Origin of the sequence: Ruminiclostridium herbifermentans (genome assembly GCF_005473905.2) — a bacterium.
Lineage (GTDB): Bacteria > Bacillota > Clostridia > Acetivibrionales > DSM-1351 > Ruminiclostridium > Ruminiclostridium herbifermentans.
This window is the reverse complement of the sequence record NZ_CP061336.1, coordinates 2,522,914-2,638,256: the sequence shown is the minus strand read 5'-3', so window position 1 is coordinate 2,638,256 and position 115,343 is coordinate 2,522,914. Positions and strand designations below refer to the sequence as shown.

Below are 115,343 nucleotides of genomic sequence, written 5' to 3'. Positions count from 1 at the left end.
TATTTTGAAGGCATACGCTGAAGCTGTAAATGAAAAATACAGATTTTTTAGCTTTGGAGATGCAATGTTTATTAAGTAAATAATTAGTTAATTTTCCTATTTAAAAATCGCAGATGCTTGAGCTTATCAAATGAAAAGTTAATTAGTTAATAAAATTGGATGGTTTTTCGGTAATCATCATTGGTAAATTTTAATACAAAAGTACTTTTCATTGAAAAGTTGAATTAGAAATAATTGCATGAATTAGTTGAACGAATAAAGCTTGCTGAATTAATACAAAGGTTTTAGCACACAATGAACCATAGATAATGAAGGTGTGACGGCTAAAATTCTGTGAATAAAAAAGTGCTAGTTCATAGCAATAACTAAATACTAGCAGCTATTTGGGTAACAAGGCATTGGATTATTTTTATGCTAATTTGACATAGATAGATTTTAAGGTGAGAAATTGGGTTAATAACTAGTAATAATTTTTATAAATAAAATATATTTAGAAATAAAATTATATTGACAAATGATACAAAATATCAAAAATTCACTATATTTATAGAAAGGTAACTTATATGGCAGCAGTAACTTATGAATTGATAAAAACATGTAAGCAGACAGGTGCAAGGCTAGGAAGAGTTCATACTCCTCATGGTTCCTTTGAAACTCCTATTTTCATGCCTGTTGGAACATTGGCTACTGTAAAGGGTATGTCTCCAGAGGAATTAAAGGAAATTGATGCAGAGATTATATTAAGCAACACTTATCATTGCTACTTGAGACCGGGGCAGGATATTGTGAAGGAAGCTGGTGGTCTACATGGCTTTATGAACTGGGACAGACCTATACTTACAGATAGTGGAGGATTTCAGGTGTTTAGCCTGAGTGACCTGAGAAAAATTACTGAGGAAGGTGTTACTTTTAGATCACATCTAGATGGTTCAAAGCATATTTTTACTCCGGAATCAGTTATGGGAATAGAAAATGACTTAGGTGCGGATATTATTATGGCATTTGACGAGTGCGCCCCATATCCTGCCGAATACAACTATGTTAAAAAGTCTATGGAAAGAACAACACGATGGGCAAAACGATGCAAAGATGCTCATAAAAATACTGAAAAGCAGTCTCTGTTTGGTATAATTCAAGGCGGAATGTACAAGGATTTACGTATAGAGAGTGCTCATCAACTAAAAGATTTAGATTTCCCGGGCTATGCAATAGGGGGCCTTAGTGTTGGTGAGCCAGCAGAAATAATGTACGAGGTTTTGGATTACACAGTACCATTAATGCCGGCTGATAAACCACGTTATCTAATGGGAGTAGGTTCTCCAGACTATTTGATAGAAGGTTCCATCAGAGGTTTAGATATGTTTGACTGTGTTTTACCTACAAGAATAGGCAGAAATGGTACGGTAATGACAAGTAATGGCAGGATAATTATTCGTGATGCAAAGTATGCTAGAGATTTTTCTAGGCTTGACCCTGAATGTGATTGCTATGTTTGTCGTAACTATTCAAGAGCATATATTAGGCATTTAATAAAGTGTGGAGAATTGTTGGGCTTGAGACTTACAACCTGGCACAATTTATATTTCTTAATTAACTTGATGAAACAAGTAAGACAGGCTATAATGAATGATAGTTTGGGAAGTTTTAGAGATGAATTTTACTATAAATATGGTTACAAAAACAAATCAAACAATGAATAATACAGTATTACTGTGTTAAATAAATATTTAGGAGGTTTTTAAATATGACAGATCAAGCAATGGCAGCACTTATTCAATTTGTAATACCTTTAGTATTTCTTTTTGGATTAATGTATTTTATGATGATACGTCCACAAAAGAAAAAGGAAAAGAAAACAAAGGAAATGTTGGATTCGTTACAGGTTGGATGGGCTGTAGTTACTATTGGAGGCATTTGTGGCAAAATAGTTAACATTAAAGACGATGAAATAACAATTGAATCCAGTATTGAGAAGACAAAGATACTTGTTAAGCGTTGGTCAGTTAAAGACGTTATTAAGCCAATTGAAGGCTAAAAAATAATTTTAGATTATACTTGTTCTAACTGGTGTGCCTCTCAAATAAAATATATTATAGAATGTTACTAATATATTTTACGGAGGTATACTATGGTTGGACAGACAACAGGATTAAAAAAGTCACTTGATGAGCATGTGAATATAATAAGGGTTGTAAAAGGTTTAATTTTTTCCTTTCTTATAACATTGCCTTGCTTTTTTATTTTCGCATTGTTTTTGACTTATACAGATTTCCCTGAAAAATATACTTCTATGGCAGTTCTAATTACCACGGTAATAAGTGTGCTGGTAGCATCAGCTTATTCCACAAAAAATGTAAAACACAAAGGTTGGATGAATGGCTGTTTTGTAGGCTTACTTTATGTTACTATATTGTACGTGGCAAGTAGCATAGTTGATAAGAATTTCATGTTGAATTTTTCAGGTATACTTACATTTTTTATCGGGGCAATTGTTGGTTGTTTAGGAGGCATTTTGGGAATTAATATGAGATAGAAGTACATGTATCTTATGTTTCTAAAAAATGCCTTTTCAAAACCATTCAAATATGCTATAATCGGCAGAGAAAACTTATAGGAGGTATTTATAATGAAGCATATAAAGACAATTAATACTGCTACTTTGAAAAACAGCCTTACAAACGGCGGATGCGGTGAATGTCAAACTTCATGTCAGTCAGCTTGCAAGACATCTTGTACAGTTGCAAATCAAAGCTGCGAAAAGAAATAATACAAATAGTATGTTATAAATATATTCTTTGTATAATAAAATAAGTGAAAAGTGTTAAATGGCACTTTTCGCTTTTTATTGATGTACAAAGCAGAACTATGTGCATTGATAAACAATGAAAAAATACAAAACACCTTTACAATGAGTATTTTTTTGCATGGAATTGCAATAATACTCTTTTATTACTTTTAAGTTTATTTATAATTTTTTTGCAGGGCTTTAGGAGGTTCTTATTTAATGATTCACAAGTACATAATGCATGGTACAAACATAGTTATGGACATAAACAGTGGAGCAGTTCATGTTTTTGATGCTGCTGCTTATGATGTTGTTGATTTATACAAAACCAAAACTAAAGAGCAGGTAATTGAAGCTTTATCTCAGAAGTATGATGGACAAGCTGTATCAGATGCTTATGATGAAATTGCTCAATTAGAAGCAGATGGGTTGCTTTTTAGTGAGGATGTATATTTAGATGCTATAAATAATTGGGAAAGAAAGCCTGTTGTAAAAGCCCTTTGCTTACATATCTGCCACGACTGCAATCTTAGGTGCAAGTATTGCTTTGCATCTACTGGTAGCTTTGGTGGTCACAGAACAATGATGGATGTTGAGACGGGTAAAAAAGCTATTGATTTTCTTATTGAAAAATCAGCAGGAAGGAGAAATTTAGAGGTTGATTTTTTTGGTGGTGAACCACTGATGAATTTTGAGGTTGTTAAGCAGATTGTTGAATATGCTCGAATCAGAGAAAAAGAAACAAATAAGAATTTCAGATTCACAATTACTACAAATGCTGTTTTGCTAAATGAAGACAACAAAGAGTTTATAAATAAGAATATGCACAATGTTGTCCTTAGTATTGATGGCCGCAAAGAAGTAAATGACAATATGAGACCTAGAGTAGATGGCTCTGGAACTTATGAAAGTATTCTTCCTAAATTAAAAGACATGGCAGAATCGAGAAATCAGGATAACTATTATGTAAGAGGTACTTTTACAAGAGAAAACCTTGATTTTTCTAAGGATGTTTTACATTTGGCAGATTTGGGCTTCAAGCAAATATCGGTTGAACCTGTTGTAGCTGCTAAGGATTCAGGACTTGACATTCGTGAAGAAGATTTAGATAAGCTCTTTACTGAATATGAGTCTCTTGCTATGGAATACATAAATAGAGATAAAAATAAAGAAGGCTTCAATTTCTTCCATTTTATGATTGATTTAAGTCAGGGCCCTTGTATTTTAAAGAGACTAGGAGGATGCGGTTCAGGACATGAATATCTGGCTGTTACTCCTGAAGGGGACTTGTATCCATGTCATCAATTTGTTGGTGATGAGAAGTTTAAAATGGGCAATGTTCATTGTGGTGAGTTTAATTCTGATTTTCAAATGAACTTTCAAAAGTCTAATGTATATACAAAGAAGGAGTGTTCTGAGTGCTGGGCAAAGTTTTATTGCAGCGGAGGATGTGCTGCTAATGCATATCAGTTCAACAATGATATTAATGTTCCATACAAAATAGGCTGTGAGTTGGAGAAAAAGAGAGTTGAATGTGCAATTTGGATTAAAACTCAAGAATAAAAGGGGTATGATATGATAAGAGAATTTAAAAGTATTACACCCCAAATTCATGAAACTGCTTTTATTGCACCTAATAGTACAGTTATAGGAAATGTGGTAATTGGAGCAAATTCGGCTGTATGGTACAATGCAGTTTTGAGGGGTGATATTGACAGCATAGTTGTTGGCGATAATACTAACATTCAAGAGGGTTGCATTCTGCACTGCAAAAAAGGTGAGGGTCTAAAAATTGGATCAAATGTTACAGTAGGACATGGAGCTATATTGCATAGCTGCAAAGTGGGTAATAACACCTTGATTGGAATGGGTGCAATAGTACTTGATAATGCTGAAATTGGCAATAATTGTTTGGTTGCAGCTGGCAGTGTTGTTACTTCAAAAACAAAAATACCAGATTGCAGCTTAATTGCTGGAAGTCCTGCAGTGGTTAAACGAGTTTTATCTGAACAGGAAATTTTGAATATTGAGAATAATGCAAATGAATATGTAAGTCTTTTAAAGTTGTATAAATAGTCAAAATTGATTTGTGAATATTAATAAAAGTATTGTGTATTATAAAGTTAAATACTATTTTATATTTATTTATAATTAAAAATTTATATTAAAATTTGGCTAATTTCACAAAAAAACATCGATTAATTTGTAAATTCTTAGCTAATTTTAAGACATGTTTATTGACTAGAAATTCGGATAGTTATATAATGTCGTAAGTGGAATTAATAAACAAGGGGGAATGCAAAAGATGAAAGGAAGAAATGCAGTTAAATTTTTCTCGATATTAGTTATTACCGGGATTTTAACATGGATAGCTTATTATGGGTCTATCTTAGGATTTGATATTCCTGGCGGGTATGATATGCGACCAGGTATTGATATTTCTGGTGGTATAGACGCTAGGCTATATGCAGTTACAGAGGATGGCAGTGTTCCATCCAAAGAAGATTTAGAAGCAGCAAAAGCTGTTATAGGCAGAAGATTGGATGACAAAAAGGTTTATGATAGAAGTATAACATACGATGCGCAAAAAGGTTATCTTCTTGTTCAAATCCCACACAAAAAGGGTGAAGCATTTGATCCTCAAAAGTCTATCGAGGAAATTGGCAAAACTGCATTGCTAACGTTCCAGGAAGTAGATGAAAATAAAAAAGATGAATTAGGTAATTATCTACCAACAGGAAAAAATGTTGTTGTAGGTGATGATGTAGAAGATGCAAGAGCAGAGATTTCACAGCAGGACGGTTCCTGTTACGTTGCTTTAAAGTTTAAAAAAGAAGGTGCTGCTAAGTTCGCTGAGGCTACAGAAAGACTTATAGGACAGCCAATAGCTATATTTATGGATGACCAATTAATAAGTGCGCCAACTGTACAGGCTCATATTACTGGAGGAGAAGCTACAATCAGTATTGGTGGTCAAAATGGTTCAAAAGCACAAAAAGAAGAAGCTACTAATTTGGCTCAACTAATTAAGTCTGGTTCATTACCATTCAAGCTTGAAGCAAAACAAGTTAACAATATTAGTCCAACACTTGGTTCAAGTGCACTTTCAGTTAGTTTACTTGCTTTTGTTGTAGCATTTATATTAATATGCTTGTTTATGATAATCTATTATAGATTACCAGGATTTGTTGCAAGTATTGCATTATTCCTTCACACAGTTATGGAAATTTTAGCTTTATCATGGCTAGGAATTACTATTACATTACCAGGTATTGCAGGTCTTATCCTTACAATTGGTATGGCTGTTGATGCTAATGTTATTATTTTCGAAAGAATTAAAGATGAGTTAAAGAGTGGAAAAACTCTTCATGCAGCTATTGATGTAGGATTTAAGAGAGCCTTCTCAGCTATTCTTGATGGAAATTTAACTACTCTTATTGCTGCTGCTGTTCTTCTAAAGTTTGGTACAGGTCCTATACAGAGTTTTGCATATACTTTGGGCATAGGTGTTATATTAAGCTTTATAACTGCTGTAACAGCAACAAGAATTATGTTAAGAGCTATTTCAGATTTGGATATTGCTAAGCATAAGTGGTTATATGGTGTAACTATGAGAGGAGGCAAAGCAAATGGTTAATTTATATAATAAGAGATACTACTTTTTCATTCTCTCGGCGTTAATATTTGTTGCAGGTTTGATTGCATATTTTGCGTTTGGATTTAAGCTGGACATACAGTTTGAGGGTGGAACAGTTATTGAAATGAGAGCAAATAAAGATACTTTTACTGAAGAAAACACTCAGAGTATAACAGCTCAGATTGCTGAATTAGTTCAAAATACAGTTAACAAGCCAGCACAGGTTCAGAAGTCTACAGCATATGATACTTCTGCTAGTAAAAGTGAAAGTTATGATGTTATCAAGATAAGTATTGGAAGTATGGATACACTTACAAATGATGAGCTTTCAAGTGTAAAAGATGCTGTTATTAAAGAGTTAAAGCTTGATGCTGACAAAGCTTTTATTAATGAACAAAGCGTTGAACCGTTTATAGGTAAGGAAATAAGTCAGAACGGTGTCAGAGCAGTACTTATATCCTTTGTACTTATTATATTATATGTATGGTTCAGATTTAAAGTAATGTCTGGCTTATCAGCTGGTGTATTTGCAATAATAGGTGTATTACATGATTTAATGGTTATGGTTGCAGTTTACTTAGTATTTAGGCTGCCAATAAATGAATCCTTTATTGCTGCTATTCTTACAGTTGTAGGATATTCAATGAATGATACTATTATTATTTACGACCGAGTAAGAGAAAACAGCCGATTACTAAAAAAGGTTCCATTGCCTGAATTGGTTAATACTAGTATAATTCAAACCTTGAATAGATCAATAAATACTGTTGTAACATCATTGATAGCAATAACTACTGTATTTGTATTTGCAGAGATAAATGGAATTGCTTCTATGTCAGAATTTAGTTTCCCATTAATAATTGGTATTGCTGCTGGATGTTATTCTTCAATCTTTATTGCTAGTCCATTATGGGTAATGTGGAAAGAAAGCCAGAAGAAAAACAAAGTTAAACCAGCTAAAGTTTAATTAAATATAAATAATTAGATAAAATATAAAAAGAAAGGGCGATTTGTTAATTGCTCTTTCTTTTTGCTTATTTAAATCATAAAATTTTTTCTTTTTTACTTGGCTTTTCGAATTAGTATATCAAGTACTAATGACGCTATCATAAATTCAGCAAAAACAATGAATCCATTTGTTATAAGTGTTGTTGTCATAAACTCAAATTCAATATTATAGTTATTGCTGGTTTTATTTACAGCAAATAATGCAGTGCCTAGTGATATAAGTAGTAAAGCAGCTGGTGTTGAATATTTAATCATTTTTTTTGGTAATTCTGCCATTTTACATAACTCATTACTAAGTAAAGTGATTTTAGACTTTTTTTTGTTTTCTTGACTACCCACGGTATACCCCTCCTATATAAAATGATAACCTTATGATGAATCTCTATACGCATTGGTAGATAATTAGTATACATAAAATTTTAACATTTGTAACACCCAAGTTCAATGTAAATAATTGATAAAAACCCATACTTCGACACCAAAATATTGATGTTATACTAATTTTATGTAAAGTGGTCGAAATACCGAAAAACTTTTGTGTGGAATAATTATTATCCTATATTATATAATAAGTGTTGTGATATTTATTAAAATGTAAGAGGATGTTTTGAAAAATGAATAAGGGGGGTATTTTAAATGGAACTTGTTTGCTCAAAGAAACTTGAACTTGACGACACGTTGGAGTGCAAAAGTAGAGAGATTACCTTAGAGTATTTTTTGTTATCAAGTATGTGTGAGGGTTCTTGTACATATGGTATACAAATAAATATGACTAAGGATACTGGAGAGTCAGAAACAGCCATCATACAAGATGTCCTTGTTTCAAGGGATGATATGATTGAACTCATTAAGCTTTTTCACTCAAATTCTGTTACCCCAGTAAGTGCTCTTGATGTTATTTACGACTACATTGCTTAGAACATACCAATTTACGTTGTAATTTAATTCTACATATGTTATATTTTTGGGATTCGTAAATATTTTTTAAATTATGTTCAATTATGTTCAATTTTTCATAGTATGCTTATCGCATACTTTTTTGTTGCAGTAAATCAATTAACTATAAAAATATTATCAAAAAAGAAGGATTCTAAATAATAATGTCGAACATGTATTAAGTGATTTTGGTGAAAAGCTAAAATAATAAACAGCAGATTTGTTTATAATATTAAATAATTATTTACTTTACTAGATTGGAATGTAAGGAGTAATGGCAAATTTTTTCCCTGAAGATTTAATAGAAGAGATAAGGGTAAATAACGACATAGTAGATGTAATATCCGAATATGTCAAACTGGAAAAGAAAGGAAAAAATTATTTTGGCAGATGTCCTTTTCATAACGAAAAGACAGGGTCTTTTTCTGTGGAACCTGTAAAACAGATATTTCATTGCTTTGGATGTGGAAAAGGCGGAAATGTAATACACTTTATAATGGCAATTGAAAATCTGGACTTTATTGAAGCCATAAAGCTGCTTGCTGATAGGGCTAGAATACAGTTACCGGAGACCAACAATGGAGTTCGTGATGATGAGAAGGCAAAGCTGAAAAAGGAACTTTTACAAATAAATATAGAAGCAGCCCGATTCTTTCATAATAATTTGATTAATGAGAAGAATGTTTTGCCAATTCAATATCTTGCAAAGAGAAAAATAGAAAGACAAACTATTATTAAGTTTGGATTAGGTTTTGCTGAAGATAAATATGATAGTTTATATAAGCATTTAAAGTCACTGGGCTTTAGTGATACTTCAATATTTGCAAGTGGACTTGTTATAGTAAAGGAAGAAACAAAAAAGGTATACGACAGGTTTAGAGGAAGAATTATGTTTCCAATATTTGATATCAGAGGGAATGTAATTGCTTTTGGAGGAAGGGTGCTTGATTCATCACAGCCTAAATATATGAATTCTCCTGAAACTGCTGTATATCAAAAAGGAAAGCACTTGTATGCAATGAATTTTGCAAAAGGCTCGTGTGCTAAAAAAATCATTTTAGCCGAAGGGTATATGGATGTTATATCATTGCACCAAAGAGGGATACTAAATGTAGTTGCACCCCTTGGAACTGCATTGACTGAAAATCAGAGCAAGCTTTTAAAAAAGTACACGGAGGAAATTATTCTTTCCTTTGACTCTGATTCTGCTGGACAAGCTGCTGCACTCAGAAGTTTGGATTTGCTCAATGATATTGGTTGTAATGCCAAGGTGTTAACTATTCCTGATGGCAAAGACCCGGATGAGTTCATAAATGCTCATGGGGTTAATGAGTTTTTGAGACTTGTTGATAAAGCAAAAACACTTTTAGATTTTAAACTAGAAATTTTAGATAACAAAATTGATACATCAACAAATGAAGGAAAAGTTAAATTTATTGATAAAGCAGTGCTTATTTTGGACAAAATTGACAATAATGTAGAAAGAGAGTTATACGTCAAAAAATTATCTAAAGATTTTGGTGTAAGCGAACAATCAATTTATTCAGAAATAGCTAAGCGTCAGAAAAACATTGAAGAAAATAATAGAAAACAAATAAAGGATATTAAAGTTGTAAAAAAGAATACTATTATAAAGAAAAGTAATAAAACAGAAACAAATGAAGAGAGATTTATTAAATTACAATTGATGCTATTAGCTGCAATTTGTCTTGAAAACAATGTATATTTTCAGATTAAGAATTCACTGAAAATAGAAAAAATTAGTTCTGCTGAAATTAAAGAGGCTTTAGTTTATGCCTGTGAACAAATAGAAAGTAAAGCAGGTGTTTTAGTAGGAGAGATTTTGAATAAACTTTCTGCTCCTTTAGCCGAAAGTTTTGCAAATATAATCCAATCCCAAAGCATTTATGAAAATAATAAAAAAGCTGCTTTGGACATTGTTAGAAAAATAGACCTTTATGATCTAGAAGCTAGAAAAGAAGAAATAATTGAATTAAAAAAAAGAAGTGATTTGTCAGAAGGAGATGTTGAGTTATTAAATCAAGAATTAAGCAATATTGTGTTAAATATAGCTATGCTCAAGAAAGGATTGTAAATATGCTAGAAAGGAGGGGGAACCAATGAAGCATAGTCAGGAGACTAGAAAGGCAATACTTAAGGACCTAATTGAAAAGGGAAAATCTAAGGGTATGCTTACCTATAAAGAAATTACAGATGCTTTTGATGAAATTGAAATAGAGCCGGAGCATATAGAAAAGATTTATGAAACCCTTGAAAATTTAGGTATTGATGTTATTGGCGATATGGAAGCTGATTTGCAGGAGATTCAAAATTCTGACGAGGAAGAAGAATTAGATATTAGTGTTCCAGAAGGAATTAGCATTGATGACCCTGTTAGAATGTATCTTAAAGAGATTGGAAAAGTTCCCCTTTTATCAGCAGAAGAGGAAATTGAGCTGGCTCATAGAATGGAAAATGGCGATATTGAAGCAAAAAGAAGACTTGCTGAAGCAAATCTAAGACTTGTTGTTAGTATTGCAAAAAGATATGTTGGTAGAGGTATGCAATTCCTTGATCTTATCCAGGAAGGAAATCTAGGACTTATTAAAGCGGTTGAAAAATTTGATTATAGAAGAGGCTTCAAATTCAGTACTTATGCAACTTGGTGGATAAGACAGGCAATTACTAGGGCAATTGCTGATCAGGCTAGAACTATACGTATTCCTGTCCATATGGTAGAAACAATAAATAAACTGATTAGAGTATCAAGGCAGTTATTACAGGAGTTAGGCAGAGAGCCTCAACCTGATGAAATAGCAAAAGAGATAGGTATGTCAGTAGAAAAGGTTAGAGAAATAATGAAGATTTCTCAGGAGCCTGTGTCTCTTGAGACTCCTATTGGAGAAGAAGAAGATAGTCATTTAGGGGACTTTATACCAGATGATGATGCTCCAGCGCCTGCAGAAGCTGCTGCATTTACTTTGTTAAAGGAACAGCTTATCGATGTACTTGATACATTAACACCCCGTGAAGAGAAGGTATTAAGACTCAGATTTGGTTTGGATGATGGGCGAGCAAGAACGCTTGAAGAGGTTGGTAAAGAATTTAATGTAACAAGAGAACGTATTCGTCAGATAGAGGCTAAAGCTTTGAGAAAGTTAAGACATCCTAGCAGAAGCAAGAAGCTGAAGGATTATTTAGATTAAAATTCTAACCCAATAATAAATCGCATTATAAATAATTGTAGTCAAAACAAGAAACTGGATGTTCTCCTATCTATCAAGTTAAGAACTCAGTTAGCATCGAAGTTATTGTATATCATTTAGAAAATAAAAGTTATTTTAAGAAGAGGTTTTCACATAGTGTATTTCAATCAAAATGTATCGTTTTATTAATAATAAGATATATTTTGATTGTATATCATTTTGTGAATGCCTTTTTTAGATTAATTTACTTATTTTAGTTAAAGAAATACTCAATTTTTAAGATTACATATTATATATATATTTGCGGCTGCTAAGAAGATTAAGGCATCAGTATAATGTTGTGAATGTTATATACGGTTATGCTTATTTGAGGTCCTAAAAGGCTATATGACCAGTCATATTAATGTGTTATCAATTTAATATTAACTAAGATTAATGGCTTTCTTATGCTAATATAAGTGAATTTGGTGTGCCTTAGTTTAATTCTTTATTCTTATTCATTTTGAACTGAGTATGCAGGCAGACTATTTATTGCTTTTTAAATATACGCAAGTATAACGTAGGTTATAGGATACTTAATTGAAAATATTTGTTTGACTATGAATCAACAAACACTGATTCAACAAATATCTTGGAATAAGCCCATTTAGCTAAGTTTGTACGTAACTGTCGATAAACTAGTATTATAGTTTTAACTTAGCACTGTTCATAAAAAGATTAGCAAAAATCATTAATTTAACTGTAAAATAAAGGTGCTTGTTAAAACTTTGAAATTAAGAGAAATAGAAAGTATTATTATAAAACAAATAGAAAATTGGCAATAAGTTTTCTAAATGGTCAAATTATAGATATTTTGGTGTTGACCAGTTTACAGTTGGTAAGTATAATATTACTTGTGCTTGAGAGAACAACGGTTTTGAAGAGCACAAACGCATAAAACATGCGGGAGATATTCCTCCTTAGCTCAGTCGGTAGAGCGCGTGACTGTTAATCACGATGTCGTTGGTTCAAGTCCAACAGGGGGAGCCACTTGGGCCTTTAGCTCAGTTGGTTAGAGCAACCGGCTCATAACCGGTTGGTCCGGGGTTCGAGTCCCTGAAGGCCCACCAAAAAGAACACGCTTTGCGTGTTCTTTTTTTTGCAGCGCGCCAGCGAAGCTGGAGCACACTTGCCAGCGTAAGTCTGTCATTGGTAATTACCAAGAAGCCTGTTAGCTAATCACGGGGGATGGCACCAACCGTCACCAACCGTTAGCCAAGGGCAAGGGTCATTATGAGGTGGAACTTGAAGGAAGCCAGATGCAAAGTTCCGCTCTAGCAAACCAAAAATTAAATTAAGTTATTAAATAAAATCCTAAACTCTCGCAAAATTATACTATACAGTTATATATGAAAGCCAGGCAGGCAAACTATCAGTGGACAGCCCACAGGCATTAATGATATCCTTTTGCCTCTTAGTTATTGTTAATTACGTTATTGTTAAGGATATGTTGTGCACACTATTTGAAATATAGTATCTATTAGGAATTTATCTATAGTAGGTTCTAATGAATGCTAGGGTAATATGAAATATGGGTTAATAATACAGGCGTAGTTATTTTACTTTATTAATGAACTCTAGACTTTGCTCTTCGTCTTGTATATCAATGGTTGTTTTGCTCATTGAGGGTATGTTTGCATTTACTCCAAAAATATCTCTTCCAAAAATATTAGTAGAAATGGGTTTTTCAATATCATTTACTTTAGTACCTTTGCGATTAAATTGCATATGTTTACACCTTTCTATTAAATTTAATGCAGTTTTTGTAAATGCAGTTATTTTGTAAAACCTATTTAGTGTTTGTTTAGTCATTAAAGTAAATTATTATTACTTCTAAATTAACAAATAATAAATAGCTGCAAACAAAAAAATCTGCTAATGGTTAATTACATTAATGCTCATATTTATTCTGAGATTATTGTTTTAAAGTTGATTAATTAGTAATATTATGTGTATAATTTACTTTGATAATACAAGTAACCATAAAATTAATAAAAATAATGCAATAAATTTATTTAACGTTTATTAGCGTGTATTAGCGTGGAGGATAGTTTTGAAATTAAGTTTAAAAGGCAGATTAAAATTGTTAGCAGATAAGGTGCCAAAATGTAATGTTGCTGCTGATATTGGTACTGATCATGCATATATACCAATTTATTTAATACAACAGGGGATTTGCAAAAAGGCAATTGCCTCTGATGTGAGAATTGGACCAGTTAAAGTTGCAGAAAAGAATATAAACTTGTATAAAATGAGTAATCAAATAGAAACTAGGCTTGGAAGCGGTCTTGACACCCTTTGTGAAAATGAGGCTGATACTATAATTATTGCAGGCATGGGTGGAACCCTTTTATCTGAACTGTTAGAGGCTAATATTAAAAAAGCTTGTGCAGCAAATTTATTAGTTTTGCAGCCAATGAATGATTTAGATGTGGTTCGGAAATGGCTGTTTGAACACAAATTTGACATTTATGACGAGGAATTGGCAGCCGAAGGTGAAAAGGTATACTGTGTAATATCTGCTAAATATGATGGCAATGAAAGGCAGTATGAGGAGTTTCAGCTACATGTGGGTGAAAAGCTAATTAAGAAGGAAGACCCTTTATTATTAAAATATTGTGAAATAAAGGTAAGACAGATTGACAGAGTATTAGGACAATTGGAGTACATGGAGGATAATAGCAAGCTTCAAAGCTATTATAGGCAACTAAAGAAGGATTATATGAATTTAATTGAACAAATAAGATTATAAAATTAGATTAATAAATTAAATTTAAAACTTAAGGTTAAAATTTAGATTGAAGAAACAAAAAGTATAGAAATTAATTGCAAATAACTATACAAAATGGAACTAAAGGAGCAATTATATAATATGAATGTAGGAGAAGTACTTAATTATATTAATGAACTTGCACCATTTAAATATGCTGAGGCGTGGGATAATGTAGGACTAATGCTTGGGAGTCGTAAAAGTGAAGTGTCCAAGATTATGGTATGTATGGATGTGACTTTAAAGACCATTCAACAAGCAATAGACAGTGGTGCAGACCTCATAGTATCTCATCATCCATTTTTATTTTCAAAGCTAAAATCGGTGGATTTTGACTCAATGACTGGGCAACGGATATTAACCCTTATTAAAAATGATATTAATGTTATTAGTGCACACACCAACCTAGATGTGGCAGTTGGTGGTGTTAATGATACATTTGCTGAAGCAGTTGGCTTAACAGAATGTGATAAATTAAAGACATATATTCCCGAAGGCTTTGAGTTTGATTTGGGCTTGGGAAAGGTAGGAAAGCTGCCAAATGAATTGTCCTTTGACCAATTTGTAATTTATATTAAAAAGCATCTTAATATTCAAAATTTAAGAGTAATTGGAACTCAGCCTTCAACTGTGAAAAAAGTGGCTACCTTCTGTGGCAGTTTTGATGGTGATTTAGAAAGTGTTAAACGCCACTGTGTTGATTTATTAGTTACAGGAGATATAAAGTACCATACAGCACTAGATGCAAGGGAAATGGGCTTGTGCATTCTTGATGTTGGGCATTTTGCTTCTGAACGTCTTATTGTAACAAGGCTTAAAAAGCTTTTGGAAAAAAGATTTGAAAAGGTTGAAATAGTATGCAGTTCGATGGAAGAAGACCCATTTATTTTTACTTGACTATTTATATTTGAACAACTATAATAAGGTGACTGATAAAATATATATTAACACATAGTATAGACGATGGTATTTGATGTTAGTTAAACTATTTTATGCAGCAAATTAAATTTTGGTAATAATCAAATAAGCACATAAAAGATATATTTTTATGGGACACTTATTATTGGTTTGTTGCCAAATAAAAAAGTATTTATTATCAGTTTATTTCAAAAAGTACATGTTAATAAAAAAAGTACATGTTAATAAATTATTAAATATAAAATTAAATATTAAATGAGTAAGCCAGATGATCGCAGATACAGCTTGAAAAGGCGTATATGAGGAAAGTCCGGGCTCCAAAGGGCAATGGTGCCGGGTAACTCCCGGTAAAGGCGACTTTAAGGAAAGTGCAACAGAAATATACCGCCAAGCTAGTTATTTAAGTTGAGTAAAGTTTACTTTTTCAGTTTAAATATTTATCTTGGTAAGGATGGAAAGGCGAGGTAAGAGCTCACCAGCGACTTGGCGACTTGTCGGCTATGTAAACCCCACCTGGAGCAACGCCGTGGAGGGACGCAATGACTGCCCGTCAGTCCCGTGGAGGCGGCTTGAGTTATACAGAAATGTATAGCCTAGATAGATGATCATCTAATACAGAACCCGGCTTATAGACTTACTCAACATCAATTATCAGAAACACTCGCTTATATGGCGAGTGTTTTTGTGGTTATAGGTCATAAGTTTTTAGACCAGTTCAACAAGATTTCGAATATACAAAGGTGATTGCCTTTACTAATCTATTTAATAAAAATCACAATTCTCAAAGGTTAGAAAAAGTATTCCTAACAATTGTGATTTCTATTCATAACAAATATAAACAATAAATAAGAATATTTATTGCATTTCAAAATTTTACATTATAATATATACTAATTATCAGGATTATTATCATATCGAAATATACAATATATTTGATATGAATATCGATAGCAAGACACTGTGATTATAAATGCAAATATTAAGTGTAATTAAGTGGGTTTCGTGCATATTACATACATTGTTTACTTGTTACAAAATTTGTGAGGCAAGAGATTTAAATAAGATTAAACAACAATCGTTTAATATATTGGTTTCTAAAATATAAATAGAAATTATTGTCGAATAGTAGTATAATCAATTATATTACAACTTTTTTATCTACTATTTGGAGGAATTATACATGCGGCATATATATATTACAGCGCAAAGTTGTGTAGCTGGAATGTTGTTGACAGAAGACATTTGTACTAAAGAAGGTGCTTGTCTGATTCCAAAGGGAACACTAATTACCGAGGAACTTGAGAAGAAAGTTAAAAGGTTCAGATTAAAACCAATTGAAGTTGAAATATATGATGATAGTATTTTAGTTGAGGAGATAAAAGGCTTTGAAAAAAATATCAATAAAAGAACTATGTCAGATGAACTTACGAAATCCTATGCGGACGCAAAGCAGGAGGTAAAAGAAATTCTCGATTCCATTAATTCAGGAAAGCTTCTTGATGTCCGAAATGTGGATCATGCATTAGAAAATATAAAAGAAAATGTACATGATTCCTTTGATGTTTTAAAATGTATTGATTCAATCCGAACTGTTGACGAATATACTTATGCTCATTGTGTTAATGTATCTCTTTTGGCTATGACGCTTGCTAAGTGGCTGGGTATGAACGATACTGAGGTAGAGGAGATAGCGAAAACTGGCTTGCTTCATGATGTAGGAAAAGCTAAAGTTAATGCAGAGTTGCTTAATAAGAAGGCACGTCTGGTATCGGATGAATTAGAAGAAATGAAAAAGCATTCTACTTATGGCTACCGAATGATAGAAAACATGCAGGATATCAGCAAAGGAATTAAGATGGGTGTGCTTATGCATCATGAACGAATGGACGGCACGGGTTACCCAATGGGGGCTAAGGATAATCAGATTCATAAATACGCAAGGGTATTGGCTATTGCAGATGTTTACGATGCCATGACCTCTGATAAAGTGTATTCTAAAAGGAAATCAGTGTTTGAAGTTTTAAGATATATGCAAGACGAAATGGCAAATCTTTTGGACAGGGCTATGCTTAACGTATTTGTGGAAAGAATTGTATGCCATTATATAGGGGATTACGTAATGCTTAATACTGGAGAAATAGGAGAACTGATACATGTTAACCCCATATATCCGTTGAAGCCTATAGTGAGAGTTCAGAATATTTTTGTGGACCTCTATTATGAAAAGGATTTGGAACTGAGCGATTTATTGTGGGATTATAGTAAATATATGTATTAGGTCGGCACTTTTGTTGCTTGTAGCATATAATCTGAATGTATTTAATACGATGTATAGACTTACTTATTTTATAATAGCCCTGAGAGATCAGGGCTATTATTATGCTCAAAACTTAGGTATATTTTACAATTTGAGAACTATATTAACTAAATGCAAAATAATGAGTTTATTTATCTGACCTAACAGGTTGACGGGGAAAGGGACAAATAATATCTAAATGAAAATAATGCAGGTAATACAAATTTATGCAATTTGATATTTTTGCTGAAAAATTTGCATTTGTAAAACAACGAGATCAAGTGCATTATCATTGTTTTTCTCAACAGACAATCATGATAGTGTCTCTCATCACAATCAATCAAAATTGAATAGAGTTTAATTGTTGTGCAATAAAGGTACCAGTAGAAGTCGTAAGGGGATTGGTATTGCTAAGTCTGTGTATAGCTACTTTAAAGATGTGTTTTTTAAGACAGCTATAAAAATTGACTACCATTGTATAAATTGATAATATAATAGCAAGAATAAACTGGAAAACAGATATACCCGTATTTGATGTTCAAATAATAAATAAGTAGTAAAAGCAAACACATAATGAAGATTTTATTAAAGTGTATTTACACCATGATAGATACTCTTCATTAAAGGATGCAGTCCAGAAAAGGGGTTAAATATTATAGCAGTGAATAAACAAAGATTTCTTGAATGCTGTGAAATGATTATTAATAGTAACAGAGAAAAATGTGGTATAGGGACACTTGGAGAGAAGACATTACATGCTGTTTTAAAACACTATTTTGAACCGTATACTGCAAACCACGAAGTTAGAATGGGAAGTTTTGTTGCTGATATAGTTGGCGAAAATGGTATAGTTGAAATCCAAACAGGCAATTTTAATAAGCTAAGAAAAAAGCTTGAAACCTTCCTAGAAGTGACAACAGTAACAGTTGTTTACCCCATTCCAAGCACTAAATGGATTGTTTGGATTGATGATTCTACTGGAGAGGTTACAGATAAACGTAAAAGTACTAAAAAAGGCTCACCTTATGAAGCTTTTTTTGAACTGTATAAAATTAAATCGTTTCTTACGCATCATAATTTCAGATTATGCATTGTTATGATTGATATTATAGAATATCGTAAGCTTGATGGCTGGAGCGAGGATAGAAAGAAAGGCTCCTCTCGTTATGAGCGTATTCCGGTTGAGATAATTGACGAAATTTATATTGATAATAAATGGGATTTTGAAAAACTGATACCACAGGATATGCCAAAGAACTTTACATCAAAGGATTTTAAGAAATTATCTGCATTGAATTTGAAAAAAGCGCAGACAGCAATGAATATACTGCAATATGTTGGTGTAATCAAGCAAATTGGAAAAGATGGCAGGCTGCATCTATATGAAAAGCAAGCTGAGTATGTGACTTTTTGATATGTAAGATTTTCAAAAGCCAGTCTTTTATATTGTATGACTACATTTGTTTTTTCTGAATTGAAATAGAATTAATTTTCTTGCTGGTTTGACTTAAATTTTAGCTAGTATCTTTACTTTTAATTATCATATAAGGAGTTGATACAAATGACAGATTTAGAAAAGAAATTCTTTGAGAATATGAAGAATATTTATATTAGAGCAGATAAAGAATGCGGATATAGGGCTACACGATTTTTACAGATGCTTAATGAAAAGGGTGGGGTAAATACAGCAAAAATTCTTATTAGCAAGCCAGGAGGAACAGAAGGCTTCGCAAAGTTGTGGGAATTAGGAAGACTAGAATTATCTGTTGAAGCACTAGTAATTCAGGATGAGTTTCAAGAATTATTTACACAAGAAGAAATTGACTCCTGTATAGAACGCTTGAAGGAATATGGGTATATTAAAGAACAGTAATAATTTGCATACATATTATTAATAGTTATTATTAGAGTAACATTTTACTTTGTCTTTATTAATATTAGTTTATAGAGTAGGTGAAAATATGCCCTGTGTTGCTGAATTTGGTATTATAGAAGAATTTGATAAAGATAAGGATTACTCCTCTGAGTATGAACCACAAAAATATAACTGTGTTGCTATTGATGATGACATTTTAGATGATTGGTGGGAGGAGCTGACTTTGATTAAGACATACTTTCATTGTTATAGCAGATTAGAGTATGGTTTAGCAAGGTGGGGAGTTACATTAATCCCTCCTGAATCATTAGAGGCCTTTTATAACATTGTTTCAAAATATGAAAAGACTAAAACATCAGAAGAATTGACCAATTTAAAGATTTTATTGAGGAAGGCAATATCAGAAAATAAATATGTTATACACTATGGCGTTTAGAATATTGATTGGAGGTCAAACATGAAACACATGGGATCAAAGACAATAGAAACAGATAGACTAATATTGCGCAAATTTAATTTAGGTGATGCAAATAATATGTTTACAAACTGGGCAAATGATGATGAGGTTACTAAATATCTTACTTGGCCTGCACATAAGAGTGTAGAAGAATCAGAAAAGATTATTGGTATGTGGATAAAGGATTACGATTCACAAAATTTTTATCAGTGGTGTATAGAATTAAAGCAGACTGGTGAAGCAATCGGCGGCATTAGTGTAGTTAATATTAAAGAAGATATTCGTTCAGTAGAAGTGGGTTATTGTATAGGGCGAAAATACTGGGGACAAGGAATTACATCAGAGGCATTTGGTGCCTTGATTACTTTCTTTTTTGAAGAAGTACAGGTAAATCGAATTGAAGCAAGACATGATATAAATAATCCAAATTCAGGCAGAGTTATGGAAAAGTGTGGACTTATCAAAGAAGGGGTTCAGAAGCAAGGTTTAAAAAATAATAATGGAATCAACGATTCAGTTATCTATGGACTTGTGAGGGATGATTGGAAGCAAAATTAAATTTAGGTTAAAATTAATGTTGATAAAATAAGCATTAATTAAAGTGTAAATAGTTAATTTTGAAATCAATTATCATAGATATGTATATAAATATTTCGTTTATTGCATTTCCAATGCTAATTTAGAATTAAGAAAGGATAATTTAGCTATAGAGGGGTTTTACCCTCGCTAAAAGATAATTTATGAAAAACGAAAGATTAATGAAGCAAATGCAGTTTATTATAGAGGTTGATAAACTGAAAAAGGTATTTCGTCAAAATATTGTAATCGGAACAATAAGAAATGAAAATGATGCAGAACATTCATGGCATTTAGCAATAATGGCGATGCTTTTATCTGAGTACTCATCAGAAAAAAATCTTGATGTTTTAAAGGTAATTAAACTGGTTATAGTGCATGACCTTGTTGAAATTGATGCGGGGGACACTTTTTGCTATGATGAAAAGGCTCAGGAGGATAAGGCTGAAAGAGAGCAAAAGGCAGCCGATAGAATATTTAATATTTTGCCGGATGATCAAGCAGAGGAAATTTTTACACTGTGGAGAGAATTTGAAGAGAGAAAAACGCCTGAAGCAAAATTTGCATCATGTTTAGACAGATTGCAGCCTCTTTTACTAAACTATCATACAGAGGGATATACATGGCAGAATACTGATGTCACAAGTGAAAAAGTGCTTAATCGAAACAGATTTTTAGAAGAAAATACACCTGAGTTATGGGAATACGCAAAGGAAATAATTGAGGATTCTGTAAAGAGAGGATTTTTGCGCTTGTAACACTTTACATAATTTGTTAATAGACTGATAATGTACTGAACCACTTTTTGTACTTCTATAGGAGGTCTTTGTATGTTATCAGGTATGGAATTTGTAAGACAGTCCCTTGAACTACATCTCTTTTTCGGTAGAATTATGAAGGAACACTCATTTTTTCTTGAGGTTAGCTTTACACCAAAGGATAGTAAATTCTCTAGTCAAGCGGACAATTTTAGAAAGGAGTTTGATGCTCTTTTAGCGGATGTAATTTTACTATCCAATGGAGTTGTAAGCCCTGAGGTTCTTCAATCTGGAGAAGTGATTACACAATATACTCTAAGTGCAGAGATGGCATCAGCATATTTTACTGGTGTAGATATTCAAACAAAGCTTACTAAGGCAGAAGCTGGACTAATGGGCGAGGCCTTTATAAAGCCTAATCCAATGCTTGAACGAAAAGTATTTTTACTCAACCAAAAGGCAATGAGTTTGATAAGTGCATTAATAAAATTCAAAGCTAATATTTTATCAGATGTTTTATCCTGTAAAATGTTTACTGTAAATTACCCATTGTTAATTGATCACATTATGCGAGAAGCAAAACTGTATTTGCACATGATACAAATACTTCAAAATAGAAAAGAAATTGATGAAGAAATAACGACGTATGAACAGGAATTCTTTTGGAATACAATTATGGCTGAACATTCAAAGTTTATACGGGGATTGCTTGATCCAGCAGAAAATGAGTTGTTCAACGCGGCTAATAATTTTGGAAATGAGTTTGATAAATTGGCAAATGAGGCAAAACAAGCAATGGGAAATTCATTATTTGGCGACAAGGTAACAAATGAAAGTCTGAAAGCAACAAAAGAAATCCGTGATTTTAAAGCAGCAGGTACTAAGGGAATACTTGAATGTAAGATTAGGTCTATAATAATACCATTATTAGCCGATCATACATTAAGAGAAGCAAATCACTATTTAAGATTACTGAAAATAATAAAAAAACATTAAAGAGATATATATTTGGGCGTGGAGGTTAGCTTAAAAGGTAGGTTCAGCTTAAAAAAGTAGCGTACCTCCACTAGACTAATATGCACTATAAATGATATTGTAAAACCATTGGCTATAAAAATTTGGTTTATTATGTAATTGCGAAAAAGGTGTTTTTTAGAATATTGCATTTATGAGAGTTAATGAAATAAAAAGTAATCGAATTTAAATTTGTATCTTGTATGGACAGGCTATTGCTACTTTTGTTAAACTATAGTATATAAGGATATATATAGCAATGTGGAGGTGACAAGTAAAAAGAAAGATAGTAAAATACTTGTTAAGATAATTCACCTTAGCTTTGGAACTATGCAGGTATAATTGGGAATTCAATTAAGAGAGGGTTTTTGCGTATATAGTATTTTGAGCAATGTGCTAATCAAAAAATAATTTAAAAGGGTGGAGATAATATATGAAAATTCTATATCAAGGACGTGCAAGTTTAAGAATAATTACAAATGAAGGAACAGTTGTTTATGTTGATCCGTTTATGGGAGAAGGCTACGACTTACCTGCAGATATTATTTTAGTAACTCATCAGCATGGTGATCACAATCAGATTAATTTGCCAAATAAGAAAAACGATTGTCTTATATATCAGAACTTTGATGCTTTAAAAGATGGAAAATATATGACTCTTGATTATAAGGATTTACAAATAGAAGCTGTCCCAGCATATAACAAAAATCATAAAAAAGAAGAGTGTGTTGGATATCTTATAAAGGCAGAAAATAAGACATTATACATAGCAGGGGATACTTCAAAAATACCTGAAATGGAAGAACTAGCTTCAAAGAATATAGATTATGCTTTCTTACCTGCGGATGGTTTTTACAATATGGATATAGAAGAAGCTGCAGAGTGTGCAAAGATAATTGCTTGTAAGTATTGTATTCCTATACACACCAGCCCTGATCAACTTTATTGTAAAAGCACAGCAGAGAAATTAAATTTTGAAAATAGAATTTTAATGGACGTTAATCAAGAGATTGAGGTCTAAAATATAAAAGTTAATTGAGTTTTAATTTATATAAACGATATTCTATTAAACGATAGAATGTCGTTTTTTATTGTCTGCAACAACAAACCCTCGGCTAAGCTGGGGTGAGCCATAAAGCTTTAGCTTCAAGTTAAAAAAAATACCTCCAATGCTAAAATAGTGTTGGTTCGCAAACCACATTATAAAAACAAATGAGGGTCCATAATGGACAAGAATAAATTATCACATTCAACACGGGAATACAAATATCATTTGGTGTTTGCAGCAAAATATGCAGACAGATAATTTATGGGAAAATTAAATTTTAATGTGCTATAAAACTAAATTAATTCTGATTATAACAACTATGGCCAATACTATTGAAATTACCGTATAGGTGTCTACTAATTTCTATAAAGAGCCATGAAAATTAAGATTGAACCGAAGAGCAAGCAAATTTTTGAGTGTTGGGTATTATCTATTTTAAAGCAGTATTTATTGTTTGGTGATATTTGATTAAAGCAGTATACTATAAATTACTAATAGCATAGTGTAGTAAAGTCACAAAATGACGAAAAAAGCTGAGAAAAATAGAGAAATATTAATAATTCGACAAATAACAATAATAATATACATTTTACAACCTCTGAAATATGTGCTAACATAAAACTACAGTAAGATATTATTTACCTCCTAGCAGATAATAAACTTACCTGATTGATGTATCTACAGACTGCATAAAAATCTAAGTAGTTGGGAAAATTAATCTGGAAGTAAATTTTTAAAAGTTTTCAGCAATATACACACTTATATATGCAGTAATTTTAGTACTTATTAACACATCAAAATTTATAGCTTCTATGTAGCAAAAGTTGTAGTTATAGTTGCAAAAGCATTCGTATTTTCATTTATAGTATTAATTATCTACAAAAGCAATAGGCCCTTATGAGAAATCATAAGGGCTTGTTGCTTTTAACGTGATTTTATAATAGTATTTATATGGGTTATATGTGATATAAATAGAAACTAAGAATTCCAAAAATCTTTTTAATCAGGTAAATTGAGTGATTAACTTAAGGTTAGGATAAAGCGGAGGACTATATGGATATACGAAGAGCAAAATTAAGTGACATTGATATGTTAGTTGAAAATCGATTAGAATTTGTATATTCAATTGGAAATGTTGAAGATAAAGAAGCATTTAAAAGACTTACAAGAGAATATTTTCAAAAGCATTTAGAAGACAATACCTTACTTTCTTTTATAGCTTTGGATAATGGTAAAATAATTTCATCATGCATTTTATGTATTTATCAGACTTTACCTACGCCCAGCTGTTTGAGTGGTAAGGCAGGACTTTTGTTGAATGTATATACACTTAGGGAATATCGACGTAAAGGACTAGCGTATAATTTGTTATCACGACTTATTGAAGAAGCAAAAGCTTTGGGTTTAGGAAAAATTCACTTAGATTATACGGACGATGGCTACCATTTATACAAAAAATTAGGATTTGAAGAATTACACAGAGAGATGGCATTAAAGCTATAACAGATAATCAATATATTAATCATTTTGCTTAAATTTTCATATAATAATTTACCGAAGTTGATTTATTTATCAAATAGAAATCAAGGTCTATTTTGACCTCTAATTGAAATATAAATAAAACTTAAGGAGAATATTGTGAATAAGAAAAGAAAAATTTTCGTGATTCTTATATGCTTTGTAATATTAGCATTACTAATGGTTTGCGCTTTTTACAATGGCTTAGTAGTCAATAAACACAAACTTACTACTAATAAATTAAACAAAGAGGATTCAATAAGAATAGTATTAATTACTGATTTACATAGCCACATTTATGGAAAAAACCAATCGAAACTTGTGTCGTTGATAGAGAAGCAAAAGCCTGATATTATAGCATTAGCAGGCGATATAGTAGATGATTCAGTACCAATTGAGGGTGCAAAGCAGTTCTTGATTGGTATAGAAGGGCTGGCTCCAACATTTTATGTGTCTGGCAACCATGAATATTGGTCTAATGACATAAGAAATATAAAAGCATTATTTAGAAAGTACAATGTAAACGTACTTGAAAATAATTACCAAAATATAAACATTAGAAATTCCAATTTAATAATTGGCGGAGTTGAAGATCCTGAAATAATGAGATATGAATACACAAATTTAAACTATAGTGAGATATTTCATAACTCTTTTTCAGAATTAAAGGATAAGTCTCAATACAAAATACTATTAGCTCATCGTCCTGAATTTATCGAACTATATAAAGAGAGTTACTTTGATTTAGTATTATCAGGACATGCACATGGTGGACAGGTTAGAATTCCATTTATAATAAACGGACTTTTTGCTCCAAACCAAGGTTGGCTTCCTAAATTTGCCGGTGGTAAATATCAGCATGATTCGTTGGTACATGTAGTAAGTAGAGGAATTTCCTTTAACCCTAGATTACCACGTATCTTTAACCCTCCAGAAGTAGTTGTAATAGATATTGAAGGAGAATAGACAGTAGTGCTAAAAGCTGTTACTAATTAGTGTTACGTTATTTAAAATAATATTTCCTATATGGTTGTATGAGTATTATGATTATTTACTTATGATATAGATAGCATCTTTCTAATTGTGAAATTAAAGTAATTGTTTACAAATATTTACAATTATGATACGATATGGTTAAGATACTATTTTTTACTTCCTGATATTATTTTTAAAAATAGAGTTAATAAGATTGTAGACTTATTAACTCTATTTTTTTTGTATATTTTAGTATAAGTCAATATAAACAAAACTGTTTAAATATTAAATTCTAAAATTTGCTTCAAAATATATAAAGTTTAATATTTTGCTGTGACAACCGCCCTAGTTGTTTGACACGCAGCCTTTATAAACAAATTAAGTTTTATATTTTATTGTGCAATTACCTAGCAGTGTTATATGTAGCCATACAAAACAAATAAAGTTTAATAATTTGCTATGGCAACCGCCCTAGTTGTTTGACACGTAGCCTTTATAAACAAATTAAGTTTTATATTTTATTGTGCAATTACCTAGCAGTGTTATATGTAGCCATACAAAACAAATAAAGTTTAATAATTTGCTATGACAACCGCCATAGTTGTTTGACACGCAGCCTTTATAAACAAATTAAGTCTTATATTTTATTGTGCAATTACCTAGCAGTGTTATATGTAGCCATTCAAAACAAATAAAGTTTAATAATTTGCTATGGCAACCGCCCTAGTTGTTTGACACGCAGCCTTTATAAACAAATCAAGTCTTATATTTTATTGTGACAACCACCTAGTAGTATTATATATAGCTCTTCTAAAACACAAAAGTTTTTATTTATTGCTATTCAACCTATTAAATAAAATATATAGCACGCTTTTAATTTTTGAAAAATTGCAGGTGTTCATAAATATAAATTGGGAGTCTTAAATATTTTAAAATTATAATGAGAATGTTAAACCTTGGTAAAATTATATGTTATACTAAAACGAGGCAAGAAAATGTTCAAAACTTCTAATCGTGGAGGAGTGAGCTCTATTAGTTTTCAAGAGGTTACTAGATCTACAGCCTCGTTGAAACACCGAATATTAATATGAAACAGAAAACATTAGATAAAGATAAGTATTTTACGGAGGATGAGGAAATGTTAAGATTAAGGCCATATAAAAAAAGTGATGCAAAGTATCTGCTAAATTGGTTTAATGATGAAAGATTATTCTCAATGTGGAGTGCAAATAAGTTTCAGTATCCACTGACAGAAACTCAGCTAGAAATATACAAAGAGAAAGTTGATAATGATGAAAATGCATGGATAACAACAGCTATTGATGAAAAAGGTACCCCTGTGGGACACTTTCTAATGAGATCTGCTGACTATGTAAAGGGCAGTATACATATGGGATTTATTGTTGTAGACCCAGAGATTCGTGGAAAAGGTTACGGAAAAGAGATGCTAGAGTTAGCAATTAAATATGCTTTTGAAATACTGAAATTATCACGTATTACGTTGAATGTATTTGATACTAATCCTTCAGCTTATAGTTGCTATAAAAGAGTAGGATTTGTTGACGAAAACTATATTGAAAAGAATTTTCCATATAAAGATGAATTATGGGGAACTTATTATATGGCAATTGAAAAGTAATAAATGATAAGGCCTTGAGACAGTTGTTATTTACACATTAATATATAAATACATAATACAAGCAGTTATGGCGGCAATCCATTGATAAGTCTCAATTAGTAAGATCAAGTGAACCGCTCGCAGATGTATTGCTTGAGTCCCATGCCCTTCCTCTTTCATCACCCCAATATTTGTATGCTTTTCTAAGTGAAGATATAAATTTATTTTTTAAATTAGATGTTATTTGCTCAATAAAATTTACATTATAGATAGATAAGATTTTAGGGAGTGATGACATCGTGATAACAAACGCTTTAGCAGACAAAAACATAGAACAGCATTCAAACAGGTATATACAAAACAAAGCATCAGTTTCCAAGCAAACTACCTCAAATCAAGTTGCCTCAGCAGTTGATGTGAAGGCCATTACTGAAAAGCTGCTATCTAATCCAGATTCCGTATCACGTAATGAATTTATGCGGTTTCAAAGTGTCGTTGGATATAAGCAGGCTATGAAAATAATGGAAGAGGGCAAAAGGCGAAAGAGGAAAGAAAACACTGACAATGAAAAGAAACAAACTAATACCCCTTCAATACAGAATTTACAGCAAAGCAGTGCTATAAAACCAACTGCTGCTGCTACGAAAAAGCCAAATACACCTCAAACTGCACAAGTTATTCAAGATGCAGTACAAAGCAAGGCAAAAGGCGAAGTAAAGGATGATAGCACAATACAGACTAAAAAAGCTGCTCAAATACCTGAAAAGGTAATTCAAAAGAGTAAGCAAGAAGAAACTAGCATTACGCCTGATGCTGTTCTAGATACAATGCAGAATGTTATAGATATAGTGGGATTTGTCCCTGGTATTGGTGATATTGCAGATGGAGTTAATACAGGAATATATTTAGTAAGAAAAAGATGGATGGATGCAGTGTTTTCGGGGATATCTTTACTTCCTGCCTTGGGCTCTGTCTTAGCCGCCCCAATGAAAGCTATAGCAAATGCTGTGGGGAACACAAAGGTAGTCAAAGAGGCTATTGAGTTTTTAGCTAAAACCTTTGGAGGAACATCAAAGGTTGCTTCAAAGCTAGATTCCATTTTAATAACCTTTAAAGGTATTCTTCGCAAGCTGCCCGGTGTAGTAGACTCTATTGCAGATAACAGCTTGCTGAAAAAGATTTTACATAAAAATGATATAAGAGCAATACGTCTATTTGCAAAAAGCATGAGACTTGGAATTGAGACTCTGTGCAAAAAAGCAGAAGAGATTTTTGCTTTGGTTAAAAAACCATTTATTAAGAGTGTTCCTGAGGTTAAAGTTAAACACGCAGTTAGCAATGCTAAACAGGCACAAAGCGTATTAGATGGAATAGATCCTAAATACTTTAATAGCAATAGTAGATTTGGAGGCGGATTCTATGTGGGTTCAGACGGAAAGACAATAGTGGCTGAACTTGCAGAACACGGAAATACGGCTAAATATGCAATTAGCTATGATTTAAATCTTAGCGGACAAAAGGTATTAGACTTAACTAAACCAGATGTGGCAGCTAAATGGAACTTTATTCCGGATGTTACATCAACTAGAGATTGTCAGAAAATTGGTGAATTAGCTGAGAAGCAAGGCTATACTGTTATTAAATTTAAATCATATAGAGGAAGCGGAATCAATTACGTAATTTTCGATGATTTTAAAAAGATATTATCAGCTAAAATGGTTACGCCAATTGATTAGAAAAATACAAAGCAGCTACTATGCTTTTTAAATAATAGACTTTAAAAGCAAATATAGCTTTGTTAATAAATAAGAGGGAGGTTCATGCAGGTACTACATTCATATTATGTACCCTAGGCATGTAAAAGATATTTCTATGAATATGAAAACTGTCAGAGTTCGAAAAGAGGAAGCATTGTGTAAACAATGCGGTAAGAAAAAATCCTTTTATTATTTATCAGATTATTCATATGGTGAAAGATTGGTTATGACAAAGGATTTGAAGTGTTATGCGTATGCTAATTTAATTGAAGATAAGGCATTTGAAGAACTTGAGAAATACATCAAGTTGATATTAGAATGTCATAATATTACTTTATCAGAAAAACAAATAGCTAAATGTATAAATGATTTATTTGGCATTACGTGCGATTACATAAGGAATCAGCCTATTGACACTGCTAGCAGAGACGATAAGTGTTTGTTCTGCGGAAGTGATGAATTTGGCCAGAATATTTCAGAAACAATTGAAGACATTGAGATACCCAGTGTGACACATACTGCATGGGACAAACTTAATGAAGATGAGAAAATAAATGTAATCAAAAAAGAACTGAAGAAGCAGAATTATATTAATTAATTTAATTTAACTTAATGTAAAATAAATATTCATAGCATAGGTATACTCAAAGAGACTAAATTTTAACCAAAATTAATAACTCAACTTTCCAGTAAAATTGTAAGTTTCTAAACTTATCAATAGATTAAGGGAAAGTTGAGTTAAAAATTTCAACACCGATAAGTTTTTGGTGGGAAGGTTAATTTTTGCTGCTAAAAAGGCTTAATAGTAGCAAACTATCAAAATTATTTCACGGTAGCAAGAACTTCAGCTTTCTATAGTGTATTGTTTGATAGTAACAAACTATTAAAATTATTTTTAAAAAACCATTGCAATATATGCTATATAATAGGTATATTATTAATAAACAAATGCTCGGTTGATTAAATTTACAAGGAATACTATGGAAAAATCACAAATTAAAATTTCAATCAGAAATTTAGTTGAATTGGTACTAAGGTCTGGCGATATTGATAATAGACTTGTTTCATCTACTAGAATGTTAGAGGGCACTCGTATTCATCAAAGAATTCAGAAAGAAGGCGGCTCAAATTACAACAAAGAGGTATTTTTGTCCTTTGATTATGAAATTCAGGGTTTTTCAATTAGGCTAGAAGGCCGAGCAGACGGTATAATTACTGAGCCAGACGGCATTGTTATTGATGAAATAAAATCCACAACAAGACCCCTTGAATATATAGATGAAGATTTTAGTTTATTGCACTGGGCACAAGCGAAATGCTATGCTTTTATTTATGCTGCACAGAATGAAATGGAGCAAATTACTGTTCAATTGACATATTTTCATGTGGATACTGAAGAGAGAATGAATATAAGAAAACAGTTCAGTTTCTCTCAGTTAGAAGAATTTATGGATGATTTAATGAATAAATATTTCATTTGGGCAAGTATGCAGCATGAATGGAATACTCTTAGAGATATTTCTATTAAAGACTTGCAGTTTCCCTTTGAAGTTTATCGAAAGGGTCAAAGAGAATTAGCTGTGGCTGTATATAAAACCATAATGCAGGAGAAAAAACTCTTTGTACAGGCTCCTACAGGTATTGGAAAGACTATTTCAACATTGTTCCCATCAGTAAAAGCAGTTGGAGAGCAGCATATTTCAAAAATATTTTATCTAACGGCAAAAACAATAACAAGGCAGGTAGCTGAAGAAGCTTTCACAAAAATGAGAAGCAAGGGTCTCAGATTTAGGACTATTACTTTGACAGCCAAGGATAAGATTTGTTTTAATAAAGAAGGAAGCTGCAATCCGGATTATTGTGAATATGCAAAAGGACATTATAATAGAGTAAATGAAGCTTTGACTGATATTTTACGTGATACAGAGTATTTTTCCCGAGAAACTATTGAGGAATATGCATTAAAACATAATGTTTGCCCCTTTGAATTTGCATTAGATTTATCTTTATGGGCTGATTGCATTATATGCGATTATAATTATGTCTTTGATCCGAGAGTTTATCTGAAGAGATTCTTTATGAATAATGAAGGTGACTATGCTTTCTTGATAGATGAGGCTCATAATCTTGTTGACAGGGCAAGAGAAATGTTTTCGGCTCAAATTAACAAAGTGGCATTTTATGAAGCTAAAAAGCTGATGAAGGACAAGCAGCCAAAGATTGCAAAGCAGCTGACAAAAATAAATTCGTATATGATAGCACTTAGAAAGCAGTGCAATGAAGATGGCTTTATGGTCAGCAAAGAGCAATTAACTGATTTATATAAATTACTAAACAATTTTATACGTGAATCAGAAGAGTGGATACTGAGAAATCAAAGCAATAATATAGAGGGCTTTGACCTTGTATTAGAAGTGTATTTTAATGCTATTTCATTTGTAAAGATAGCAGAATTATATGATGAAAGATATGTAACATTTATTGATACATACTCTAGTGAAGTACGTGTAAAGCTATTTTGTATTGATCCCTCTTACCTATTGTCAGAAGCTGTAAAGAGAGGGAAAACAGCGGTGTTTTTTTCTGCAACACTGACGCCGCTTAGCTATTTTATGGAGGTTTTAGGCGGTGAAAAAGAGGATTATAATATTAACCTTACATCACCCTTTGATAATAAAAAGCTGTGTCTGCTTGTAGAAGACAAAATTTCAACCAAATTCAAAAACAGAGAAAATAGCTATGACAAAATTGCAGAGCTTATTAAAGCTGCAATCGATAAGAAACAAGGAAACTACATGGTTTATTTTCCATCCTATAAATACATGAACGAGGTATATACAAGATTCACTGAAAAGTATCCTTATATTGAAACATTGCTTCAGCAGAGTTCAATGACAGAGGAAGAGAGAGAGGAATTTTTAAATAAATTTTTGCCTAATAATGAACAAATCTTTGTGTGTTTCTGTGTTTTGGGCGGTATTTTCTCAGAAGGTATTGACTTAAAAGGCGATAGGCTTATTGGAGCTATTATAGTTGGTGTGGGCCTTCCTCAAGTCAGTGCTGAACAGAACATTATTTTGAATTATTTTCAGCAAAAAAATGGTATGGGCTATGAAAACGCATATATGTTTCCAGGAATGAACAAGGTTCTGCAAGCGGCTGGCAGAGTTATTCGATCTGAAAATGACACTGGCTTAGTTTTGCTGATTGACGAAAGATTTTCTCATTATGAGTATAAGTGCTTGTTTCCAAAGCACTGGGAACATAGCGTGCGAGTAAAAAGCTTACCAGATTTGGAGCAGAAGCTGGAGAGGTTTTGGGGTGGTAAATAATTGATATGAAGGATGAAAAATTTTAAAAATTATAGGCGTATATTATAGGCGTATGTGATTAATTAACATCATGTTACAAAAATAAACTTTTTACCAATTATAACTAACTATTTAGCAATTATATTGTATAATATGTTATACTGTTGACAAAAAGAACTAAAGGAGCTCTATATCCTAGATTTAATAATCGGAACACGTACTATTTGCGGTAAATATAGTGAAAAAATGCTTTCGTGGTTAACTAAAAAGCTTAAAAAAGAACTTCCATTTATTAGTTCTGAAATTGTCATTAATATAATGAAAAGTGCTGCCGATATAGAACTTCAAAGCAATAATAAAAATACTCAGGATAGACTTATTAGTGTAAAAAGCATTGAAGAAGCTGTAAATAAATATTTATCAGGACTAAGTTAAGATATTACCAGTATTATTTACAGAAATTTGCCTATTGTATTTAATTTGCTTACTCTGAAAGTCAAGGGTGCACTTTATCCTTGATTTTTTATTTAAAGGACGGATAATTTTTGGATTTTTTCGAGACAATTAAAATCAGACACAATATAAAACTAAATGAACAGCAGAAACAAGCAGTTTTGCACAAAGAAGGCCCTGCTTTGGTGCTTGCAGGACCAGGTTCAGGAAAGACTACAGTTATTACTGCAAGAGCTGCTTGTTTGATTCAAAATTCAGGTGTTAGACCTGATAACATATTAACCTTGACTTTCAATAAGGCTGCCCAACTGGAAATGGAAAGACGGTTTCAAAGGCTTTATGGAAACGAAATTAATGGCAAGGTACATTTTTCAACACTACACAGCTTCTGCAATAATGTGGTGAGGAAATATGAGGCTCTGAAGGGACAAAGACTAAAGCGTATTGAGGGAAATGATAACGATATTAATAAAAAACAATTACTGAAAACTCTATATTTGGAGATTAATAATTCAAAAATAAATGATGATGAACTTGAAAGTTTAATTAATGAAATTGGTTTTGTAAAAAACAAAATGATAAAAAATATAGATGGAGGCATATTCTCCACAAATAAATTTAGTCAGGTTTTCAAGGCTTATGAAGAGTATAAGAGAAAAAATTTATATATTGATTTTGATGATATGCTTACCTATGCATACAGTATATTGATTAAATGCCCGGAAATATTGAATTATTATAAAAACAAGTATACATATATACAAGTTGATGAAGGTCAGGATTTATCAAAAATACAGTTTGAGGTATTGAACTTATTAATAAAAGGAAACAATAACTTTTTTATTGTAGCTGATGATGATCAGTCTATTTATGGCTTTAGAGGTGCAGAGCCTCAGTATATCTTAGATATTAGAAAGCAATTTAGCAATTGCAGTATTTATAATTTGGAAACAAATTACCGTTCAAGCAAGAATATAGTTGAGTTAAGCAGTAAATTTATAAAGCTTAACGAGAATAGATTTGATAAAAACCACACAACTTTTAATAAAGAAAAATGCGATCCAATTATCATTAATGCTAAAAATGAACATGAACAATTGAAAATTATAATTGATAAAGTAAAAGAAACCCTATCTCGTAGGGAAGATAAGGAAATTGCAATATTATACAGGAATAACTTATCCTCAATAATAATTGCAGATGCTTTTCTTAGACAGCAAATACCCTTTAAAATTAAGCAAAATAGCTTATTATTCTTTAAACATTGGCTAGTAAAGGATGTTGTTGCTTTTTTAATGTTTGCCCTTGATCAACACGATAAAGAAGCATTCTCAAAGATTTACTACAGAATGAATAGGTATATATCAAAGACTATGATTGAGTGCTCTATAAACGCAGATAATTCAGGTATGTCTGTAATTGATTGTATAATCAATAATGCAGATTTAAAGCAATTTCAGATTAATGCTCTTCAGCTTTTAAAGGTAGAGTTTAATTCATTGTCAAGAATGAAGCCTTGGGAAGCACTGGAGTATATAAAAAATGATTTTAATTATTTGGAAAGTGTTAAGGGATATTGCGAACTTGTGGGTTTGTCTTTTGAATATTTAAACAGACTTTTTGGAATCTTACAGGGCTTGTCTGTAGGATGTCAAACAATAGCTTCTTTTTTAGTCAGATTGCAGGAATTAGAACAAATATTTGATGGGACAATAGCTGTAGATGCTAACAAGAAAAGTTCTATAACTCTGAGTACATTACATTCATCAAAGGGCTTAGAATATGATTGTGTGTTTATGATTGATTTAATAAACAGTGAAATTCCTGGAGAAAAAGCTTTAGAACAAAATTCAGAGGGTAAAAATAAAGCAATGCTGGAAGAGGAAAGAAGACTTTTTTACGTTGGTATGACTAGAGCAAGAAACACACTTTATTTGATATATCCCATGCAAATTAATAATGAAATAGCAATGAGGTCTATATTTATAAATGAAGTTCTATATTTTCTTAAAAAGGACATAATAGATGGTATCGGAGAAGGAAGCATTGTTATGCATACAAAATTTGGAAGGGGAGCGGTTGCTGAAATAAATGAAAGTTCTGCCGACAATCAGACAATAAAAATCAAGTTTTTTAGTGGTGAATATAAGACTTTTAATTTGCAAATATGCTTAGAAAATAAACTGCTGAGTTTTGATTAATTAATTAAACTATTTTTATTTACTAAGTTTGTGTTTTAAGACTTAAATGTTTATTTTATAGGTTGTACAAAAACAATCCTTTTGTTATTATAGGATAGATTGATTGTGAAGCTAATTGATGATTAACCGACTGCTAAAGCTTTATTGTTAAAATAATATTATACCCATCAATGCATTAGCTTCATATATCGTTGATAGTGTTTTTAGTATTAGAAAGGAAATGATATTAAAATGATTGAAAAGTACTACCCTGATTTATACTATGATAGCATAAGACATATTGACCTTGAAAACCTTAAAAACAGAGGCATACAAGGTTTGATTTTGGATATTGACAACACATTAGTACCTATGCACGCAAAAGATGCTGATGAAAATGCAATTTCTTGGATAGCAGAACTCAAGAATAAAGGATTCAAGGTATGTATATTGTCAAATGCATCTGAAAAGCGTGTTATAAGGTTCAATAAAGATATTTCAGTAACAGCCATTCACAGAGCATATAAACCTTCTGGCAAGGCATTTTTAAATGCAGCTAAGGTTATGGGACTAGAGCCTGAGAAGGTTGCTGTTATAGGAGATCAGGTTTTTACTGATATTATTGGAGGCAATAAAGTAAATATGCTTACAGTTCTTGTGAAACCTATTGACGAAAAAGAAATTTTATTTGTAAGATTTAAAAGAATTTTTGAAAAATTAATTATCAAGAGTTTTACTGAAAATGTAGAAGACAAAATTAACAAGAGATTGGATAAGAGAATAGAATGGAAGAAAAATAGTTTAGAACTTGAAAAAAGTAGATTTAAGGGATAGTTTTAGATAGTAAATTTAAACAAATTCAACTTAGCTTAAACAGGGGGCATACTATGGAGGTTGTAAATTTTGTTAATGGTAAAACAGAACTATATGGTATATTAGGAGATCCTATAGAGCATACTAAATCTCCGTTTATTCACAATACATTATTCAAGCAGTTTAATATTAATGCTATTTACATTCCTATACATGTAAATGAGGTTTGCTTGGAGAATGTTATTAATGGATTAAAAGCACAGAATATAAGTGGTTTTAATGTTACAGTCCCACATAAGAAATCAATTATAAAGTATTTAGATGATATTTCTCATGACGCATTATTAATGGGTGCAGTTAATACTGTAAAAAATATTCAGGGCAGGCTAAAAGGTTATAATACTGATGCTGAAGGTTTTGTACGGGACTTTAAGGAAGGCCTTGATACAAATTTTAAGGACAAACGAGTTATGATACTTGGAGCTGGTGGAACAGCAAGAGCCTTAGCTGTAAAATTGGCATCAGAAGGCATTGAGCACTTGACATTAGTAAATAGAACAGAGGAAAATGCAAAAAATATAACGGAACTAATTAAGAATAATTATGGTGGCATTGCAAGCTATATGCTACCAGATTCTACTAAATTATTTGATCAAATGTCACAAAGTCATATTATTATTAATACTACTCCAGCTGGAATGAGTACATATTTAGATTCTACACCATTTAATATTGACTATGTTTTTGATAAAAATCAGGTGGTATACGATGTGGTATATAGTCCTGAAAAAACGAAATTTTTACTACAGGCGGAAAGTTATGGATGCAAAACTAGAAATGGTTTTGGTATGCTTATAAATCAAGGAGTTTCAGCTTTTGAAATTTGGACTGGAAATATAGTACCAAGGCAAATGGCTATAGAATTATTAAATAAAATTATTAAAATGAAGGATTTTCCAAAATAATAACGAATATTATTAATGTATTTGAAATGTAATGTATGTCGTATTATTTGTGTTTTTAGGAGGGGCGAAATGATAGTAATTAAAAATTATATGGAAGAAGTAGTGCTCAATTTAATGGATGACGTGCTAGATGATATTAATATGTGTAAGTGTGAAGCCTGCGTTATGGATATTGCAGCTTTAGCTTTGAACGATTTGCCACCAAAATATATTGCGACTGAAAAGGGTGAACTGTACTCAAAGGTAAATTCTCTGAGAAATCAGTTTGAGGTTGATGTTATTGCTGCTCTTACAAAAGCTGCTGTATTAGTAAAAAGATCTCCTAGACATAAATAATTTTTTTGGATATTAAGAGATCAAATCTAAATTAAGATTACAATCTAAGAAATTATTATCTAGTGCCATAACTTTTTATATGATTTAGGCGTTGGATAATTAGAGAATCAGTTATAACAAGACAAGAAAATGTCCTTCACGTTATGTAACGCTTTGGCTTTCTGGCTCCTTTTTGGGTTAAGTTGTGTTTTAACAATTGGCTGATAATTTTTAGGTTGACAAGAATGTTTATTGCGAGAAAATTGCTTTTTACAAAAAATGACCTCGCCTATTTAAATTATTTTTTAAATTTAAATAGGTGAGGGACAGTAAGTTATTAACTAATATTTATATCAATTTTTACTTCTCAAATAAATGTCTATTGCCAATTATAGTCATTATTTTTTATCGAAATAATGTATATTAATTGTTCACATTACTAATTTCCGTAGTTTTTATTTAATTTATGATTGTAAATCTATCTATATGTTTTCAACCGCAATGATTTCAACTATTATAATTTCATCTGTTAAAGCTAGTTTAACTATCTTAAGCTAACTTTTTTAGTCGTATTTTAAGGCTTATCTACTCCAGTACCCTTGGTATCAGTTTCTGAATTGGAGGGATTTTTCTTCGTAACAGGTGGGTTTTTTGTGCTTTTTGATGGTTGCGTATCCTCAGAATCCTTTGAATCAGGGACAAATAATTCTGAAGGAGTAGAAATTCCATGTTCTGAATGAAAATACAGAGGAACTATAGTTTCAGCTGGCTCTGAAATATTAGTATCTATATTTAGGAAATTACCATTGTAAACGTAATACCATCCTCCACTTATTAATTTGTCTTCTCCGTCTAACCTAAAGGAATTGAAATAATCAGCTTTAATATTAAGCACTCCTGACGTTAGCTTAAGTGCATCAGTTAACGTCATATTAGTTACAATGTTTTGAAAAGTGTAGTTTATTACAGAATTAAATTTTGGGAAATTCTGTATATTAACTTTTTGACTTATAAAAGCTTTAATAAATTTAACTTGCATTTCAGTTCTTTTTATGTCGCTGCCATCATAAAATTCTTTTAATTCTTTTAATTCTTGAGCTGAATATAGATTATTGGCTGGTTTTCTAAATCTAAGCAGCTGTTCAACCTTTTCACCGTCTAAGAGCTGATAACCCTTGTCCAAGTCAATATATAAATCCTGCTCGGGGTCATTGTATCTTAATTTTGCTGGGACATCAAAATATACACCGCCTAGCATATCTGTTATTCCTTTAATACAAGATATATTTATATGAACATAATAATTAATGTTTATGCCAGTCAAATTGGAAACAATTTCTGAAGCATACATGGCACCCTCATGATTACGTCCGCCAGCAGCGTATGCGGAATTGATTTTTGGAACATTGCTGTGCTTTATTTTAACTTTTGTATCCCTTGGAATAGTAACAATACTAATTTGATTGTTTGCAGGGTTATAATTTGCTACTAGCATTACGTCGGTATTACCACTTGATTTATCACCAACAAGCAAAAGAAAATTCATAGGTTCTTTGTTTCTGGATGAATTTATACCAGCTAACATATCATTTAAAGGAGAATTTCCATCGTTAGGTTCTAAAGTATTTATATAAAACAAAAATATTGTTCCAAGTACAAATAGAAAGCTTCCCAATACTATACTAGTTATGTAAGTAAATTTTCTTGTATTCATTCTATTAAACCTCATTTAAAAAAATTAATAAAATCATATCATAGAATTATAACATATAAAGAATTCAATAAAAATATTATATAAAATTTTTATTATAAACTTAATAATTTTTTAATTTATTCGGGTTTACAAGTAACTACTTATTTCTAATATTGGTACGCGAGTACAACTTATAAATAGGCTGCTTGGTGCAGTTTAATATTGATATAAATTATTTTTTATTTTTCAACACATGTATGCTGAATGTTAGCGCCGGTAAAAATAACTATGGGATGAACCAATATGTATTAAATGAAATTATTGACTTTATTACGCCTGTAACATAATAAGTTTTTGAATCATATTATGTTCTAAAGGTATATAAGCTCGCTAAGGGGGCATTTAGATTGAATTATAAGGAAATAGATATACTAAAAGGCGTTTTTTCAAATATGCTCAAAAATCAATATACTTTGAGAAGCATTGAACTTGGTATAAATGGTAAGTTAATTGCAGTTGGGTATAATCCTTACTGGACTAGCAGACTTGATTCTAAAATTGAAAAAATAGAGCTGAGTTTTTTAAACTCCAGAGGAATCATGGTCCCATTAGTACTTAAAAATGTTGTTGATTTTGAGATATATCCTAAAGAGGGTAGAAGAAGCAAAAAATATAGAATAAATTCAATTGAACTTATGACTTTATCACCTTATGTAAATCCAAAGAATCAAAAAGATATATATGACAGAGTTAAATTTGAAGTTATTTATGATGATTGAGAGTGAGGTGAGTTGTAGTTTCTAGAGCCTTTTCATAGTTTACAAATAATTGAATAAGTATTAAAATGTAGAGCGACATAAAAAATGATTGAATTAATGTAGAACTTTGTATTAGTAAACTGTGTATGTGGAGGGCTCTAATGTTTAGTGATTTATTTACATATGATGCAAGTACTAAGATTTTTTTTGATACTCTATTTATTTCTATTCCGGAAGTGTTTTTTTGGGTATTATTTACATTAATTCTTGTTGGAGAATTTGAATATTGGAGCGAATCCGAATGTAAAAGACTTATTAATAAATTTGATTATGTCAGAGTTTTTTTACCTACTGTTGTGGTTGCTTTTATAATAAATATTAGCTATTACTTTGGATTAAGCTGGTATTTAGTTCAATTTATATCAATTGTAAGCTTTTATATCATTTTAGTAGTTACAAATGATGTTTTTGATGATGCAAGTGCTTTAAAGTGGATGTCTAGGACTTTTTTATTTATGATATTAGGATTTATAATTAATAAAATCTTAAATTTCTTAGTTTTTTCATTCATAATGCATATATCTAAAATAACCATTGAGCAAATAAACAGAGACTTTCTATTAGGCTTTGGAATATCATTACCTATTAGAGTAATACAGTATATTTTGCTTTTATACTTTGTAACTAAAAAACGTACATTATTAAAGGGGCAGTGGCTAAAACATATTTTATCGAGTCCATTATTATCTGCAATTTATTATGTAATTGTATTATTTAATGTTCTGTTTTTAAAAGTAATTTATGAAGCTATTACAAACTATTATGTTTTAGAAGAGATGTCAAAAAATTCAGTTTTTATTTTGTTAATTGCCATTATTTTATCTCCCGTTATAAATATTGTGGGTTTTATGATTGGCTGCTACTACGTGAAAAATAAGGAAATTGAAGTAAAGAACATCGAAGCTGAAAAGCTTAATAATTTATCTGAAAATATTAGGTTGTACATAAAAAATGGAAATTATGACAATATACTTTGGAAACTTAATGGGGTTAGAATTGAGGTTGAAAATATTGCTAAAGGTATATATGACAGGGACAAGCTATAAATTATATATTAATAATCAAACTTGACGGTTGAATATTCTGCTTAAAACCTAGTAATATTAGGTACAGTAGCATTATTATATGAAACGTAAATAATTTTTCTTCATTTATAATTATTAATAATTCTTATTTAATTCTAACAAACCAACATTTTTTTATGTGCTAAGTTTGAGATAATAAAAAAAATTAACATAAAAGTCACAATAAGCGGTTGTTGATAATCTAAATTTATCGTATTATAATTCTATATAGTAATTTTTATAGTAGTATGGGACATAATTACATGGACATAAATAACTTTAGTATAATTTGTATAACTAGTAGAACGGAGGAAAATAAATGCCAATTACAGAATTTTTATCACGCAATGCAGAAATGTACGGAAATGAAATTTGCTTAACGGAGATCAATTTAGACTTACAGGACAGTCATAATGTTATCTGGAAAGAATTCGAACTTATTGAAAACAATCCCGCAGGTGAATACAGAAGAGAAATGACATGGCGTGTATTTGACGAGAAAGCAAATAGGTTCGCAAATCTTTTACTCAAAAGAGGAATTAAAAAAGGTGACAAGGTTGCTATTCTTCTAATGAATTGTCTCGAGTGGCTTCCTATTTATTTTGGAATACTAAAGACAGGAGCTATTGCTGTACCATTAAATTTTAGATATACTGCTGAAGAAATAAAGTATTGTTTAGGCTTATCGGATACAATTGCTCTTATTTTTGGACCTGAATTTATTGGTAGACTAGAAACAATTTATGATCAAATACCTAATGTAAAAATACTCTTTTTTGCAGGAGAAGGACGTCCATCTTTTGCTGAAAGCTATGATAGGCTTACTGCAAATTGCTCATCTGAAGATCCAAGAATAAAGATAACTGATGAAGATGATGGAGTTATTTATTTTTCATCTGGAACTACAGGATTTCCTAAAGCAATATTACATACACATGGGAGTTTGATGTCTGCTTGTTATACTGAGCAAAAACACCATGGTCAAACTAGAGAAGATAATTTCTTATGTATACCTCCACTTTATCATACAGGTGCAAAAATGCATTGGTTTGGAAGCTTTCTGGTAGGAAGCAAGGCAGTTTTGCTTCGTGGAATCAAGCCAGAATGGATACTTAGAACAGTATCAGAGGAAAAAATCACCATCGTTTGGCTGTTAGTTCCTTGGGCACAGGATATTTTAGATGCTATTGAGAGTGGTGAAATAAAGCTGGAGGATTATAATCTATCTCAGTGGAGACTAATGCATATTGGTGCACAGCCTGTTCCGCCAAGTTTAATAAATCGCTGGAAAAAGTACTTCCCACATCACCAATATGATACAAATTATGGCCTTAGTGAATCTATTGGACCTGGTTGTGTTCATTTAGGTATTGAAAACATTCATAAGGTAGGTGCTATTGGAGTACCTGGGTATAAATGGGAGACTAAAATTGTTGATGAAAACAGAGTACCTGTTGAGCAAGGACAAGTTGGAGAACTTGCAGTTAAGGGTCCAGGTGTTATGAAATGTTACTACAATGACCCAGAGGCAACAGAAGCGGTATTAAAGGATGGATGGCTATTTACCGGGGATATGGCTATGATGGATGAAGATGGTTTTATCTATTTGGTAGATAGAAAAAAAGACGTTATTATTAGTGGTGGAGAGAATATATATCCAGTACAGATTGAGGATTTCCTTCGAACAAACGATAAAATTAAAGATGCAGCAGTTATTGGTTTGCCAGATAAACGTCTTGGTGAAATAACAGCTGCAATTATAGAGTTAAAGCCAGGTTGTGAATGTACTGAAAAAGAGATTGAGTCTTTCTGTTCACCTATGCCAAGATATAAGCGTCCAAGAAAGATTATTTTTGATACAATTCCACGAAATCCTACAGGAAAGATAGAAAAGCCTAAATTAAGAGAAAAATATGGTGTGGCCAGTTTAGTGGCAGATCAAAATGAAATATAAATATATGTATTAATGTTTTGTATAATATTTAAATTATATAAATTAACACAAATGGTGATGGAGGAATTTAAATGAAAAAACTCATGCTTGGTAATGAAGCTGTAGCAAGAGGTGCATATGAAGCAGGCTGCACAGTTGCTTCTGCATACCCAGGAACGCCTAGTACAGAGATAACAGAGGCTATTGCTAAACAATATGATGAAATATATTCTGAGTGGGCACCTAATGAAAAAGTAGCAATGGAAGTTGCTATAGGAGCATCCTTTGGAGGAGCTCGTGCAATATGTGCAATGAAGCATGTAGGACTTAATGTTGCAGCTGATCCATTATTTACTGTATCATATACTGGTGTAAATGGTGGTTTGGTTATAATGGTAGCCGACGACCCTGGAATGCATAGTTCACAGAATGAACAAGATAGCAGAAATTATGCAAGAGCTTCTAAAGTTCCTATGTTAGAGCCATCTGATAGTCAGGAATGTAAGGAGTATGTAAAAAAAGCATTTTCTATAAGTGAACAATTTGACACTCCTGTAATTGTTCGCCTTTCAACTAGAGTAGCACATTCACAAAGTGTTGTTGAATTAAATGATAAAGAAGATTATAAAATCAAAGATTATATTAAGGATGCCGGTAAATATGTTATGATGCCTGCAATGGCTAGAAAAAGACATGTTGTTGTTGAAAAAAGAATGGCTGACTTGAGAGAGTATTCCGATTCAAGTGAATTAAACAGAGTAAAGATGGACAGCGACGATATCGGAGTTATTACAAGTGGTATTGCATATCAGTATGTAAAGGAAGCTATGCCAAATGCTTCTGTTCTTAAGCTGGGTATGGTTTATCCTATACCTGAAAAGCTTATTGCTGATTTTGCTAGTAAAGTGAAAACTCTTTATGTTGTTGAAGAGTTGGAACCATTTTTTGAAGAACAAATATTAAAGATGGGCATAAAGGTTATTGGAAAAGAAAAGCTTCCGGTTATAGGTGAACTGAGCAGCCAGATTATTGCTGAAAGACTATTAGGTAAAGCAATTATAGATGCTTCAAAACAGTCTGTACCTGTTAGGCCACCTGTTATGTGTCCAGGATGTCCGCATAGAGGCATGTTTTATGTTTTAAAGAAACTTAAGCTAAATGTGAGCGGAGATATAGGCTGCTATACACTTGGAGCATTGGCACCAAATGAAAGTATTGATACTTGTGTTTGTATGGGTGCAAGTATAGGCGTGGCTCACGGTATGGAAAAAGCACGTGGTACCGAATTCGGTAAGAAAACAGTTGCTATACTTGGTGACTCCACCTTTATACACTCTGGTATTACAGGCTTAATTGATATCGTGTACAACAAAGGAAATTCAACAGTAATAATACTTGATAATTCAATTACAGGTATGACAGGACACCAGCAAAATCCTACAACTGGTTTTACAATCAAGGGAGAACCTACTAAACAAGTTGATTTAGAGTTACTTTGTAAGGCTGTTGGAATTGATAGGGTTACAGTTGTTGATCCTTTTGATATTAAAGAATTTGAAAAAGTGGTTAAAACTGAGACCCAGATTGATGAACCTTCAGTAATTATATCTCAGAGACCATGTGCGCTTTTGAAGAATGTTAAATATGAGGGTGTTCAAAAAATAAATCAAGACAAATGTAAAAGATGCAGAATGTGTATGAAAATGGGATGTCCTGCAATAGTTGATAAAGGTGAGCACTTAGAAATTGATCCGGCTCTTTGTGTTGGATGTATGCTTTGTACTAAAGTTTGTGGTTTTGGTGCAATTGAGAAGGCGGGTGAATAATATGGAAAAATTAAATATATTAATTGTTGGTGTTGGTGGTCAAGGTACACTTCTTTCTAGTAGAATACTAGGTAACGTTGCATTGAAATTAAATTTTGATGTAAAGGTTTCAGAAGTACATGGTATGTCTCAGAGAGGCGGAAGTGTTGTAACATATGTTAAATTTGGTAAAAAAGTATATTCTCCAATAATTGAAAAAGGAGAGGCTGACGTTATACTTGCATTTGAAAAGCTTGAGGCACTTAGATGTATTGACTGTTTAGGAAAAGATGGTAAAATGATAATAAATGAACAGCAGATAGATCCTATGCCTGTTATAATTGGCAAGGCAAAATATCCTGAAAATATTATAGAGACTCTTAAGGAAAATAACAAAATATACTCATTAGATGCCCTTAAGATTGCTCGTGAATGCGGTAACATAAAGGCTGTTAATATCGTACTTATTGGTGTTTTGGCAAAATTGACAGGTATAAATAAGGATATTTTTGTTGAAGCAATTCGTGAAGTAGTACCAGCAAAGTTTTTAGAAGTAAATTTAAAAGCTTTTGAAGAGGGCTACAATTATCATAATTAGTATTATTAAAAATAGACTTAAATGTTATAGTTTAGTTTTTATGTTCAGTTAAGTTTAAATGTACTTGAATAAACATGTATTGTTGGCTTGCCAGCAATGCATTGTTTTGGCCTATTGCTTTTGTGTGGGGCTCATTTTATGTAGTAAACCCTGAAAGCCATTCCAAGGTGGGATGTTTGGCACATATATAAATATAAAAACATTCAATTCTTTGGGGGGATTTTGCTTAAGTCTTATGATTAAACTTCAAAAATAATAGCACATCTTTGCAAAGCAAAGGTTCTCCACTGAAGTCAAAATTTTTGAGCCTAAATGTGGCGTGGGAGGTTATTATGTCTTTTTGGAATGAAAAATATGAATGTATGTCCAGAGACGAAATGAGAAAAGTACAGTCAGAGAGACTCATTAAAACAGTAAACAGGGTATATAATAATGTGCCAACTTACAGAAAGAAAATGGATGAAAAAGGTATTTTGCCTGGAGATATCAAGTCAGTGGATGATTTGAAGCATTTACCTTTTACATACAAGCAAGATTTGAGAGATACATATCCTTTTGGCCTATTTGCAGTACCAATGAGTGAGATAGTTAGAATTCATGCTTCTTCTGGAACAACAGGTAAGAAAACAGTTGTTGGCTATACTAAAGAAGACCTTGAAGTTTGGTCTGAGGTTATAGCTAGGACATTTACAGGTGCTGGACTTACTAAAGAATCTTTCTTACAGGTTTCTTATGGATATGGTTTGTTTACTGGAGGACTTGGTGCTCATTACGGTGGTGAAAAGGTAGGAGCGACAGTAATTCCTACATCTTCTGGTAATACAAAGCTTCAGTTATCTCTTATGCAGGATTTTGGAACAACACATATTGCTTGTACTCCTTCTTATGCTTTATATCTTGCAGAGGAAATGGAAGAATTAGGCATTAAGAGAAGTGATTTAAAGCTTCAGGCTGGTATTTTTGGTGCTGAACCATGGTCTGAGAGTATGAGAAAAGAAATTGAGGATAGACTAAAAATTAAAGCTATTGATATATATGGATTGAGTGAAGTAATTGGACCTGGTGTTGCGTGTGAATGTGAATATCAGAATGGAATGCATATTCCTGAGGATCATTTTATTCCTGAAATAATTGATCCAGATACAGAGGAGGTTTTACCTGAAGGTTCAAAGGGTGAAATAGTATTCACAACTGTAACTAAAGAAGGCTTACCATTGATTAGATATAGAACAAAGGACCTTTCTTCATTGAACTACGAACGCTGTGAATGTGGTCGTACAGAGGTTAGGATGAGTAAGGTTACAGGCAGAACTGATGACATGCTTATAATTAGAGGAGTAAATGTATTTCCTTCTCAAGTTGAAAGTGTACTTCTATCAATTGGAGAAACTGCTCCACATTATATGCTGGTAGTTGATAGAAAAGATAATTTAGACACGTTAGAGATACAGGTTGAACTTTCAACAGCAATGTTTTCTGATGAAGTGAAAAAGCTAGAGGATATTGAAAGAAAGATTACAAAAGAAGTTCAGAGTACCTTAGGAATTAGTGCAAAGGTTAGACTGGTAGAACCTAAATCTATTCAGCGAAGCGAAGGTAAAGCCAAGAGGGTAATTGACAAAAGAGTGCTTTAGAAGTGTTTGATAGAAAAATTAAAGACTCATCTATCCACATATAAATATGATAAGATACAAATATATTACGGAAAGGTTGAGTTATGTAACACAAATAAAGGAGGCCATAATCATGCTTGTACAACAAATTTCTGTTTTTTTGGAAAACAAATCAGGACGTTTGGCAGAAGTTACTAGAACATTAGCAAGCAACAACATAGACATATGTGCATTGTCAATAGCTGATACTACAGATTTTGGTATTCTCAGACTTATTGTTAACAAACCTCAAGATGCTGAGAAGGCATTGAGTGATAACGGGTTTACAGTTAGCTGCACTGATGTAATTGCAATTGCTGTTGAGGATAAGCCGGGAGGATTGGCATTTGTATTGGAAATATTGCAGGATAATGCAATTAGCATAGAATATATGTATGCTTTTGTTGGAAAGACCGGTAATGAAGCATTTGTTATTTTGAGAGTAGAAAATCCTGAAGATGCATTAAGAACTCTTACAAATTGTGATATTAAAATTATTCCTAGTGAAAAAATATATTGTAACGTAAAATAATTATAAAAGGTTCTATGATAATAGTTGGAGTAAAATTGTAAACTGAATTTTTAGAAGGGCCGATCGCTTTAATGAGTGATTGGCTCTTTGTATTTGTGGCTCTATGACAATAGTTGGAGTAGAACTGCAAACTAAATTTATTGAAGGGCTGATCGCTTTAACGAGTGATTAGCTTTTCTATTTGTGGTTCTATGACAATAGTTGGGGTAGAACTGCAAGCTAAATTTTTGAAGGGCCGATTGCTTTAACGAGTGATTAGCTCTTTTGTTTGTGGTTCTATGACAATAGTTAGGTTAGAACTGTAAACTGAATTTATATTGCAGCATTTTATTAATTTAATAATGTTATAATAGAAATATAATGTGTAAGTAAATATGCTTGGTAAAGCACTAACAAGTAAATTAATAAAAATATGTTTGCTAAATATTCAATAATATGGTATCATTTATCATAAAGTGAATTATATTAAATTCTCTTTCTTTTCAATAAAAAGTTTGTAAACAATTACTTTTCTATTTTAAATACAAAATCAACTGGCAATAAATTTCTCACTTTGACTTTAAGAATTTTAATCAGAACAAATTTAAATCCATAGCTTTAATATTTCCTATAAAATATTCTTGATTTAGAATTGAACTTGCAATGAGTATGAGTATTTAAGAGTATGTTGTTAGTTATAATTCTAATTATATTTCTACAAAATAAAAAAATGAATACGCATTTAATGGAATTAGTATTACTATTTTATCTGTGTATTGATATAATAGTTAAGATGTATTTTTTATGGATTAAGAAAGCAGATATAAAGCTTTGAAGTTCTTAGTCTGTATAAGCGTTACTTTTGGAGAGTACTATATAATGTGGAACTATACACTTCTAGAGGAGTACTGGAGATGTAATTAGCTTATTTTATAATTCTTATCGGAGGACAGTAGAATATGAAAGCAGAAATTTTAGCAGTTGGAACAGAGCTGCTTATGGGTCAGATATCAAATACTAATGCACAATATATATCTTCAAAATTACCTGACGTTGGTATAGGAGTATACTATCACAGTGTTGTTGGAGATAATCCTAATAGATTGAAAGAAAGCCTAAAAACAGCATTGGAAAGATGTGATGTTGTAATTACAACGGGTGGACTTGGGCCTACTCAAGATGACTTGACAAAAGAGACAATTGCCGGTGTATTTGGCAAAAGGCTTGTTTTACATGAGGAGAGTTTAACTTCTATCAAGAACTTTTTTAACAAGATTGGAAGGCAAATGACTCAAAATAATGAAAAGCAAGCTTATATGCCTGAAGACAGTATTATACTGAAAAATAATAATGGTACTGCTCCAGGATGCATTATTGGACAAGGTTCTAAGGTTGTTGTTATGTTGCCTGGTCCCCCATCTGAAATGAAACCTATGTTCGACGATTATGTAATGCCGTATTTCAAAAACAAGAGTGAATTCTTAATTGAGTCGAAGTTTTTAAGAGTGTTTGGTATTGGTGAATCCGCAATGGAAACACTTATTATAGATTTAATTGATGGGCAGACTAATCCTACAATTGCAACATATGCAAAAGAAGGTGAAGTTACATTAAGAGTATCTGCAAAAGTAAAAGTTGGTGAAGATTCTGAAAAAATATTAAAGCCAGTTATAGATGAAATTAAGAAAAGAGCTGGTGACTGTCTGTATTCAGATAGAAACCAAAATCTTGACTCATTGGTAGCAAACCTTCTTTTAGAAAAAAATATTACTATTGCTACCGCTGAATCATGTACTGGTGGCCTTGTCGCTGAGACGCTTACAAATTTCCCTGGAATATCGAAGGTCTTTATTGGTGGAGTTGTAACCTATGCAAACGAGGCAAAAGAAGAAATTTTAGGTGTGAATAAGCAAACTTTAGAAAAGTTTGGAGCTGTCAGCCGAGAAACAGCAGCTGAAATGGCAGAGGGAGTTAGGAAAAGGTTAAACACCAACATAGGAATTTCAATAACAGGAATAGCAGGACCTGATGGAGGTACTGCTGAAAAACCTGTGGGATTAGTATATATAGGACTTTCTTCTGAAAGTGGTACTATAACAAAGGAACTCAGACTTTCAGGAAATAGAAATCGAATTCGTACTGTTACAGCTTTACATGCTTTTGACATGATAAGAAGACATATTTTGGGCTTAAAGATTGAGATAGGCGGACAAAAATAAAAACTCAAACTTTGCATTTAAATCTTCAGTACGGTAGAAGTATAATTAGTTTGTTGTACAGTAAACTAACTCATAGAACTATTTAACTTTTCAATTGATATTCCTGCCACTATAATCTAATATGATTTGGTTTTAAGCAGTATATTTAACTAAGTTTTAGTAAAAATAAACAAACGAATAAGGACTGCAAGGAGCAGTCAGGGGGTTAATAAGTTGAATTCAAAAAATAAAAAAATAACAGGTGCTGCCATAATAGTGATGACATCTATTGTTGTCAGTAGAATTACAGGCTACCTGAGAACTATACTAATAAATAATTTACTTACAGCTTCACAGTCGGATGCTTTAATGGCTGCATTCAAAACTACAGACTTGATGTACAATTTACTTATTGGAGGTGCCATTGCGGCAGCAGTTATACCTGTATTATCAGGATATTTAGCAAAGAATGAAGAAGAGGATGGCTGGAAGGCAGTAGGTACATTTATAAATGTTATATTTATAGCAATGATTGTACTTTGTATTTTGGGTGTTATTTTTGCGCCGACGGTAGTTTCAATTACCGCCTTAGGCTTTTATGGAGAGAAGAGAGAACTAACAATACAATTGACAAGAGTACTTTTTCCGTCAGTTGCTTTTATGATGCTGGCAGGGCTAACAAATGGGGTGCTAAATTCATATCAGCGTTTTGCAGCAGCAGCTTATGGTCCTTCAATATACAATCTTGGGGTAGCACTAAGTATATTTGTCTTGAGTAGATTTGGAGTTAAGTATGTTGCTTATGGAATTCTTGCTAGTGCTGTTATGTACTTTATAATTCAGATTTCCTTTGCTTTTCCAAATTTCAAATATTATAGACCTAAAATTTTATGGAAACATCAGGGTTTCAGAAGATTATTCAAGCTTGCAATTCCATCCTTGCTTGCCTCTGCAATTGTACAAGTTAACCTTATAATTACCCAACGTTTTACTTCTCTATATGATTTAGATGGAGGTATAACTGCCTACGGTAATGCAAATGATTTGTGGCAGCTACCATATGGTGTTTTTGCTATGGGTTTAGGTACGGCACTGCTTCCTACATTATCTGAAAAGCTAGCACTAAAAAAATTAGATGAATTTAAAGATATTTTAAATAATGCATTTAGAACAATTCTCTATTTGATAATTCCATCTGCGGTAGGTTGCATTGTGCTTGCTAAGCCATTAATTAGTGTTGTTTATAAATGGTCTCAAGAAATTGGCTTTGAGAGAATATCTCTTGCAGGTGAAATTCTGATTATGTTTTCTGCTGCAATGATAGCACAATCTATGCTTGCAATCCTTACGAGAGCTTTTTATGCTAATAATGATACAAAAACTCCACTATATATAGGTGTTTTATCAATGGTATTAAATTATTTGTTCTGCACTATATTTTTTGAAGTAACGGATTTGGGTGTTGCAGGTATGGCTTTATCTTACTCAATGATAAGTGTAGTGTATATGATTATTATGATGAGTGTACTTACGAAGAAAATGAATGGAATGCAGTGGACGAAGCTTATAAAGTACTCTGGAAAGCTTACTGCGGCAGCAGTAATAATGGGCATTGTTATTTTCTTTATGAATAGACTGATTTCTATAGACTTTTTACAGGAATTCTCAATTCAGCAAAAGTTATTAGAAATTCTTATATTAGGTGTTGAGATTGCATTAGGTGTTCTTGTTTATTTTGCTGCAACAATGCTATTGAAAGTAAATGAAGCTATTATGTTTAAAGACAGAATATTTAATAGAATAAATAGTATATTTAATAGGTTAAAGGGGTAAGTATCAGTTCAACAGATTGTAATCGACTTGTGAAAAACTTAATAAAAATATTTATTTTATTAGTTGACTATAAAGATAAAAAGCTATATAATTTAAAAAGAACAAATGTTCGAAATTTGTGAGGAGGAAATCACATGTTAGAAAAGAAAAAAGCGTTAGAAATGGCTCTTGGTCAAATCGAAAAACAATTTGGAAAAGGTTCAGTTATGAAATTGGGAGAGAATGCTCATATGAATGTGGAATGTATCCCTACTGGTTCATTGAGCCTTGATATTGCACTTGGAATTGGAGGAGTGCCTAGGGGAAGAATTGTTGAGATTTATGGGCCGGAATCCTCTGGTAAGACCACTGTTGCACTTCATATGATTGCTGAAGCTCAAAAGATGGGTGGAGAGGCTGCATTTATTGATGCTGAACATGCTCTTGATCCTAAGTATGCCAAGAATCTTGGAGTTGATATAGAAAATTTGATTGTGTCTCAGCCAGACACAGGTGAACAGGCGTTGGAAATTGCAGAAGCACTTGTTAGAAGTGGTGCTATAGACATTATTGTTGTTGACTCAGTTGCAGCCTTAGTTCCTAAAGCTGAGATAGACGGAGAAATGGGAGATTCTCATGTTGGATTGCAAGCTAGGCTGATGTCCCAGGCACTTCGTAAACTTGCTGGTATAATAAGTAAATCCAGAACAACTGCTATATTTATTAACCAGCTACGTGAAAAAGTAGGTGTTATGTTTGGAAATCCTGAGGTGACACCTGGGGGCAGGGCTTTAAAATTCTATTCATCTGTTCGTCTTGATGTTAGAAGAGTAGAATCTTTAAAACAAGGAAACGAAGTAGTAGGTAATAGAACTAGGGTTAAAGTAGTTAAGAACAAGATTGCTCCACCATTTAAAGAAGCGGAGTTTGATATTGTTTATGGTGAAGGTATATCAAAAGTAGGCAGCATACTTGATATTGCTGTAAGTATGGATATTGTAAACAAGAGCGGTGCTTGGTTTTCATATAATGGACAACGTATAGGTCAAGGAAGGGAAAATTCAAAGCAATATTTAAAAGAGAACCCAGCTATTTGTGCTGAGATTGAAAAAATGGTAAGAAGCAATATTTCTTCCACTGTTCAGACCGAGCAGGTAGATGATATAGAAGAAGAATTTGATGAAAATGACGAAATATAATTAAAAGTTAAATTGGTCTGTAGAAGTGTAGAAGTGGCTGTCCTGAAAATACATTTTTGGAGCAGTTCTGCACGGAATTGGAATTACTAATCCCTTACGGCCTCTACTGACACATTTTTTGCAGCAATTCAATTAAAAGCTATTTAGCTTTCATTGATTGAGGCGAGACACTATTATGATTGACTGTTGCAAATCAACAATTTATGTAATGTTGATAACTTATTAAGAAATAGTATTGTAAGTGTAATATAGCTTTAATTTTGAAGTTTAGTTGTGAATATTTGTTAGAAATAGTAGGTGAAGGATAAGCATTGTTGCCGACACAGCGGAAGTAAGCAGCTGTGATTATTGACCCAAGACAGGATATTTTGGTCATGTGGTAGTCGGAAGTGCTTGTTTTTCACCATAACTATTTTAGTCAATTTTGGCACTGACCTATGTTTATACTTTACGAAAATATTATTTATACATTAACTGTTGATTATTAATTCTTGTTTTAACTGCCCATTACAATATTTTATTATGTACAATTTATTATGTACAAAAATTTACTAATTGTTAAAATTTTTTACCCAAAATAGTTATGATTTAAGATACTTTTAGGAGGATTAATGTGATTATCACATCTATAGAAGTAAATAAGAATATTTCCTCTATGGCTGAAGTGTTTGTTGATGACACCATTTCCTTTTGCTTGCCGCAAAAACGTATTAAAGCTTTAGACCTATATAAAGGAAAGGATATTACGCCAGAGACATTAGAATTTATTATGGATTATGAGGTACTAGATGCAGCAAAATCATGTGCTGTTAAGTTTCTTTCCTTTAAACTTAGGACAGCAAGTGAGGTATATCAAAAGCTTTTTGAACTTGGATATAAAGAAGAGATAATTAATAAAGTTATAGATTCCTTGATTGAGATAGATTATATAAATGATTATAAATATGCTATCAAATACATAAGGGAGAAAACTAAGCTTCAGCCAAAGTCTATAAAAATGTTATCAATGGAATTAAGCTATAAGGGAATTGCTGAAGAAACAATAGAACAGGCTTTCAATGAAATTAATTTAGATGAAGATAGTATAGCTTATAAGCTTTTAGAGAAGAAATTTTCAAAAATAATCTCCTATAATGAAAAAACTTTTGATGAAAAAACTCTTCAAAAAATGAAGTCTTTTTTAGCAAATAGAGGATTCAGTTATTCACAAATATCTAGAGTGATGAGTAAATTTCTACCAGATGAATACTTTGAAGATTGCTAAAATAGTAATTTACATGATTGAGAATGTCGCAAAAAGTTTATAAATCTGAAATGATTTCCAATGTATTTAAAAGACTCAATTTCCCAAAGTTTTTAAGTGGGTATAATCTTTTTTGTATGGTTGGATTAGCAATCAAATATTAATTAATTGAAAATAATTTTCTTAATACATTGACAATTTCTAAATATTAATAAATAATTTCTATTAGAGTTTTTATTGAAATATACATATACGACTATAATATATATTTGAGGAGAGCATTGTGAAAAAAAAAATTGGCGTTGTTTCTTTAGGATGTCCTAAAAATTTAGTAGATAGTGAAATAATGCTTGGTTTACTATCAAAAGCAGACTATGAAATTGTTAATGATAAAGAACAAGCAAATATTTTGATAGTAAACACCTGTGGATTTATAGAATCTGCACAGCAGGAATCAATAAATACTATTTTAGAGATGGCAGAGGAAAAGAAAAGAAATTGTGAGATACTGATAGTTACAGGCTGTATGGCTGAAAGATATAAAGAACTTATATTAGAACAAATACCAGAGGTTGATGCAGTACTTGGTACTGGTAACTATGAAGAAATAGCAGACACAATAAAAAAAGCATATAAAGGTGAAAAAACTGTATCCTACGGAAGACTTGAAGATGTAGATTATCTTGATAGAGAGCGTATTATTTCCTCTAGCAAGCAATCGGTTTATCTGAAAATATCTGAAGGCTGCGACAATAGATGCACATATTGCATCATTCCATATTTGAGAGGCAGATACAGAAGCAGAAAAATGGATGCTTTAATAAATGAAGCTGAGTTATTAGCAAAACATGGAGCTAAGGAACTTGTACTAGTAGCACAAGACACAACTAGATATGGAATAGATATATATGGCAGAAAAATGCTGCCTGAGCTTATTCAGAAGTTATCAAAAATTGAAGGTATTGAATGGATACGCTTGTTATATTGCTATCCAGAGGAGATTGATGATCAATTAATACAAGAGATAGCTTCAAATCCAAAAGTTTGTAAGTATATAGACATACCTATACAGCATGCATCTGATAGAATATTGAAGCTTATGGGACGTCGTGGAGATATTTCCGATATTCGTACTGCTCTATACAAGCTTAGAGAGAATGTAAAGGATATTGTTATAAGAACAACTTTAATAGTAGGATTTCCTGGTGAAACTGATGAGGATTTTGAGCAATTAATTAGCTTTGTAGATGAATTTAAGTTTGATAGGTTGGGTGTGTTTACTTATTCAAAAGAAGAGGGCACTCCAGCTGCAAAAATGAAAAATCAAATAAATAAAAAAATAAAACTAAAGAGACAAAAAGCAGTATTAGATCTTCAAAATACTATTAGTAAGGAAATAAACAATAATAGAATAGGGAAAATATATAAAGCTATTGTTGACGGAATTGCTGATGATGGTATATTCTATTATGGACGTACTTATGCAGAAGCCCCTGAGATTGATGGGTTAATTTATTTTACAAGCATTGAACCGCTTACGATAGGAAACTTTGTTGATGTAAGGATATTAAATGCTGAAGAATATGATTTGATAGGAGAGGTCATAAATGAATTTACCAAATAAAATCACAGTGTCTAGGATAATATTAGTGCCATTATTAATGATTTTTATGATACCAATTCCTGATGCTACAGTGAATTTTCCTTTGCTAAAGTTTCTTAAGGATGAAATGCTAGCTTTTAATAGATTTGTTAATGGAACAGGAAATTATATTGCTGCATTTATTTTTATTTTGGCGGCAAGCACCGATGGAGTAGATGGCTATATAGCACGAAAACATAAACTTGTAACAGCTCTGGGAAAATTTCTTGATCCTATTGCAGATAAGTTGTTGATTACGGCAGCTTTAATAGCATTAGTTCAAAATGAAGTAATAACTGGTTGGGCAGCAATGATAATCATATCTAGAGAATTGCTGGTTACAGGATTCCGTTCTATAGCAGCAGCTGAGGGACAGGTTATTGCTGCTAATAAGTCTGGTAAAGTAAAGATGGTTTTACAAACAGTAGCTGTATCAGTGTGTTTACTTGAAAACTGGCCGTTTTCATTGATAACAGATATACCTATTGGGGCTTATTTAATGTTTTTAGCAGTTATAGTAACTATTTATTCAGGGATTGATTTCTTTGTAAAGAATGGAAAAATATTAAGATCGGGTAATAAATAAAAGATGAAAAATATTTCTTAACTCAATGTTTAAACGTAATTTGCTTTGCTTTATATAAAAATATACAATGTAACAAGCTTGTTATTGAGGTTTAGTATTAAGATTTAGATATAAAGAAACAAAAATTATTGCCTTATAAGCATTGTAATTCAAAAATGGTTTTAGGCATGGAACTACATTTGAATTTTAATTGAATATTAAATTATAAAGATGGCCGTAATAATAGTTACGGCTTATTTTATGGTTCTATGTCAATATTTGGGGTAGAACAGCAAACTGAATTTTTTGAAGGGTCGATTGCTCTTTTTGGGTTCAATATAAATATTTGGGGCAGAACAGCAAACTGAATTTTTTGAAGAGCCGATTGCTCTTTTTTGGGTTCAATATAAATATTTGGTGTAGAACAGTAAACTAAATTTTTTGAAGGGCCGATTGCCTTTCACTGGTTCAATATCAATAGTTGGGATAGACCTGTAATCTGAAATTTTGGTTCTTATTAAAGGGCACATCAATTTTATGCAGCATAAATGCATATAAAGTTTTCGTTAAGATTATTGCTATAATACAGCATTATTGTAAGTAAGGCTTTATTAATAATGCTCAAGCTTTGTTCTGTTATAATACATTAATGAAATATATAAGAATTTCAAAAACTTATACATATAAAGTTTTGGCTTTGTATATTATAATCTTATGATTATTTAGCAAATAAACAAAATTTTGGAATTTATAGCAGTAGTATTCTAACTTAATTAGTTAATGCAATTATCTCTAAACCAACCTTCTATTTGAATAGTTATCTATGCTAAAGCAATTGTCTATTACCAATAGACTAACTATTTAAAGCATTCATTTAACTTTTCATAAGGTACCCACAGCCATAATTTTTACTGCGAAGCTGAAAAAATATAAAAGTTTATTTCTGTATTTTACATTAGGATCATTACACACAATGATTGATGAAATGGTTTGTTTTAAGACTGCATAATATGAAAGTAGAGTGTTAACCGTAAAATATAAGCCTGATATAGTATGGGAAATAGGTAATATTATCATAAAATAGTTGCAATAACATAAAAGTTAATATATAATCTTAGTATCAACATTTAGTATCAGGTAATAATTATATAAAATTGATAATAGATATAAGGAGTGTTTGTTTTTGAGTAGACCATCATCACAGAAACAACAAAGGCAGATGACCCTCCTTGAAAAGATCAAATACGATCCATTTTTAACAGATGAAGAATTGGCCGATTTTTTTAAGGTAAGCGTACCAACGATAAGACTAGATAGGCTTGAGTTGGGAATTCCAGAACTTAGGGAGAGAATAAAAAATGTTGCAGAAAGTAATCAAGAAAAGCTAAAGTCTATTGAAGGTAAAGAATTGATAGGTGAGTTAATTGATTTGCAGCTGGGATTAAGTGCAATATCTTTAATGGAAACAAATGATACTATGGCTTTTGAGAAAACACGAATTGTAAGAGGTAATTATATTTATTCATTAGCAGAAACTCTTGCTATAGCAGTAATAGATGCACAGGTGGCACTTGTGGGTGTTGCTAACATAAAATATAAGATCCCTGTATACTCAGGAGCAAAAATAGTTGCGAAGGCAGAGGTAAAGAAAAGTAAAGGTAGTAGATTTGTTGTTTGGGTTAAAATATATGAAAAAAATATAGAGGTATTTAGAGGGAAATTTATCTTAGTTACTATAGATAAGAATAATATAAAGTCATAATTAATATTATTCTTAAATAACAGACAAATAATTGGAGTGTGAATCACGTGATAAATATTATCGTTGATGCTATGGGCGGAGATAATGCACCTAAAGCTATTATAGATGGATGCATAGAAGCAATTAATATGCAGGAAGGTTTTAAAATTACTCTTGTTGGGAAAAGTGACATCATTCAAAAAATCCTAGATGAAAATAAGTATGATAAAGACAGAATTGATATTGTAAATGCTACTGAAGTCATTGAAGGTGATGATACTCCTACAAAAGCAATTAAAAGTAAGAAGGATTCATCAATGGTTGTTGGTTTGAAACTTATCAAAGAAAACAAAGGAGATGCATTTATCTCTGCAGGTAATACCGGTGCGCTTATGACGGGTGCATTGCTGTTACTAGGTCGTATAAAGGGAATTGATAGACCTTCCTTACCAGCCTTAGTGCCTTCAAAGAAGAACATGGTTTTACTTATTGATGCAGGTATGAATACTGTTTGTAGACCTATTAATTACTTACAGTTTGCAATTATGGGTTCTATATATATGAAACTTATTTATAATATTCAAAAGCCTAAAGTAGGTTTATTAAATGTTGGGTCTGAGGATGCAAAAGGTAATGAAACATTAAAAAATGCATTTAAAATGCTGTCTGAAGGACCAATCAATTTTGTTGGCAATATGGAGGGGAATGATATCACTAGTGGTGATATTGATATTGCTGTTTGTGATGGTTATGTTGGTAATGTGTCTCTTAAGCTTTTTGAAGGCGCTGGTTCTTTATTATTAAACGAACTTAAAGTGATTTTTACAAAGAATATAATAACAAAACTATGTTATTTACTTATGAAATCAGCATTTAAAGAATTTAAAACAAAATTTAATGCTGATGAACTGGCCGGGGCGCCAGTATTAGGAGTAAAAGGTCTTGTTATTAAAAGCCATGGCTCGTCTAAGGCAAAAACAATTAGGACTGCAATACTAAAACGTGCAATTCCATTAGTAAAGTGTGGAGTTGTAAATGAAATTAAAAATCAATTTGAAAATATGGAGGTGAAGCCTTCTGATGATGAAATTAGATAAAAGTGTCGGAATAATTGGAACAGGTAGCTATTTACCTGAAAAAGTGCTTACTAATTTTGATTTAGAAAAAATGGTTGATACATCAAATGAATGGATTATAAAGAGAACAGGAATCTCTGAAAGAAGAATTTTGGCTGAAGATGAACCATCTTATGCAATGGCTGTTGAAGCAGCAAAGAGAGCTATTGAAAATGCTAACTTAAAAGCAGAAGATATTGACTTGATTGTATATGCAACTATTACTAATGACTACCATACTCCATCAGCAGGATGCATTGTTCAAGCTGCTATTGGTGCAAACAATGCTACAGCATTTGACGTAAATGCTGCGTGTACAGGATTTATTTATGCTTTGACAATTGCACAACAATTTATTTCTAGCGGGATGTACAAACATGCTTTAGTAATAGGTTGTGAAGCACTATCTAAGATAGTTGATTGGAACGATAGAAATACATGTGTATTATTTGGAGATGGAGCTGGAGCTGTAGTTTTAAGTGAAGTTGAGCAAGGATATGGAATACTCAATTCATTTCTGGGCTCAGATGGTTCTTCTGCAATGGTGCTCAATGCTCCTAGTTTATATATTTCGCAAGAAGATAAAGAAAAAAGGCAAAATAATAAGCTTAATTCATTATGGATGGATGGAACGGAAGTATTTAAGTTTGCTGTTAAGGCAATGTCTAGCGCAACATTAAAAGTACTAGAAGATTTAAATATGAGCATTGATGATTTGCAACATATTTTTCCTCATCAAGCCAATACAAGAATTATTGATGGTGCTATTAAAAAGCTTGGTGTCACAGATGATAAGTTGTATTACGTTATTCAGAAATATGGAAATATATCATCTGCATCAATACCAGTAGCATTAGATGAGGCAAATCGTGAAGGCAGACTAAAAACAGATGATAACTTAGTTTTAGTAGGTTTTGGCGGAGGATTAACTTGGGGTTCCATAGCACTTAAGTGGATTTAATTTACAAGTTTTTAATTTAAATATTAATATAAAGAGAGGTATTATCATGGGGAAAATTGCATTTATTTTTCCAGGCCAGGGTGCTCAATATGTGGGCATGGGTAAGGAAATAGCTGATGAATACAAAAGTGCAGATGACATTTTTAATGAGGCAACAGCTGCTTTGGGATTTGATATTAAAGAAATGATTTTTAGCAGCGATGATGAAACTTTAAAGATTACTGAAAATACTCAGCCTACAATTCTTACTACAAGTATAGCATGTATGCAGCCTCTGCTTGAAAAAGGAATCAAGCCTGACTATGTAGCAGGTTTAAGCTTAGGTGAATATGCAGCTCATGTTGCTGCTGGTACTATTAGTTTTTCTGATGCCGTAAAGGTTGTAAGAAAAAGAGGGAAATATATGCAAGAAGCCGTACCAGTAGGTGTTGGTGCTATGTCAGTAATTATGGGGCTTGATAACGATATTGTAATTGAATGTTGTAAAGAAGCTTCACAATTAGGAGTTGTTGAAGCAACAAATTACAACTGCCCTGGACAGATAGCAATTGCCGGTGAAAAAGCTGCAGTTGAGAAAGCTAGTGAATTATGCAAAGAAAAGGGTGCAAAAAGAACTGTCCTTTTACCAGTAAGTGCACCATTTCATTGCAGTTTATTAAAACCTGCAGGAGAAAAGTTGGCTGCAGAACTAGAAAATATCACTCTTAATGATATTCAAATTCCCGTATTAACAAATGTTACAGCTGAATGTATAACTGATAAGAGTGTTGTTAAGGATTTGCTAGTAAATCAAGTTAGTAAATCTGTACTTTGGGAAAATTGTATAAGAACTATGATTGACAAAGGCGTTGATACATTTATTGAGATAGGTCCTGGCAAAGTTCTAAGCGGTTTTGTTAAGAAAATTAACAAGGATGTTATCGCATTAAATGTTGAAGACTTAGAAAGCTTGAATAAGACATTAGAAGCTTTAGCATAAGAAACGTATTGATTACTAGGATTTTCAGAGCAGTTATTAGTACTACATAAATAAAGTGTTAGTATTAGTTACGCAACTTTTTATGTTGATAAATGATAGGTTATTATGCTAGTTATGTTTATTATCATTAAATGTGATTGGAGGTGCTGCTAGTGCAATTTAATGGGAAAACTGCTATAATTACAGGTTCATCAAGAGGAATTGGAAAAGCAATTGCTATAAAACTTGGCAAGCTTGGAGCAAATGTAGTTATAAACGGGTTTACTGATAGAGTGCTTGAAACTGCAAAAGAATTTGAAGCCATGGGAATAAAAGTTGCTGCAAATGTTGGAGATGTTAGTAAAGCAGAAGATGTAAAGGCATTGATTAGCACTGCAGTTAATACATTTGGAAGTATAGATATTCTTATAAACAATGCAGGAATAACAAAGGATAAACCAATGGCAATGATGTCTGAGGACGATTGGGACGTTGTTCTTGACATTAATTTAAAAGGCTCTTTTTTATGTACTAAAATGGCTTCAAAGCATATGATTAAAAAAAGATATGGGAGAATTGTCAATATTTCTTCTGTTGCTGGTGCATATGGAAACGTAGGTCAAGCAAATTATTCTGCATCTAAGGGTGGACTAATTGGATTAACAAAGACTACTGCTAAGGAGTTTGCACCAAGAGGAATTACTTGTAATGCAGTTACACCAGGATTAATAGAAAGTGAAATGACGGAAATATTACCAGAAGAATTGAAGCAAAAATATATTGAAAAAATTGCACTCGGAAGGTATGGGACACCTGAAGAAGTTGCTAACGTAGTCGCTTTTCTTGCTTCAGATGAATCTGCGTATGTCACAGGTCAAGTTATAGATATTGACGGTGGTTTGCTAATATAATATTATATTTGTGAATTGTTTGTATTTTTTAAGCTACTTTGCTTGAATTACAATAAATTGCATTATATTGTATTGATTATATATGCAATTATCGACTCTCTTGGAAGGAGGTGAATATATGGTTTTCGAAAAAGTTAAGAAGTTAGTTGTTGAACAGTTAGGTGTTGAAGAAGACGATATAACTATGGAATCTTCTTTCATAGATGATCTTGGAGCAGATTCTCTTGATATAGTTGAATTAATAATGGCTCTTGAAGAAGAGTTTGGCCTTGAGATTCCAGATACTGAAGCTGAGAAGATTACAACAGTAGGTGATGCTGTTGAATACATTACTAAGAACACTTAAAAGATAGATAAAAAAAGTCCCAAAAATGGGACTTTTTTTATCTAAATCTGAAATACAATACAGAGATAAAATCTTTTATATAAAATAACTATAATTTTTGATATATTAATAAATTACATAACGTGTCCAGTTTAAGTTGTAGATATAAATTTTCATATGGAAAGTTATGTATATAATAACATATACCTATATTAAAAGGGTATTTACCAATTATTTGTGCTCATAGCACATAAAAATAATATTAGGATGATAAAAATGTGATTATCCCTGCAATGCAGAGATACTGAATGAATGTTTTTAAATATTTTAAAATATTTACAAAATTCTTGTGCCCCAATATGGGCGTGGAGGTTATTATGAAGAAGCGAGTAGTTATTACTGGTACAGGTGTAGTTTCGTCTTTAGGTATTGGAACAGAACAATTTTGGAATTCAATAAAAGAAGGTAAAAATGGTATAAGTGAAGTTACAAGAATTGATGTCTCGAATCTAACAACTAAAGTAGCTGCAGAGATTAAGGATTTTGATCCTAATCAGTTTATGGACAGAAAAGAAGCAAAAAGAATGGATAGATTTAATCAATATGCAATTGCTGCATCAAAAATGGCAATTGAAGCTTCTAAGCTAGATTTAGAAGCAGTAAACCTTGAAAGATGTGGTGTGATTGTAGGCTCTGGTATTGGTGGTATAGAAACATTTGAGGATCAGTATAATGTTTATATTAATAAAGGAGTTGGAAGAATAAGTCCATTCTTTATTCCTATGATGATTGCAAATATGGCTTCAGGTCAAATAGCTATCAGATTTGGTTTTAAAGGCTTTAATGAATGTGTTGTTACTGCATGTGCTACTGGAAACAATGCAATAGGAGATGCATTTAAAGTAATTCAGCGTGGAGATGCTGATGTGATGATAACAGGTGGTTCAGAGGCATGTATTACAATTATGGGCTTTGGTGGTTTCTGTTCTATGGGTGCTATGTCTAAGAATCCTGATCCAAACACAGCTTCAAGACCTTTTGATAAAGACAGGGATGGATTTGTATGTGGAGAAGGTGCAGGAATACTTGTTCTTGAGGAATATGAGCATGCTGTTAAAAGAGGAGCAAATATTATAGCTGAAATTGTTGGTTATGGTTGCACTTGTGATGCATACCATATTACAGCTCCACATCCTGATGGAGATGGTGGAATAAGAAGTATGCAAATGAGCATTAACGATGCTGGTATAAAACCAGAGGATATAGGATATATTAATGCACATGGGACATCAACTCCATTAAATGATCCTTCAGAGGTCAAGGTTGTTAAAAGTGTATTTGGAGAACACGCTAAAAAAATTGCAATGAGTTCAACTAAATCCATGACAGGTCATCTATTGGGTGCTGCGGGAGCAATAGAAGCTATTGTTACAGCAATGGCATTAAAAGACGGCTTCTTGCCACCAACAATAAATGTTAAGAATCAAGACCCAGAATGTGATATTGATTGTGTTCCAAATGTAGGCAGAAAAGCAGACATCAAGTATGCATTGTCAAATGCACTTGGATTTGGTGGTCACAATGCTACTCTATGTATGAAAAAATATGAATAGTATTATACTATTGCTGATAAAGATTTAAAAGTATAAAATAAAAGGGTGGGGTTATTAACTCCACCTTTTTTGTTAAAAACTGCAAGCAGGTAAAGACAGATAAAACCTATACTATTATCCGATATCATTGGATAATTAGCTATAAGTACTTGTTTATAGAAAATATTGATAACAAATTTTATAGGAGGTGACCTAGTTCATGTTTCTTTGATGGTGTAAAAAATGTGGACATGGACATGAAAATGAATAATAATGACTTAATTAATAGTCTTTCGGAACTAGAAGGTATAATAAAATATGATTTTAAGGACAAAAAAATACTACAGACAGCTATTACTCATAGTTCGTATGCAAATGAAAGAAAATCAAAAAAATTAAATTATAATGAAAGAATTGAATTCTTAGGTGATTCAGTATTAAGTTTAGTGATAAGTGAATATTTATACAAGATGTATCCTAATCTTCCAGAGGGAGAATTGACTGTAACAAGAGCAAAGATTGTTTGTGAAAATTCTCTTGCAAAATGTGCTGCGGATATTGGCTTGGGAACATTCTTGTTATTAGGTAAGGGTGAGGAACTTTCAGGTGGAAGAGTTAAAAGTTCAATTCTATCTGATGCCTTTGAAGCATTAATTGGAGCAATATATAATGATGGTGGCTTTGAAACGGCTAAAGCCTTTATTCTCAAGTATATGGAAGATGTTATAAAAAGTTGTGTAAACGGCAAGTTATTTTATGACTACAAAACGCAGCTTCAAGAATTGGTTCAACAAAATGGAGAACAAAATATTGCATACAATGTTATTGACGAAAGTGGACCGGATCATAATAAAACATTTGTTACAGAAGTATGTATAAATGGACTTATTACAGGAAAAGGCACTGGTCATTCTAAAAAAGAGTCTGAGCAAAATGCAGCAAAAGATGCACTGACTAAGATAAATAATGGCGATAAGGGAGTGTTATATAATTAAAAGGCATATTGTAGTTCCTGTTTTTGTACCACATAAAGGATGTCCCTTTGATTGCATATTTTGTAACCAAAAAATAATTAGTGGTCAGATTAATGATGCAAATGAGGACGAAATTCGAAAAAGCATTGAAGATACTTTGAGTACAAGTGGAGATGCATTTGTGGAAGTGGCTTTTTATGGAGGAAGCTTTACTGGTATTCCTATTGAAGAGCAGGAATGGTATTTAAAAATAGGATATAGTTATATAAAGGCAGGAAAGGTTACTCAATTAAGGCTTTCAACAAGACCAGACTATATCAATGAGGAAATTCTTGATTTGCTTTCTAAATATGGTGTTAAAACTATTGAATTGGGAGTTCAAAGCCTTGATGAACAGGTATTAGCATTAAGTCACAGAGGACATAATATCGAGGCTGTTACTAAAGCAGCAAAAATGATAAAAGCAAGGGGATTTTCACTTGGAATTCAAACTATGGTTGGTTTGCCTGAAGATTCAAAGGAGAAGGCTATAAATACAGCAAATAGTGTTGTAAAACTAGTTCCTGACATTGTTCGAATATATCCTACACTTGTTATAAAAAATACTTATCTTCAAAAGATGTATCTAGAAGAAAAATATAAACCTCTTACAGTTGAAGAGGCAGTTGAAATATGCGCAGAGTTATTAGCAATATATCAACAAAATAATATAAATGTAATTCGGATTGGACTTCAACCTACTGAAAATATTAATGATAACGGAGATGTGGTGGCAGGTCCTTTTCATCCTGCATTTAGGCAATTAGTTGAATCAAGACTTTTATTAAATAAAATAGAAAAATATATTGAAGAAAACAACTTTGCAAAACTACCTGGTATAGTTATAGAGTGCAACGAAAGACAACTGTCAAATATAATTGGACAAAAAAGAGCAAATATAAGTTATTTAAAGAATAAATTTAATTTTAATAATGTAATTGTAAAAGTAAATAATGATATTGAACATTTTCAAATACTAAAATTATAAGATTTTTTAAAAATATTTAAAAAATTTATATGTAAAAAGAAGGTATTTGAAGGAATATATAGAATACTAATATAAATGTTATATATTTGCAAAAAAAATTATTAAAGCATTTTAGGAGGATATATTTATGGAGGTACTAAAAGTTTCAGCTAATTCACAGCCTAAATCTGTTGCTGGAGCATTAGCCGCTGTTTTAAGAGATAACAATTATGCTGAAATCCAGGCAGTAGGGGCAGGAGCAGTCAATCAAGCGGTTAAAGCTATTGCAATTACTAGAGGTTTCGTTGCTCCTAATGGGATAGATCTTGTGACTGTTCCAGCTTTTGCAGAGGTTGTTATTGATGGTGAAGAAAGAACAGCTATCAAATTCTACATACAACCTAGATAATTCATTTCTCAATTTAATAAGGCTCGCCTATTGGTGAGCCTTAAAATTATGTAAAAAATTTCGAATCAATTGTGATAAAATATACGAGAATATAAAACAATAAGTTAAAATTTAATATTATTGTACTAAAGAGGTCTTTGATATATGAAAATGAGCTTAAAAGTTCATGTTGATGATTTAAAAAACGGAATGATTCTCGGAGAAGATGTTTATTCTAATGGAAATTTACTATTATCAAAAGGAATGATAATAAAGGAATGTTATATAAAAAAGCTGATATCAAGGGGGATATCAGAGATTGCAGTTTTAGCAGATAAAACATATTATGATGATATTTTTTTAAATCCAGTAGAAAAGTTTTATGTAGAGACATATGAGTCTTTGAGGAAAGTAGTTGAACGAATAAAGGAAACAGATAAAATAGAGGTCTCAAGAGTGTTTCCGATAGTTGAAAGTATATTGGAGGCTGTTTTTTCAAGTCAAAATTCAGTTTTATCACTTACAGGCTTTAGAGGGGAAGGAGATTATTTTCTTTTGCATGCTTTAGATGTTTGCATATACAGTCTTATAGCAGCAAAGGTCATGAAATTAAGCTATGAAGAAGTAGTAATACTTGGTATCGGAGCTCTTCTGCATGATATTGGAAAAATTAAAATATCCGATAGCATAATCAATAAAGTTGGTAAATTAACCGATGATGAGTACGATGAAGTAAAAAAACATTCTGAATATGGATATCAAATTTTACTAAAATCACCACAAATCAATTCTGATATAGAAAAAGTAATTTTACAACACCATGAACGCTGTGATGGCAGTGGATATCCTAAAAAATTGAAGGATAAAGATATACATATGTTATCTAAAGTGGTTGCAATTGCTGACATATATGATGCGTTGACATCAGATAGAGTATATCAAAAGAAGGTTCTGCCCCATGAAGCTGCAGAGTATCTGCTTTGTATATCAAATACTATGATAGATGCCAAAATTGCAAAAGTATTTATTGACAATGTAGCTATTTATCCCAAAGGATGCCAAGTGCTTCTTAGTAATAATCAAGTTGCTTTTGTTATTGATTCAAACCCTAAAATGCCTTTGAGGCCTGTTTTGAAGATTATGACTGATAAGTATAGAAATCCTTTGCCTGTTCCATATGAATTTAGTTTGCAGGAAAATTCTCATGTTTTAATTAAACAAATTTGCAGCTAATAAATTCAGAAGACCATTATTGAACTGAATTTCAATTTTCTTACCAGCCTATACGCATACATAAAATTAGATTGATATAATAATAAAAAATTAATGTTATTCTATGATTCCAAAGGTGTAATCAAAAGTTTTATATATTATATGGCATAATAGGCTCGAAAAATAGACTTTTAGTAAGCATTGTCTTTTTTCGAGCTTATGTGGTTAGCTTTTATGGGTATAATTTATAACTTACTTATTAAACTTTCCCAGTTGAAAAAGAAAAATCATAGGTGTTAAACTTATCAATGGAAAGTTGGATTACTTAGTTAAAAATTAACTATAGTACTAAACGTATGTGACGAATATAGAATGTGCTTATGTTCTAACAATATTGAACATTAAATAAAGTACTAATACATAACTAACGGAACTTGCCCTTTCATGGCCATTTGGAGTCTTCTTTCAACTTCAAACCAATTTATAAGGCGCCACCAGGACTCAATATACTTTTTACGTTCATTCTGATAATCCAGATAATATGCATGTTCCCAAACATCACAAACCAATATAGGTATCGCGCTCCATTGGGTCAAATCTTGATGTTTTCCAGCCTGAAGGATTTCTAATCTCATCCATGCAGGCTGCCAAGCAAGTATTCCCCAACCGGAAGCTTCAACCTTTTCAGTAGCATTTTTAAATTGTTCTTTGAAGTTATTAAAGCTTCCAAAGTAATTATTTATTTGAGTAAGTGTCTGTATACCCGGTTGCCCTGTCATACCTATAGGAGCCATAATTGTCCAATATATGCTGTGAAGAATATGACCAGAGCCATTAAAGGCAATTTCATTTTCCCAGTATTTAATAAATTCATAGTTGTTTTGATTACGAGACTCTTGAAGCTTTATTTCAGCTTTGTTAAGACCATCAACATAGGCTTTGTGATGCTTATCATGATGAAACTTCAAAGTTCTCTGACTTATTACAGGTTCTAATCCGTCATATGAGTAGGGTAATGGCGGTAACTGATGCTTACCAATTGGAATCATAATAACCTCCCACGCCGCATTAAAGGCATAAAATTATGTGTTAATATTCAACTATAATATATTTTCTTATTCTATTGCTATTCAAACTTACTGATGGTTTGCTATGATAATAATTGCAAGTAATATTTTATTTAATTGTGAAGATGAGTATATCAGTACTGATAGCCACCGTAATGTAAAGGGTAACCTCCATAATAGTGAGGGCGTCTTCTGCGAAGTAGTTCTCTTAAAAGCAAAATGCTAATTAGGTCTCTTCTAAAGCGACGCCTGCTACCAGATCCAAAATGCCCAAATCCCAATTGTCTATTTTCAGTATCGTTTTCATCTTCTTGATATTCAGCATCCACATATGAACCAACAGAATTGTCGATTTCATCAACTATTTGCTCAAGCTGCTTGCGCGTGGGGGTATACATTGTTCCATACATTTTGTTGAACATGTCACAATGACGGTTAACTTCAGGATAAATAATATAATAACATTTGGGGTACATAGCTTCCAATTGATCCTGTGGCATTTCAAACATTGGAGAATAATCTGCGGGAAAATCCATCATTTGCATAAATGGTATATAAAAATTTGGCATAAAGCTACCTCCTATTAAAACTTTGTCTCTAACTTGCAGACTTTTATTTATTCTCTGACTAGTAGACACTATAATTATATGAATATTATTGATTAGTGGTTACTAATTTAAGATATTATGTAAAGGATTTCTAGGGATTCTAAAACTTCTAATAATTTGTTAACAGCACTAATTTACTCTTAAAAATCTTTTCTTATCTGGATTATATTTATATATAAAGTTAAAATCATCTATTAAATAATCACTTAGTCCAGATATTTCAATTATTATTTACAAATATAAAGATTAAAAAGAGGGAAATAGTTATAATAGTTATAGATACCCATAAATATTCCGAGGGTTGTTAGAGGAAAATAAATAAATGGCGTTACTGGCTAATATTTTAGAGAGCCCACTATATCAATGTTAAGTTGAGTTAGAAAAAAAGCATTAATTAATCGTTGAACCGCGTTGTTTATGAATTGCTATGTGTTCATAATGTCTAAAATCGTATTAAGCTGTTGTTTCAATGCTTCTTGACACTGTTTTTGATAAACAATACAGAAGTGTTCTTCCTTTTGCGCCATCAACTAAGCATTGATTAGTTATTGAACATTTTTGCGTAGGAAAGTCGGGTAAGAAACCTATATAGATTATAATTATAATGGAGGATATTGCTATGAATAAAGAGAAATTACTAGAGAGGTTATGCTGGAAAAAAAGATTTGGGCAGTTATTGGTGCTAATCAAGACCCTGAGAAGTTTGGAAACAAGATTTACCATAAATTAAAAACACGAGGCTATGAGGTTTACCCTGTTAACCCCATGTATGACAACATTGATGGGGATAAATGCTATAAAGATCTGTCTTCTCTTCCTGTAGTCCCAGAGGTAATTGATATGGTTGTATCGCCTAAAAGAGGACGAGCATTTATTGATGAAGCAGCAAAATTAGGTATTAAGTATATATGGCTTCAACCTGGGACATATGATGAAGAATTACTAAAACAAATTAAAGGATATGGACTGCAAAGTGTTCAGGCATGCGTACTTGTAGGATTGATATCAACTAGCTTTTAAATATAATAATATGATTTGATTTAAGTATGGCGTAAAATGTAAACGAACTTTGTGAACAGTATAGTAGTATAGTAATTGAGAAATATTTAACATTGTTCATCGACGTAGTAAATGATCTAATGTATAATTTTAATGAGGGTCAGAGGCCTTGCAATGGCTCCTGAGCCCATAGTATATGATTTAATATATAATTTTAATAATTATTTTATACTAAAAGCAGGTGAGATGGATTTATGACAAATCAAGAACTTTATAATGCAATATTTAAAAGAAAGTCAGTAAGAAAATATGATATGACACCACTATCTGAGGAAATATTAGATGAAATAAAAAGCTATGTGGATAATCTTATGCCCCTTATTGATAATATTAGATATTCAATATCATTTTTGAGTGAGGTTGATACAAAATTATTAATACCTGTCAAATTTGCACCTCATTACATATGTATATATTCAGAAAAAAAGGATGGATATTTGACCAATGCAGGCTTTCTATTGCAGCAGATTGACTTGTATTTATCTGCAAGGGGTATTGGAAGCTGTTGGTTAGGTTTTTTTAAACCCAAAAAAGAGGTTAATACTCAAAATGGTTTAGAATTTGTTATTCTACTTGCTTTTGGAAACCCAAAAGAATCTGTTCATAGAAAAAGTATTTCTGAATTTTCACGAAAAAGTATTTCAGAAATAAGTTTAATAAAGAGTGCTGAGAAATTGCTCGAACCAGTAAGACTTGCACCTTCGGCTATTAACTCTCAACCTTGGTTTTTCAGTGGAGATTTAAACGAAATCATTGTCAGTCGTCAAAAGTTATCAAAGCTTAAGGCTCCATTTGTAGATAGATATAATCAAATAGATATTGGAATTGCATTATATCATTTGTGGCTGTCACTTGAACATGAGGGAAATGCTGCAACCTTTGATTTTAATTGTGCTGATGCACCTGAAGGTTATGAATTTATTGTAAAGGTTATTGCTAAAGAAAAATGAATCTAATATAGAACATTTCTTTATAACTGCCGTATAATTTATAAATAGCAAATACTTTGCAGATGGTTATCCTGCTTAAAGAATAGTAATATCAAGTTTATCTTCAATAGAATGCAATCAAAAAATTTCATCTTAAAGCTTGGAGTTATAAATGATATTGATAACCTTCCAATGAAACACAAAGTATGCTAGACTATTTAAGTGTATTATGTGAGATATACAAGGTTATATGGATAATTTCAATTATGGTTTAAGTTTTACGAAAACAATTTATATTATAAATTTTTATAGTTATAAAATATTATAGTTTATAATTAGTTGTAATTAGATTTTCATTATAATTTGGGGTGTAGAATGTATCTTAAAAGACTAGAAATACAAGGGTTTAAATCATTTGCAGACAAGATATCATTAGACTTTTCTTCTGGAATTACAGCAGTAGTAGGTCCAAATGGAAGCGGAAAAAGTAATATAGGCGATGCTGTTAGGTGGGTTTTAGGTGAGCAAAGTGCAAAGACACTTAGAGGAAGCAAAATGGAGGATGTTATTTTTGCTGGCACTGAAAACAGAAAACCTGTAGGCTTTGCTGAGGTATCTCTAACTATTGACAATTCAGATAATTATCTGCCTGTAACATATAGTGAAGTAACTGTAACTAGAAGAGTTTATCGCTCAGGAGAGAGTGAATATTATATAAATAAAACCTCCTGCCGTCTCAAAGACATTTATGAACTTTTATTAGATACCGGTATAGGCAGGGATGGGTATTCTATAATTGGACAGGGTAGAGTTGATGAGATATTAAGTTCAAAATCTGAGGACAGAAGGCATATTTTTGAAGAAGCTTCTGGCATAATGAAGTATAAAGTCAGAAAGCAAGAGGCAGAAAGGAAACTTGAATTAACAGAACAAAACCTTATTCGTATTAAGGATATTATTAATGAACTTGAATCTCAATTAGAGCCACTCAGAGAACAATCAGAGGCAGCAAAAAAATACTTATCCTTGAGAGAAGCACTTAAGGAATTAGAAGTCAATGTATACTTAGACAGCATAGATAAGCTTAAAGAAAAAATTAAAGAATATGAAGTGCAGTTTAAAGACATAAAGGACAATATTGAAGCTGAAGAAAGAAGATTGCGCAATATAACAATTCAAAATCAGCAAAAAAATGAATTTCTAAAGGATTTAGAAGTAAAGGTAAATGAAGCAAGAGATAGCTTTTATATAATTGAAGCAAACCTTGAGAAGAGTAATTCTGAGATAAGCTTGAAAAAAGAAAAAATAAGCAGCTTAAATCAGAATATACAGAGACTTGATGAAGAGATTACAGAACTTGATTCTAAAACTGAACAATTATTAAAAGAGGAAAAGAACAAGCTTAGTAAAATAGAATATTTAAACGGACAACATAAAGAATTTTCAAATAAACTTGAAAAATATCAAGCTGAGTTAGATGAAATAATATCAACCTTGAGCGAAAGTGAACGTGAAATTGAAATGCTTAAGTCCGGAATAATGGACAAGCTAGATATTCAATCGGACAAGAGAACGCAGATAAATAATATTAAGAACCATATTGAGAATATAAAGAAAAGACAAAATTCTATTGGTACAGAGATTTACAGTCTCAAGGTGGAAAAAGATAAAGAAAATATGAAAAAGGAGGACTTAGCTGAGAGTATAAGAAATTCTGCTAATCTTATTAAGTATGAAAAGGAAAAGATTGCGGAACTTAGTTCAGAAAAAAATGAACTTCAAGAGACGCTTATTGACTTGGAAAAGCAGCAAGGAGCAGTAAAAACAGATATACAAGTAAAGTCCTCAAGACAACGTTTGCTAAAAGACATGGAAAAAAGCATGGAAGGCTATAGTCGAAGTGTAAAGGAAATAATGAATGCCTGCAAAGCATCCTCTGATTTTGGGAAGGGTATTCATGGTACTGTTGCACAGCTTTTCAGCGTTGATAAAAAATTTGAAACAGCCATTGAAATGAGTTTAGGTAGTGCTACTCAAAACATTGTTTCTTCTTCAGAAGATGATGCAAAAAAAGCTATAGACTTTTTGAAAAGGAACAAATTAGGAAGGGCGACATTTTTACCTATTACATCAGTACGAGGAAAGCGTTTAGATGATACTACAATTAGCAAACTAAAGGAATATAGCGGTTTTTGTGGTATTGCTTCTGATTTGGTAAGTTGTGATGAAAAATATAGAGGTATTGCTTTAAACCTATTAGGAAAGGTTGCTGTAGTTGAGAATATTGATGCAGGTATTAATATTGCAAGAAAGTTTAACTATTCCTTTAGAATAGTTACTCTTGAGGGAGATATATTAAGCACAAGTGGTTCAATGACAGGTGGTAGCAATGACCATAAGGGTTCGGGCATTTTGGGCAGAAATAGAGAAATTCTTGAACTTGAGGAAGCAATTGAAAGCTTAAAGAAAAAAGATATGTCATTAGGAATAAAAACATCTGAAGTTAAAAGCATGCTTGCTGAAATAGAATCAGAATTGAATGAGGAAAACATAAAATTAAGAGATGCTGAGTTAGTTATCACAAGAGATGAGAATCATTTGAGCATGATTGAAGACAATATTGTCAAGATTGATGCAAAAATAGATATGCTCAAAGAAGAAAAATCCCAAATGATACAGCAAGAACAGGATATCTTAAAAGAACAAGAAAAATATGAGCAAGAACTTGAAGCTATTGAAAAGGATATTGTTGAAACAAAAGCAATTATAGCAGAACATCAAGAGAAGTTTAAAGAACGTCAAACGGTCAGAGATGGTTTGCATGATGATATTACTGATTTCAAGATATCTGTAAACTCTATAGTTGAAAGTCTGCAAAGTGTCAATGAACATTTAGAAAGAATTGCCATAGATAAAGAATCAATGCAAAAAAGTAAAAGCAGAAAGGAATCTGAAAAGTTTAAAGCCAATAACGAGATTGAGTCTCTAAAACAAGAAATTGAAGGACTTGAGAGTACAATAAAAAAATTGCAAAATGAGAGAACAGGGAAAACTATTGAAATAGATAGACTTGTTGAGGAGAAAAAGGTTCTAGAGGAAGAATCCTCAGACTTTATTGACAAGCTTAATGAAGCTAATAAGACAATTCATTTGCTTCAAGAGGAATATAACAGAATTGATGTAAAAAACACCAAGGCTGAAGCAGAGATGAAAGCCATTCAGGATAGAATGTGGGATGAATATGAACTTACTTATTCAAATGCTTTAGAACTTAAAAAAGAAATCCAAAGCATACCGCAAGCACAGAGAACAATTAATGATTATAGAGCTCAAATAAAAATGCTGGGGCCTGTTAATGTATCAGCTATTGATGATTACATCAAGACCAAAGAGAGATATGAGTTTATGTCAGTTCAGCAAGATGACATGGAACAAGCCAAAGAAAAACTGCACAAGATAATACATGACATGGTACAAGTAATGAAAAAACAATTTGTTGAGCAGTTTAAAATTATAAATGAAAATTTTGGTGTAGTGTATAGAGAACTATTTGGCGGTGGTCATGCTGAATTAATCATATGTGACATGGATAATGTTCTTGAAAGTGGTATAGATATTGAGGTTCAACCACCTGGTAAAAAGCTTCAGAATATGATGCTGCTCTCTGGTGGAGAGCGTGCCTTTACAGCTATAGCATTGCTTTTTGCTATACTTAGAATGAAGCCAACACCATTCTGTTTGCTTGATGAAATTGAAGCTGCCCTTGACGATGCAAACGTATATAGATTTGGAGAATACTTAAAGAAATTTTCCGAAAATACACAATTTATTATGGTTACACATCGTAAAGGTACTATGGAGGCAGCAAACGCAATGTATGGTGTTACAATGCAAGAGCATGGTATATCTAAGGTTGTTTCAATGAAAATGGGTGAAGTTGCGGTTTAAGAATTAAGCCGATTTTTGCATATAAAATCCTAGTGGTGCGTGAGAATTGTCAATTGTTTATATTGAGTTTATAAATTGAGGATATAATAAATACAACTGATTTTGGAGGATAAATATGGGTTTTTTTGATAAGTTAAAAGATGGATTAATGAAAACAAGGAAAAGTATCACAGAAAAGATAGATCAAGTACTTGTTTCATTTGGAAAGGTTGATGAGGAATTATTTGATGAACTTGAGGAAATTCTAATAACATCTGATATTGGTATTGATACCACAATGAAGATAATTGCAAGCTTAAAGGAAAAGGTTCGTGAAAGAAAAATTATTGATGCAATGAAGGTAAAGGATTTATTGAAGGAAGAACTTAAGGAGATACTAGAGTCAGGAGATAATAGCCTAAAATTAGAAACTAAGCCTTCAGTTATTATAGTAATTGGTGTAAATGGAGTAGGAAAGACTACTTCAATAGGCAAGATTGCAAACTATTATAAAAATCAAGGGAAAAAAGTACTGCTTGCAGCAGGTGATACCTTTAGAGCTGCAGCAATAGATCAGTTAGAAATATGGGCAGATAGAGTTGGTGTAGATATTATTGGGCAGAAGGAAGGCTCAGACCCAGCAGCTGTAGTATTTGATGCTGCACAGGCTGCAAAGTCTAGAAAAGCTGATTTACTTATTTGTGATACAGCAGGAAGATTGCATACAAAGAAAAATCTTATGGAAGAACTAAAAAAGGTTTCAAGAATTTTGGATAGAGAGTTACCAGGAGCAGATAGAGAAACATTGCTGGTACTAGATGCAACTACTGGACAGAACGCTATTTCACAAGCAAAAACTTTTAGAGAAACAGCTGATATTACAGGTATAGTACTTACTAAGCTGGATGGTACAGCAAAAGGCGGAATTGTAGTTGCAATAAAATCAGAACTTGATATACCTGTAAAGCTAATTGGTGTGGGAGAGCAGATGGACGATTTGCAAAAATTCAATGCGTCTGAGTTTGTAGAAGCATTATTTTCATAAATAGCTGTAAAATTAAATGTATAATAATTTGTTGTTTCATAACTAAAACGTCTTTAATAAGAAAACATTTATCACAAAATTAATTTATGCAATTATTTTTAAAGCAACTTTCCCTATGAAGAGTTGAAGCCTAGTCAAGTTTATCAATAGTTTTATTGACAAGTATATAAACTTGTATAATTATAAGCTTCAAATTTTATTTGGTAAACTCACTACATCAAAAATCTTCAAAGGTGAAAGTTGTACATATAATATGTGAAATACATTTAATGTATGAGGGGAGATAAGAAATGATATATGATTATTATAAGGAAAAAGAGAAAAAACAGTATAAGGGCAAAATAGCAATATTGGTGATAGCTGTAATTGCCATTATCGGTATTATACTAGGAAGTTCAATATATATGGAACTTATACAATTAAAGGAGTTAAATCAGCAGGCAGATTATACCATGGTTTTTACTAAAAATCTGCTGTATAAGGTGATATTCTCTTTAGCAAGCTTTGTAGTTATTTCATTATTAATTTTTATTACTAATGTTGCAATAATTAAAAATTTGAAAAAATATTTTGCAAATATCAATTTAGAACCTAGAAGATTGATTAATGTGCCAGTAGCTCTTATTATTGGAATTATAGGTTCGTATTTATGTAAAGATTTCTTTTATAACAAGGCATTGCTATTTTTGAATTCTATAGATTTCGGCAGAGTAGATCCACAATTTGGACAGGATATTGGTTATTATATTTTTCAAAGACCATTTTACATGTCACTGTTTAGCTTTATATCAAATTTGTGGTTGTTTATAGTTATTTATTCAGTTATATACTATTTGATGGTAATATTAGCAGCCTTGGGTGAATCTTTTAACCTGAAGGAGTTCAGGGATAAAACAATACTTAGACATAACCTGATTAATGTTGCTATCTATTTTGTACTTAAAACTATCTCTTATAAATTTCAAAGAGAGGCTCTTTTGTTTTCTGCTTTCACAGACACAGGTATAAGTGGCGCAGGCTATTCAAATACAAATATATGGATTAAGTTTTATACAATCGCGCCTGTAATAGTATTAGCCATTGTTATATTGGCAGGCTTTTTTATGTGGAGGGGTAAGCTAAAGAAAGCTGCCATCTCAATAGCCATATATCCAGCTCTTTTTATATTGGTTTCAATAATTTCTACTTTAGTTCAGACATTAATAGTTAGGCCTAATGAATTTGAATATGAAAAGAATTATTTGCAGCATAATATGATTGAAACAAGAGCTGCTTATGGTCTTGATAAAATAAAAACATATGATTTTAAAACAATAGAAGACTTGACTCCTGAAATAATTGAGAGAAATAGAAATACAATTGATAATATTAGGGTGGTTGACTATGCACCAACACTCGAAAGTAACAAACAGCTACAAAGCAATACAAACTTTTACACTTTTACTACAGGAGATATTTTAAACTATACAGTAAATGGTAAGGAAATTCCAGTGCTTATTTCAGCAAGAGAAATAAATACATCTAAGCTGCAAAATCAAAATTTCGTAAATAAGACCTTTAAATATACTCATGGCTATGGTGTGGTTGTAAATCCAATAAACACAACAACAGACCAAGGTCAGGTTGAGTTTTTGGTTAGTGGTCTCAAAATGGACACAGTAGATAAGAATACTCTTAATATAAAAGAACCAAGAATATACTATGGTGAACTTACAAACAATTATGTTATAGTTAGTCCGAAAGAAGCAGGGAAAGAAGCCGAAATTGATTATGATGGAACAGTTGCAACTTATTTTAATTCTACCAATACAGAAGATGGCAAGGATGCAAAGAAAATCAAACTAAATCTGTTCAATAGAATATTATTCTCAGCTAAATACATGGATGCAAACTTACTTGTATCAAGTAATATCTCATCTGACTCGCAAATACTCTTAAATAGAAATGTAGTTGAAAGAGCGCAGAAGGGTGTACCTTTCTTAAAGGTTGATTCAGACCCTGCTTTGACAATTACTTCAGATGGAAGGCTTAAATGGGTTTTAGATGCATATACAGTTTCAAGTAATTATCCATATGCTCAAAATTTCTATACAGATAGTGATGAGGCCGATTTAAGAGCACTTAATGGAATGAACTATATTAGAAATTCTGTTAAGGTAACTGTTGATGCCTATGATGGCAATGTTAAATATTATATTATTGATGAAACTGATCCTATTATTCAAGCTTATAAAAAGGTTTACCCTGGCGTATTTTCAGAGGAACCTCTTCCAGAGGATATAACCTCACATATGAGATATCCGGAAACTTTATTTAAAGTTCAAACAGAAGTGCTGAAAAAATATCATTTAGATCCAGACAAACCTGAAAATATTTCAACATTTTATACAAATCAGGACTTGTGGTCAATAGCTAAATATCCTGATAAAAGCAGTCCTTCTGGAGTCAGGGAAATAGATTCTTATTATAATATGATTAAGCTTCCCGGTGATTTAGGTACAAAAGAAGAACTGATATTAATGAGACCTTTTACTCCTTCTGCTGATAAACACAATATGACGTCATGGCTTGCAGTTAGGAATGCAAAGGAAGATTATGGAAAAATGATATTATTCAACTTCCCTAAAGATACCAATATACTTGGTCCAGATCAGGTTGAAAACAATATAAATGCAATTAGTGAAATTTCACAAAATTTAACACTGTGGGGGCAAGGAAGTTCTAAGACATTTAAGGGTAGTCTGCTTGTTATACCTATTGAAAACAGTGTTCTGTATGTGGAACCAATATATATTCAATCAAATAGTACTTCATCAATTCCTCAGGTTAAAACCATTATAGTTGGATACCAGCAGGGAAATGATTTTAAGCATGGTATAGGTGATAATCTTAATGCTGCTATTGCTGATTTATTTAATGGTTCTGTAAAACCTACTGAAAATAAGATACCTACAGTAGACCAAGAAACTGGGGATATCAAAACTCCTGATGGAGAAGATAAAGCTGATGTAACTACTCCAGATACAAATGCTGGCGATAATAAAGGAAATGAAGGAAATGAAACTGTTCCTCCAACAGATAATGATTCTCAAGGGGCTATAGATGAAGCAAAACTAGACGAACTTCAAAAGAAGCTCGATGCATTAATGAAGCAGTCACAAGAAATAAATGAACTAATTGAAAGCTTAAGAAAGAGTAAATAGTTTATATTGAATAGATTTAATTGTTGATTAATCAGAATGGAGGGATTGTGTTAGTATGCCTGATATAAAATATGAAATAAATAAAAGAATAGGAGTCTTATCAGAAAATGCTAAAGGTTGGGTAAAGGAAATAAACCTTGTTAGCTGGAACGATAGAGCTCCTAAGTATGATATAAGAGAATGGTCTCCAGAACATGATAAGATGGGTAAGGGTGTGACTTTATCTCGAGAAGAACTGCTAGAATTAAAGAATATATTAAATAGCATTGATATCTAGTAAGTTACTTTTAGTTAATTCAATTAACTTGGCACATAAGAATATATTGGTGCGGTAGAATTATCAATGATAACGCTACCACACCTAATATTATTATGTTTAAGTAGTATATTCAACTCTTATGTTTTAGAAACTTATTATTTAGGCTGTTGCAAAGTATCTTGGCTTTACACTAGAGTGTTAAATCATAACAACATAGTGTAAACAAATACTGTTTGCAACAGCCTATATCAAGTTGCTTTGATTTTAGAACAAAACTATATAAATGTGGAGCATATTTTATATAGCCTTATATTAGTTAAAATGGCGTATCTTGCAATACTATTACTTTTTACTAAAGGATTGGCAATCTGTGCATTCAGCTTTGGTAGGATTAGGTTCATGAGTACCTACTTGAATCTTTTGCAATGCACAATAGTCCTGTGTGTCACTATGATATTTACAGCTAGTAACAGTACAACCTATGCTTGGATTAATATCGTTCATGTTATATCACTCCAATTCTATTTTATATTTTTGTAACAGTTATATTATTATTTTTAAAGAAAAAAAATATTCTGTTAATTTTTATATGTTTTTATGGCGGAGTAAGATAAAAATCTTACTTTTAAGTGTGGGTATTATTTTGATTTTTAATGGGTGAAAGTTTAGCTGGCTAGAATTTTTCTCACTTGTTTATAAGCCGGTAATTTAATGATATTTTTCTAAAATTGAAAATTGCTTTTTGAATTTATAGTTATAAAAATAGATAACTACAGAAAAACTTATGGTATTAATATTAAACAAGCGAAAATCAAATTATAACAAAAAAATACGTTGTTGACACTAGATGTTTGATAGTGATAGTATAGATACACAATATATGGCGTGGGAAATTATGTATTTACTTTTAGAGGGGTGGCAAAGACGCAATGATTACCAAAATCAAAAAGCGTGATGGAAGAGAAGTACCTTTTAATATTGAAAAGATAGCTAGTGCTATTTTTAAGGCTGCAAGTGCAACAGGAGGAAAAGACTATAATACGGCTATGAACTTAGCTGAAAAAGTAGTTGACTATATAGAATCAGTTTATAGAGAAAGAATTCCAGGTGTAGAAGAAATACAGGACGCGGTTGAAAAAATACTAATAGAGACTGGTCATGCAAGAACAGCTAAAGAGTTCATTTTATATAGAGCAGAGAGAACCAGAACTCGAGAAATGAATACTAGGCTAATGAAGGTATATGAGGAATTAACCTTTAAGGATGCAAAGGATAATGACTTAAAACGCGAAAATGCGAATATTGATACTGACACTGCAATGGGAACCATGCTAAAGTATGGTTCTGAAGGTGCTAAGCAATTTTATGAAATGTATGTGCTTAAGCCTGAGCATGCAAAGGCACATAATGAAGCAGATATACATATACATGATTTGGATTTTTTAACTTTGACTACTACTTGTTGTCAAATTGATATAGTTAAGTTATTTAAAAACGGCTTTAGTACTGGCCATGGACATCTTAGAGAACCTAATGATATAAATAGCTATGCCGCGCTGGCTTGTATTGCGATACAGTCAAATCAAAATGATCAGCATGGTGGACAAAGTATCCCTAATTTTGATTACGGAATGTCATTGGGAGTTGCAAAAACCTATATTAAAGGCTATAAACAGAATTTATCTAAAGCATTATTGCTGCTTACTGATATGGATTTGTCAAAAGAGATTGATTTAGTTTGTGAAACGATTGAAAAAGAAAACCATCTCAGACCAGCTTTAAATAGGATGGAGCAGTACATAAGAATAGAAAAACAATATCTTCTTAAATATGTACCAGAAGATATATTAGATAAAGCACAAGCTTTTTCAGTTAAAAAAACAGATGCCGAAACTGACAAGATAACCTATCAGGCAATGGAGGCATTTGTACATAATTTGAACACAATGCACAGTCGTGCTGGTGCTCAAACTCCATTTAGTTCTATTAACTATGGAACAGATACATCTCCAGAGGGAAGATTAGTAATTAAAAATTTATTGCTTGCAACAGAAAGTGGTCTAGGAAATGGTGAAACACCTATTTTCCCAATACATATCTTTAAAGTTAAGGATGGAATAAACTACAAGGATGGAGATCCCAATTATGACTTATTTAAGCTGGCATGCCGTGTAAGTGCTAAGAGGTTATTTCCGAATTTTTCATTTATAGATGCACCATTCAACTTAAAGTATTACAAGGAAGGAAATCCTGATACAGAAATTGCATATATGGGATGCAGAACCAGAGTAATTGGAAATGTATATGACAGTTCACGAGAAACTATATTTGGAAGAGGAAATTTAAGCTTTACTACTGTCAATTTACCTAGAATTGCTTTAAAAAGCAATAAGAATCTGAATACATTTTTTGAAGAACTGGATAAAAAAATTGATTTGGTTATAGAACAGCTTTATGAAAGATATTTGATACAAGCAAAGAAAAAGGTTAAAAATTACCCATTTCTCATGGGACAAGGTATTTGGATGGATTCAGATAAGCTAGGCTGGGAGGATGAAGTTGGTGAGGTTTTAAAACATGGAACACTATCTATGGGCTTCATTGGCTTGGCTGAATGTTTGAAGGCCCTTATTGGGAAGCATCATGGAGAGTCAGAGCAGGCACAAAATCTTGGCCTAGAGATAATTGGCTACATGAGAAAGAGAATGGATGAAGCTGCCAAAAAATATAAAATGAACTTTTCTCTATTGGCAACACCGGCAGAAGGAACTTCAGGACGCTTTATCAAATATGACAGAAAGATGTTTGGGGTATTAGAAGGTATTACTGATAAAGAATATTATACAAATAGCTTTCATATACCTGTTTATTATAAAATAAATGCAATTGATAAAATAAGACTAGAGGCTCCGTATCATGAATTGACTAATGCTGGTCATATAACCTATGTTGAGGTTGATGGCGACCCTCTAAATAATCTTGAAGCATTTGAAAAAATTATTAAAGCCATGAAGGAAGCAGGTATTGGATATGGTTCTATAAATCATCCTGTTGACAGAGATCCAGTGTGTGGATATACAGGAATTATTGGAGATACTTGTCCTAAGTGTGGTAGAGAAGAAGAGGAAGGTGCTCGCTTTGAAAGAATTAGGCGTATAACTGGTTACTTAGTTGGAACGCTTGACCGCTTTAACAATGCAAAGTTAGCTGAAGTTCGCGACAGAGTGAAGCATATGTAGAAGATAATCAGGTTTATATAGAAATACTTACCGTTGTGCAGGATGAGTAACTATAATTTTAACAGAAAAGACTGATTTATTTAGAACTTTTATTGGTTTAATTTTTTATTGATTAAAACCAAGAGAAGTGATATTTACGAATTATATTAAGGTGAGGCAAAATGAAAAAAATGATAAAAGTCTCGGGAATTGTAAATGAATCAATAGTTGATGGACCAGGTATTAGAATGGTTGTTTTTGCTCAAGGCTGTAAACATAATTGCCAAGGCTGCCACAATCAGCATACCCATTCTTTTGACGGCGGTGAATATGTTGAAATAGACAAAATTTTAAGTGACATCAAAAACAATTTCCTTTTAGATGGAGTTACGCTAAGTGGTGGGGATCCTTTTGAGCAAGCCGAAAGCTTTGCTGAACTAGCCGCAGAGGTTAAAAAAATGGGTAAAAATGTAGTTACCTATACAGGATATACCTTTGAACAGCTGATTAAATATTCCTCTGAAAGAAAAGGTTTCAAGGAACTTTTAGATAACACTGATTTGCTGATAGACGGTCCATTTATTAAAGAACAGAAAAGCTTACAATTAAAGTTTAGAGGCTCAAAAAATCAACGTATAATTGATGTGCCTAAAAGTATAAAATACAAAAAAATTGCACTTGCTATTGAATAAATCTCATACATAATTTTGTACTTAATATACATATACGATAATTAGTACACAATTACAATTTTAATAGTGATGATGCACAAACTCAATTACATAACTAAATTCCTTCTTGGCAAGAATTATAATTATGAAAGCCGAGGAGGAATTTTTTATTTCAATATTAACATTCAATAATAACAAATGAAGATGTTGCTTTGGAGAGGTTTATGAATTAAAGAATAAATGGAGAAAAGACTATACATTTGCTATAAATATAAATGACATTAAGAAAATTGAGATGTAGATATTTTAAATAAACAATAATTGACATATTATGAAAATAATTATATTATATGACTTATAAGGGTATACTCTTAAATAAGGTATGTGAGAAAGGAGAAACTATGAAAAAAAGAATTGAAAAAACAGCAATTACACTGCTATTAGCAGTACTTATTTTCGCTGGAACTGTGACCATCAATTCTATCACAGCAGAAGCTTACTCCCCTAGCAGCACAACATGTATGCACATCTCAGTAAGAGAATATTGGTCTGGTCCTGATTATTGGTTACCAATTACATATTTTAGAGATTACTGTCCTTTATGTGGTACCGAATTTGGTCGTGGCAGCATGCCTGGTGGCTATATTAATCCATATCCAAGTGACCCGGGCATTCCACCTATAAAATATCAACCATAACGTTTTTATTGAGGATTTATATGACATAGCTTTATAGCAGGAAAATGTCATTGAAAAGCATACATATGTACACTTAGATTTAAATTAGATTACGAAGTTTTCGTATAATAATAAAGGGGATAAAAAATAACAGCCAAAGAATAAGGATGGTTTTACCGTAAGGTGATTCCATCCTTAACTATTTGCTCGATACATATGGCTCCTTTTCGTATGCTATATGTATAACTAATTATGCTGTTATTTCTCTGTAGCTAACATTTTCGGAATAACATCTTGCGGCACCTACAGCTGTAGCATATTCAGCGTTTTTAGGTGTCTGAAAATTGACATCATAAAGCTTGCTTAATTGTTTGAAAATACTTTCTGACTGAGGAACATTTGTTAAATTACCAGTTAACACAACATCTTTAATATTATCAATTCTTGTATTGAAAACAGCAACCATTCCAATAGTCTGAAAAACTAGATTAATAATACCCAGCGCTAAATCAGCATTACTAACTAAATCGCTTATTTTTCCAAAATTTGAGGCAGTTGTTTCGCTAGGAAGAGTCTCAAGGACCTCTTTTGAGATATCACTGATAGTAAGGTCTACATGTGATAAATCTCCATCCTTTGCAGTTTCAATCAATTCATTAAAATTACGAACATTTAACATCCTATTTGAAAGACCTAGTAAAGTGCCACCGCCAACACCTGTTCCTCCTAAATGAGTTGCAGTGTTATTTTCTGCTTTAACTAGAGCTGTACCTGTACCCATGCTAACAATAATTGCTTTCTTTAAACCGCTTAAGAAAAGGCCCCCTAATCCTATTGCCATAAACTCATCAACTTTTGCGGTAGGTATACCGAATAGTTTATTATTTATAAATGAAGCACCAACGCCAGTGATCATTATTCTTTCTATATCTTCAATTTTTAATGAGTTCAAATTTAGAAATTTACCAAAGGCCCCATAAACTGATGCAATAGGGTCTGTTGCACGTACAAGTAAAGGATGAATTATTTCTTCTTTATCAAAGCCAACTATCTTGGTAGTGCTTCCACCTATATCTATTCCTATAACCTTACCCATACAAAATCACTCCCTAAAATATATTATTTAGTATATTACATCTGAAACGGCTGCTTATAAAAGTCTATCAGTTCAACTATGTACATATTAACAATTATACTGCGTACAGAACGAAAAACTTGAAAAAGCTTTCAGTTAAACCTTATACATATTAACAATTATGCCGAGTACAACGAAAAACTTGAAAAAGCTTTCAGTTAAACCTTATACATATTAACAATTATGCCGAGTACAACGAAAAACTTGAAAAAGCTTTCAGTTAAACCTTATACATATTAACAATTATGCCGAGTACAGAGCGAAAAACTTGAAAAAGCTTTCAGTTAAACCTTATACATATTAACAATTATGCCGCTGTATAGAGCGAAAAACTTAAAAAGCTTTCAGTTAAACCTTATACATATTAACAATTATGCCGAGTACAGAACGAAAAACTTGAAAAAGCTTTCAGTTAAACCTTATACATATTAACAATTATACCGCGTACAGAGCGAAAAAATTGAAAAAGCTTTCATTTAAACCTTATACATATTAACAATTATGCCGAGTACAGAACGAAAAATTGAAAAAGCTTTCAGTTAAACCTTATACATATCTACAATTATGTTGCGTGCAGAGCGAAAAACTTAAGAAGCTTTTATTCAAACGTATACATATATACGAATTATGCTCCAGTGAACATTTTCACAATTGCAATTCCAACGCCTGTAATACCTTCTCCGCCAAGTAAACCTGATGCTGCAACTGTACCTGTTTCATTATTTGCTTTACCGCGTACACGGTCAGCTACAAATCTTATAACTCCTCCTAGAAATACAGCTGATGAAATATAGAATGGAAGGTAAATACCAATGCCAAGAGTAGCTGTAGGAAGTCCTAGAAGGTATAGAATTGCACCAATTAGTGCTGCAATACCAAAGACTACAGGATCTCCAATTCCATTTATCATTGCAGTTACGCCAACTGCTTGGCCTGCTGGCAATGCAGTATCTGTTCCAATTTCTCCAAACTGATTTATAATAGCAAATAAGGCTAATGAAGCCACTATTGTTCCAATCACTCCTCCAACAATCTGTGAAATAAGCTGAGCTTTTGGATTGGTTCCAAGTACCTGACCAGCTTTGTAATCGTTAAATAAATCTCCTGAAAAACCACTAGCTACAGCAACACAACCTGCTACCATAAAAGCTTCTGCTGCATCAATATCTACAAATATTCTTATAGCCAAAAGAACAATAATGCCGAAAATTTCCATTGGATTAATTCCGGTTTGGCCTGTAATAGTAGCTGCCATTACGGAAACAATAAATATTCCTATGATTAATAAAATTGAAGGAACGACTGATAATCCGCTTGTAACAGTAAAAACAAAGGCTAAACCTGTTGCAACTATAATCAATATTCGACTTGAGTTAAACAATTTCATTTTATCGGAAAATGCAGAATTGTTATTGCTCTCTTTTTTAGCAAATTTCTTAATAGCCGATATAATTATTCCTATAAGTACTCCTGCTCCTGTACCAACCATAAGTCCTATACCAGCACTTGTTTTAAAAGCAGTGGCTGCAGCAGCATCTGAAAATAATCCCAACTTTGGACCAAAAGGTACTATAAATGCATTAGAGAACAAAGCTCCTAAAAACCAAACACCAGTATATAGAGCACCCAAAATATAACCCATGCCAACAGCCATTGGTGAATTCCATGCAAGTATAGTGCTTTTGTACATAAATACCTGAGGAACCATAGCCAATTGATCTCTTAGAAATGTGTAAATTGTTGATACAAGCATGCTTCCAAAAAGAATAATTGATTTTTTACCGCCTTCATCTCCAGCTTTAATTGTTTCAGCTGCTGCAAGACCGATCGGATAAGGTAAACCACCGTTTTTAACAATGAATCTGTATCTTAAAATATATGAAGTAACTGTACCAAAAAGCATACCAGCAATTGCTATAGCTAATACCTTAATAAAGTTTTCTGAAAAGCCTGATGAACTGTTCCAGATACCCATAATCCATAAGCCTGGGAGAGTAAAAGCCAATCCCCCTGCAACCATTGAACCAGCTGACATAGCAGTTTGAGTGATATTAATTTCATTATTAGTAGTTTTTCCGAACAATTTTAATAACGCCATTGAAAGCACAGCTACAAAAATTGTAGGCCAGGGGAGAGCGCTCATCCTAAGAGCAACATACATTGAACTTGCTGTAATAATACAAGACCCCAAAGCCCCAAAAATTAAGCTTCTCAGTGATAATTGTTCCACCCCTAAAAAATTTCTTTCTGTATTACCCATAAAAACCTCCACGCCACATTGGGCAAAAAAATTGTTTAAACACTAGTAATTCTTTATTGTTAAAGGATGCCGACACTAGCAAAAACCACTTGTGGTTTTTGAAGCTCGAAAAAGCACCATGTTAGAACAAACTATGTTTCGAGCTACCTCCTACGCCCACTTTAGGCACAAAATTGACGTAACACTATTTACAATTTACACATGTAAAAGATTATTTATTCATTCTTACAATCTCATACCCTGAAATATGCAAAAAGAGATATGTACTATTAGAAATTTGTTTAAAAATAATAATACATTATCTTTATATAATCCAACTTAACATTGATAGGTTTATACATCTAGAATCAAGCTTGAAAAGTTGAATTGGTAAAATAAGTTATTTCTTTTTAGTTATACTTTAATTATGAAAGTAATAAAAATGAACAAACCAGTTAGAAGGGCTAATTTGAAATAAATATGAATTTTATCATTAACTCAACCTCCGTTCTTATTCCCAAGGGATATAAGTCGTATTATAAAGAAAATAAAACCTAAGTCTAGTTTCAAAAGAATACTAGCTAATAAAGTATAATATCACAATAATTTCTATCGTGCAATGTTTCATGTGCATTTTGGGCAAATTAGTAAAAAATAAGTTGCTATTTAACCTATTAAATTAGCTTAGTTTATAAGTGTTCAAATTTATAAATGGTTTGTTATTGCTTGTTTATTACCAATAATTATTTCAGCATCAATTTCGTGAGCAAGAAAAAAATATATATTGCAAGGGAGTACTATGTAAACAGTTTACAGTTGAGTTGGTATTTGTTTTGAAACAGTTTTGAGTGTGTAAATAAATAATATTACTGTAAATATAAGGATGGTAAAGTTAAATTCTTAGTGCTATAATAATTAAAATAACGATGTAAAGTACATGATTTATTATCTATGATGTTATATTTTTTATTATTAATTGAATATTAATTGAATTTTTGCGTTAAATCGTATGTGTCGGAGTTCTAATAAATTAATACTTAATGCTTAAGATAAGTTATCAACTTGGTAACAGGCTATTAATAATCTTTAGTATGGACAAACTTTTCATTGGAAAACTCGAATTTTGAATATTTGAATGAATTAGTTGTATAAGTGCGCCATGTATGCATAAACTATACTTTTGAATTATTAAGGCAATAAAACTTTGATAAAATTCATGTACCGATAAACTTTCATGTTAGAAAGTTGATTAAATAATATATAATATACTGTGATTAACAAAATAAACTAACAGTAGTTAATGAAAGGAGCAAATATAATATGGAATCTGGCGAAATGAGGCTTGCAGTACTTATTGATGCTGAAAATGTACCTTATTGTGACATAAAAGGTATAATGGAAGAAATTGCTAAGTACGGAACGCCAACAATCAAGAGAATATATGCGGACTGGACAAAACCTACTGTTTCTGGTTGGAAAAATGTTTTATTGGAAAATGCTATTACTCCTATACAGCAATATAGTTATACCAGCGGGAAAAATTCATCGGATTCAGCAATGATTATTGATGCAATGGACATACTATATACAGAAAAGGTGGAAGGTTTTTGTATTATTTCAAGTGATAGTGACTTTACAAGGTTAGTAATCAGATTACGTGAAGCAGGTATGAAAGTATTTGGCATTGGTGAGAGAAAAACTCCGAGCCCTTTTATTGCTGCGTGTGATAAATTCACGTATATTGAAATAATAAGCGCTTCTTCTCATAGTAATAGCACTTATGAAAATGATCATAAGAAAGATGGAGCAGCAGAAAAAGAGCAGAAATGTGGTACAGTGGCTATTGGCAAAGATATAATAAATCTGATTGCTGTTTCAATTAGTGATGTTGAAGATGAAAATGGCTGGGCTTTTCTTGGAGATGTGGGTAACCTAATTAATAAAAAGCAACCTGATTTTGACCCTAGAAATTTTGGTTTCTATAAACTTACTCATTTAATAAGAAAACTAAAAGAATTTGAAATTGAAGAAAGAGACACAAATAACTCAAAAATAAAGCACATATATGTTAGAAATAAAAATAATATTGTAAAGTAAAAACACTTGACAACAAATATTAATTGTTTTAAAATAAGTCGTAAAGTAAAATTGCTTTACATATTTATTATGTATGGCGCATGTGATTTGAATTGTGTGCTTCTGCAAAGCCAGAGGTTCTCCACATATGGTTTGACTATTTTTCTTACAAAAGCAAGCGTGGAGGTTACTATGGATAAAGTATTTGAAATATCTTTGCTGCTTGATTTTTATGGGCAGCTACTAACTGACAGACAATATGAAATTATGGATTTACATTACAACAATGATTTTACTTTGACTGAGATTGCAGAGCAACTGGGTATTAGCCGTCAAGGCGTTTATGATAATGAAAAGCGCGGAAGAGCGTTATTAAATGAATATGAAAGTAAACTTGGTTTACTAAGCAAATTTTGTGAGCAAAAGGAAAAGGCTGAAAAAGTACAAAAATATTTGGAAAAGTTAAATTTAGCTGAACTTAGTCCTCATAACAAAGCTATTATAGAGCAGGTTATGCAGGAAATAAGAGAACTTGCTAATAACATATAGTGGAAGTTTGAATTGGAGGTTTTAGGATGTCGGTTTTTGAGGGTTTGTCAGGAAAGCTCCAAGAAACAATGAAAAAATTTCGTGGGCAGGGCAGAGTATCCGAAAAAGATGTTAAAGAAATGATGAGAGAGATAAAGCTTGCTTTGCTCGAGGCTGACGTAAATTTTAAAGTAGTTAAGGATTTTATTAACAAGATATCTGAGAGGGCAGTAGGACAGGATGTTTTAGAAAGTCTAACCCCAGGACAGCAGGTAGTTAAAATAGTTCATGAAGAACTTATTGAGTTGTTAGGCAGGGAGCAGAGCAAGGTTACATTTTCCTCAAAGCCTCCAACAGTATTATTAATGGTAGGGTTACAGGGTTCTGGTAAAACAACTACTTCAGGAAAGCTGGCAAGCCTGTTAAGAAAACAGGGTAAGTCACCGCTTTTAGTAGCTTGCGATGTTTATAGACCAGCTGCTATCAAACAGCTTCAGGTTGTTGGCGGACAGTTAAATATTCCGGTATTTACAATAGAAAACAATACAAATCCAGTTGAAATAGCAACAGAAGCAGTTAAGTTTGCTAATTTTAAACAACATGATTTAGTTATAATAGATACTGCCGGAAGACTTCATATTGATGAAAAACTGATGGATGAACTGCTCAATATAAAGAAAGCAGTTAATCCTCATGAAATATTGTTAGTTGTTGATTCTATGACTGGACAAGATGCTGTTAATGTATCACAAAGCTTCAATGAAAAGCTAGGCATTGACGGAGTAGTTCTGACAAAGCTTGATGGTGATACAAGAGGTGGAGCAGCTCTTTCTGTTAAGACTGTTACAGGCAAGCCTATTAAATTTATAGGTGTGGGTGAAAAACTCAATGAAATTGAACCGTTTTTCCCAGATAGAATGGCATCACGTATACTTGGTATGGGTGATGTATTAAGCCTTATAGAAAAAGCACAGGATGCATTTGATGAAAAACAGGCTCTTGAACTGGAAAAGAAAATGCGTACTATGCAGTTTACATTGGAAGACTTTTTGGAGCAAATGCAGCAAATTAAGAAAATGGGTTCTATTGGCGATATACTTGGAATGATGCCTGGCATTGATTCAAAGGCTCTCAAGGAAATTAATCAAGAAGAGAGCGAAAAAAATATGGCTCGTACTGAGGCTATTATTAGATCAATGACAAAAAAAGAACGTAATGACCCTTCTATAATTAATGCAAGCAGGAAAAAGAGAATTTCTGCTGGAAGTGGTACAACTGTTCAAGAGGTCAATGCTCTTCTCAAGCAGTTTGAAGAGATGAGAAAAATGATGAAAATGATGACCGATATGGGTAAACGAAGTAAAAAAGGCGGATTAGGAAGGTTTAGATTACCTTTTTAATATATATAAGTAATTGGAGATAAGCCTCAGCTAGTTTATAATGGCATGTAACTTAATCTCCTGTTTAAAATGTATAAGCGCAACTAACTTCTGTCTATGCAGATGCTTGACTAAAGGCTAGTTTTCTTATATTCCTTTAAAGGAGGTGAAAATAAATGGCAGTTAAGATACGTTTAAAAAGAATGGGTGCTACTAAAAAACCTTTTTATAGAGTAGTAGTTGCTGATTCAAGATATCCTAGAGATGGTAGATTTATCGATGAGATAGGTACTTACAATCCTTTGGTAAATCCAGTTGACTTCAAAGTTGATGCAGAAAAAGCTCAAAAATGGATTAAGAATGGTGCACAACCTACTGATACAGTTAAGTCACTTCTTAAGAAGTCTGGTATTATACAATAATATCAATGTATTGATGCTCATTTTCTGAAGTGCAACTACTTGCGGTTAACAGAAGAAAACCTGATACAGTTGCAATAACGTGTACCTTTACAAAGTAGAGGTTCTCCACCTATAGAAATAATATATTATGCTACAGATGGATGTGGATTGCCCACAATAGTATCATAATTTTTTGTGCCGATAATCGGCGTGGAGGTTAGGATGAAAGAATTGCTTGAAAACATTGCAAAAGCCCTTGTGGATTATCCAGAAGAAGTTTTTGTAAATGAAATTCAAAATGAAAAGTCAATTATTCTTGAGCTTAAAGTTTCTAAGGATGATATGGGAAAAGTAATTGGTAAGCAGGGCAGAATTGCCAAAGCTATCAGAACTGTTGTCAAGGCTGCAGCAGTTAAGGACAACAGAAGAGTAGTTGTAGATATCGTACAATAAGAAAAGGGGGCTAATGCCCCTTTACTTATATGGAGAGGCTCTATTTTAGAGTAAAGATAGGTGATTTTAGTGTTAGAATATTTAATAGTAGGACAATTAGTAAACACTCATGGCGTAAAAGGAGAGCTTAAGGCTATTCCCATGACTGATGACCCCAATAGATTTCTTGAACTAGAGTGGGTTTTTATTGATAAAAATGGTAAACTTGAAAAGTATAATATTTCTGGTGTTAAGTTTTTTAAACAATTTGTAATACTAAAGCTTGAAGGTGTCGACACTATGAATGACGCAGAAAAGCTTAAGGGCTTTTATATGAAAGTTGACAGAGCTAATGCTGTTAAGCTTCCAAAGGGTTCATTCTTTATTGCAGATATTATTGGCCTTAAGGTTTATGATGAAAATAATGTGCTTTTAGGGCAGCTAACAGATGTATTACAAACTGGTAGCAATGATGTATATGTTGTAAAGCATGATAATGGTAAGGAAATACTTATACCAGCATTAAAAAGTGTTGTAAAAGAAATTTCTTTAGATGATAAAAGAATTTCAGTAATTCTACCGAAAGGACTGCTGGATTAATGAAATTTGATGTTCTTACACTGTTTCCAGAACTATTTAATATAGTAATGAGAGAAAGCATCATTGGTAGGGCTCAGGAAAATGGCATTATAAAAGTAAATGCTATAAATATAAGAGATTATTCAAAAGACAAACATAAGAAAGTTGATGATTATCCTTTTGGTGGCGGTACAGGAATGGTTATGACATGTCAGCCAGTTATTGATGCCTACAATGATATAACTAAGGATATGACAGTTAAACCAAAAGTTATATATATGAGTCCTCAAGGCAGGGTTTTGAATCAAAAAATTGCAAAGGAATTGTCAACAGAAGAGCATTTAATATTGTTATGTGGTCACTATGAGGGCATAGATGAAAGAATTATTGAAGAGATTGTCGATGAGGAAATTTCTATTGGTGATTATGTTTTAACAGGTGGAGAATTGCCAGCTATGGTACTCATTGATTGCGTAAGCAGATTAGTACAGGGAGTTTTAGCCAGTGAAAACTCATATAGTGAGGAATCGCATTTTAATGGATTGCTTGAGTATCCTCAGTATACAAGACCTGCCGATTATAATGGAAAAAAAGTTCCTGACATACTGTTATCAGGACATCATGCTAATATAGAAAAATGGAGAACACAACAATCCATAGAAAGAACAAAACAAAAAAGACCAGATATGTATGAAGTATATGAGAGAACTCACAAAAAAAATTTATAGAATACTTTACATTTTTGAATTTGTTGTGCTATAATATTCTTTGTGTGTAATACGGATGGTCCTCTGCACTATTGTTGCACGAACATCTAGGAGAGGGAGGAGGAATAAAGATGGATATAATAAAGTCTATTGAAAGTGAACAAATAAGATCTGATATCCCCAAATTGGAAATTGGTGATTACATCAAAGTTCATGCAAAGATCATAGAAGGAAATAGGGAAAGAATACAGGTATTCGAAGGAACTGTTATTTCTAAAAAAGGTTCTGGCTTAAAGGAAACTTTTACAGTAAGAAGAGTATCTTATGGTGTTGGTGTTGAAAGAATTTTCCCAGTTAATTCACCAAGAATTGATCATATTGAACTAGTTAGAAAAGGTGTTGTTAGAAGAGCTAAACTATACTATCTACGTGATAGAGTTGGTAAAGCTGCTAAGATTAAAGAAAGATTATAATCTTGAAATAAAAAAACCTAGAGGCATTACCGTCTCTAGGTTTTTTTAACTAAAATTTAACTAGAACTTATATATTATTCTCCCCATATGGTTGGTGATATTAATATTGAAGGGGTACACATAAATTAGCAAAAAGTAGTTCTTAAACAATTGATTTTTTAAGCATTTGATAAAGAAATTTTCCTTCAACACTAAGTGGTTTCATAGATATATTAAGATTTTCGATGAAGGTACATAGCTAGATATTATATTAAATATTTCTAAAAATTATTAGTAAAAATTGATTAGTTTTATAAATAATAGTATAATTCATATTATGTAGATTAAATTGTATAGGATAGTTATTGTTTATAAAAAATAAAATGAGGTGATATGTTGATGGAAAACAGAAATAATGAGAATGGAAATGATGAAAATTTAGATATTGATATCAATAATATAGGTAATGAAAATAAAAATGATACTAATATCAATGATATTGACAATAATAATCAAGATGGTACTACTGACAATGATATTCAAAAACATATTGACAGTAGTATTTCAAATGAATCGGAGATAAGCGAAGCTGATCAAAATGATGAAAATACTACAGACAATATAGATAATAAAGAAACTATAGTTAAAAAGAAAAACTCAATAGGACGAGAGATTTTTGAATGGGTAATGGTTATTGTTGCAGCACTTGTTATATCAATGTTTATAAAAGCATTTATATTTTCAACCTATAAGGTAAATATGGTATCAATGGAGAATACTCTTTTCGAAGGTCATAATGTAATTGTTTATAAGACAGGCTATTTCTTCAATGAACCTGACCATGGAGATATAATAGTATTTATGCATGAAGAGGGCAAGATTAAGAACTTCTTTAAATATTTACCTATTAGAAACCCTGGAGAGGTAGATTATATAAAGAGAGTAATAGGTTTACCTGGCGATCAGATTGACATACGAGAAGATGGTTTTGTGTATCGTAAATCAGAAGGAGATAGTGATTTTGTAAAGTTAGAAGAACCATATGTAAAAAGCCTTACTGATACAAAAGGTATGCAGTTGCCATTTACAGTACCCGAGGGGCAGTTGTTTGTAATGGGTGATAATAGACAACAAAGTCTAGATTCAAGACAAATTGGAACAATAGACATGGACACAGTTATTGGTAAAGCAGTATTACGTATTTGGCCATTATCAGAGTTTGGCGGATTGTATGATTAAGAGTTTTTAATGTCATTTTATTTTAAACTGATTTATTGACTAATTAAGAGTTCTTTGGAAGGTAGAAAGCACAAACTCCTACCAACCTAAGAACTCTGTTATTTATCAATAAAAGATGGTGCCAAGGTTTATACAAATAATTGTGCAATTGAACAGATAGAATTTGCAGAAAGCAAAGCATCTTCAGCAGAACAGCAGGATACTGCATCAAGTTATGATCATTATATTAATTATTATATAGAAAGGAATATATTGATGTATTTTATTTTAAATACGTCATACAAGAAATTATGAATATACAATGGTTTCCAGGACACATGGCAAAAACAAGGAGGCTTATTGCTGAAAATTTAAAGCTTGTTGATGTTATTATTGAATTACTTGACGCAAGAATACCCTATAGCAGCAGAAATCCAGAAATTGATTCTTTAGTTAATAATAAACCAAGACTTGTAGCTTTTAATAAATCAGACTTAGCCGATGATAAGATTTCAAGTCAATGGATACAATGGTATGCTGAACAAGGCATTAAGTGTATTTTGATTAATTCAATCACTGGAAAAGGTCTAAATGATGTAAAGACTAGAGCAAGGGAATTAGTGTCTGAGAAAATTGAACGAGACAGGGCTAAAGGGAAAATATTTACTCCTGTAAGAACAATGGTCGTAGGCATTCCTAATGTAGGTAAGTCTTCATTTATAAATAAAATTGTAGGAAAAGCTACAGCTTTAACAGGAGACAGACCAGGGGTAACACGAGGAAAGCAGTGGATTAGGATAAACTCTGAAATAGAACTTTTAGATACTCCCGGTATTCTTTGGCCAAAGTTTGAAGACCAAGAGGTTGGAATGAACCTCGCTTTTACAGGTGCTATTAAAGATGATATTATGGATACAGCAGAGGTGGCAATGGAGTTGCTTTATAGGCTTTCTAAGCTGTACCCAAAGGAACTATGCGCTAGATTTAAGCTTGAACCTGATTTAATCAAAAATATTGAGCCGTTGGAACTATTAGAAACAGTCGGGCGAAAGAGAGGCTGCCTCATATCTAAAGGACAGATAGATTATTCCAGAATATCTGCAATAGTTTTAGATGAATTCAGAGGTGGAAAGATTGGAAGAATAACTCTTGAAAAACCAAATGAAAGAGTTGAAAAAATTCAACAATAATTAAAATAGGTATTTTCTTATTCGATTGTAAAAATGGTCGATTTTTGCAATAGCCCATACTTTGAAGTGTCCTGAGGAACTTAAATTATCATGTTTCTCTGGACATTATCATACATTAAAACATTATGGTCAATAGGTGTTAAATACCCGATTGCACCAGTTATTATTGTATAACCCGTTTCATATTTTCCTACATAGGATGATACCAGTTTTTGAGATAAATAAATTATGGTACCATTTTTGATATACTATACTTTTATGGACAAATCTGTTATTATGAAAAGAGTCGTCAATTTCCTTTTTTGAGTCACTATCAACTACATTAATAAAACATTTACTTGTTTTATATCTGATATATTTTTATGTTCTACAACGTTTTTTATAAAAGTGTTTTCAGTAATAAAGTATTTGTTATTACCTTTACCTTCACTAAAATAGGAGTTTAATAAATCATCTATGCCTTTTTTATTTGCAGGATTAAGGATTTATATGTAGTTTTCATTGTTAATATTTCTGCTTTTGATAGTTCTACATTTAATATTGTTCCTCCAGTATAAATACAGGTATTATTTTCAATTAATTGGTAAGTATCCTTCTGAATAAATAATAACAGTATATCCTTTTTGATACTTCCATGTATTTGGGAAAAGGACTTTGCGGTATATTAATTATATTATCAGTTTCTGTTAGTTAATAATTATTGCTCAAATCAGGCATTACCACAAATAATTTTAATTTTTTTCTTTTGCTTCAATATCTATTAAATTAAAAGTCAGATCGATTTTATTTTCTTATTTATAAAAAATACTTAATAAATTAGAAAAAAATACCGATACAGGATTGTAAAATTTAATAATAATGGTAAAATATAGGGCAAACGTTTTGTTTCATTTGAGAAAATTGAGTAATTCAGTGCAAGAAGAGTAAGTATTTTATGTATATTTCGATGTTATTTAGTAAGTGGGAAAGGAAGTGAAACGACGAGTATTTACACCTAACAACTAAATTGGAATAGCATAAAATATTTGATTTCTTATTAAATATATTATTTATTAAATATATTATCTTTAGGAGGCGTGTAAAAACATGAGAAAAAAATTAGCTTTGATAGTAACCATTGCATTATTGCTTAGTTCATTTTCCACATATGCATCAGAAATAGACACTAAGAATTTTATTAGTGCAGGGGACATAAAGAATCTAAAAACAATCAATGCTATTGATGAACAGAATTCCTTGGTAAAGGTTGACGAAAGTATAGGCGATTTCAATGTAGAAACTCATTTCGAGGTAGACAAAACTCAAAAATCACTTAAAATACCAAAGTTAAGTGATGATAAAGAAATTAAAAATGCAAAAAATAAAATAAATTCCTCTAAATCTTTACTGTCGAATAACGAAAGTGAGGAATATTCAAAATCTAACTCAACAGGTAGCGGTTTATATCTTTTAGATGATAATCCAAGAGCAATAGTTAATGAAACGTTAACTGAAGAAAAATATATGGACTTCTATTTCTTTACAGTAACTAAAGATACATTTATGGTTGCTCGTTTAGACTCAAATAATTCATACTATAAAGCAGATCTCTATATTATTGATTATGAAACAGGAAATGCAATACTAACTAATATAAGTAGTTATGCAAATAATATTATTGCATTAAATGGTCTGCCACAAGGCGACTATGCATTAGCAATATACTCGATGGATAATGTTGGTGCTTCTTATTCCTTAAAGATAAATGCTACAAATCCATATGGTGGCTATAATAGTATTATAAAAATAACACAAGACTTACAACAATTTGTTTTGAAGTACAATGATAATTCTATCTATGCAAATGGTGTATATGTCTGCAATACAAGCCCATCTGCAGTTAACTCACACTTAGATTGGGAAAGAGATTATTTTTTTAGTTATGGTGGAAATTATTCAAATAGAGACCTAAGTATTAGTAGTGTAAAGATAAAAAATGTTGTTGGGCCGGTTACCTATTCTTCCTCATATGCATCATCACAGAATGTCATGCTAATCTACTTGGATATAGGTACGTTATATACATACTTTGAATCACAGTTCCAATCAGTACCACATTACTACTATAGTTCTTTTGTTGATGTCTTGGGAAAAACTACTCCTAGAAGGTTAGATGCAGATGATTTTAATTATGGTGACCATATTTTGGCGTTTGACTTAAATACAGGAAGGTCAATAGACTTCTATAGTGTTTTAAATTACTATTATGCAGCAGGCATTGAAAGTTTACCTACAATAACTTTTATTCAATAGGTTACCAAAGGTTCAATAAACTGAGAATTAGGAGGCAAATGGTATGAGCTATTCTGTGAATCTATTTTTTCAAGGTGCATATCATACTCGGATTGCTAAGAATTCAGAAAATTTAGTAGAAAATAAATGTGCTACTGAAAGATGCAACCAAATAGTTAAAGAGATGTATAAAGAAGAAAATTATAAGGGTGTTGCTGTTACGATATCTGAGGAAGGACTAAACTTATTAACTAGTGAAGATGGTAAAAAAAAGATGCTTAGAGATGTAGAAGAACTGTTTACTAAAAATGCCACAGTTCTAGAAGCAGACCCTAATGATATCTTTTCTTTAAAAGCTAATGATCAATGGTTAATATTTAGTGAATTTTTATATAATAATGGGTTCTATGATTCCTTATCAAATACAGAAGTAAAAGAAATTGAGAGCCTTCTAATTAAAATAACAAATGGCTTAGATAGCTTATGCCAAACAGGCATTGATTTATATGGAGAAAGCCATGAGCAATTGAGTTCCAGTGAAGCGTATTTGGAATTGGAGTCTTCAACAAGTGCATTACAGTATTTTTGCGATAAATTTGTGGCAAGTGATAAAAAGGATGACTTTCGCGAGTTGATAAGTAAATATTATGAGCATAACTGCAAAGTGATTCAAGGATATTCTTCTATAGAAGAAAATTTTAATAAAGGATATAATAAACTGCCAAGTGAAGCAAAAGTACGTTTGGAAAAAGGCAGATCCATGTTCCCTGAAGCCTTACGGAATGAGCAGGCAGCTAAAGAATTAGCAATCAGAAATATATTTGGAGGCATTACACATTCCTCTGCAGAAATTGAGGCTCAAAATAAGTTGATATCAAGTTTATTTTCAAGTATGAATAAAAATAATATAGATATAGTTATTCAACAAATAAAAAATAGTTTTATAGATTTTACTACAAGTAATAGTAAAAATGATGATGTGATTACATTTGTAAGAAATAAATCAGAACACACTTTTGCAAATATTACTAAATATTGGTCGGATTTATTCAAATATTGAGTCTGTGAAGTTTTTCTGTAAATAACTTTCTATAATATTAAAATTAAAGGTATGGAGGCCAAAAGAGTGGCTTTCATACCTTCTTTATAATATAAGCAAAAATTTGAACTGCAACTTGTAAGCGCAAAAACATATATATTTTTATTATCTTAAATCCTAAATATTATTATTTCTTTTGTGATTTTTTAAATATCTACTTGCTTTTGCATTTCAGCTAATACCTTTTGCATTCCAGCGTTTTAAAGCTGAAATGGACTGTTGAAATTCAACAATAGATTATATATTATACTAGTCAATATCGTTATAATGTAGTAAAGTATATTTAGTAATAAAGTCAATTACTTTCGGCTAAAAATTAGGTGCTATGGGCCGATAGATTAAGTAACAAATTCAAATCAAACTGCATTTAAAATGGCTTGAACCGTAAATTATAATATGTCAATTCATATAGGTTGGAATTCCACATGTAAAAGGAAGTGGTTTGGATAAAAGTTACTTTACCAGCTTGTATAGCATTATTTTATAAAATTAAACTTGAGGTATGTAATGGCTAAATTAACATTAAAACAGATAAAAGAAGAAATTCAGAATAAATCAATTCAAGAAACTATAGATTATCTCTTACAGCTTCAGTCATGTGGATCAACAGTAGGAAAGCTTTTAGAGAAATATTACAAGATTCAGGAAAAGCATAATAAAGAAATAGAACGTCTGCAAAACATGCTTACTTTTGAAAACAGAGCAAGGCAAGAAGGTTTTAGCTTTATAGCTGGTGTGGATGAAGCAGGCAGAGGTCCATTAGCTGGTCCTGTGGTTGCTGCTGCTGTAATTCTTCCAGAAGGCTTACTTATTGAAGGCATTAATGATTCCAAAAAACTCAGTGAAGCTAAAAGAGAAGCCTTATATGATGTGATTTTAGAGAAGGCTGATTCTTATGGTATTGCTGCTGTTGACGAAAAAAGTATTGATGAAATTAATATATTAAATGCTACAAAAAAAGCAATGACTGAAGCTATAAGTCAGCTAAAGCCTGCACCAGACTGTATTCTTTTAGATGCAGTTCAGCTTGAGAACGTAGCTGCAAAACAAGTTCCTATTATAAAGGGCGATAGCCTAAGCATGAATATTGCTGCCGCATCAATACTGGCAAAGGTTACAAGGGATAGAATAATAAAGGAGTATGATTCGAAATATCCAGAGTATGGCTTTGCTGTGCATAAGGGATATGGTACACCACAGCACATTTCTGCTATAAAGAAATTGGGACTTTGTCCGATACATAGAGTAAGCTTTATAAATAAAGCCTGGCTTTGTCAATAAATTATATCAAAATGAAATATTTTATACTGAAATTTTAAGTCCATTCAAAGAATGATGAAAAATAATTTGGAGGTGTCAAAGTGAGAGTTGATGGATTGGTTCCTGCAGTAGGAATTATACAAAATACTGGTGGAGATATATTAAGTAAACTAAAACCAGGTGATAATGTAAGAGCACAAGTTCTTGAAAATTCAGGCAGCGAACTTAGTTTGAAGCTTTCAGATGGCTCAACGGTACTAGCCAGTGCCATGACTCCTGTTGATGCTTCAGAAGGTGAGTATGTTAATTTTGTATTTCGGGGTATTGTTGATGGAAAGCCTGCACTAGAGGTTACCAATCGTAATATACAGCCACAAGTCGATTCTGCACTTGAGAATATAAAAAATACCTTAAAGGGATTGAATTTACCTGTTACAGATAAAAATATTGAACTTGCTCAAGCTTTGCAGAAGCAAAATTTGCCTGTTAATGCTGAAAATATGTCAAAAGCCATGAGTTTGCTGAGTAATAATACACAATTAAAGGCTAATTCCGCTGCTTTCTTAACAGCAGCAAATATGTCTGATAATCAAAGCATTGAAAAGCTGCAAAATCTTTTAGCTGGAAGACTTAAGATCAGTAATGATATTGGTGATTTACTTAAGCTTATAAATAGTGACGGAAAAAATTCTGCAAATACTGTAAACCAAAATATAGTTAATGATATTCTTGGAAAATTAACTGCAGAAATGGCAGCTAAGAATCAGATAAATAATAATATATCAAGTAATAGTACAGCAGCATCACTTAATGAAGTTGCAAATGCAGTTAAAACAATGAGTTCTAATTCTTCTTCTATGACAGCTAATAATGCAGCTGTAACGGCTAATGGAAGTAGTTCTGCATCTGGTGCGGAAGTTACCAATAATGTAAATACTGCAGCTGATAGAATCCAAAATGCTTCTGATAATGCAAAAACTGCTGTGAATAATGCTGCTAATAATAGCAAAGCAGAAAGCAATATATCTAATAATCTACAAGGCAATACTGCTATAAATAACAATACAGCAAATTTAAAAGAAGCATTAAATAGTACAAAAGGCATAGACAACAACGTAAATGGGGCTGCAGAAGGGAAAGCAGCTATACAGCAATCTGATAATTCTTTGAATATTAATAATAAAGGCAGTATAAGTCATATTGAGCAGCAAATCAGTAATTTACTAAAAGGCGGAGAATCCCTTGGCAAAGGAGATTTGACAGCTTTGAACCAACTTAACTCAAGGCTTGAGTCTCTTATAAACAGTGGACAATTGTCTGCAGAAGAATTGTCAGCCTCAAAGCAAATTGCCAAGGAAATAAATTCTGCTATTTTCAGAATTCAAGGCGGTGACACTGCTTTTGACCAATTAAGTATGGAGGCAAAGAGCATAAAAAGCTTTGAAGAAACTGTAAATAAGCTTCAGAATCTATTTATTAAAATTGATCAGAGCAGTGATGAAATAAATCCTGTTAAGCTTTATAAAAGTATGGATGATGCAATTCAAGCAATAAAAACTAGTATTTTGCAGTTGCCTGCGTCTATGCAGCAAACAGCTACGAATATAGTAGGGAATTTAGAAAGCAATATAAATTTCATTAATCAACTTAATAATTACAGTTCATATGTGCAAATTCCATTGAGTATATTTAATCAGAACACTACAGGTGAACTTTACATGTTAAAAAGAGGTTCTAAATCCAAAAAACTTGATGCCTCCAATATGACAGTGCTAATATCCTTAGACAGCAATAATATTGGGAGGATTGATACTTTGCTAAGTGTTGACAAAAAAAATATAAGCACAAATTTCAGAGTAGAGAATAGTGAGGTTTTTGATGTTTTAAAGGAACACCATAAAATGCTATACACTAGTTTATTAGAAAAGGGATTTAGACTTGTTGATTTTACTTATAGATTGTTAGAGGAACCATTGAGTATTGTAAATTTTGAAGAAGAAGCCAAAAAGGAATTCATAAAAAATCCAAATAATATTGATGTACTGATTTAGATGTATTAGAAGTATTGATTTAACTGAAAAGAAGGAGCGTAAGATATGCCACAGGAGAAAAAGAATATTAAAAAGGAAATTAAACAGGCTACAGCCTTGCAATATTCTCCTGAGACAGATGCTGCACCAAGAATAATTGCTACGGGAAAAGGCATTGTAGCTGAGAAAATTATTGAAAAAGCTCAAGAGAAAGATATTCCAATATATAAAGACAGTAATTTAGCTAAAACATTATCTGCATTGGGTATTGGAAGTGAAATTCCACCTGAGATATATGAGGTTGTTGCTGAAATATTAATATTTATTGGCAGTGTCGATAAAAGCTATGGAGATAGATATGGCAAATAAAAATACCCGTGCCATTGGTACTGAGGGTGAACAAAAAGCAGTTGAATTTCTTGAAGAAAATGGCTATACAATTCTAAAATTAAATTATAGGGTTGGACGAATTGGTGAAATAGATATAATTGCACAAGATGGTGAATATATTTGTTTTATAGAGGTTAAAACCAGAAAATCTTATAGTTTTGGAGTTCCAAGAGAATCTGTCACATTCAAAAAGCAAGAGAAGATTAAGCTTCTTGCATCGATATATTTAACTAACACTGGTAATATAGATAAACCCATTCGGTTTGATATTGTAGAAATCCTAATGAAAAATAATAACGATGCAAATGAAATGAATACAATTAACCTTATAAAAAATGCATTTTGATAATATTACAAACTTTTCCGCATAATAATATACGATAATTAAGCTTATCAATGATTTATTTAAACAACTTAAAATTATTGTTTAACTTTTACATTGTACTTGGGAGTCACTTTAGTTTTTGTGCTGATGTGGGTAGTTATATTTAAAAAAATATTATATAATTTTTGTGCAAAATTTGGAGTGGAGGTTTATTAAATGATAATAGTAGATGCACATTGTGATACAATTACAACCATTATGGATACTGGTGAACAGCTTTGTGAAAATAAAGGACATATAGATTTGAAGAGACTTAAAGAATATGATAGTTTTGTTCAGTTCTTTGCAGCATTTATTTCACCTAATCATGCTAAAATGGGAGCATTGTGTCGTGCAATTGATATAATTGACAGATTATACAGAGAAATAGAAATCAATAAAGATGATATCTCGTTATGTCGTAATTACGACGATATATTAGCAGCAACTAAAGCTAATAAAATTGCTGCAATTCTTACTATTGAAGGCGGAGATGCTTTAGAAGGAAGCCTATCAGCATTGCGTATGTTATATGAATTGGGAGTAAGAGCAATAACATTGACTTGGAATTATCGAAACCAGATAGCTGATGGAGTAGCTGATGCAATCACAGGTGGCGGACTTACACCCTTTGGCAAAGATGTTGTAGCCGAAATGAACAGACTTGGTATGATGGTAGATGTATCACACTTATCTGAAGCTGGTTTTTGGGATGTTATAAACTGCAGTACAGCTCCCATAATTGCATCCCATTCTAATGCTAAGAAAATTTGCAATCATAGAAGAAATCTTACAGATGAGCAGCTTTTGGCGTTAAAGAAAAATGGTGGTGTTACAGGAATAAACTTGTGCCCTGATTTTATTTGCAGTGACACAAAGGCTTCAATGAAACATGTAATTGAGCATATAGAATATATTGTAGCGCTAACAGGGGAAGATACAATAGGATTAGGTGCAGATTATGATGGAATAGATGCTACACCTGAAGGTTTAGAAGGGGTACAGTGTATTAATAACCTGCTAAATGAATTATTAAAGCTAAATTATAGTGAGGCTTTAGTTAATAAGATTGCTGGACAGAACTTCTTGAGAGTTATAAAGAGGGTATTAACCAATTAATACCCAGCATTTGTTTTCATCCGGTGTTTTATAATTAAAGAAGCCCGAATCCTTACGCTTATAGATTTTTCCGTTATATTGTACAATATCGTATATTCTATATTGGTGTTGCAACTCTTTTTCATAACTCCAAAGAGGGTAATCACTAATATTAAATGATTTAGCAGTTATTGTTCCTGATATTGGGGGCAGTGTTTTTGTGTATACAGCCATTGAGTCTGATAGCATAGAGGTCATAATACAAATGATAATGACCAATGGAAATAGTATTTTTTTCATGTATTGAACCTCCGTAAATAATTAACTATTATGTATTAACAAATATCTTTAATTAATTATCTTATTCAACTTTACCACCTCAAAAATCTATCGGTGTTAAAGCTTATCAATGGCTTGTTGACGAAATAATTGCATGAATTAGTAATGGTTTATCTTAAGTATTTTAGCCGTCGCACACATTCACCATCCATGGTTCATAGCGTGCTAAAACCGACATCGTGTCGGTTTTTCGGCAAAAATACTTGCAACTCACCATCTAATTCATGCAATTATTTCTAATCCAACTTTCCATTGATAATGGTTTAACACCTACGATTTTTCAACTAGGAAAGATGAATTATCTTATCTGTCTAAGTTTTACTGACGCATCAGCAAAAGCCAGAAGTATTCTACCTGTAAACTTAGCTTAAACTAAATTAGCAAAATGAGATATATTACCGTATTTTGCTAATTATTTTATGAACATTGCAGGTAAGTTCTAAGTACTACCTTACTGGTATTCCCGTACAAACTTATCTAAATGGGTTACTCACAAATTCAATCAAATATCTTAACCAAGTAACCCATTTATCTAAGCTGTATTGGTGTGTATCAAATAAACAATAATACATAATAATTAATCTTATTTGTGCAAGCACTGAGTACCTGTAATAGTAACGCTAATTGCTGTTGCGTTTTTGTTTTCAGCATTTAAAGTATCAATATTATTGCTATTAGAATTTTTCCATTCAGCTATAAGTTTGTACTTCTGTGCTGCTTTTGAATTAGCTGTGAATGCTTTTTCTACATCAAAGGACATTTGACCGTTTTTAATAACTGTAGTACCAACTTGATTGTTATTTTCATCGTATATGCTCACGTTCAGTCCATCAATTGGCTGTTTGTCTGCTTCTGCAGCTACATTTAATGAAATTGTCATATCAGTATCAACTGCATTAACTGTGCCATCGGCATTAAAGTTAACAACTTCAAAATTCCATTCAGTTTTTTCAGACGGTGCTAATTCAATGTCAGGGAAATAAGTTTCATTATTTCCAATATAAAAAGACTTAGCAGCTACACTTCCTGTAATTGGTGAAAGTGTTTTTGTATAAGTTGCAAAAGTTCCTGCTGTCATTGAAGTAGCAATAGTTAATATTAGAGCTCCAATAATAATATGTTTTTTCATATAATCCTCCTATACCCACTTTGGGCGTACAATAATAAAATTGATAATAAATAATCCTTGCAGAAATACATGGACATCTTAATTCATGGAAATTCCATGAAAATAGTAATGCTATTTTGTATTAAGTAAAAATTTAGATTACTAGTCACTGCTTATCTAAAAGCAGTGGTCTAATTGGTTTGAACAAAATTGAGTCTTTTTCATAACGCTGTATAAAAATTTATTTAAAATGTAATATACAATTTATACTCAAATTAGCATATTACAGTATGTGCAATCATTTGAAAATTTCGTAATGGTTAACATAAACAAACACCATGTATGATTATATACTTGAGACTGGCTTAGGTCAACAGGAAGATAATTGTAATGTTTGAACTTTTCTACATAAAAATACTATTTAAATAGTATGCATTTCAATTGAAAATAGGTTAGCTTTGCTCGAACTTATTAATTGTACGACCCTTGTAGGTAAATATACTGGTTTAAGGGCACTTCTGTACAAACTTATCTAAATGGGTTACTCCTAAGATATTTATTGAATTTGAATAGGTTCTTTATAGTTAATATAGTACGCGAGTGTAATATATATATATATAGTTGCGAAGCTCGGTTAGAAATTGATGCTAGAAATAATAGGTGAAGAAAAAGTATTGTAGCCGACACAGCTACAGGAAGTTGTTGTGAGTATTAACTCGAGACAGGATGCCTTGTTAATACGGCCGGCGGAAGTACTTGTTCTTCACCGCAATTATTTCATCGTCAATTTCGTGAGCGAGTAATAGATATATATTGCACGGGAGTACTATTTAAGCAGTTTAATATCAATATACTATTTTTTGTTTTGCAACAGTTTCTGGTCAGAATCAACAATTCTCCTACAAATTCAAGCAAATATCCTTAATCAAGTAACCCATTTATCTAAGTTATACTCGTGTACCAATAAAAGCAATACGTATTTTACGTGAAAACTAAGTTTTAAATAAGCTAGTATAACATGATAACTTAACGCGTTGTGATAACTAATTATTGAAACATACATGATAATCTAGAAATTATTCCTCATTCATGCCATTATTAATTATATATCTAAGCATTGCAACAATAGGCTTATAATAAAATAGTAAAATTATTGGTATGAGCAGCAATGTCAGGCGACCTATTGTGCTATTAGCAAAAAGTATTAATAAGCCAAGCCATCTGCTTTTACCAATGTACTTTCCGTATATTTGGTTTATGTTTATAGTTTCACTATAAACTCTTCCTTCACTTTCAGAAGGATGATTATCAATAGAAACAGTTACTTTTCCGGCTTGAGATAATTGTACTCTTGCAATGCTTGCCTCTCCATTGGATTCATAGATTACTATATCTCCTATTGAAACCTTGATATCATTAGTTTTTTCGAAAAACACTAAATCGTTATACATAATAGCAGGATACATTGATTCTGATTGAAATACATAAGGAATAACCCTAAATATTGCTACTTCTTTTCTGGCTGTAGATATAGAGATTACAAGTACTATTACGTTAACAATTATAAATGACAATATTAAAATAAATAATAATGAGTTTAATATTCTAGTCAAAATTCTGAGTCTTTTATTTGGGTCAATTATATGAGTTATAGTTCTTTTGAACTCAGAATCAGGTTGCATTGTAATTATTACATCATCAGGTATATCATAATCCATTTCATAGAGTGAAAAGTTATAATATTCTGCATTTGTTATTCCTTTTGTAATTATAATAAGAATACATATTATGGAAGCAAAAATCAAAATAGAAAAATATTTAGAAAATTTAGATAAGATATAGATATTTTGAAAATTGCTTATATCGTTTATAAGACTGTAATAACCAAGATAACGTTTTAGAACAATAATTGAAATGACAGAGAAAAGAAGTGCATAATTTGATATTATACCTTTTTTAAAATATAGTGAAGCGGTCATAGAAACAATCATTATAAAAATAAAATCTATTAAACCTAAAGCAAAAATAGGAATAATATACTCAAATACTAATGGATATTTTAACAAGGTAGTTAGAAATAGCATTAATAAAAAACCAAACCCATAAATAAAAGTTATCGTTATCAGTCTAGCATACAGCTTTGTTAGAATCATTTTAATAGGACTAAAGCCAAACTTTATAGGAATATACCATTTGTTGTTTCGTATTTCATCAAAAGTGAGAAAGTTATAATTGGTAGCTAAATATGATACAATAAAGAGATAAAATAAATCTACATAAATAAATAGAGTACTAAAACAACTTGGGCTCATATACTTTGGTACAGCGTCAGATAGTACACTTTTTTCAAGAGTTCTAAGAATATAATGAAATGCAAAAGAAACCAATGCAAGAAACAGGGCATATCCAAGACGCCTTTTATTACTAATTGAATGGTCAAAATAAGATTCTGTCAATTCTTTAATTAATATGCTTTTATTGTATATCATAATGTCTCATCAATCCTTGAATTGAATTTTTAATGTTCTTTTTATTTTTCATTACAATGGCAGGATCTATTTTAAAGGACGCTAATGCATCAAATAGAAGTGTGCCTGCTTTCTTACTATCTGTATTTGTAATAATTTTCAAAATATTATTTTCTATTAGGTACTCAAATTGTGGCAGAGCATACTTAAGTGATTGTACTGTATAGTTTAAATTCTCTGGTTCAATCAAAAAGGTTACTTTGTCATATTCAAGAAATTTATTAAGAGTATCATTAAAAAGTATTCTGCCTTTATCTATATAACATATATGGCTGCTGATAAATTGAGCAAGCTTATAGCACTGTGTACTAACAATTAAGGACTTCCCTAAATATGGAATACGTGAGGTCAATTTGCTTATTATTTTTATTTCTTTTGGTGAATAGTGAAGCTTCGGCAGATTAAAAATAATTAGTTTACTATCGCTTAACATTGCAGCAGTTAGTATAACTATGGATTTTTCCTGATTAGTAAGCATAGAGATTGGAGTTAGGCATATATAACCCATGTCTGAATCTAAAAGGTAATTAAGCAGATATTCCTGCCTGTCAACAGAATTCCTATTTGAATTGCTTGTAATAAACATCAAATATTCTAATACGTTCATATTCCCATAAGCCATGCTGGTACTTCCAATATAAAATACATGGGGGAGGATGATGCTTTTTTTCTTAGTGGTGTCAAAGCCTGCAATCATTAATTTACCTTTCTCATATGCTTTTGCATTGGCCATAATTTCAAGTAATAGCTTTATTTCATATACAGAACTTCCAAGTACAGTCCATAGTTCACCTGTATTTGCAGAAAAATTAATATCTTTTAAAACCTGTTCAATTGGCAGATTAGGCTCCTGTTTACTTGCATAATATTCGTTTGAATAAAGATTTTTCAATAGTATTATAGGAAGCTGCATTTAATTAACCTCTAAATAAAATAGTTAGTATAATTTCATAACAAATACTGCCTTTATATTTTCTGGTGACAAAAGGTTAACGTCTGGGGTATTGCTAGGATTATCTCCTTTTGTTCTATATTTAATACTGCCCTCATTAACAACTTCTATTATTCTATGGGTAATTATTGCTTCTGCTTGAGAAAAGGTAACAATATCGCCAACCTTAAGTGTGGTTGCGTCAGCAGGCTTTTTTGATAATATTATTGAGCCGGTTTCAAGAGTTGGTGACATACTTGCAGACCTAATAATATACAGCTGATACCCAAAAATCTGAGGAGTTTCACCGGAGTGTTTTGATATAAATACAGATATTAGCGTACTAAAAAGTAATAAGTAAATGAGAGTATATATTGCAAATTTAACTAACTTGTTTCTTTTTGATTTAATATTTGTACGCTTTGCTTCTTCAATTTCGATTCTTAATAGTTCAATGTCTTTTTCAGTTGTATATTTATTCTTTTTCATTTTTATCTCCGTAACCATAATACTCTCGAAAAATTAATATATTGTATTAGTATACTCAAAATAACTGCAGTTTATTTAATGGATTCTTGCATAAAACTCATTCAAAACAAAAGTTAATTCCTTTCGAAAAATATTTTTTGAATAAATAGAATATTAAACTTGCATAGTTTAATATTATGTATTAAAATAGCATTATTGAAAATGATATTTGGGGGATATATTTATGATATATTATGAAACTTTGTCAGCAGATGACCTAAAAAATGAAATTGAAGCTTTAGAAAAAAGATATAATGCATTTAAAGAACAAAAGTTAAAGTTAGATATGACAAGAGGTAAGCCTTGCTCAGAACAGCTTGATATTTGTATGGATATGCTTGATATTCCAGCAAAGGAGCTTCGTAAAGCTTGTGACGGTACTGATTGTTTTAACTATGGTGTTCTTGATGGGTTACCAGAAGCAAAAGCACTTTTTGCGGAAATGTTAGAAGTTAATACAAATGAGATAATTATTGGTGGTAATTCAAGCTTAAATCTTATGTATGATACTATTGCAAGAGCAATGTCTCTTGGTGTTATGGGGGGAACGCCATGGTCAAAGTTGGAAAAGGTAAAATTTTTGTGTCCTAGTCCAGGATATGACAGACATTTTGCTATTTGTGAATTGTTTGGAATTGAAATGATTGTTATTGATATGAAGCAGGATGGCCCTGATATGGATGCTATTGAAAAGCTTGTTTCAGAGGACGAGACAATAAAAGGTGTTTGGTGCGTTCCTAAATATAGCAATCCTGATGGAATTACATATTCAGATGAGGTTGTTAATAGGTTCGCAGCATTAAATCCAAAAGCTAACGATTTCAGAATATTCTGGGATAATGCATATTGCGTTCACCATCTCTCAGATAAGCCTGACATGCTCAAAAATATTTTGACTGCATGTAAGGAAGCTGGAAATGAAAATATGGTGTACATTTTTGCTTCCACTTCAAAGATAAGCTTCCCAGGTGCAGGAGTTGCTGTAATGGCATCAAGTGTTGACAATATCAATAGCATAAAGAAGAGTTTAACAATTCAAACAATTGGACATGACAAAATAAATCAACTGAGGCATGTTAAGTACTTTAAAGATGTTGATGGTATAACTCTTCACATGAAAAAACATGCTGCTATACTAAAGCCAAAGTTTGATATGGTTTTAGATATACTGGAAAAAGAATTAGGCGGAAAAGAAATAGCTTCTTGGAATAAGCCAAATGGTGGATATTTTATTAGTCTCAATACATTGGATAATTGTGCTCAGGAAGTTGCGAAATTAGCTCAAGAGGCTGGTGTTGCCCTTACTAAAGCAGGAGCAACTTATCCATATGGAAAAGATCCTCGTGATAAGAATATAAGAATTGCGCCTACGATGCCTCCAGTAGAAGAATTAAAAAAGGCAATTGAGATTTTTGCAATTTGTATTCAATTGGTTAGTGCAAAAAAATTCTTAAAATAAAGAAATTCTTAAAATAACTTGAATGAATAATTAATAATGCTATATAATTTGAATAAGAGATTAATTCTCAATGTTTTCTCAAATTAGTTTTATAAAAATTTATTCGCAACGCCGCCATATTACGCTTTAATTAGTGTAGTATAAGCGGCGTTGCGATTTTTGTGTTGAAAATGCTAAGCCATTCTAAGGTGAAATTATCGTACTGGTACTTCAGTAAAAACTTATCTAAATGGGCTACTCACAAGATATTTGTTGAATTTGCAGAGGTTGATAATGCCTTACCACATTCAGCATCTGCTTCATTGTTATCGGTGGCTGTTGCAAAACAACATTTTCTATATACTGATGTCTTATTACAAGAAATAGTACGCGAGTGTAATATATATCTAATTGCGAAGTTCGGTTAGAAGTTGATGATAGAAATAATAGGTGAGAACAAGTTTTGTAGCCGATACTGCTACAGGATTTAGCAGTGAGTATTGACCCGAGACAAGGAGATCGAGTATTATACGGTCGGCAGAAGTGCTTGTTCTTCATCGCAATTATTTCAGCATCAATTTCGTGAGCAAGCAATAGATATATATTGCGCGGGAGTAATATTTAAGCATTATATTATTGATACACATTATTTCTTGTTTCACAACTGACCCTAGTAGAATCAACTGTTCTTCACTTAAAATTCAATCAAATATATTTATCCAAGTAGCCCAATTATCTTAGTTGACTCGCGTATCAGTTAACAATAAGTATTTTATCGAAAGTTCAGTTATAGTAAATAGCATAACGAGTTAATCTACTCAATATTTGGTCATCAAATAACTGATAAGCTTGAATTCATATGTGCTTTAAATATAAGTTAACAGAATTAGAGGAATTTATAACCTAAAAGTAGAATTATGTGTTTAGTAAGATTATATTTAGACATTAAATTTTATAAAGAGGCAAAAATTGCTTCTTGCTGCTATAAGTGGTTTGGCAGTTAGAATATCCAGCTTCTTTAAAACGCCTCTTATGAAATAAAATTTTTATATAATTTTATATAATTTTATACCGAAAAATTTTATTTTGAATCTAGGCATTATAAAAAAATTTTCGAAATGAGGTGCTGTTATGAATATTACTTTTTTAGGAGCAGCAGAAACGGTAACAGGCTCATGCTATTTAGTTGAAACAAAGGAAACAAAATTTTTGATTGATTGCGGTATGTTTCAGGGAAGTAAAAATGAAGCTATACTAAACAATGAACCATTCTCATTTAATCCAGAAGAATTAGATTTTATGCTATTATCACATGCGCATATTGATCATAGTGGCAGAATTCCAAAACTTTATAAGGACGGTTTCAAGGGCACTATATATGCCACAAAAGCAACTGTTGAGCTTTGTGGGATAATGCTTCCTGACAGTGGACACATTCAAGAGATAGAAAATGAATGGACAAACAGAAAGAGACAAAGAGCTGGAAAATCTTCTGTTAAGCCCATTTATACAGTAAAAGAAGCTACAGAATGTCTAGCACTATTTAGAGGTGTACAATACGGTGAAGTTTTAAGAATCAATGATGATATTCGAGTAAGATTTAATGATGCAGGGCATATACTTGGTTCAGCAATTATAGAAATCTGGATAAATGAAAATGGAAATGATACTAAGATTGTATTTAGTGGTGATTTAGGAAATAAAGATATGCCTATTCTTAAAGATCCTACTTTGATTAGCGATGCAGACTATTTGGTGGTTGAGTCCACTTATGGTGATAGACTTCACACTCATAGTAAAGGGCCTGAAAGAATAGAAGAGTTTATAAATATAATAACAGAAACAGTTGCAGCTGGAGGGAATGTGGTAATACCTTCTTTTGCAGTAGGCAGGACTCAGGAAATCATATATGAATTAAATAAGTACATGGATGTTTACAGTGACAAGGTTAATAAAATATTAGATTTGCCGGTTTTTGTTGATAGTCCTCTAGCTACTTCTGCAACAGAGATATTTAGAAATAATCTTGATTGTTTTGATGAAGAAGCAAAAGAGTACATAGCTAATGGAGATAATCCTTTGGATTTTCCCACACTTAAATTTACACAGTCTCCTGAGGAATCTAGGAAGCTTAACGAAAGAAATGACAGTATAATTATTATTTCAGCAAGTGGAATGTGTGATGCAGGTAGAATAAAGCATCATTTAAAGCACAATCTTTGGAGAAAGAACAGTACTATTTTATTTGTTGGTTATCAAGCAGAAGGTTCACTTGGAAGAAGAATTATAGACGGTACTCCAAAGGTTAAAATATTTGGAGAAGAAATATCCGTAAATGCCAGGATTGAAGTAATAGATGGGTTCTCTGGACATGCTGATAAAAAAGGTCTGCTTGATTGGATCGGAAGCTTTGCACATAAGCCTAAAAGAATCTTTATTGTACATGGTGAAAAGGAAACGATGCCAGTATTTGCACAAACTATTACTGAAAAGTATGGCATTAAGTGTATAATCCCTTCTAGGGGCGATAGCTTTGTTGTAAGTCGTGATAATGTTTATGAGAATGTTCCTAGTGCAGAAATGCTGCATAGATTCAAAAGACTTACGGTTGTTAATATGCTTGAGAATTTAAAAGAAGAGTTCAACGAACTTACTCTTATTCTTAAAAATGACTTAAAACAAGAAAAATCAGATGTTGAAATTGATGAAGTAGCTGCAAAACTTAAATTAATTGAAAAAGCATTTGTTGAAGCACTAAAATAGCTTGAAGTAAAATAATCAGAAAGAAATTTTTTATATCAACTCAACTTTCCATTAATAAGTTGTGTACATATAATATTAGAATGTAAATGATTCGTTAAAAATAAACAAAAAGCAATGAACTTTCTCATGGCTTTTTGTTTATTTTTATTGCTTAAAACATAGAAAATTCAAGGGATTGAGCAATGTTGACCAGTCGAAAGTAATAAGCACTTTAGGTATATAATTTCTGTATAGGTAGTGTCAGAATCTAAATTTTCGGATATTTTAAAAGTATTGAACAATTGACAATAATTTGATTTGTTTGTATAACATTTAGGGGATAAAAAATACAAGTGTTCAAGCATATTATTTGTATTTGTTTTTAATTTGCAATATCATGGGGGAAATAATTAATATGAAAATATATAAGTTAAAGAAAAAGAACTTTTTTTCTTTAATTTCAATTTTGCTTTGCTGTGCGTTATTGTACTGTTCAAATAGTATTTTTAATATAACAGGATTAGTAAGTAATAAAGTTGAACTTTTAAAAGAAAAAGAAATGAAATATATGTTTGGTGAAATTGGAATATTAAGTGATAATTATTCTTATGAAAATACAGCAGGATATATTGCCGATAATATAATAAAATCTCAGCAGGATGCCATTAAAATATCTGAAAAAGATGCTTCTTCATTTAATGGGGGATATCAAGATTATTTACCCCAGAAGAGTAAGAAAACAGGCTCCATTAAGTCAATGAGTGAATATGTAGAACAATATAAAAAGTATCAGAATATTTCAAACCAACTTAAAAAGCAAGTTGAAGAGGATTCCTATAGACATAAGTATTTTGATTTTTATTATATTTTTAATTATGAATATACAATGAATGCACTAAAAAAATTGGATAATGTAATTGAAAAAACTGCCAAGGCTCAAAAAATGCCAAAAGCATTACTTGCATCAGTATTATTTAGAGAAATGATGTTTTTAGGGCAAGAGGATATTCTTGACGGAGTTAAATTTATTGGCGGGAAATCAATGGGCATCTGTCAGATTGGTGTTGAAAATG

General features: G+C 31.8%; 99 protein-coding genes, 2 tRNA genes and 1 other RNA gene (2 of these 102 only partly in view). 89 read left to right on the top strand and 13 right to left on the bottom strand.

Going from position 1 to position 115,343, the window contains the following annotated elements:
- The 9 genes from queA to secF form a co-directional block, all read left to right on the top strand.
- Positions 1-79 carry the 3' portion of a tRNA preQ1(34) S-adenosylmethionine ribosyltransferase-isomerase QueA gene (gene queA, locus EHE19_RS10860; protein ID WP_137695915.1) on the top strand. The gene continues 944 nt to the left of window position 1, outside the view, so 79 of the gene's 1,023 nt are visible here — the last part of the coding sequence; its start codon lies beyond the left edge, outside the window; it ends in the stop codon at positions 77-79.
- Positions 80-563: 484 nt separating this feature from the next.
- A complete protein-coding gene (gene tgt / locus EHE19_RS10855; RefSeq protein ID WP_137695916.1) occupies positions 564-1,700 on the top strand; it encodes a tRNA guanosine(34) transglycosylase Tgt in 1,137 nt (378 codons plus the stop codon).
- 44 nt (positions 1,701-1,744) lie between these two features.
- Positions 1,745-2,035, top strand: a complete 291-nt coding sequence (yajC, locus tag EHE19_RS10850; RefSeq protein WP_244648198.1) for a preprotein translocase subunit YajC — start codon at positions 1,745-1,747, stop codon at positions 2,033-2,035.
- 93 nt (positions 2,036-2,128) lie between these two features.
- Entirely contained in the window at positions 2,129-2,533 is a 405-nt protein-coding gene (locus EHE19_RS10845; protein ID WP_137695917.1) for a TIGR04086 family membrane protein, read from the top strand.
- Between the two features lie 93 nt (positions 2,534-2,626).
- On the top strand, positions 2,627-2,767 hold the full coding sequence (gene scfA / locus EHE19_RS10840) for a six-cysteine ranthipeptide SCIFF (RefSeq protein ID WP_137695918.1): 141 nt from the start codon (positions 2,627-2,629) through the stop codon (positions 2,765-2,767).
- A gap of 237 nt (positions 2,768-3,004) precedes the next feature.
- A complete protein-coding gene (gene scfB, locus EHE19_RS10835) occupies positions 3,005-4,348 on the top strand; it encodes a thioether cross-link-forming SCIFF peptide maturase (protein ID WP_137695919.1) in 1,344 nt (447 codons plus the stop codon).
- Between the two features lie 12 nt (positions 4,349-4,360).
- Positions 4,361-4,861 carry a gamma carbonic anhydrase family protein gene (locus tag EHE19_RS10830; protein ID WP_137695920.1) on the top strand — a complete coding sequence of 167 codons (501 nt, stop codon included), beginning with the start codon at positions 4,361-4,363 and terminating at the stop codon, positions 4,859-4,861.
- 229 nt (positions 4,862-5,090) lie between these two features.
- Positions 5,091-6,422 carry a protein translocase subunit SecD gene (gene secD / locus EHE19_RS10825; protein WP_137695921.1) on the top strand — a complete coding sequence of 444 codons (1,332 nt, stop codon included), beginning with the start codon at positions 5,091-5,093 and terminating at the stop codon, positions 6,420-6,422.
- On the top strand, positions 6,415-7,389 hold the full coding sequence (gene secF / locus EHE19_RS10820; protein ID WP_137695922.1) for a protein translocase subunit SecF: 975 nt from the start codon (positions 6,415-6,417) through the stop codon (positions 7,387-7,389). Before secD ends, secF begins: the two co-directional genes overlap by 8 nt.
- A gap of 95 nt (positions 7,390-7,484) precedes the next feature.
- Here the strand turns inward: secF and EHE19_RS10815 are convergent, their stop codons facing one another.
- Positions 7,485-7,769: a hypothetical protein gene (locus EHE19_RS10815; protein WP_137695923.1), complete on the bottom strand. Its 285-nt coding sequence runs from the start codon at positions 7,767-7,769 to the stop codon at positions 7,485-7,487.
- A gap of 297 nt (positions 7,770-8,066) precedes the next feature.
- On the opposite strand from EHE19_RS10815, the gene EHE19_RS10810 reads away from it, so the two are divergent.
- The 5 genes from EHE19_RS10810 to EHE19_RS10790 all read left to right on the top strand — a co-directional run bounded on the left by EHE19_RS10810 (position 8,067) and on the right by EHE19_RS10790 (position 12,681).
- Positions 8,067-8,348, top strand: a complete 282-nt coding sequence (locus EHE19_RS10810) for a DUF6514 family protein (protein ID WP_137695924.1) — start codon at positions 8,067-8,069, stop codon at positions 8,346-8,348.
- Positions 8,349-8,640: 292 nt separating this feature from the next.
- On the top strand, positions 8,641-10,461 hold the full coding sequence (gene dnaG, locus EHE19_RS10805; RefSeq protein WP_137695925.1) for a DNA primase: 1,821 nt from the start codon (positions 8,641-8,643) through the stop codon (positions 10,459-10,461).
- Positions 10,462-10,486: 25 nt separating this feature from the next.
- A complete protein-coding gene (gene rpoD, locus EHE19_RS10800; RefSeq protein WP_137695926.1) occupies positions 10,487-11,572 on the top strand; it encodes an RNA polymerase sigma factor RpoD in 1,086 nt (361 codons plus the stop codon).
- 953 nt (positions 11,573-12,525) lie between these two features.
- A tRNA-Asn gene (locus tag EHE19_RS10795) sits at positions 12,526-12,601 on the top strand.
- Positions 12,602-12,604: 3 nt separating this feature from the next.
- Positions 12,605-12,681, top strand: a tRNA-Ile gene (locus tag EHE19_RS10790).
- Positions 12,682-13,165: 484 nt separating this feature from the next.
- On the opposite strand, the gene EHE19_RS10785 is transcribed toward EHE19_RS10790, so the two are convergent.
- Positions 13,166-13,339 carry a hypothetical protein gene (locus EHE19_RS10785; protein ID WP_171003474.1) on the bottom strand — a complete coding sequence of 58 codons (174 nt, stop codon included), beginning with the start codon at positions 13,337-13,339 and terminating at the stop codon, positions 13,166-13,168.
- 325 nt (positions 13,340-13,664) lie between these two features.
- Here EHE19_RS10785 and EHE19_RS10780 point away from each other — a divergent pair, with 325 nt between their 5' ends.
- The 22 genes from EHE19_RS10780 to EHE19_RS10675 all read left to right on the top strand — a co-directional run bounded on the left by EHE19_RS10780 (position 13,665) and on the right by EHE19_RS10675 (position 37,250).
- Positions 13,665-14,363, top strand: a complete 699-nt coding sequence (locus EHE19_RS10780) for a tRNA (adenine(22)-N(1))-methyltransferase (protein ID WP_137695927.1) — start codon at positions 13,665-13,667, stop codon at positions 14,361-14,363.
- Between the two features lie 120 nt (positions 14,364-14,483).
- On the top strand, positions 14,484-15,278 hold the full coding sequence (locus EHE19_RS10775) for a Nif3-like dinuclear metal center hexameric protein (protein WP_137695928.1): 795 nt from the start codon (positions 14,484-14,486) through the stop codon (positions 15,276-15,278).
- Between the two features lie 277 nt (positions 15,279-15,555).
- An RNA gene (gene rnpB / locus EHE19_RS10770) (RNase P RNA component class A) lies at positions 15,556-15,944 on the top strand.
- 535 nt (positions 15,945-16,479) lie between these two features.
- The gene (locus tag EHE19_RS10765) at positions 16,480-17,577 is read left to right on the top strand and encodes an HD-GYP domain-containing protein (RefSeq protein WP_137695929.1); all 1,098 of its coding nucleotides are present in this window, start codon (positions 16,480-16,482) and stop codon (positions 17,575-17,577) included.
- Positions 17,578-18,256: 679 nt separating this feature from the next.
- Positions 18,257-19,009, top strand: coding sequence for a DUF8091 domain-containing protein (locus tag EHE19_RS10760; RefSeq protein ID WP_244648196.1), 753 nt, complete (start codon positions 18,257-18,259; stop codon positions 19,007-19,009).
- 147 nt (positions 19,010-19,156) lie between these two features.
- A complete protein-coding gene (locus EHE19_RS10755; protein ID WP_137695930.1) occupies positions 19,157-19,468 on the top strand; it encodes a hypothetical protein in 312 nt (103 codons plus the stop codon).
- 88 nt (positions 19,469-19,556) lie between these two features.
- A complete protein-coding gene (locus tag EHE19_RS10750; RefSeq protein WP_171003475.1) occupies positions 19,557-19,907 on the top strand; it encodes a hypothetical protein in 351 nt (116 codons plus the stop codon).
- 21 nt (positions 19,908-19,928) lie between these two features.
- The gene (locus EHE19_RS10745) at positions 19,929-20,486 is read left to right on the top strand and encodes a GNAT family N-acetyltransferase (protein WP_137695932.1); all 558 of its coding nucleotides are present in this window, start codon (positions 19,929-19,931) and stop codon (positions 20,484-20,486) included.
- Positions 20,487-20,668: 182 nt separating this feature from the next.
- Positions 20,669-21,262, top strand: a complete 594-nt coding sequence (locus EHE19_RS10740; protein WP_137695933.1) for an HD domain-containing protein — start codon at positions 20,669-20,671, stop codon at positions 21,260-21,262.
- Between the two features lie 72 nt (positions 21,263-21,334).
- Complete coding sequence (locus EHE19_RS10735; protein WP_137695934.1) at positions 21,335-22,258, top strand: DUF2935 domain-containing protein; 924 nt, start codon at positions 21,335-21,337, stop codon at positions 22,256-22,258.
- A gap of 451 nt (positions 22,259-22,709) precedes the next feature.
- On the top strand, positions 22,710-23,297 hold the full coding sequence (locus EHE19_RS10730) for an MBL fold metallo-hydrolase (RefSeq protein WP_137695935.1): 588 nt from the start codon (positions 22,710-22,712) through the stop codon (positions 23,295-23,297).
- 1,080 nt (positions 23,298-24,377) lie between these two features.
- Positions 24,378-24,827: a GNAT family N-acetyltransferase gene (locus EHE19_RS10725; RefSeq protein WP_137695936.1), complete on the top strand. Its 450-nt coding sequence runs from the start codon at positions 24,378-24,380 to the stop codon at positions 24,825-24,827.
- 135 nt (positions 24,828-24,962) lie between these two features.
- Entirely contained in the window at positions 24,963-25,808 is an 846-nt protein-coding gene (locus EHE19_RS10720) for a metallophosphoesterase (RefSeq protein WP_137695937.1), read from the top strand.
- Positions 25,809-26,955: 1,147 nt separating this feature from the next.
- Entirely contained in the window at positions 26,956-27,456 is a 501-nt protein-coding gene (locus tag EHE19_RS10715) for a GNAT family N-acetyltransferase (protein WP_137695938.1), read from the top strand.
- 278 nt (positions 27,457-27,734) lie between these two features.
- Positions 27,735-29,171 carry a hypothetical protein gene (locus EHE19_RS10710; protein WP_137695939.1) on the top strand — a complete coding sequence of 479 codons (1,437 nt, stop codon included), beginning with the start codon at positions 27,735-27,737 and terminating at the stop codon, positions 29,169-29,171.
- Positions 29,172-29,307: 136 nt separating this feature from the next.
- Complete coding sequence (locus EHE19_RS10705; protein WP_137695940.1) at positions 29,308-29,790, top strand: hypothetical protein; 483 nt, start codon at positions 29,308-29,310, stop codon at positions 29,788-29,790.
- Between the two features lie 382 nt (positions 29,791-30,172).
- A complete protein-coding gene (locus EHE19_RS10700) occupies positions 30,173-32,524 on the top strand; it encodes an ATP-dependent DNA helicase (protein ID WP_137695941.1) in 2,352 nt (783 codons plus the stop codon).
- Positions 32,525-32,749: 225 nt separating this feature from the next.
- Positions 32,750-32,938: a hypothetical protein gene (locus EHE19_RS10695; RefSeq protein ID WP_137695942.1), complete on the top strand. Its 189-nt coding sequence runs from the start codon at positions 32,750-32,752 to the stop codon at positions 32,936-32,938.
- Between the two features lie 110 nt (positions 32,939-33,048).
- Positions 33,049-35,157, top strand: a complete 2,109-nt coding sequence (locus EHE19_RS10690) for an ATP-dependent helicase (RefSeq protein WP_137695943.1) — start codon at positions 33,049-33,051, stop codon at positions 35,155-35,157.
- 231 nt (positions 35,158-35,388) lie between these two features.
- A complete protein-coding gene (locus EHE19_RS10685; protein WP_137695944.1) occupies positions 35,389-35,970 on the top strand; it encodes a YqeG family HAD IIIA-type phosphatase in 582 nt (193 codons plus the stop codon).
- 53 nt (positions 35,971-36,023) lie between these two features.
- The gene (gene aroE / locus EHE19_RS10680; protein ID WP_137695945.1) at positions 36,024-36,914 is read left to right on the top strand and encodes a shikimate dehydrogenase; all 891 of its coding nucleotides are present in this window, start codon (positions 36,024-36,026) and stop codon (positions 36,912-36,914) included.
- Between the two features lie 69 nt (positions 36,915-36,983).
- Positions 36,984-37,250, top strand: coding sequence for a late competence development ComFB family protein (locus EHE19_RS10675; RefSeq protein WP_137695946.1), 267 nt, complete (start codon positions 36,984-36,986; stop codon positions 37,248-37,250).
- A 553-nt stretch (positions 37,251-37,803) separates the two neighbouring features.
- On the opposite strand, the gene EHE19_RS10670 is transcribed toward EHE19_RS10675, so the two are convergent.
- Positions 37,804-38,943, bottom strand: a complete 1,140-nt coding sequence (locus EHE19_RS10670; protein WP_137695947.1) for an LCP family protein — start codon at positions 38,941-38,943, stop codon at positions 37,804-37,806.
- A 386-nt stretch (positions 38,944-39,329) separates the two neighbouring features.
- On the opposite strand from EHE19_RS10670, the gene EHE19_RS10665 reads away from it, so the two are divergent.
- The 24 genes from EHE19_RS10665 to EHE19_RS10550 all read left to right on the top strand — a co-directional run bounded on the left by EHE19_RS10665 (position 39,330) and on the right by EHE19_RS10550 (position 67,166).
- Positions 39,330-39,701 (top strand): hypothetical protein, encoded by a 372-nt coding sequence (locus tag EHE19_RS10665; RefSeq protein ID WP_137695948.1) that lies wholly within the window; start codon positions 39,330-39,332, stop codon positions 39,699-39,701.
- A 140-nt stretch (positions 39,702-39,841) separates the two neighbouring features.
- Positions 39,842-40,786 carry a hypothetical protein gene (locus tag EHE19_RS10660; protein ID WP_137695949.1) on the top strand — a complete coding sequence of 315 codons (945 nt, stop codon included), beginning with the start codon at positions 39,842-39,844 and terminating at the stop codon, positions 40,784-40,786.
- A 337-nt stretch (positions 40,787-41,123) separates the two neighbouring features.
- Positions 41,124-42,758 carry a class I adenylate-forming enzyme family protein gene (locus EHE19_RS10655; protein WP_137695950.1) on the top strand — a complete coding sequence of 545 codons (1,635 nt, stop codon included), beginning with the start codon at positions 41,124-41,126 and terminating at the stop codon, positions 42,756-42,758.
- A 71-nt stretch (positions 42,759-42,829) separates the two neighbouring features.
- Positions 42,830-44,563 (top strand): indolepyruvate ferredoxin oxidoreductase subunit alpha, encoded by a 1,734-nt coding sequence (iorA, locus tag EHE19_RS10650; protein WP_137695951.1) that lies wholly within the window; start codon positions 42,830-42,832, stop codon positions 44,561-44,563.
- 1 nt (position 44,564) lies between these two features.
- Positions 44,565-45,140, top strand: a complete 576-nt coding sequence (locus tag EHE19_RS10645; RefSeq protein ID WP_137695952.1) for an indolepyruvate oxidoreductase subunit beta — start codon at positions 44,565-44,567, stop codon at positions 45,138-45,140.
- A gap of 332 nt (positions 45,141-45,472) precedes the next feature.
- Entirely contained in the window at positions 45,473-46,774 is a 1,302-nt protein-coding gene (locus EHE19_RS10640) for a phenylacetate--CoA ligase family protein (RefSeq protein WP_137695953.1), read from the top strand.
- A 112-nt stretch (positions 46,775-46,886) separates the two neighbouring features.
- Positions 46,887-47,324, top strand: a complete 438-nt coding sequence (locus tag EHE19_RS10635; protein ID WP_137695954.1) for an ACT domain-containing protein — start codon at positions 46,887-46,889, stop codon at positions 47,322-47,324.
- A gap of 938 nt (positions 47,325-48,262) precedes the next feature.
- On the top strand, positions 48,263-49,522 hold the full coding sequence (locus EHE19_RS10630) for a competence/damage-inducible protein A (protein ID WP_137695955.1): 1,260 nt from the start codon (positions 48,263-48,265) through the stop codon (positions 49,520-49,522).
- A gap of 213 nt (positions 49,523-49,735) precedes the next feature.
- Positions 49,736-51,334: a murein biosynthesis integral membrane protein MurJ gene (gene murJ / locus EHE19_RS10625; protein WP_171003476.1), complete on the top strand. Its 1,599-nt coding sequence runs from the start codon at positions 49,736-49,738 to the stop codon at positions 51,332-51,334.
- 134 nt (positions 51,335-51,468) lie between these two features.
- Positions 51,469-52,512 carry a recombinase RecA gene (recA, locus tag EHE19_RS10620; protein ID WP_137695956.1) on the top strand — a complete coding sequence of 348 codons (1,044 nt, stop codon included), beginning with the start codon at positions 51,469-51,471 and terminating at the stop codon, positions 52,510-52,512.
- Between the two features lie 613 nt (positions 52,513-53,125).
- Positions 53,126-53,776 (top strand): regulatory protein RecX, encoded by a 651-nt coding sequence (locus EHE19_RS10615; protein WP_137695957.1) that lies wholly within the window; start codon positions 53,126-53,128, stop codon positions 53,774-53,776.
- Positions 53,777-54,035: 259 nt separating this feature from the next.
- Positions 54,036-55,379 (top strand): 30S ribosomal protein S12 methylthiotransferase RimO, encoded by a 1,344-nt coding sequence (rimO, locus tag EHE19_RS10610; RefSeq protein WP_483314003.1) that lies wholly within the window; start codon positions 54,036-54,038, stop codon positions 55,377-55,379.
- A complete protein-coding gene (pgsA, locus tag EHE19_RS10605) occupies positions 55,363-55,983 on the top strand; it encodes a CDP-diacylglycerol--glycerol-3-phosphate 3-phosphatidyltransferase (RefSeq protein WP_137695959.1) in 621 nt (206 codons plus the stop codon). The genes rimO and pgsA overlap by 17 nt, the downstream gene beginning before the upstream one ends.
- Positions 55,984-57,145: 1,162 nt before the next feature.
- Positions 57,146-57,724: a transcription factor FapR gene (gene fapR / locus EHE19_RS10600; RefSeq protein WP_137695960.1), complete on the top strand. Its 579-nt coding sequence runs from the start codon at positions 57,146-57,148 to the stop codon at positions 57,722-57,724.
- Positions 57,725-57,771: 47 nt separating this feature from the next.
- Complete coding sequence (plsX, locus tag EHE19_RS10595) at positions 57,772-58,800, top strand: phosphate acyltransferase PlsX (protein ID WP_137695961.1); 1,029 nt, start codon at positions 57,772-57,774, stop codon at positions 58,798-58,800.
- On the top strand, positions 58,784-59,779 hold the full coding sequence (locus EHE19_RS10590; RefSeq protein WP_137695962.1) for a beta-ketoacyl-ACP synthase III: 996 nt from the start codon (positions 58,784-58,786) through the stop codon (positions 59,777-59,779). The genes plsX and EHE19_RS10590 overlap by 17 nt, the downstream gene beginning before the upstream one ends.
- A gap of 46 nt (positions 59,780-59,825) precedes the next feature.
- Entirely contained in the window at positions 59,826-60,758 is a 933-nt protein-coding gene (gene fabD, locus EHE19_RS10585) for an ACP S-malonyltransferase (protein ID WP_137695963.1), read from the top strand.
- 152 nt (positions 60,759-60,910) lie between these two features.
- Positions 60,911-61,648, top strand: a complete 738-nt coding sequence (fabG, locus tag EHE19_RS10580) for a 3-oxoacyl-[acyl-carrier-protein] reductase (protein ID WP_137695964.1) — start codon at positions 60,911-60,913, stop codon at positions 61,646-61,648.
- Between the two features lie 118 nt (positions 61,649-61,766).
- On the top strand, positions 61,767-61,994 hold the full coding sequence (acpP, locus tag EHE19_RS10575; protein WP_137695965.1) for an acyl carrier protein: 228 nt from the start codon (positions 61,767-61,769) through the stop codon (positions 61,992-61,994).
- A 356-nt stretch (positions 61,995-62,350) separates the two neighbouring features.
- On the top strand, positions 62,351-63,586 hold the full coding sequence (gene fabF / locus EHE19_RS10570) for a beta-ketoacyl-ACP synthase II (RefSeq protein WP_137695966.1): 1,236 nt from the start codon (positions 62,351-62,353) through the stop codon (positions 63,584-63,586).
- 236 nt (positions 63,587-63,822) lie between these two features.
- On the top strand, positions 63,823-64,560 hold the full coding sequence (gene rnc, locus EHE19_RS10565) for a ribonuclease III (RefSeq protein ID WP_137695967.1): 738 nt from the start codon (positions 63,823-63,825) through the stop codon (positions 64,558-64,560).
- Entirely contained in the window at positions 64,532-65,566 is a 1,035-nt protein-coding gene (locus tag EHE19_RS10560; RefSeq protein ID WP_137695968.1) for an elongator complex protein 3, read from the top strand. The genes rnc and EHE19_RS10560 overlap by 29 nt, the downstream gene beginning before the upstream one ends.
- A 127-nt stretch (positions 65,567-65,693) precedes the next feature.
- Positions 65,694-65,954 carry a stage V sporulation protein S gene (locus tag EHE19_RS10555; RefSeq protein WP_110462462.1) on the top strand — a complete coding sequence of 87 codons (261 nt, stop codon included), beginning with the start codon at positions 65,694-65,696 and terminating at the stop codon, positions 65,952-65,954.
- 144 nt (positions 65,955-66,098) lie between these two features.
- Complete coding sequence (locus EHE19_RS10550) at positions 66,099-67,166, top strand: HD-GYP domain-containing protein (RefSeq protein ID WP_137695969.1); 1,068 nt, start codon at positions 66,099-66,101, stop codon at positions 67,164-67,166.
- Between the two features lie 392 nt (positions 67,167-67,558).
- Here the strand turns inward: EHE19_RS10550 and EHE19_RS10545 are convergent, their stop codons facing one another.
- Positions 67,559-68,194, bottom strand: a complete 636-nt coding sequence (locus EHE19_RS10545) for a superoxide dismutase (RefSeq protein ID WP_137695970.1) — start codon at positions 68,192-68,194, stop codon at positions 67,559-67,561.
- Between the two features lie 152 nt (positions 68,195-68,346).
- Positions 68,347-68,781 (bottom strand): hypothetical protein, encoded by a 435-nt coding sequence (locus tag EHE19_RS10540; protein WP_137695971.1) that lies wholly within the window; start codon positions 68,779-68,781, stop codon positions 68,347-68,349.
- A 672-nt stretch (positions 68,782-69,453) separates the two neighbouring features.
- Between EHE19_RS10540 and EHE19_RS10535 the strand changes: the two genes are divergently transcribed.
- The 6 genes from EHE19_RS10535 to EHE19_RS10510 all read left to right on the top strand — a co-directional run bounded on the left by EHE19_RS10535 (position 69,454) and on the right by EHE19_RS10510 (position 79,260).
- A complete protein-coding gene (locus EHE19_RS10535; protein ID WP_137695972.1) occupies positions 69,454-69,840 on the top strand; it encodes a CoA-binding protein in 387 nt (128 codons plus the stop codon).
- Positions 69,841-70,073: 233 nt separating this feature from the next.
- Positions 70,074-70,829 carry a nitroreductase family protein gene (locus EHE19_RS10530; RefSeq protein ID WP_137695973.1) on the top strand — a complete coding sequence of 252 codons (756 nt, stop codon included), beginning with the start codon at positions 70,074-70,076 and terminating at the stop codon, positions 70,827-70,829.
- Between the two features lie 354 nt (positions 70,830-71,183).
- Complete coding sequence (gene smc / locus EHE19_RS10525) at positions 71,184-74,756, top strand: chromosome segregation protein SMC (RefSeq protein ID WP_137695974.1); 3,573 nt, start codon at positions 71,184-71,186, stop codon at positions 74,754-74,756.
- Between the two features lie 115 nt (positions 74,757-74,871).
- Positions 74,872-75,780 (top strand): signal recognition particle-docking protein FtsY, encoded by a 909-nt coding sequence (gene ftsY / locus EHE19_RS10520; RefSeq protein WP_137695975.1) that lies wholly within the window; start codon positions 74,872-74,874, stop codon positions 75,778-75,780.
- A gap of 290 nt (positions 75,781-76,070) precedes the next feature.
- Entirely contained in the window at positions 76,071-78,983 is a 2,913-nt protein-coding gene (locus EHE19_RS10515; RefSeq protein WP_137695976.1) for a UPF0182 family protein, read from the top strand.
- A gap of 55 nt (positions 78,984-79,038) precedes the next feature.
- A complete protein-coding gene (locus tag EHE19_RS10510) occupies positions 79,039-79,260 on the top strand; it encodes a YdbC family protein (RefSeq protein ID WP_137695977.1) in 222 nt (73 codons plus the stop codon).
- Positions 79,261-79,584: 324 nt separating this feature from the next.
- Here the strand turns inward: EHE19_RS10510 and EHE19_RS10505 are convergent, their stop codons facing one another.
- Positions 79,585-79,746, bottom strand: a complete 162-nt coding sequence (locus EHE19_RS10505) for a DUF1540 domain-containing protein (protein ID WP_137695978.1) — start codon at positions 79,744-79,746, stop codon at positions 79,585-79,587.
- Positions 79,747-80,171: 425 nt separating this feature from the next.
- Here EHE19_RS10505 and EHE19_RS10500 point away from each other — a divergent pair, with 425 nt between their 5' ends.
- The 3 genes from EHE19_RS10500 (at position 80,172) to EHE19_RS10490 (ending at position 83,829) form a co-directional block, all read left to right on the top strand.
- Entirely contained in the window at positions 80,172-82,481 is a 2,310-nt protein-coding gene (locus EHE19_RS10500; protein ID WP_137695979.1) for an anaerobic ribonucleoside triphosphate reductase, read from the top strand.
- A 161-nt stretch (positions 82,482-82,642) separates the two neighbouring features.
- On the top strand, positions 82,643-83,152 hold the full coding sequence (gene nrdG, locus EHE19_RS10495) for an anaerobic ribonucleoside-triphosphate reductase activating protein (protein ID WP_137695980.1): 510 nt from the start codon (positions 82,643-82,645) through the stop codon (positions 83,150-83,152).
- A 380-nt stretch (positions 83,153-83,532) separates the two neighbouring features.
- The gene (locus EHE19_RS10490) at positions 83,533-83,829 is read left to right on the top strand and encodes a hypothetical protein (protein ID WP_137695981.1); all 297 of its coding nucleotides are present in this window, start codon (positions 83,533-83,535) and stop codon (positions 83,827-83,829) included.
- A 229-nt stretch (positions 83,830-84,058) separates the two neighbouring features.
- On the opposite strand, the gene coaW is transcribed toward EHE19_RS10490, so the two are convergent.
- On the bottom strand, positions 84,059-84,904 hold the full coding sequence (gene coaW, locus EHE19_RS10485) for a type II pantothenate kinase (RefSeq protein ID WP_137695982.1): 846 nt from the start codon (positions 84,902-84,904) through the stop codon (positions 84,059-84,061).
- Positions 84,905-85,568: 664 nt separating this feature from the next.
- Entirely contained in the window at positions 85,569-87,203 is a 1,635-nt protein-coding gene (locus tag EHE19_RS10480; protein WP_137695983.1) for an OPT/YSL family transporter, read from the bottom strand.
- Positions 87,204-88,502: 1,299 nt separating this feature from the next.
- On the opposite strand from EHE19_RS10480, the gene EHE19_RS10475 reads away from it, so the two are divergent.
- From EHE19_RS10475 to EHE19_RS10395, 17 genes are all read left to right on the top strand, one after another.
- The gene (locus tag EHE19_RS10475; RefSeq protein ID WP_137695984.1) at positions 88,503-89,279 is read left to right on the top strand and encodes an NYN domain-containing protein; all 777 of its coding nucleotides are present in this window, start codon (positions 88,503-88,505) and stop codon (positions 89,277-89,279) included.
- A 171-nt stretch (positions 89,280-89,450) separates the two neighbouring features.
- The gene (gene ylxM / locus EHE19_RS10470) at positions 89,451-89,807 is read left to right on the top strand and encodes a YlxM family DNA-binding protein (protein WP_137695985.1); all 357 of its coding nucleotides are present in this window, start codon (positions 89,451-89,453) and stop codon (positions 89,805-89,807) included.
- Between the two features lie 26 nt (positions 89,808-89,833).
- Complete coding sequence (gene ffh / locus EHE19_RS10465; protein WP_137695986.1) at positions 89,834-91,186, top strand: signal recognition particle protein; 1,353 nt, start codon at positions 89,834-89,836, stop codon at positions 91,184-91,186.
- Positions 91,187-91,341: 155 nt separating this feature from the next.
- Positions 91,342-91,587, top strand: coding sequence for a 30S ribosomal protein S16 (rpsP, locus tag EHE19_RS10460; protein WP_137695987.1), 246 nt, complete (start codon positions 91,342-91,344; stop codon positions 91,585-91,587).
- Positions 91,588-91,788: 201 nt separating this feature from the next.
- Positions 91,789-92,019, top strand: a complete 231-nt coding sequence (locus EHE19_RS10455; protein WP_137695988.1) for a KH domain-containing protein — start codon at positions 91,789-91,791, stop codon at positions 92,017-92,019.
- Positions 92,020-92,088: 69 nt separating this feature from the next.
- Positions 92,089-92,598: a ribosome maturation factor RimM gene (gene rimM / locus EHE19_RS10450; protein ID WP_137695989.1), complete on the top strand. Its 510-nt coding sequence runs from the start codon at positions 92,089-92,091 to the stop codon at positions 92,596-92,598.
- Positions 92,598-93,305 (top strand): tRNA (guanosine(37)-N1)-methyltransferase TrmD, encoded by a 708-nt coding sequence (trmD, locus tag EHE19_RS10445; protein ID WP_137695990.1) that lies wholly within the window; start codon positions 92,598-92,600, stop codon positions 93,303-93,305. The genes rimM and trmD overlap by 1 nt, the downstream gene beginning before the upstream one ends.
- A 110-nt stretch (positions 93,306-93,415) precedes the next feature.
- Entirely contained in the window at positions 93,416-93,757 is a 342-nt protein-coding gene (gene rplS, locus EHE19_RS10440; protein WP_137695991.1) for a 50S ribosomal protein L19, read from the top strand.
- A gap of 378 nt (positions 93,758-94,135) precedes the next feature.
- The gene (gene lepB, locus EHE19_RS10435) at positions 94,136-94,975 is read left to right on the top strand and encodes a signal peptidase I (RefSeq protein ID WP_137695992.1); all 840 of its coding nucleotides are present in this window, start codon (positions 94,136-94,138) and stop codon (positions 94,973-94,975) included.
- A gap of 290 nt (positions 94,976-95,265) precedes the next feature.
- Positions 95,266-96,144, top strand: a complete 879-nt coding sequence (gene ylqF, locus EHE19_RS10430; protein WP_137695993.1) for a ribosome biogenesis GTPase YlqF — start codon at positions 95,266-95,268, stop codon at positions 96,142-96,144.
- Between the two features lie 1,086 nt (positions 96,145-97,230).
- Positions 97,231-98,436, top strand: a complete 1,206-nt coding sequence (locus tag EHE19_RS10425; protein ID WP_137695994.1) for a hypothetical protein — start codon at positions 97,231-97,233, stop codon at positions 98,434-98,436.
- A 43-nt stretch (positions 98,437-98,479) separates the two neighbouring features.
- Positions 98,480-99,475 (top strand): hypothetical protein, encoded by a 996-nt coding sequence (locus EHE19_RS10420; protein ID WP_137695995.1) that lies wholly within the window; start codon positions 98,480-98,482, stop codon positions 99,473-99,475.
- Between the two features lie 546 nt (positions 99,476-100,021).
- On the top strand, positions 100,022-100,795 hold the full coding sequence (locus tag EHE19_RS10415; RefSeq protein WP_137695996.1) for a ribonuclease HII: 774 nt from the start codon (positions 100,022-100,024) through the stop codon (positions 100,793-100,795).
- 80 nt (positions 100,796-100,875) lie between these two features.
- Entirely contained in the window at positions 100,876-102,825 is a 1,950-nt protein-coding gene (gene fliK / locus EHE19_RS10410) for a flagellar hook-length control protein FliK (protein ID WP_137695997.1), read from the top strand.
- 45 nt (positions 102,826-102,870) lie between these two features.
- On the top strand, positions 102,871-103,173 hold the full coding sequence (locus EHE19_RS10405) for an EscU/YscU/HrcU family type III secretion system export apparatus switch protein (protein WP_137695998.1): 303 nt from the start codon (positions 102,871-102,873) through the stop codon (positions 103,171-103,173).
- Positions 103,163-103,540, top strand: coding sequence for a YraN family protein (locus tag EHE19_RS10400; RefSeq protein ID WP_137695999.1), 378 nt, complete (start codon positions 103,163-103,165; stop codon positions 103,538-103,540). The genes EHE19_RS10405 and EHE19_RS10400 overlap by 11 nt, the downstream gene beginning before the upstream one ends.
- Positions 103,541-103,735: 195 nt before the next feature.
- Complete coding sequence (locus EHE19_RS10395; protein ID WP_137696000.1) at positions 103,736-104,677, top strand: dipeptidase; 942 nt, start codon at positions 103,736-103,738, stop codon at positions 104,675-104,677.
- Here EHE19_RS10395 and EHE19_RS10390 read toward each other — a convergent pair.
- From EHE19_RS10390 to EHE19_RS10370, 5 genes are all read right to left on the bottom strand, one after another.
- Positions 104,666-104,956: a hypothetical protein gene (locus EHE19_RS10390; RefSeq protein ID WP_137696001.1), complete on the bottom strand. Its 291-nt coding sequence runs from the start codon at positions 104,954-104,956 to the stop codon at positions 104,666-104,668. The two genes, EHE19_RS10395 and EHE19_RS10390, sit on opposite strands and share 12 nt — an antisense overlap.
- Positions 104,957-105,578: 622 nt before the next feature.
- A complete protein-coding gene (locus EHE19_RS10385; RefSeq protein ID WP_137696002.1) occupies positions 105,579-106,124 on the bottom strand; it encodes a hypothetical protein in 546 nt (181 codons plus the stop codon).
- Between the two features lie 1,055 nt (positions 106,125-107,179).
- Positions 107,180-108,592 carry a S24 family peptidase gene (locus EHE19_RS10380; protein ID WP_137696003.1) on the bottom strand — a complete coding sequence of 471 codons (1,413 nt, stop codon included), beginning with the start codon at positions 108,590-108,592 and terminating at the stop codon, positions 107,180-107,182.
- Positions 108,579-109,544 carry a hypothetical protein gene (locus EHE19_RS10375; protein ID WP_137696004.1) on the bottom strand — a complete coding sequence of 322 codons (966 nt, stop codon included), beginning with the start codon at positions 109,542-109,544 and terminating at the stop codon, positions 108,579-108,581. Before EHE19_RS10375 ends, EHE19_RS10380 begins: the two co-directional genes overlap by 14 nt.
- Positions 109,545-109,568: 24 nt before the next feature.
- Positions 109,569-110,051, bottom strand: coding sequence for a signal peptidase I (locus EHE19_RS10370; RefSeq protein WP_137696005.1), 483 nt, complete (start codon positions 110,049-110,051; stop codon positions 109,569-109,571).
- Positions 110,052-110,274: 223 nt separating this feature from the next.
- Here EHE19_RS10370 and EHE19_RS10365 point away from each other — a divergent pair, with 223 nt between their 5' ends.
- The 3 genes from EHE19_RS10365 to EHE19_RS10350 all read left to right on the top strand — a co-directional run.
- Positions 110,275-111,549, top strand: coding sequence for an aspartate aminotransferase type Ic (locus tag EHE19_RS10365; RefSeq protein ID WP_137696006.1), 1,275 nt, complete (start codon positions 110,275-110,277; stop codon positions 111,547-111,549).
- A 1,110-nt stretch (positions 111,550-112,659) separates the two neighbouring features.
- On the top strand, positions 112,660-114,291 hold the full coding sequence (locus tag EHE19_RS10355) for an MBL fold metallo-hydrolase RNA specificity domain-containing protein (protein ID WP_137696007.1): 1,632 nt from the start codon (positions 112,660-112,662) through the stop codon (positions 114,289-114,291).
- Positions 114,292-114,685: 394 nt separating this feature from the next.
- Positions 114,686-115,343 carry the 5' portion of a hypothetical protein gene (locus EHE19_RS10350; protein ID WP_137696008.1) on the top strand. The gene runs 332 nt beyond the window's last position, so only the first 658 of its 990 coding nucleotides appear in the window; the start codon lies at positions 114,686-114,688; the stop codon falls past the right edge of the window.

What these genes read in the sequence shown, in the direction of transcription:
- tgt (WP_137695916.1), top strand. Translation starts at nt 564, where the DNA reads ATGGCAGCAGTAACTTATGAATTGATAAAAACATGTAAGCAGACAGGT.
- yajC (WP_244648198.1), top strand. Translation starts at nt 1,745, where the DNA reads ATGACAGATCAAGCAATGGCAGCACTTATTCAATTTGTAATACCTTTA.
- EHE19_RS10845 (WP_137695917.1), top strand. Translation starts at nt 2,129, where the DNA reads ATGGTTGGACAGACAACAGGATTAAAAAAGTCACTTGATGAGCATGTG.
- scfA (WP_137695918.1), top strand. Translation starts at nt 2,627, where the DNA reads ATGAAGCATATAAAGACAATTAATACTGCTACTTTGAAAAACAGCCTT.
- scfB (WP_137695919.1), top strand. Translation starts at nt 3,005, where the DNA reads ATGATTCACAAGTACATAATGCATGGTACAAACATAGTTATGGACATA.
- EHE19_RS10830 (WP_137695920.1), top strand. Translation starts at nt 4,361, where the DNA reads ATGATAAGAGAATTTAAAAGTATTACACCCCAAATTCATGAAACTGCT.
- secD (WP_137695921.1), top strand. Translation starts at nt 5,091, where the DNA reads ATGAAAGGAAGAAATGCAGTTAAATTTTTCTCGATATTAGTTATTACC.
- secF (WP_137695922.1), top strand. Translation starts at nt 6,415, where the DNA reads ATGGTTAATTTATATAATAAGAGATACTACTTTTTCATTCTCTCGGCG.
- EHE19_RS10810 (WP_137695924.1), top strand. Translation starts at nt 8,067, where the DNA reads ATGGAACTTGTTTGCTCAAAGAAACTTGAACTTGACGACACGTTGGAG.
- dnaG (WP_137695925.1), top strand. Translation starts at nt 8,641, where the DNA reads ATGGCAAATTTTTTCCCTGAAGATTTAATAGAAGAGATAAGGGTAAAT.
- rpoD (WP_137695926.1), top strand. Translation starts at nt 10,487, where the DNA reads ATGAAGCATAGTCAGGAGACTAGAAAGGCAATACTTAAGGACCTAATT.
- EHE19_RS10785 (WP_171003474.1), bottom strand. Translation starts at nt 13,339, where the DNA reads ATGCAATTTAATCGCAAAGGTACTAAAGTAAATGATATTGAAAAACCC.
- EHE19_RS10775 (WP_137695928.1), top strand. Translation starts at nt 14,484, where the DNA reads ATGAATGTAGGAGAAGTACTTAATTATATTAATGAACTTGCACCATTT.
- EHE19_RS10765 (WP_137695929.1), top strand. Translation starts at nt 16,480, where the DNA reads ATGCGGCATATATATATTACAGCGCAAAGTTGTGTAGCTGGAATGTTG.
- EHE19_RS10755 (WP_137695930.1), top strand. Translation starts at nt 19,157, where the DNA reads ATGACAGATTTAGAAAAGAAATTCTTTGAGAATATGAAGAATATTTAT.
- EHE19_RS10750 (WP_171003475.1), top strand. Translation starts at nt 19,557, where the DNA reads ATGCCCTGTGTTGCTGAATTTGGTATTATAGAAGAATTTGATAAAGAT.
- EHE19_RS10745 (WP_137695932.1), top strand. Translation starts at nt 19,929, where the DNA reads ATGAAACACATGGGATCAAAGACAATAGAAACAGATAGACTAATATTG.
- EHE19_RS10740 (WP_137695933.1), top strand. Translation starts at nt 20,669, where the DNA reads ATGAAAAACGAAAGATTAATGAAGCAAATGCAGTTTATTATAGAGGTT.
- EHE19_RS10735 (WP_137695934.1), top strand. Translation starts at nt 21,335, where the DNA reads ATGTTATCAGGTATGGAATTTGTAAGACAGTCCCTTGAACTACATCTC.
- EHE19_RS10730 (WP_137695935.1), top strand. Translation starts at nt 22,710, where the DNA reads ATGAAAATTCTATATCAAGGACGTGCAAGTTTAAGAATAATTACAAAT.
- EHE19_RS10725 (WP_137695936.1), top strand. Translation starts at nt 24,378, where the DNA reads ATGGATATACGAAGAGCAAAATTAAGTGACATTGATATGTTAGTTGAA.
- EHE19_RS10715 (WP_137695938.1), top strand. Translation starts at nt 26,956, where the DNA reads ATGTTAAGATTAAGGCCATATAAAAAAAGTGATGCAAAGTATCTGCTA.
- EHE19_RS10705 (WP_137695940.1), top strand. Translation starts at nt 29,308, where the DNA reads ATGAATATGAAAACTGTCAGAGTTCGAAAAGAGGAAGCATTGTGTAAA.
- EHE19_RS10700 (WP_137695941.1), top strand. Translation starts at nt 30,173, where the DNA reads ATGGAAAAATCACAAATTAAAATTTCAATCAGAAATTTAGTTGAATTG.
- EHE19_RS10695 (WP_137695942.1), top strand. Translation starts at nt 32,750, where the DNA reads ATGCTTTCGTGGTTAACTAAAAAGCTTAAAAAAGAACTTCCATTTATT.
- EHE19_RS10685 (WP_137695944.1), top strand. Translation starts at nt 35,389, where the DNA reads ATGATTGAAAAGTACTACCCTGATTTATACTATGATAGCATAAGACAT.
- aroE (WP_137695945.1), top strand. Translation starts at nt 36,024, where the DNA reads ATGGAGGTTGTAAATTTTGTTAATGGTAAAACAGAACTATATGGTATA.
- EHE19_RS10675 (WP_137695946.1), top strand. Translation starts at nt 36,984, where the DNA reads ATGATAGTAATTAAAAATTATATGGAAGAAGTAGTGCTCAATTTAATG.
- EHE19_RS10670 (WP_137695947.1), bottom strand. Translation starts at nt 38,943, where the DNA reads ATGAATACAAGAAAATTTACTTACATAACTAGTATAGTATTGGGAAGC.
- EHE19_RS10660 (WP_137695949.1), top strand. Translation starts at nt 39,842, where the DNA reads ATGTTTAGTGATTTATTTACATATGATGCAAGTACTAAGATTTTTTTT.
- EHE19_RS10655 (WP_137695950.1), top strand. Translation starts at nt 41,124, where the DNA reads ATGCCAATTACAGAATTTTTATCACGCAATGCAGAAATGTACGGAAAT.
- iorA (WP_137695951.1), top strand. Translation starts at nt 42,830, where the DNA reads ATGAAAAAACTCATGCTTGGTAATGAAGCTGTAGCAAGAGGTGCATAT.
- EHE19_RS10645 (WP_137695952.1), top strand. Translation starts at nt 44,565, where the DNA reads ATGGAAAAATTAAATATATTAATTGTTGGTGTTGGTGGTCAAGGTACA.
- EHE19_RS10640 (WP_137695953.1), top strand. Translation starts at nt 45,473, where the DNA reads ATGTCTTTTTGGAATGAAAAATATGAATGTATGTCCAGAGACGAAATG.
- EHE19_RS10635 (WP_137695954.1), top strand. Translation starts at nt 46,887, where the DNA reads ATGCTTGTACAACAAATTTCTGTTTTTTTGGAAAACAAATCAGGACGT.
- EHE19_RS10630 (WP_137695955.1), top strand. Translation starts at nt 48,263, where the DNA reads ATGAAAGCAGAAATTTTAGCAGTTGGAACAGAGCTGCTTATGGGTCAG.
- recA (WP_137695956.1), top strand. Translation starts at nt 51,469, where the DNA reads ATGTTAGAAAAGAAAAAAGCGTTAGAAATGGCTCTTGGTCAAATCGAA.
- pgsA (WP_137695959.1), top strand. Translation starts at nt 55,363, where the DNA reads ATGAATTTACCAAATAAAATCACAGTGTCTAGGATAATATTAGTGCCA.
- EHE19_RS10590 (WP_137695962.1), top strand. Translation starts at nt 58,784, where the DNA reads ATGATGAAATTAGATAAAAGTGTCGGAATAATTGGAACAGGTAGCTAT.
- fabD (WP_137695963.1), top strand. Translation starts at nt 59,826, where the DNA reads ATGGGGAAAATTGCATTTATTTTTCCAGGCCAGGGTGCTCAATATGTG.
- acpP (WP_137695965.1), top strand. Translation starts at nt 61,767, where the DNA reads ATGGTTTTCGAAAAAGTTAAGAAGTTAGTTGTTGAACAGTTAGGTGTT.
- fabF (WP_137695966.1), top strand. Translation starts at nt 62,351, where the DNA reads ATGAAGAAGCGAGTAGTTATTACTGGTACAGGTGTAGTTTCGTCTTTA.
- rnc (WP_137695967.1), top strand. Translation starts at nt 63,823, where the DNA reads ATGAAAATGAATAATAATGACTTAATTAATAGTCTTTCGGAACTAGAA.
- EHE19_RS10560 (WP_137695968.1), top strand. Translation starts at nt 64,532, where the DNA reads ATGGCGATAAGGGAGTGTTATATAATTAAAAGGCATATTGTAGTTCCT.
- EHE19_RS10555 (WP_110462462.1), top strand. Translation starts at nt 65,694, where the DNA reads ATGGAGGTACTAAAAGTTTCAGCTAATTCACAGCCTAAATCTGTTGCT.
- EHE19_RS10550 (WP_137695969.1), top strand. Translation starts at nt 66,099, where the DNA reads ATGAAAATGAGCTTAAAAGTTCATGTTGATGATTTAAAAAACGGAATG.
- EHE19_RS10545 (WP_137695970.1), bottom strand. Translation starts at nt 68,194, where the DNA reads ATGATTCCAATTGGTAAGCATCAGTTACCGCCATTACCCTACTCATAT.
- EHE19_RS10540 (WP_137695971.1), bottom strand. Translation starts at nt 68,781, where the DNA reads ATGCCAAATTTTTATATACCATTTATGCAAATGATGGATTTTCCCGCA.
- EHE19_RS10530 (WP_137695973.1), top strand. Translation starts at nt 70,074, where the DNA reads ATGACAAATCAAGAACTTTATAATGCAATATTTAAAAGAAAGTCAGTA.
- smc (WP_137695974.1), top strand. Translation starts at nt 71,184, where the DNA reads ATGTATCTTAAAAGACTAGAAATACAAGGGTTTAAATCATTTGCAGAC.
- ftsY (WP_137695975.1), top strand. Translation starts at nt 74,872, where the DNA reads ATGGGTTTTTTTGATAAGTTAAAAGATGGATTAATGAAAACAAGGAAA.
- EHE19_RS10515 (WP_137695976.1), top strand. Translation starts at nt 76,071, where the DNA reads ATGATATATGATTATTATAAGGAAAAAGAGAAAAAACAGTATAAGGGC.
- EHE19_RS10510 (WP_137695977.1), top strand. Translation starts at nt 79,039, where the DNA reads ATGCCTGATATAAAATATGAAATAAATAAAAGAATAGGAGTCTTATCA.
- EHE19_RS10505 (WP_137695978.1), bottom strand. Translation starts at nt 79,746, where the DNA reads ATGAACGATATTAATCCAAGCATAGGTTGTACTGTTACTAGCTGTAAA.
- EHE19_RS10500 (WP_137695979.1), top strand. Translation starts at nt 80,172, where the DNA reads ATGATTACCAAAATCAAAAAGCGTGATGGAAGAGAAGTACCTTTTAAT.
- nrdG (WP_137695980.1), top strand. Translation starts at nt 82,643, where the DNA reads ATGAAAAAAATGATAAAAGTCTCGGGAATTGTAAATGAATCAATAGTT.
- EHE19_RS10490 (WP_137695981.1), top strand. Translation starts at nt 83,533, where the DNA reads ATGAAAAAAAGAATTGAAAAAACAGCAATTACACTGCTATTAGCAGTA.
- coaW (WP_137695982.1), bottom strand. Translation starts at nt 84,904, where the DNA reads ATGGGTAAGGTTATAGGAATAGATATAGGTGGAAGCACTACCAAGATA.
- EHE19_RS10480 (WP_137695983.1), bottom strand. Translation starts at nt 87,203, where the DNA reads ATGGGTAATACAGAAAGAAATTTTTTAGGGGTGGAACAATTATCACTG.
- EHE19_RS10475 (WP_137695984.1), top strand. Translation starts at nt 88,503, where the DNA reads ATGGAATCTGGCGAAATGAGGCTTGCAGTACTTATTGATGCTGAAAAT.
- ylxM (WP_137695985.1), top strand. Translation starts at nt 89,451, where the DNA reads ATGGATAAAGTATTTGAAATATCTTTGCTGCTTGATTTTTATGGGCAG.
- ffh (WP_137695986.1), top strand. Translation starts at nt 89,834, where the DNA reads ATGTCGGTTTTTGAGGGTTTGTCAGGAAAGCTCCAAGAAACAATGAAA.
- rpsP (WP_137695987.1), top strand. Translation starts at nt 91,342, where the DNA reads ATGGCAGTTAAGATACGTTTAAAAAGAATGGGTGCTACTAAAAAACCT.
- EHE19_RS10455 (WP_137695988.1), top strand. Translation starts at nt 91,789, where the DNA reads ATGAAAGAATTGCTTGAAAACATTGCAAAAGCCCTTGTGGATTATCCA.
- trmD (WP_137695990.1), top strand. Translation starts at nt 92,598, where the DNA reads ATGAAATTTGATGTTCTTACACTGTTTCCAGAACTATTTAATATAGTA.
- rplS (WP_137695991.1), top strand. Translation starts at nt 93,416, where the DNA reads ATGGATATAATAAAGTCTATTGAAAGTGAACAAATAAGATCTGATATC.
- lepB (WP_137695992.1), top strand. Translation starts at nt 94,136, where the DNA reads ATGGAAAACAGAAATAATGAGAATGGAAATGATGAAAATTTAGATATT.
- ylqF (WP_137695993.1), top strand. Translation starts at nt 95,266, where the DNA reads ATGAATATACAATGGTTTCCAGGACACATGGCAAAAACAAGGAGGCTT.
- EHE19_RS10425 (WP_137695994.1), top strand. Translation starts at nt 97,231, where the DNA reads ATGAGAAAAAAATTAGCTTTGATAGTAACCATTGCATTATTGCTTAGT.
- EHE19_RS10420 (WP_137695995.1), top strand. Translation starts at nt 98,480, where the DNA reads ATGAGCTATTCTGTGAATCTATTTTTTCAAGGTGCATATCATACTCGG.
- EHE19_RS10415 (WP_137695996.1), top strand. Translation starts at nt 100,022, where the DNA reads ATGGCTAAATTAACATTAAAACAGATAAAAGAAGAAATTCAGAATAAA.
- EHE19_RS10405 (WP_137695998.1), top strand. Translation starts at nt 102,871, where the DNA reads ATGCCACAGGAGAAAAAGAATATTAAAAAGGAAATTAAACAGGCTACA.
- EHE19_RS10400 (WP_137695999.1), top strand. Translation starts at nt 103,163, where the DNA reads ATGGCAAATAAAAATACCCGTGCCATTGGTACTGAGGGTGAACAAAAA.
- EHE19_RS10395 (WP_137696000.1), top strand. Translation starts at nt 103,736, where the DNA reads ATGATAATAGTAGATGCACATTGTGATACAATTACAACCATTATGGAT.
- EHE19_RS10390 (WP_137696001.1), bottom strand. Translation starts at nt 104,956, where the DNA reads ATGAAAAAAATACTATTTCCATTGGTCATTATCATTTGTATTATGACC.
- EHE19_RS10385 (WP_137696002.1), bottom strand. Translation starts at nt 106,124, where the DNA reads ATGAAAAAACATATTATTATTGGAGCTCTAATATTAACTATTGCTACT.
- EHE19_RS10380 (WP_137696003.1), bottom strand. Translation starts at nt 108,592, where the DNA reads ATGATATACAATAAAAGCATATTAATTAAAGAATTGACAGAATCTTAT.
- EHE19_RS10375 (WP_137696004.1), bottom strand. Translation starts at nt 109,544, where the DNA reads ATGCAGCTTCCTATAATACTATTGAAAAATCTTTATTCAAACGAATAT.
- EHE19_RS10370 (WP_137696005.1), bottom strand. Translation starts at nt 110,051, where the DNA reads ATGAAAAAGAATAAATATACAACTGAAAAAGACATTGAACTATTAAGA.
- EHE19_RS10365 (WP_137696006.1), top strand. Translation starts at nt 110,275, where the DNA reads ATGATATATTATGAAACTTTGTCAGCAGATGACCTAAAAAATGAAATT.
- EHE19_RS10355 (WP_137696007.1), top strand. Translation starts at nt 112,660, where the DNA reads ATGAATATTACTTTTTTAGGAGCAGCAGAAACGGTAACAGGCTCATGC.